The 115,343-nt window shown below is 52.5% G+C and carries 102 protein-coding genes (1 of these 102 running past the window's edge); 59 read left to right on the forward strand and 43 right to left on the reverse strand.

What is annotated here, in order from left to right; all coding sequences use genetic code 11:
• The first annotated feature begins 150 nt into the window (after window positions 1–150).
• From FOE74_RS00005 to FOE74_RS00045, 10 genes are all read left to right on the forward strand, one after another.
• Window positions 151–780, forward strand: coding sequence for a hypothetical protein (locus tag FOE74_RS00005; RefSeq protein WP_149096563.1), 630 nt, complete (start codon window positions 151–153; stop codon window positions 778–780).
• A 72-nt stretch (window positions 781–852) separates the two neighbouring features.
• A complete protein-coding gene (locus FOE74_RS00010; RefSeq protein ID WP_149096564.1) occupies window positions 853–1,482 on the forward strand; it encodes a hypothetical protein in 630 nt (209 codons plus the stop codon).
• A gap of 85 nt (window positions 1,483–1,567) precedes the next feature.
• Entirely contained in the window at window positions 1,568–2,155 is a 588-nt protein-coding gene (locus FOE74_RS00015) for a hypothetical protein (RefSeq protein WP_188687115.1), read from the forward strand.
• 114 nt (window positions 2,156–2,269) lie between these two features.
• Window positions 2,270–2,674, forward strand: a complete 405-nt coding sequence (locus tag FOE74_RS00020; RefSeq protein ID WP_149096566.1) for a GNAT family N-acetyltransferase — start codon at window positions 2,270–2,272, stop codon at window positions 2,672–2,674.
• A complete protein-coding gene (locus tag FOE74_RS21650; protein WP_225840566.1) occupies window positions 2,671–3,084 on the forward strand; it encodes a pyridoxamine 5'-phosphate oxidase family protein in 414 nt (137 codons plus the stop codon). The genes FOE74_RS00020 and FOE74_RS21650 overlap by 4 nt, the downstream gene beginning before the upstream one ends.
• Window positions 3,085–3,121: 37 nt before the next feature.
• On the forward strand, window positions 3,122–3,268 hold the full coding sequence (locus FOE74_RS21655; protein ID WP_225840568.1) for a pyridoxine 5'-phosphate oxidase C-terminal domain-containing protein: 147 nt from the start codon (window positions 3,122–3,124) through the stop codon (window positions 3,266–3,268).
• Window positions 3,269–3,382: 114 nt separating this feature from the next.
• Complete coding sequence (locus tag FOE74_RS00030; protein ID WP_149096567.1) at window positions 3,383–4,738, forward strand: glycine-rich domain-containing protein; 1,356 nt, start codon at window positions 3,383–3,385, stop codon at window positions 4,736–4,738.
• A 184-nt stretch (window positions 4,739–4,922) separates the two neighbouring features.
• Window positions 4,923–5,426 carry a GNAT family N-acetyltransferase gene (locus FOE74_RS00035; protein WP_149096568.1) on the forward strand — a complete coding sequence of 168 codons (504 nt, stop codon included), beginning with the start codon at window positions 4,923–4,925 and terminating at the stop codon, window positions 5,424–5,426.
• Between the two features lie 39 nt (window positions 5,427–5,465).
• Window positions 5,466–5,747 (forward strand): hypothetical protein, encoded by a 282-nt coding sequence (locus FOE74_RS00040; protein ID WP_149096569.1) that lies wholly within the window; start codon window positions 5,466–5,468, stop codon window positions 5,745–5,747.
• Window positions 5,748–5,905: 158 nt separating this feature from the next.
• A complete protein-coding gene (locus FOE74_RS00045; protein WP_149096570.1) occupies window positions 5,906–6,583 on the forward strand; it encodes a site-2 protease family protein in 678 nt (225 codons plus the stop codon).
• Window positions 6,584–6,621: 38 nt separating this feature from the next.
• Here the strand turns inward: FOE74_RS00045 and FOE74_RS00050 are convergent, their stop codons facing one another.
• Genes FOE74_RS00050 through FOE74_RS00060 form a run of 3 tightly spaced genes read right to left on the reverse strand, consistent with a single transcriptional unit; the run spans window position 6,622 to window position 10,329 of the window.
• Window positions 6,622–7,500 (reverse strand): universal stress protein, encoded by an 879-nt coding sequence (locus tag FOE74_RS00050; protein ID WP_149096571.1) that lies wholly within the window; start codon window positions 7,498–7,500, stop codon window positions 6,622–6,624.
• On the reverse strand, window positions 7,497–9,161 hold the full coding sequence (locus FOE74_RS00055) for a BCCT family transporter (RefSeq protein WP_149096572.1): 1,665 nt from the start codon (window positions 9,159–9,161) through the stop codon (window positions 7,497–7,499). The genes FOE74_RS00050 and FOE74_RS00055 overlap by 4 nt, the downstream gene beginning before the upstream one ends.
• 19 nt (window positions 9,162–9,180) lie before the next feature.
• Window positions 9,181–10,329, reverse strand: a complete 1,149-nt coding sequence (locus FOE74_RS00060) for a hypothetical protein (RefSeq protein WP_188687117.1) — start codon at window positions 10,327–10,329, stop codon at window positions 9,181–9,183.
• A 253-nt stretch (window positions 10,330–10,582) separates the two neighbouring features.
• Between FOE74_RS00060 and FOE74_RS00065 the strand changes: the two genes are divergently transcribed.
• The 5 genes from FOE74_RS00065 (at window position 10,583) to FOE74_RS00085 (ending at window position 15,592) form a co-directional block, all read left to right on the forward strand.
• On the forward strand, window positions 10,583–11,824 hold the full coding sequence (locus FOE74_RS00065; protein ID WP_149096573.1) for an alpha/beta fold hydrolase: 1,242 nt from the start codon (window positions 10,583–10,585) through the stop codon (window positions 11,822–11,824).
• Between the two features lie 474 nt (window positions 11,825–12,298).
• Window positions 12,299–12,745 (forward strand): GNAT family N-acetyltransferase, encoded by a 447-nt coding sequence (locus tag FOE74_RS00070; RefSeq protein ID WP_225840571.1) that lies wholly within the window; start codon window positions 12,299–12,301, stop codon window positions 12,743–12,745.
• A 95-nt stretch (window positions 12,746–12,840) separates the two neighbouring features.
• On the forward strand, window positions 12,841–13,437 hold the full coding sequence (locus FOE74_RS00075; RefSeq protein WP_149096574.1) for a class I SAM-dependent methyltransferase: 597 nt from the start codon (window positions 12,841–12,843) through the stop codon (window positions 13,435–13,437).
• Window positions 13,438–13,597: 160 nt separating this feature from the next.
• Entirely contained in the window at window positions 13,598–14,809 is a 1,212-nt protein-coding gene (locus FOE74_RS00080) for an alpha/beta hydrolase-fold protein (RefSeq protein WP_188687119.1), read from the forward strand.
• 60 nt (window positions 14,810–14,869) lie between these two features.
• Window positions 14,870–15,592: a class I SAM-dependent methyltransferase gene (locus FOE74_RS00085; RefSeq protein ID WP_149096576.1), complete on the forward strand. Its 723-nt coding sequence runs from the start codon at window positions 14,870–14,872 to the stop codon at window positions 15,590–15,592.
• 315 nt (window positions 15,593–15,907) lie between these two features.
• On the opposite strand, the gene FOE74_RS00090 is transcribed toward FOE74_RS00085, so the two are convergent.
• Together FOE74_RS00090 and FOE74_RS00095 are read right to left on the reverse strand one after the other, a co-directional pair.
• On the reverse strand, window positions 15,908–18,022 hold the full coding sequence (locus FOE74_RS00090; protein WP_149096577.1) for a M56 family metallopeptidase: 2,115 nt from the start codon (window positions 18,020–18,022) through the stop codon (window positions 15,908–15,910).
• Window positions 17,997–18,398, reverse strand: coding sequence for a BlaI/MecI/CopY family transcriptional regulator (locus FOE74_RS00095; RefSeq protein ID WP_149096578.1), 402 nt, complete (start codon window positions 18,396–18,398; stop codon window positions 17,997–17,999). Before FOE74_RS00095 ends, FOE74_RS00090 begins: the two co-directional genes overlap by 26 nt.
• A gap of 74 nt (window positions 18,399–18,472) precedes the next feature.
• Here FOE74_RS00095 and FOE74_RS00100 point away from each other — a divergent pair, with 74 nt between their 5' ends.
• A complete protein-coding gene (locus FOE74_RS00100) occupies window positions 18,473–19,219 on the forward strand; it encodes a hypothetical protein (protein WP_188687121.1) in 747 nt (248 codons plus the stop codon).
• A gap of 184 nt (window positions 19,220–19,403) precedes the next feature.
• Window positions 19,404–19,811, forward strand: coding sequence for an alternative ribosome rescue aminoacyl-tRNA hydrolase ArfB (arfB, locus tag FOE74_RS00105; protein WP_149096580.1), 408 nt, complete (start codon window positions 19,404–19,406; stop codon window positions 19,809–19,811).
• Window positions 19,812–20,179: 368 nt separating this feature from the next.
• On the opposite strand, the gene FOE74_RS00110 is transcribed toward arfB, so the two are convergent.
• Together FOE74_RS00110 and FOE74_RS00115 are read right to left on the reverse strand one after the other, a co-directional pair.
• Window positions 20,180–20,986 (reverse strand): DUF481 domain-containing protein, encoded by an 807-nt coding sequence (locus FOE74_RS00110; RefSeq protein WP_149096581.1) that lies wholly within the window; start codon window positions 20,984–20,986, stop codon window positions 20,180–20,182.
• A 339-nt stretch (window positions 20,987–21,325) separates the two neighbouring features.
• A complete protein-coding gene (locus tag FOE74_RS00115) occupies window positions 21,326–22,669 on the reverse strand; it encodes an MBL fold metallo-hydrolase (protein WP_149096582.1) in 1,344 nt (447 codons plus the stop codon).
• A gap of 244 nt (window positions 22,670–22,913) precedes the next feature.
• Between FOE74_RS00115 and FOE74_RS00120 the strand changes: the two genes are divergently transcribed.
• Window positions 22,914–23,741 carry a cyanophycinase gene (locus FOE74_RS00120; RefSeq protein WP_188687123.1) on the forward strand — a complete coding sequence of 276 codons (828 nt, stop codon included), beginning with the start codon at window positions 22,914–22,916 and terminating at the stop codon, window positions 23,739–23,741.
• A gap of 990 nt (window positions 23,742–24,731) precedes the next feature.
• Here FOE74_RS00120 and FOE74_RS00125 read toward each other — a convergent pair.
• Window positions 24,732–25,625 (reverse strand): NAD(P)/FAD-dependent oxidoreductase, encoded by an 894-nt coding sequence (locus FOE74_RS00125; RefSeq protein ID WP_149096584.1) that lies wholly within the window; start codon window positions 25,623–25,625, stop codon window positions 24,732–24,734.
• 259 nt (window positions 25,626–25,884) lie between these two features.
• Between FOE74_RS00125 and FOE74_RS00130 the strand changes: the two genes are divergently transcribed.
• From FOE74_RS00130 to FOE74_RS00140, 3 genes are all read left to right on the forward strand, one after another.
• Window positions 25,885–27,129 carry an OmpP1/FadL family transporter gene (locus FOE74_RS00130; protein ID WP_149096585.1) on the forward strand — a complete coding sequence of 415 codons (1,245 nt, stop codon included), beginning with the start codon at window positions 25,885–25,887 and terminating at the stop codon, window positions 27,127–27,129.
• Window positions 27,130–27,146: 17 nt separating this feature from the next.
• Window positions 27,147–28,658 carry an SGNH/GDSL hydrolase family protein gene (locus FOE74_RS00135; RefSeq protein WP_149096586.1) on the forward strand — a complete coding sequence of 504 codons (1,512 nt, stop codon included), beginning with the start codon at window positions 27,147–27,149 and terminating at the stop codon, window positions 28,656–28,658.
• Between the two features lie 154 nt (window positions 28,659–28,812).
• Complete coding sequence (locus FOE74_RS00140) at window positions 28,813–29,280, forward strand: hypothetical protein (RefSeq protein WP_149096587.1); 468 nt, start codon at window positions 28,813–28,815, stop codon at window positions 29,278–29,280.
• A gap of 120 nt (window positions 29,281–29,400) precedes the next feature.
• Here FOE74_RS00140 and polA read toward each other — a convergent pair whose 3' ends face one another.
• A complete protein-coding gene (gene polA, locus FOE74_RS00145; protein ID WP_149096588.1) occupies window positions 29,401–32,271 on the reverse strand; it encodes a DNA polymerase I in 2,871 nt (956 codons plus the stop codon).
• Window positions 32,272–33,015: 744 nt separating this feature from the next.
• On the opposite strand from polA, the gene FOE74_RS00150 reads away from it, so the two are divergent.
• On the forward strand, window positions 33,016–33,297 hold the full coding sequence (locus FOE74_RS00150) for a 2TM domain-containing protein (RefSeq protein WP_188687125.1): 282 nt from the start codon (window positions 33,016–33,018) through the stop codon (window positions 33,295–33,297).
• A 51-nt stretch (window positions 33,298–33,348) separates the two neighbouring features.
• Window positions 33,349–34,416 carry a class II fructose-bisphosphate aldolase gene (fbaA, locus tag FOE74_RS00155; protein ID WP_149096590.1) on the forward strand — a complete coding sequence of 356 codons (1,068 nt, stop codon included), beginning with the start codon at window positions 33,349–33,351 and terminating at the stop codon, window positions 34,414–34,416.
• A gap of 434 nt (window positions 34,417–34,850) precedes the next feature.
• Here fbaA and rpiB read toward each other — a convergent pair whose 3' ends face one another.
• The 9 genes from rpiB to FOE74_RS00200 all read right to left on the reverse strand — a co-directional run bounded on the left by rpiB (window position 34,851) and on the right by FOE74_RS00200 (window position 46,375).
• Window positions 34,851–35,282: a ribose 5-phosphate isomerase B gene (rpiB, locus tag FOE74_RS00160; RefSeq protein ID WP_149096591.1), complete on the reverse strand. Its 432-nt coding sequence runs from the start codon at window positions 35,280–35,282 to the stop codon at window positions 34,851–34,853.
• An 11-nt stretch (window positions 35,283–35,293) separates the two neighbouring features.
• A complete protein-coding gene (tatC, locus tag FOE74_RS00165; RefSeq protein WP_149096592.1) occupies window positions 35,294–36,148 on the reverse strand; it encodes a twin-arginine translocase subunit TatC in 855 nt (284 codons plus the stop codon).
• A gap of 132 nt (window positions 36,149–36,280) precedes the next feature.
• Window positions 36,281–37,555, reverse strand: a complete 1,275-nt coding sequence (locus FOE74_RS00170) for a serine hydroxymethyltransferase (protein ID WP_149096593.1) — start codon at window positions 37,553–37,555, stop codon at window positions 36,281–36,283.
• 177 nt (window positions 37,556–37,732) lie between these two features.
• Window positions 37,733–39,184, reverse strand: coding sequence for a T9SS type A sorting domain-containing protein (locus FOE74_RS21110; protein WP_188687127.1), 1,452 nt, complete (start codon window positions 39,182–39,184; stop codon window positions 37,733–37,735).
• Window positions 39,185–40,764: 1,580 nt separating this feature from the next.
• Window positions 40,765–43,623: an IPT/TIG domain-containing protein gene (locus tag FOE74_RS00180; protein ID WP_149096595.1), complete on the reverse strand. Its 2,859-nt coding sequence runs from the start codon at window positions 43,621–43,623 to the stop codon at window positions 40,765–40,767.
• Window positions 43,624–44,014: 391 nt separating this feature from the next.
• The gene (locus tag FOE74_RS00185) at window positions 44,015–44,710 is read right to left on the reverse strand and encodes a metallophosphoesterase family protein (RefSeq protein WP_149096596.1); all 696 of its coding nucleotides are present in this window, start codon (window positions 44,708–44,710) and stop codon (window positions 44,015–44,017) included.
• Window positions 44,711–44,867: 157 nt separating this feature from the next.
• Window positions 44,868–45,110: a hypothetical protein gene (locus FOE74_RS00190; RefSeq protein WP_149096597.1), complete on the reverse strand. Its 243-nt coding sequence runs from the start codon at window positions 45,108–45,110 to the stop codon at window positions 44,868–44,870.
• A gap of 56 nt (window positions 45,111–45,166) precedes the next feature.
• A complete protein-coding gene (locus FOE74_RS00195; protein WP_149096598.1) occupies window positions 45,167–45,454 on the reverse strand; it encodes a hypothetical protein in 288 nt (95 codons plus the stop codon).
• Between the two features lie 63 nt (window positions 45,455–45,517).
• Window positions 45,518–46,375 carry an SDR family oxidoreductase gene (locus tag FOE74_RS00200; protein ID WP_149096599.1) on the reverse strand — a complete coding sequence of 286 codons (858 nt, stop codon included), beginning with the start codon at window positions 46,373–46,375 and terminating at the stop codon, window positions 45,518–45,520.
• 206 nt (window positions 46,376–46,581) lie between these two features.
• Here FOE74_RS00200 and FOE74_RS00205 point away from each other — a divergent pair, with 206 nt between their 5' ends.
• The 6 genes from FOE74_RS00205 to FOE74_RS00230 all read left to right on the forward strand — a co-directional run bounded on the left by FOE74_RS00205 (window position 46,582) and on the right by FOE74_RS00230 (window position 51,259).
• Window positions 46,582–46,827, forward strand: coding sequence for a 4a-hydroxytetrahydrobiopterin dehydratase (locus FOE74_RS00205; RefSeq protein WP_149096600.1), 246 nt, complete (start codon window positions 46,582–46,584; stop codon window positions 46,825–46,827).
• A 342-nt stretch (window positions 46,828–47,169) separates the two neighbouring features.
• Window positions 47,170–47,859 (forward strand): 16S rRNA (cytidine(1402)-2'-O)-methyltransferase, encoded by a 690-nt coding sequence (gene rsmI / locus FOE74_RS00210; RefSeq protein ID WP_149096601.1) that lies wholly within the window; start codon window positions 47,170–47,172, stop codon window positions 47,857–47,859.
• Window positions 47,831–49,468, forward strand: coding sequence for an apolipoprotein N-acyltransferase (gene lnt, locus FOE74_RS00215; RefSeq protein ID WP_225840572.1), 1,638 nt, complete (start codon window positions 47,831–47,833; stop codon window positions 49,466–49,468). The genes rsmI and lnt overlap by 29 nt, the downstream gene beginning before the upstream one ends.
• A gap of 42 nt (window positions 49,469–49,510) precedes the next feature.
• Window positions 49,511–50,335: an inositol monophosphatase family protein gene (locus FOE74_RS00220; RefSeq protein WP_149096602.1), complete on the forward strand. Its 825-nt coding sequence runs from the start codon at window positions 49,511–49,513 to the stop codon at window positions 50,333–50,335.
• A gap of 137 nt (window positions 50,336–50,472) precedes the next feature.
• On the forward strand, window positions 50,473–50,655 hold the full coding sequence (locus FOE74_RS00225; protein ID WP_149096603.1) for a FeoB-associated Cys-rich membrane protein: 183 nt from the start codon (window positions 50,473–50,475) through the stop codon (window positions 50,653–50,655).
• A 265-nt stretch (window positions 50,656–50,920) separates the two neighbouring features.
• Window positions 50,921–51,259 carry a hypothetical protein gene (locus tag FOE74_RS00230; protein ID WP_149096604.1) on the forward strand — a complete coding sequence of 113 codons (339 nt, stop codon included), beginning with the start codon at window positions 50,921–50,923 and terminating at the stop codon, window positions 51,257–51,259.
• 39 nt (window positions 51,260–51,298) lie between these two features.
• Here FOE74_RS00230 and FOE74_RS00235 read toward each other — a convergent pair whose 3' ends face one another.
• The 4 genes from FOE74_RS00235 to radA form a co-directional block, all read right to left on the reverse strand.
• Window positions 51,299–52,285, reverse strand: a complete 987-nt coding sequence (locus FOE74_RS00235) for a mechanosensitive ion channel family protein (protein WP_225840576.1) — start codon at window positions 52,283–52,285, stop codon at window positions 51,299–51,301.
• Between the two features lie 88 nt (window positions 52,286–52,373).
• Window positions 52,374–53,399: an SPASM domain-containing protein gene (locus FOE74_RS00240; RefSeq protein ID WP_188687130.1), complete on the reverse strand. Its 1,026-nt coding sequence runs from the start codon at window positions 53,397–53,399 to the stop codon at window positions 52,374–52,376.
• A gap of 90 nt (window positions 53,400–53,489) precedes the next feature.
• A complete protein-coding gene (locus FOE74_RS00245; RefSeq protein WP_188687132.1) occupies window positions 53,490–54,908 on the reverse strand; it encodes a redoxin family protein in 1,419 nt (472 codons plus the stop codon).
• Between the two features lie 110 nt (window positions 54,909–55,018).
• A complete protein-coding gene (gene radA, locus FOE74_RS00250) occupies window positions 55,019–56,398 on the reverse strand; it encodes a DNA repair protein RadA (RefSeq protein WP_149096606.1) in 1,380 nt (459 codons plus the stop codon).
• Between the two features lie 207 nt (window positions 56,399–56,605).
• Here radA and FOE74_RS00255 point away from each other — a divergent pair, with 207 nt between their 5' ends.
• The 3 genes from FOE74_RS00255 (at window position 56,606) to FOE74_RS00265 (ending at window position 59,855) form a co-directional block, all read left to right on the forward strand.
• A complete protein-coding gene (locus FOE74_RS00255) occupies window positions 56,606–57,055 on the forward strand; it encodes a hypothetical protein (protein ID WP_149096607.1) in 450 nt (149 codons plus the stop codon).
• 56 nt (window positions 57,056–57,111) lie between these two features.
• Entirely contained in the window at window positions 57,112–58,185 is a 1,074-nt protein-coding gene (locus tag FOE74_RS00260; RefSeq protein ID WP_149096608.1) for a hypothetical protein, read from the forward strand.
• Window positions 58,186–58,439: 254 nt separating this feature from the next.
• Window positions 58,440–59,855: a methyltransferase RsmF C-terminal domain-like protein gene (locus FOE74_RS00265; RefSeq protein WP_149096609.1), complete on the forward strand. Its 1,416-nt coding sequence runs from the start codon at window positions 58,440–58,442 to the stop codon at window positions 59,853–59,855.
• A gap of 604 nt (window positions 59,856–60,459) precedes the next feature.
• On the opposite strand, the gene FOE74_RS00270 is transcribed toward FOE74_RS00265, so the two are convergent.
• Window positions 60,460–61,647: a class I SAM-dependent rRNA methyltransferase gene (locus tag FOE74_RS00270; RefSeq protein ID WP_149096610.1), complete on the reverse strand. Its 1,188-nt coding sequence runs from the start codon at window positions 61,645–61,647 to the stop codon at window positions 60,460–60,462.
• Between the two features lie 167 nt (window positions 61,648–61,814).
• Between FOE74_RS00270 and FOE74_RS00275 the strand changes: the two genes are divergently transcribed.
• The 8 genes from FOE74_RS00275 (at window position 61,815) to FOE74_RS00310 (ending at window position 73,778) form a co-directional block, all read left to right on the forward strand.
• Window positions 61,815–62,795: a dipeptidase gene (locus tag FOE74_RS00275; RefSeq protein ID WP_149096611.1), complete on the forward strand. Its 981-nt coding sequence runs from the start codon at window positions 61,815–61,817 to the stop codon at window positions 62,793–62,795.
• A gap of 271 nt (window positions 62,796–63,066) precedes the next feature.
• Complete coding sequence (locus FOE74_RS00280; protein WP_149096612.1) at window positions 63,067–65,847, forward strand: TonB-dependent receptor plug domain-containing protein; 2,781 nt, start codon at window positions 63,067–63,069, stop codon at window positions 65,845–65,847.
• A 133-nt stretch (window positions 65,848–65,980) separates the two neighbouring features.
• Window positions 65,981–68,692, forward strand: coding sequence for an MG2 domain-containing protein (locus tag FOE74_RS00285; RefSeq protein WP_149096613.1), 2,712 nt, complete (start codon window positions 65,981–65,983; stop codon window positions 68,690–68,692).
• A gap of 105 nt (window positions 68,693–68,797) precedes the next feature.
• The gene (gene prfA / locus FOE74_RS00290; RefSeq protein WP_149096614.1) at window positions 68,798–69,871 is read left to right on the forward strand and encodes a peptide chain release factor 1; all 1,074 of its coding nucleotides are present in this window, start codon (window positions 68,798–68,800) and stop codon (window positions 69,869–69,871) included.
• 103 nt (window positions 69,872–69,974) lie between these two features.
• The gene (locus FOE74_RS00295) at window positions 69,975–70,385 is read left to right on the forward strand and encodes a hypothetical protein (protein ID WP_149096615.1); all 411 of its coding nucleotides are present in this window, start codon (window positions 69,975–69,977) and stop codon (window positions 70,383–70,385) included.
• Window positions 70,386–70,447: 62 nt separating this feature from the next.
• Window positions 70,448–71,875, forward strand: coding sequence for a hypothetical protein (locus FOE74_RS00300; RefSeq protein WP_149096616.1), 1,428 nt, complete (start codon window positions 70,448–70,450; stop codon window positions 71,873–71,875).
• A 13-nt stretch (window positions 71,876–71,888) separates the two neighbouring features.
• Window positions 71,889–72,311, forward strand: coding sequence for a secondary thiamine-phosphate synthase enzyme YjbQ (locus FOE74_RS00305; RefSeq protein ID WP_149096617.1), 423 nt, complete (start codon window positions 71,889–71,891; stop codon window positions 72,309–72,311).
• A gap of 192 nt (window positions 72,312–72,503) precedes the next feature.
• Complete coding sequence (locus FOE74_RS00310; RefSeq protein WP_188687135.1) at window positions 72,504–73,778, forward strand: endo-1,4-beta-xylanase; 1,275 nt, start codon at window positions 72,504–72,506, stop codon at window positions 73,776–73,778.
• A 109-nt stretch (window positions 73,779–73,887) separates the two neighbouring features.
• On the opposite strand, the gene FOE74_RS00315 is transcribed toward FOE74_RS00310, so the two are convergent.
• Window positions 73,888–76,158, reverse strand: coding sequence for an ATP-binding protein (locus FOE74_RS00315; protein WP_149096618.1), 2,271 nt, complete (start codon window positions 76,156–76,158; stop codon window positions 73,888–73,890).
• Window positions 76,159–76,315: 157 nt separating this feature from the next.
• Here FOE74_RS00315 and FOE74_RS00320 point away from each other — a divergent pair, with 157 nt between their 5' ends.
• On the forward strand, window positions 76,316–76,615 hold the full coding sequence (locus FOE74_RS00320) for an antibiotic biosynthesis monooxygenase family protein (protein ID WP_149096619.1): 300 nt from the start codon (window positions 76,316–76,318) through the stop codon (window positions 76,613–76,615).
• Window positions 76,616–76,630: 15 nt separating this feature from the next.
• Here the strand turns inward: FOE74_RS00320 and FOE74_RS00325 are convergent, their stop codons facing one another.
• Entirely contained in the window at window positions 76,631–77,203 is a 573-nt protein-coding gene (locus tag FOE74_RS00325) for a hypothetical protein (RefSeq protein ID WP_192576569.1), read from the reverse strand.
• 172 nt (window positions 77,204–77,375) lie between these two features.
• Entirely contained in the window at window positions 77,376–78,911 is a 1,536-nt protein-coding gene (gpmI, locus tag FOE74_RS00330) for a 2,3-bisphosphoglycerate-independent phosphoglycerate mutase (RefSeq protein ID WP_149096621.1), read from the reverse strand.
• Between the two features lie 140 nt (window positions 78,912–79,051).
• On the opposite strand from gpmI, the gene FOE74_RS00335 reads away from it, so the two are divergent.
• The 9 genes from FOE74_RS00335 to purU all read left to right on the forward strand — a co-directional run bounded on the left by FOE74_RS00335 (window position 79,052) and on the right by purU (window position 85,353).
• Complete coding sequence (locus FOE74_RS00335; protein WP_149096622.1) at window positions 79,052–79,453, forward strand: DUF4783 domain-containing protein; 402 nt, start codon at window positions 79,052–79,054, stop codon at window positions 79,451–79,453.
• Window positions 79,454–79,577: 124 nt separating this feature from the next.
• A complete protein-coding gene (nadC, locus tag FOE74_RS00340; RefSeq protein WP_149096623.1) occupies window positions 79,578–80,435 on the forward strand; it encodes a carboxylating nicotinate-nucleotide diphosphorylase in 858 nt (285 codons plus the stop codon).
• 171 nt (window positions 80,436–80,606) lie between these two features.
• Window positions 80,607–81,206 carry a YcxB family protein gene (locus tag FOE74_RS00345; RefSeq protein ID WP_149096624.1) on the forward strand — a complete coding sequence of 200 codons (600 nt, stop codon included), beginning with the start codon at window positions 80,607–80,609 and terminating at the stop codon, window positions 81,204–81,206.
• A gap of 41 nt (window positions 81,207–81,247) precedes the next feature.
• Window positions 81,248–81,565, forward strand: coding sequence for a YajG family lipoprotein (locus FOE74_RS00350; protein WP_192576570.1), 318 nt, complete (start codon window positions 81,248–81,250; stop codon window positions 81,563–81,565).
• Window positions 81,566–81,646: 81 nt separating this feature from the next.
• Window positions 81,647–81,934, forward strand: a complete 288-nt coding sequence (locus tag FOE74_RS00355; protein WP_149096626.1) for a heavy metal-binding domain-containing protein — start codon at window positions 81,647–81,649, stop codon at window positions 81,932–81,934.
• Between the two features lie 64 nt (window positions 81,935–81,998).
• A complete protein-coding gene (locus tag FOE74_RS00360) occupies window positions 81,999–82,742 on the forward strand; it encodes an SAM-dependent methyltransferase (RefSeq protein WP_149096627.1) in 744 nt (247 codons plus the stop codon).
• On the forward strand, window positions 82,739–83,527 hold the full coding sequence (locus tag FOE74_RS00365) for a ZIP family metal transporter (RefSeq protein WP_149096628.1): 789 nt from the start codon (window positions 82,739–82,741) through the stop codon (window positions 83,525–83,527). The genes FOE74_RS00360 and FOE74_RS00365 overlap by 4 nt, the downstream gene beginning before the upstream one ends.
• Before the next feature lie 226 nt (window positions 83,528–83,753).
• Window positions 83,754–84,431: a DUF2939 domain-containing protein gene (locus FOE74_RS00370; RefSeq protein WP_149096629.1), complete on the forward strand. Its 678-nt coding sequence runs from the start codon at window positions 83,754–83,756 to the stop codon at window positions 84,429–84,431.
• Between the two features lie 91 nt (window positions 84,432–84,522).
• Window positions 84,523–85,353: a formyltetrahydrofolate deformylase gene (purU, locus tag FOE74_RS00375; protein WP_188687137.1), complete on the forward strand. Its 831-nt coding sequence runs from the start codon at window positions 84,523–84,525 to the stop codon at window positions 85,351–85,353.
• Window positions 85,354–85,650: 297 nt separating this feature from the next.
• Here purU and FOE74_RS00380 read toward each other — a convergent pair whose 3' ends face one another.
• The 3 genes from FOE74_RS00380 to FOE74_RS00390 form a co-directional block, all read right to left on the reverse strand.
• Window positions 85,651–87,018, reverse strand: coding sequence for a deoxyguanosinetriphosphate triphosphohydrolase (locus tag FOE74_RS00380; RefSeq protein ID WP_149096630.1), 1,368 nt, complete (start codon window positions 87,016–87,018; stop codon window positions 85,651–85,653).
• Between the two features lie 119 nt (window positions 87,019–87,137).
• Window positions 87,138–89,252 (reverse strand): IPT/TIG domain-containing protein, encoded by a 2,115-nt coding sequence (locus FOE74_RS00385; protein ID WP_192576571.1) that lies wholly within the window; start codon window positions 89,250–89,252, stop codon window positions 87,138–87,140.
• Between the two features lie 613 nt (window positions 89,253–89,865).
• Window positions 89,866–90,267: a YciI family protein gene (locus FOE74_RS00390; protein WP_149096632.1), complete on the reverse strand. Its 402-nt coding sequence runs from the start codon at window positions 90,265–90,267 to the stop codon at window positions 89,866–89,868.
• 230 nt (window positions 90,268–90,497) lie between these two features.
• Here FOE74_RS00390 and FOE74_RS00395 point away from each other — a divergent pair, with 230 nt between their 5' ends.
• Both FOE74_RS00395 and FOE74_RS00400 read left to right on the forward strand, forming a co-directional pair.
• Window positions 90,498–92,687, forward strand: a complete 2,190-nt coding sequence (locus tag FOE74_RS00395; protein WP_149096633.1) for a prolyl oligopeptidase family serine peptidase — start codon at window positions 90,498–90,500, stop codon at window positions 92,685–92,687.
• 117 nt (window positions 92,688–92,804) lie between these two features.
• Window positions 92,805–93,281, forward strand: a complete 477-nt coding sequence (locus FOE74_RS00400; protein ID WP_149096634.1) for a GNAT family N-acetyltransferase — start codon at window positions 92,805–92,807, stop codon at window positions 93,279–93,281.
• Window positions 93,282–93,812: 531 nt separating this feature from the next.
• Here the strand turns inward: FOE74_RS00400 and FOE74_RS00405 are convergent.
• Together FOE74_RS00405 and FOE74_RS00410 are read right to left on the reverse strand one after the other, a co-directional pair.
• A complete protein-coding gene (locus tag FOE74_RS00405; protein ID WP_149096635.1) occupies window positions 93,813–94,118 on the reverse strand; it encodes a DUF4286 family protein in 306 nt (101 codons plus the stop codon).
• A gap of 143 nt (window positions 94,119–94,261) precedes the next feature.
• Window positions 94,262–95,497, reverse strand: a complete 1,236-nt coding sequence (locus FOE74_RS00410) for an MFS transporter (RefSeq protein WP_149096636.1) — start codon at window positions 95,495–95,497, stop codon at window positions 94,262–94,264.
• 205 nt (window positions 95,498–95,702) lie between these two features.
• On the opposite strand from FOE74_RS00410, the gene FOE74_RS00415 reads away from it, so the two are divergent.
• On the forward strand, window positions 95,703–96,590 hold the full coding sequence (locus FOE74_RS00415) for a TraB/GumN family protein (RefSeq protein ID WP_149096637.1): 888 nt from the start codon (window positions 95,703–95,705) through the stop codon (window positions 96,588–96,590).
• Window positions 96,591–96,858: 268 nt separating this feature from the next.
• On the opposite strand, the gene FOE74_RS00420 is transcribed toward FOE74_RS00415, so the two are convergent.
• The 5 genes from FOE74_RS00420 to FOE74_RS00440 all read right to left on the reverse strand — a co-directional run bounded on the left by FOE74_RS00420 (window position 96,859) and on the right by FOE74_RS00440 (window position 103,655).
• The gene (locus FOE74_RS00420) at window positions 96,859–99,282 is read right to left on the reverse strand and encodes a TonB-dependent receptor (protein WP_188687139.1); all 2,424 of its coding nucleotides are present in this window, start codon (window positions 99,280–99,282) and stop codon (window positions 96,859–96,861) included.
• 142 nt (window positions 99,283–99,424) lie between these two features.
• The gene (locus tag FOE74_RS00425; RefSeq protein ID WP_149096638.1) at window positions 99,425–99,718 is read right to left on the reverse strand and encodes a hypothetical protein; all 294 of its coding nucleotides are present in this window, start codon (window positions 99,716–99,718) and stop codon (window positions 99,425–99,427) included.
• Between the two features lie 256 nt (window positions 99,719–99,974).
• Window positions 99,975–100,580 (reverse strand): hypothetical protein, encoded by a 606-nt coding sequence (locus FOE74_RS00430; protein WP_149096639.1) that lies wholly within the window; start codon window positions 100,578–100,580, stop codon window positions 99,975–99,977.
• Window positions 100,581–100,622: 42 nt separating this feature from the next.
• Window positions 100,623–102,902 carry a TonB-dependent receptor gene (locus FOE74_RS00435; RefSeq protein ID WP_192576572.1) on the reverse strand — a complete coding sequence of 760 codons (2,280 nt, stop codon included), beginning with the start codon at window positions 102,900–102,902 and terminating at the stop codon, window positions 100,623–100,625.
• A 390-nt stretch (window positions 102,903–103,292) separates the two neighbouring features.
• The gene (locus FOE74_RS00440; protein ID WP_192576573.1) at window positions 103,293–103,655 is read right to left on the reverse strand and encodes a hypothetical protein; all 363 of its coding nucleotides are present in this window, start codon (window positions 103,653–103,655) and stop codon (window positions 103,293–103,295) included.
• Window positions 103,656–104,043: 388 nt separating this feature from the next.
• On the opposite strand from FOE74_RS00440, the gene htpG reads away from it, so the two are divergent.
• Complete coding sequence (gene htpG, locus FOE74_RS00445; protein ID WP_149096642.1) at window positions 104,044–105,870, forward strand: molecular chaperone HtpG; 1,827 nt, start codon at window positions 104,044–104,046, stop codon at window positions 105,868–105,870.
• An 89-nt stretch (window positions 105,871–105,959) separates the two neighbouring features.
• On the opposite strand, the gene FOE74_RS21115 is transcribed toward htpG, so the two are convergent.
• Both FOE74_RS21115 and FOE74_RS00450 read right to left on the reverse strand, forming a co-directional pair.
• Window positions 105,960–106,121, reverse strand: coding sequence for a hypothetical protein (locus FOE74_RS21115; RefSeq protein ID WP_188687140.1), 162 nt, complete (start codon window positions 106,119–106,121; stop codon window positions 105,960–105,962).
• Entirely contained in the window at window positions 106,121–106,690 is a 570-nt protein-coding gene (locus FOE74_RS00450; RefSeq protein WP_149096643.1) for a zeta toxin family protein, read from the reverse strand. The genes FOE74_RS21115 and FOE74_RS00450 overlap by 1 nt, the downstream gene beginning before the upstream one ends.
• A gap of 236 nt (window positions 106,691–106,926) precedes the next feature.
• On the opposite strand from FOE74_RS00450, the gene FOE74_RS00455 reads away from it, so the two are divergent.
• Window positions 106,927–108,189: an exo-beta-N-acetylmuramidase NamZ family protein gene (locus FOE74_RS00455; protein ID WP_149096644.1), complete on the forward strand. Its 1,263-nt coding sequence runs from the start codon at window positions 106,927–106,929 to the stop codon at window positions 108,187–108,189.
• Between the two features lie 118 nt (window positions 108,190–108,307).
• Complete coding sequence (locus tag FOE74_RS00460) at window positions 108,308–108,766, forward strand: META domain-containing protein (protein ID WP_188687141.1); 459 nt, start codon at window positions 108,308–108,310, stop codon at window positions 108,764–108,766.
• 102 nt (window positions 108,767–108,868) lie between these two features.
• On the opposite strand, the gene ygiD is transcribed toward FOE74_RS00460, so the two are convergent.
• From ygiD to FOE74_RS00490, 5 genes are all read right to left on the reverse strand, one after another.
• Entirely contained in the window at window positions 108,869–109,699 is an 831-nt protein-coding gene (ygiD, locus tag FOE74_RS00465; protein WP_149096646.1) for a 4,5-DOPA-extradiol-dioxygenase, read from the reverse strand.
• A gap of 307 nt (window positions 109,700–110,006) precedes the next feature.
• On the reverse strand, window positions 110,007–110,597 hold the full coding sequence (locus FOE74_RS00470) for a Crp/Fnr family transcriptional regulator (RefSeq protein WP_188687142.1): 591 nt from the start codon (window positions 110,595–110,597) through the stop codon (window positions 110,007–110,009).
• A gap of 307 nt (window positions 110,598–110,904) precedes the next feature.
• On the reverse strand, window positions 110,905–111,147 hold the full coding sequence (locus tag FOE74_RS00480; protein WP_149096648.1) for a DUF433 domain-containing protein: 243 nt from the start codon (window positions 111,145–111,147) through the stop codon (window positions 110,905–110,907).
• 41 nt (window positions 111,148–111,188) lie between these two features.
• A complete protein-coding gene (locus FOE74_RS00485; protein ID WP_149096649.1) occupies window positions 111,189–112,130 on the reverse strand; it encodes an NAD(P)H-dependent flavin oxidoreductase in 942 nt (313 codons plus the stop codon).
• Window positions 112,131–112,225: 95 nt separating this feature from the next.
• Window positions 112,226–113,224, reverse strand: a complete 999-nt coding sequence (locus FOE74_RS00490; RefSeq protein ID WP_149096650.1) for a sugar phosphate nucleotidyltransferase — start codon at window positions 113,222–113,224, stop codon at window positions 112,226–112,228.
• Window positions 113,225–113,542: 318 nt separating this feature from the next.
• Here FOE74_RS00490 and FOE74_RS00495 point away from each other — a divergent pair, with 318 nt between their 5' ends.
• The 3 genes from FOE74_RS00495 to FOE74_RS00505 all read left to right on the forward strand — a co-directional run.
• Complete coding sequence (locus FOE74_RS00495) at window positions 113,543–114,121, forward strand: LemA family protein (protein ID WP_149096651.1); 579 nt, start codon at window positions 113,543–113,545, stop codon at window positions 114,119–114,121.
• Between the two features lie 183 nt (window positions 114,122–114,304).
• Complete coding sequence (locus FOE74_RS00500; RefSeq protein ID WP_149096652.1) at window positions 114,305–114,766, forward strand: TPM domain-containing protein; 462 nt, start codon at window positions 114,305–114,307, stop codon at window positions 114,764–114,766.
• Window positions 114,767–115,343 carry the 5' portion of a TPM domain-containing protein gene (locus tag FOE74_RS00505; protein WP_149096653.1) on the forward strand. Its footprint extends 209 nt past the window's final position, so 577 of the gene's 786 nt are visible here — the first part of the coding sequence; the start codon lies at window positions 114,767–114,769; its stop codon lies off the right edge, out of view.

Below are 115,343 nucleotides of genomic sequence, written 5' to 3' on the forward strand. Positions count from 1 at the left end.
CAGGAGTTCAGCCCTGTTGAGCTGACTGCCTATCAGAAAAAGTACAGGCAGGCGAAGATAATATACCTAGAGCGGAGGCTCTTTGAACTGAAAAAGGAAGCCGCTTAGGGGAGTTATATAGAAGTTAGGTGCAACTTTAAATAATAAAAAATGAATCAGGTGTTTGAATATGTGCATAAAGAGCTTGAACAAGGTGAGAAGAAATTATATAAAGGAATCCAGCTTTATTTCTCACCGCTAAGAGAATCGGAAATATTGTTTATTGGAATCAACCCAGGAATAGGCTACTCTAAGTACAACAATAAGAACGTTAAAAGGCTAAACCCACTAGAAAAGTTTGAATATAGTGGACAGAAGTACTTATTAGCGACTCAGACCAAAAAAGTGTTTACGGAATTAGAACTTGGATTACAATTTTCACAAGCAGTTAAGATAAACCAATTCCCTTTTGCTACAACTGACGAGAAAAGTCTAAAAAAATTACTCGACCAGTACGGCAAGACGCATAAGCTCTATTATCTATCCAAGAAATTTGTTCTGCAAACAATTGAGGACGTTAAACCAAAGCTTATTATCTGTGAAGGCAAATCCTCCTTTGACCGACTTAAAAATATATTACAAGCAGAACCAGTTGAGTATAATGAAAATACTTATGTATTACGCCACAATAACTATGTAGTTATAGGATACAAAAGACACTTGAGCTTCATCAAGGATAAAGAAGAGCTTAAAGAAAAAATTATGATGTACTATAAAAAAGCTGCACCTAACATTGTATAAACGGCAGCTACGGCCGACGGCCTTGCCCTCGTTTATACTACTCCGTTGTGGATCATTTAAATAATATAAAATATGGTAGATAAACTAGAAACTGGTTCTGAAGAAAAAATGGTTGGTGCTTTTTGGAGCTGGTTTATAGAAAACCAAGAAAAACTAAGAAGTATACTTAAAGGAGAGCATGATTACATCGACCTTATTTTAAATGAACTTTCAAAAATAAAAAGAGGATTAGCCGTTGAGTTTGAGGGAACAGCCGACAACATCCTAATGACTATTTCAGCCGATGGCATTTTAGAAAACTTTGACACTGTAAAAAATCTTATTGAAAATGCTCCATCTATTCAACATTGGAAATTTATCGGGTTCAGACAACCTGTTCCAAAAGAGAAAATCAAAAACATCACTGTAAAAGTGAGTGGAGTCCAACTTGACCCAATCCAATTAAAGTTCCTTCCTATTGTTGAGGACGACCGGTTATATATACAGATATTCCACGAAGGGTTAACTGATGAAAATGAGAATATCATCAGTTATGGTAGCCTAATGTTGCTTGATAACATTATAGGGGAATATGATTGCGTAACTAAAGTAGCAGGAAATGAATTCTACGACCTAAAAGAAAGCGAAGAATTCATTGAGGACTTACGACCATTAACAGAAATGGGTGACTTTTTGGAAGAATACTATGCAGTAGAAAAATAAAAACCCCACAACATCGTATAAAAGTCACGCTTCGGCCGACGGCCTTGCACGCCTCGTGCACTAACCGTTGGCACAAATGTTAAGAATGAAAAAATCACTTATATTCTTGCTCATATTAAAGATTTTATCAGCTTGCTCCGCAAGTAAAGAGAAGATGCAGATGGAAAGGACATCAAATGAAGACGGTATTAAGTTTACCTATAAACCTGAAGACTCACTGTTCTCCGGCTTTCAATTAAAAGTAATTCCAATTGACTATAGATTAGAAGTTACAGAAGAGAAGATTCAAGTCATAGCGGATTACATTACCAATGCTTTCCCTGAAAACGAAATTACTTTTGAACTGAAGAACAGAATTGAGTTTGTGGATTCTGGTGTAAATCTTGAGACAATCTCATGCTCACATTGCGGAAGCATAATAGAATCTGAGCTTTGGCAGGAAGAAATGACCAAAGCACATAAAGCTGACTTTGAGGATATGGACTTTATCACTCCATGTTGCAAAAAAGAAGAAAGTTTAAATAATCTGAAATACAATACTGAAGCAGGGTTCTCTAAATATCAGGTTACAATAATCAATCCTGACTACAACAAAGTAAACTATGCGGAATTTGTAACTCTACTTGAGAAGCAGACAGGAATAAAAATGAAATTAATCTGGGCTAAGTACTAAGAAAAAACACTTGTGCCAACATTGTGCATAAGTTATGTTACGGCCGACGGCCTTGCACGTTTTTTATACCAACCGTTAGCTGAAGCATAAATACATATAAACACTTAGAATAAAATGAGCATAATATATAGTTTCGACAGTAGGCCAAATGCAGATCAAATTATTGAGCTATATGATAACTGTGGTTTGCCCCGCCCGACAAATGACAAAGAACGCATTCAAAAAATGTTTGACAACTCCAATCTTATTGTCACAGCTTGGCATAATGACTTATTAGTAGGTGTTTCCCGTTCAATAACTGATTGGGTCTGGAGTTGTTATTTAGCAGACCTTGCCATAAGACAAGAATACAAAAAGGCAGGCATTGGTAGACATTTAATAAAGCTAACAAAAGATAAAGTAGGTGAACAATCAATGGTTTTGCTCTTATCTGTTCCAACAGCAATGGAATATTATCCTAAAGTTGGTTTTGTAAAGCAAGAAAGCAGTTTCATCTTAAACCGAGCAGACTGGCAGTGAACCCGTTCATAATTTTTCAAAACTGGCTCCAGGAAGAACTGAATTTAACACAAGTCAGAATCCCTACCGCTTGTTGTTTATCGACAGTTGGCTTAGACGGTTTTCCCAATGCAAGATTTGTCTCCTTGAAAGAAGTTATTGATGATAGTTTTGTAGTTACTGGACCAATAAACTCAAGGAAAGGACTTGAAATAAACCAAATTAACAAAGTAGCTTTAACTTTTTGGTGGGTTGAATCAGAAAGGCAAGTAAGAATTCAAGGAAGGGCAAGTAAGAATTCAAGGAAGGGCAACTCATATTTCACTACCACTTGCAGACAAATATTTTTCAGAAAGAAACAAAGACAGCCAAATAGTCTCCATTGTTTGCAACCAAGGACAAGAGCTTTTAAACATAAACAAACTTCTTGAAAAATATAATGAAATTGACCAAAACCTAGGCAGTAATATGCCTAAAAGACCAGATAACTGGGGTGGTTATGCAATAAAGCCAACAAGAATAGAATTCATGGAATTTAAACCTACGAGGTTTCACAATCGAAAATTATATATACTAGAAAATCAAAAATGGATTTTGAAAGCGTTACAACCCTAGATTAAAAAATGCCACCAACGGACTTGTATTAACGCCAGCCACGGCCGACGGCCTCCGCCGCCGCTTTCACAAGTCCGTTAGGTGTAATAATATAGAGACAACCTCCAAGACAAAATGAACCAAGAGCTTTGGAATAAAATATTAGCCTTCGACTTTGACAATCCGCCAAGCGAATACGGATTTTCAACAAGGCTTTCCAACGAAAATTTTTGGCCAAAAGAATTTACCGACCAAGCCATTTTGGAATACAAAAAGTTTATGTATTTGGCAGCGACTTCTGACTTTATGGTTTCACCTTCAGAAATCATAGACGTTGTTTGGCATCAACATCTAATTTTCACGCAATCGTATCAGAACTTTTGCGACATAATTGGCAAACAAATCCAACATATTCCATCAACGCACAATAAAGAAGACCTTCAAAAATTTAGACAGGCAAAAGAGCGAACAATAAAGTTTTATGAAAGAGATTTTGGCAAACAGCCGAAAAACATTTGGACATTTAACGACATATTTGAAAGCCTTAACCTTGAAAAAGCAAAATTCAAGCTAAGGACTTTCATCATATTCGGAATATCGACATTTATATGCTTAACTGTTCCTGCCTATTTTTTATTAAAGCCAATTTATATTCACATTGACAATCCTCTCTTCATCTTTGGCTTTATTGCTTTGACAGCTCTTACACTGTTGACACTTGAAATGTACAACAGAGCCAAATTAAAAAATATCGCTTCTGAATTTGAACCTACTTCGTTTGTTTACAATCTTCAACCTTTTGAACTAGTTTACTTAAAAACACAAAAACTTTCTAACGTTGTAAATGGAACAGTAAACGAACTTATTGCTAACGGCACAATAAAAGTAAATTCTGACAACACTATTGAACTCGTAAAAAGCTATACGACAAATAACAACGCTCAGCTTCAAGTTACTTCGGTATTATCAGAAGTGGGTAGAACATCTTACCCAAGCCTTTTGATAAAGCTAGAAGCAAAACCTATTTTCGGAACCATTGCAAACAGTATTAACGCTTTTAAAAAGTACTTCAACAAGTCTAAAAAATTTGGCCGACTATTTTACACGAATTTTACTGTATTAGCATTTCTTTTATTGCTGGCACTTACAAGAATTTCAACAGGAGTATTCCGAGAAAAACCTGTAGTTCAAATTGTAATCGCGACCATATTCTTAGCTGTTATTACTGTTGTTTTTTTACAACGGCTAACCAAACAAATGGCTACTACAATAATTCCTAACATATACAAAAACGAAATTTTACCGACCCAACAACTTGAGAATAATTGGCAGTGGACATACTTTTTATTAGGCTCGGCAGTTTTGACGACTGCATTTGTTCCATTAGTAAGCTACATTGACAGAAACAACAGCGGTTCAAATTCTGAGACATCTAGCGGAAGTAGCTGTGGAAGTTCTTGTAGTAGTTGTGGCGGTTGTTGTGGAGACTAAAAAACACGAATAACAAAATACTACATACAACAAAGTATTGCCGCAATGGAACTGACATGCTTTATAAAATTTTTGCACAAAAAAAGCTGCAATACTTCTATTTAACACTTTTGCTAAAAAAATCTCCACTTCGGCAATTCTCTAACCGTAACAGTGCATATTGACAACCCATTGAACAAACGAATTGAACCTACCTCCCTATCACACCTTCCCAACTATTCCTGGTGACAGAGTCACGTTACGGCAAATCCTGCCTTCAGACATCAAAGACCTGATTGAAATTTCATTCTATGATGCGATTCAGGCCACAACCATAGAACAGGCGGCCGAGATGCAGGATAAAATCAACCAGGATTATCTTGACGGCAACTCTATCCATTGGGGCATTATAGTGAATGAGACAAACACGATCAGTGGAACCTGTGGCTACTATAGAGGGCTTGACAGAGGAGAAGGTGAACTTGGCTGCGTGATGCTACCTCAGTTTAGGGGTCTGGGCCTCATGACAGAGGCCATGCAATTAGCGATAGACTTTGGGCTGCAGGACATTGGCCTGAAACGGGTTTGGGCCATCACCACCAACCAAAACGACAAGGCAATAAAGCTTCTTGAGCGGCTTAACTTTATTAAAATCGCGGACCTAGAAGACAATGAAATTGAATATGAGGTAAGGACAGATATTGGATAAGTAGAACCAACTGCCTACTGCTAACCTTAGTTTGGGGAAATGGTGAATGAAGTGCTCCGGTGTCATTCACTTGATGAATCAACCGGCACTACTTTTTACCAGACCTTAAGCATTACTGCACACAAAGCGGAAATGAGAAAGCACAAACCAGATGACAAGGTTGCTGAGATTGCCCTTTTAAGATTGAATACTCCTTCCTTTTTCGGCCCAACCGAACAAAAAGATCTATTGGAAATATCTGGAGAGCAAGTAAACAGCGCCTATCATATTAGGCTTGGATTGCGCAACCGGTTTCCCCTTACATTCAAGCGCCAACTTTAAGCTCCTGCCTCACTGGTTGCCGTTCCAGAAGCACACCCTCCACCGTTGACACCAAGCATATTTAGAAAGTATCTGTTTCTAGGAGTCTTCGCCTCTTATCTAAAAGATAAGCTACCAAAACCACACCTCCATTCCCAATTGCCGTAATTTATATTACAATGTTTGGATTTAAGGATATACCCCAGTTCTTCCTGGCCTTCTTTGTGGTGCTTCCGGTCATTTCCTTTCTGCACGAGGCAGGCCACGTGTTTTTCGCTTGGCTGATGGGCGGCAAAAACATTAAAGTGACGGTTGGCACCGGTAAGGTGCTTTTTCGTCTGGGCATGCTGGAAGTTCGGAAGTACTATTTCTGGTACGGCCTATGCTCTTTTGATAATCTGAAGCGTAACCACCGCTTTTCCAAAATCCTTGTCTTTTCAGGGGGAGTGCTCTTTAATGCGGCATCAGCCATTACGGTGATGCACCTGGTGACAGAAGGCTGGGTGGAGGCTGGTATGATGACGTACCAGTTCACGTACTTCTCTATGTATTACATCTTCTTTGCGCTACTGCCAATGCCTTACCCAGATGGCAGCTACAGCGACGGCAAGTTCATACTTGACCTGCTCCGAAACCGGCCCATAGCTGAGAGTACCTTTCGTATTACCTGGGAGGAGGAAAAAGGGCAGTGGCAGGTGCTGGACCATGACAAGACTATTTTAGAGGCCTTCCAAGAGGAGGAAGATGCACTTGCCCGGGCGCACCAACTAGCACAAAGCAACAGGCCAAGCCGCTTGTTCCATACGAAGAATGGCGAAGAGGTTGAGGTTTTTAATTACCCCAAAGTACCGTTATGAATTTTGGTTGTCCATATCTCACAGGTAGGCTATACCTGCTACCGTCTCACTGCCTCCTCAGCGTATACCAGCCACAGCGGCACATTGATGTCAGAACTATAGATCTCACTTGGTACACTGCCCAGGTTTAGCATGGGCAGCGGACTGTTTCCTCGCAGGCCCAGCACCAGCAGGTCATGGCCGCCTTTTTCCAGGTGCAGGGCAATGCGCTCTCCTATACTTTTATTGGCCGCCCGCACCAAGGCATAAGGCACCCCGGCTATTTCCTGGTAACGCCTCTGCAGGTCAGCGAATTTTCCATTTACCAGTTGCACCGCTTTTCTAACAGCCTCCTTTTCTGATATGAGGGGAAAAAACTGGGTAGGGAGCCGGTATACGTGCATGATCTCCAGCTGCAGGTGCAGTTGATCTGCCAGCGCTTTGCTGAACCGGAGTATGTGTATAGTTGTGTCTGTGAAGTCAATGGGTACAAGTACTTTCCGGAGGTGGAAGCTGGCTGCTTCGGGAAAAACCAGCACGCTGCAGGGAAGGATACGCAGTAATTTGGTGCCTAGGGTTCCGGCGCCTTTGTCGCTCATTTTCTTACCCAGCAGCGTCAGCTGTACATTGTAGCGTTTCACCAGGTCAGCCAGAAGCACCTCGGTGTTAGGGTCTTCTCTTACCAATATTTCATGATCAGTGATGTTGCCGAATTGCTCCGCTACTATCTCGGTGATGTTGCCTTCTACTTCTTTGCGCAGGTCCACCTCCCCGATCAGCTCCTGGAAATCATCGCCCAGCTCATACAGCCTGATGTTGTGCACGAAGTATACTTTCCGGACTTCCAGGCGCTCGCAGATGGAGCGGGAAAAAGCAACGAGTTTCTCGTCCACGTCGCTCAGGTCAAGGCAGACCATCATGGCATCTATCGTAATCATAGCGCATCTGGGTTTGGCGGTACTGGATTCATCTTGTCTGTCTCAGTTATTCTCACATCCTGTCTCCGGGCCCGCTTGGCCAGCATTTCGGCTACCAGTTGCTGGTAAGCCTTGCGCTGTTGGGCCTTTCCAAGTCTGGTTTCTTCCTCGGCCTCTTCGCATAGCCCCCGGTACAGGCTGAAACACATCAGCAGAAGTATAATGGCAAAGGGCAGACCCGTAATGATAACGGCTGTTTGAAGTGCCTGCAAGCCACCGCCAATCAAAAGCACCGCCGCGATAGCCCCGCCTGCCAACGCCCAGAAGACGCGTATGCCAACCGGAGGGTCAAGCTTGCCGCCAGAGGTCAGACTAACCACTACCAGAGAACCGGAGTCGGAGGAGGTGACAAAGAAGCCGGCTACCAGTATTACGCCTATCACAGAAAGCACCGTTGAAAAAGGCAGTTGCTCAAAGAACACGAACAAGGCGGTGGACATGTCAGCTGCCACGGCCTGGGCTATGGTAGGGTCGCCGTTCAGGATTTCCCGAAGGGCGGTGCTGCCGAAGGCCGTCATCCACAGAAAGCAGAGGAGCGATGGGGCAATGAGCACACCAAGTATAAACTCCTTTATCGTTCTGCCTTTGGAAACCCGCGCAATAAAAATACCTACGAATGGAGCCCAGGAGATCCACCAGGCCCAGTAAAAGACCGTCCAGGCACCTTGCCAGTTCCGGGTGGAGTAGGCTTCGTTCCAGAACGAGAGCTGCATGAAGTTACCAATGTAAGAGCCGGTGTTCTGTACGTAAGAGCCAAGTATAAAAACGGTGGGGCCAAGCACCATGACAGCCACAAGTACAAGCAGGGCAATACGGATGTTCCACTCGCTCAGGATACGCACCCCTTTGTCTACCCCGGTTATCACCGAGATGGTGGCAATGCCTGTGATCACCACGATAAGTATGATCTGGGTGGTGATATCGTTTGCAATAGCAGGAAACACATGGTTTAGCCCAGCACCCACCTGTTGCACCCCCAGCCCCAGCGAAGTAGCCAAACCAAAGAGCGTTGCGATCACAGCCAGAATATCAATCACGTGCCCCACCACCCCATAGATGCGCTCGCCCAGAAAAGGGTAAAATGCTGAGCGTACGGTGAGCGGCAGCTGCCGGTTGTAGGTAAAGTATCCCAGCGCCAACGCCACCAGTGCATAGATAGCCCAGGCATGCAGCCCCCAGTGCAGAAACGTGAAGTTCATGGCCTGCCGGGCGGCGGCGGGTGTACCAGGTTCACCCAAGGGAGGCGTCTGGAAGTGATTGATGGGTTCTGCAATGCTCCAGAACAGTAGACCAATGCCCATACCAGCGCTGAACAACATGGAAAACCAGGCCGAGGTGGTGAACTCCGGTTTGGCATCTTTGCCTCCCAACCTTATTTTTCCAAAACGGCTGAAAGCGATGAACAGGCAGTAAGCCACGAAGATGTTCACGCTGAGTATAAAAAGCCAGCCCATGTTAGAGGTAACAGCTGCCTGGGTGACGCTGAAGAACTCCTCCGCATCCTCCCTGAAAATAAGCACCAGGGCTATGCTCACCACCAGGAACACGATGGACGACCAGAACACAGGACCGTTTACCTCCAGGCCATACGGTTTCTTTGTATCACTTCTTACTTTACTCATACATCGTGGTTTTATAAGGTTAGAAATAATACCCCATGTTTATGTTGAAGCGCATGTGCCATTTGGTGTCATCGGGGGTGCCTGCAGCCAGGGCATTTGTCCATTCGGGGCCCAGCCAGGGCTGATTGTAGCCGAAGGCTGCGTCGGTGTAGATATACATGGGACCGGCGGTAAAGAGAGCGCCCAGTACGTCCATATGGGTGTTTTCGTAACCTCTTATCCGTTTATGATAAAAGCCGTAGTTGTTGTAAATGTCTATACTTTGTACGAGGCGGGTATCTAAAGGAATATGGTAGGCGATGCTGGCCGTGTAAATTTCTCCCTTACTGGCCACGTTATAATTGGCGCCATAGGCACCCATTTCTATAAAGCCTGGATCAGATGCGGCGGCGTATTTTGGATGAAAGCGGTAGAGCATGGCCTGCAGCTTAAAGTTCCAGGGACTGTCTATCGCTTTATGCTCATAGTGGATTGCCCCGGCGTAGCGGGTACCGTTCCGTTCCGTGTCCAGGTTATAGAGCAACCCGCCCTGCAGCGAAATCCCCAGTTCATGGGCCAGGCTGTCTCCCAAGCGCCGCATTCCCTTAAAGTTGAGTTGGTTGTTTTCCTTATTGCGTCCGGTAACATCATAGGAATAGCGGTTGGGGCTGGGATCTGTTAAAGCAAACACAAACTCCTCAGCGCTTTTGTAATAGGCGGCCTGCCACTGCCAACGGCCCGAATCATGGATATACTTCACGCCCATGTCATGGTCATCTTCAAAGCCTACGTAGTAGGTGATGTTAAAGAACCAGTTGTTGGAGTTGTATTGCTGAATACCGAAAGGCACTTGTTGCAGGCCCACCTGCACTTGGGATTGGTCAGAGAAGTCGTGCTGGAACCAACCCTGCTTCAGGAATGAGCCCCCAAAGGCCTGTGAGTAGTGGCGGAATTCAGCATTTAGCTTGATGCCTTTGTACTCGGCTTCGGCATTGATTCGAAACAGATCAAACCCGAAATCGCCACCCCGTTCCAGTTGGTCCTCTTTCCAGGTAGAGAGGTTATAGTTGAAGCGTACCGCGCCACCCAGCTTCAGGTAAGGTTTTTCCTCAGGCTTCTCTTCCGGAGCCTGGGCCTGACAGATACTACTGACCAGGAGAAGGGTTAAGAGTAAACATATTCTCACCATCCCTAACGGCTCTACCTGAAAAATGGGCAAGGCCTCTTCGTTTGGACGATTTTAAAGTAGAGAAGTTACTTAGAATGAAGCGATTGCTACTTAATTGTTTTTAATAAATGTTACCGGAATTAAATAAAATCGGGTAAAAAGAATCTTGTCAGGCAACCTATCCCCTCTATATAGCATCTTCAAAATATTAGCATTCTGCTATAGGTTTATTTAAGAACCAACTAACCATCCATTTGCCTGAACCACTAAAACCATGATGCTCAAAAGAACCTTCCTGCTGCTGTCTTTCTTAGTAAACCTGACCCTGGCCAACGCACAGCAAACCCAAATGGTAAATGTAGGGGATCACTCCCTGGAGATGATCAAGGCAGGTGCCGGGGAATATACCGTCATCTTCGAATCGGGCTTCGGGACAGCCTATAAGGTATGGGGTAACGTAGCCTCTGAGGTGATGCAGACAAACCAGGTGCTGCTGTACTCAAGAGCCGGAACAGGCAACTCAGAACCTAATCCCAATCCACAAACCCTGGAGCAGGCGGTTAAGGACCTGGAAACTCTCCTTGAGAAAGCGAGCCTGAAAGCACCTTTCATCCTGGTAGGCCATTCCTACGGAGCCTTCATCATTCGCGCCTATGCCTCCAAACATCCGGACAAAGTGAAGGGGTTGGTATTTGTTGACCCGGCCCATGAGAAAATGATGCAGGAGCTGAAAAAGGCAGACTATGCCAAAGCAGTAAAAGACATGGAGCTGCAGAACAGCTTTGTGCCCACCAAATTCAAACAGGAAAATGAGGCCATCAACCAAATATTCGAGAAAGCCGAGCTGCCTGATTTTGGAAAGCTGCCATCCGTACCTGCTGTGGTACTCACTTCAATTCAGAAGAGAGCCAACCCTGAGTTGTTCCTGCACGAGCCAAAAGGCGTAGCCATATGGCGTACCCTGCACAACGAGTTCTTCGGCCAGTTTACCAGCGGCGCTCATGTCATTACCTCCAGAAGCGGCCACAACATACACCGCGAAGAGCCGGAGTTAGTAGTGAATGCGATCCACCAGGTGGTACAGGCCGCCAGCAAGGAGAAGAAGCGCCAGGAACACGAAGCGAAAATGGCCACCCTGGAAGCGAAATTGAAGCAGGCAGCAACCTACCTGAAACAACGGAAAGATCCCAAAGCCGATGCCGTGGTGGCCGGTGCGCTGAAGGATTCCGGCTTCAATGAATCCATGATCAACACCATGGCCTATCAGCAGCTCAATAATCCAGACAACATCGGCCTGGCCCTGCTGCTTTTCAAATATAACACGCTTACCTATCCGCAGTCAGCCAATGCGTTTGACAGTTACGGGGAAGCCTTCGTGAAGCAGGGGAAATTAAAACTGGCAGAGCAGCAGTTTCTGAAAGCCATTGCCCTTGCCACTTCCGCCAACGACGCCTCTACGCTGAAGAGCAGCAAAAACAACCTGGAAAAAATCAGCCAGGTAAAGAAAGCTAAATAATGGAAAGGGCACGGTTCCCGAACTGCCGCACCTCAGGAGAAAACCAAGGGTACTTTCTACGCTCATGTTTAGTGGCATTTATATGAAAAACACCTGTAAAATGAGATTGCCTCTTCAGTCATATAGTTGTATTAACAACCACCATGGCAGCGAGCAGAAAATCACACAACTCTAAAGATCAAAGGCACCATGGCTCATCTCATTCGGCTTATCTTGATGAGATTGGCACCTTTGGCTTGGGAAGGCTAAAAAGGCATCTTTGAATTAGAACCCCAGGAAGAGGTGCTATTTGCTTTAAAGAAGAAACAATCCTATTCCAAAGAAATCACTTTTATTGGGGCAACAAGCATCCTAAACTTTTACTTTTATCTATAACTTAGGCGAAAAAATCAAGCTAATTAGCATGTAACCATCCTACGCCGGCAGACGGTTTCGCCGCCATTTACCCGAGGTTAAAAGCTTAATCAAAACAAAGTGGAAATAAGAAAATACCAACAAGATGACAAGGCTGCGGTGATTGCCCTTCTAAGACTGAATACTCCTGACTTTTTCGACCCATCAGAGCAAATAGACTTAGAGGAATATCTGGAGAGCAAGCTAGAAGATTACTTTGTGGTGGAAGAAAACGCTGAAATCATTGGAGCAGGCGGAATCAACTACTTCCCTAAAGAAAAAACTGCCCGTATTTCCTGGGATATCATCAAACCTGAGGCACAAGGAAAAGGAGTCGGCAGAAAATTAATGGAGTACCGCATCAACCATTTGAATAAGAAGAAAGAGATTGAGTTGATAGTGGTAAGAACCACCCAACTGGTGTACAGATTCTACGAGAAGATGGGTTTCAAGCTAACTAAGGTTGAAAAAGACTTTTGGGCTAAGAACTTTGACTTATACCAAATGGAATTAAAGAATAAAAACTAACACTCTGTCACCAACGGCCTTTGTTCAACGGCCTCCTCCGCTTTGCATACAAGTCGTGGCATGCTGGCAAAAATCACCTCATCACCCTTAGAACTTTGGACAACTCAAACGGATATGAAGGGATTGCGGCCCGCTTTATTTCAGGCCGGGGACAAGATCTAAATGGCATTGGCGCCTCGCAGGTGCAGGAATGGTCCCGTACGTTAGAGGCAGGTTCTATGGTGTTAGACCTGGGCTGCGGAACCGGTATTCCCATTTCTAAAATATTGGTTAATCAGGGCTTCACCGTGTACGGCCTTGATGCCTCTCCAACCATGACAGAAGCCTTCCTCCGGAATTTCCCCTACATGCCTGTTGCCTGCGAACCGGTGCAGGATTCTACGTTCTTTCAGCGCAAATTTGATGGCATTGTGGCCTGGGGATTGATCTTTCTCCTGTCAGAAGAGGCGCAGGCCTTGACCATTCAGAAAGCAGCTAAAGCGCTGAAGCCCGGCGGGAAGTTTTTGTTTACGGCTCCTTTTAGAAAAGCGGCCTGGAAAGACGTCATGACACACCAATATTCCAGATCACTGGGCGCAGCGAAATACCGGGAATTATTGCTCTCATCAGGGTTACAGGTGGTGCGTGAGTTCAAAGACGCAGGCGATAATTACTATTATGACGCCGTAAAAACAGAAACCCTATTACCCTGAAAGCGCACCACAGGCTTTTGGCAAAATTGGGCCTGTATCGTTACTTCTTACCACCTAAACACATAGCCACGGAAGGGCAAGAGGTTACCCTCCTATTTTCATGTATCTTGCTTTCCCAAACTTAGTTGCGTTACGCAGCCATCCCACACCCAGTCCTTACATGAAAGTACTCTTTTACGCGCTATTCCTTTTTCCCGCCTTTTGCTTTGGTCAGTCGGTCAATGAACCAGATAAAAAAGTTACCATAGGCACGGTTCACACGATCCCTTCTGCCCACTTGAATGAGGACCGGGAGGTGTGGGTGTATGTGCCTGCATCTGCCGGGGCGGGAGATAAAACACGGTACCCGGTCATGTACCTCCTGGACGGCAAGGACTTTTTCCATCTCATGACGGGCATGGTGGCAGAACTAAGTTCTCTTGGAAGGATGCCCAAGATGATTGTGGTAGGTATCCTCAACAAAGACCGGGGAAGCGACTTAACCCCTACCCGTTCCATGTTCAGCCGTGACGGTATGGTAGACCCGGATTTCAAGAACTCCGGCCAGGGGGAGAAACTTCTCGCCTTCCTCCAGAAGGAGCTCATGCCGTACATGGAATCCCGGTACAATACAGCGCCCTACCGCATGTTCGTGGGCCATTCCCTGGGTGGATTAACGGTGCTGCATGCGCTGGTGAACCACCCTTCGCTCTTTCACTCTTACGTGGCCATTGACCCCAGCGTGTGGTGGGACAACCACCTCATCATGAAGCAAGCCCAGAAAGCCTTGACGCAAAATGACTACGCCGGTAAAAGCCTTTACTATGCGGCGTCTAACACCATGGAGAAAGGAATGGACACGGTACGGGTGATCAAAGACACCGTGTACGCCAACGGCAACGTGCGCAACAACTTCCAGTTCAGGGAAATCCTCAGGAAAAGCAGGAATTTGCCCTGGGCCTGGAAGTTCTACCCAGAAGAGAACCACTCCTCGGTGCCGCTTCTGGCCCAGTATGACGCGCTGCGGTTCCTCTTCAAAACGTATGAACTAAACAAAGACCTGGATGATCCCACCCTCACTCCAGACTACCTCACCCACCATTACCGCACGGTGTCTGCCCTGCTGCAGTATCCGGTGCTGCCTCCGCAAGGCACCGTGAACTCGTTGGGTTATATCTCTATGGAAAACAAACAGTATGACAAGGCCCACCGTTTTTTCAAGCTGAATGTAGACCTCTACCCCGCCAGCTCCAACGCCCACGACTCTCTGGGCGACTATTACGTAGAAAGGGGAGACAAAAAGAAAGCCATAGAAGCGTTCAGAAAAGCCCTGGCGCTAAAGGAAGTACCGCAGACCAGAAAGAAACTACAGCTGCTGGAAGCCCGGAAGTAAGCCGTTGCTCCAGTTGTTGCCAACTGCCAGAAGAAGTTACCTTTCATCAGCCTCAACCGCATGGAAAACGATTCTAGAGCTAAGATCATTTCTGCCTATGAAGAGCTGGCTGAAAGCTACAATGCCTTGATTGACCACAAGCCGCACAACGCCTACTATGACCGGCCCAGCACCCTGGCGTTGATCCCGGAGGTGAAAGGGAAGGCCATTCTGGACGCGGCCTGCGGGCCCGGCAAGTACGCAGAGATCCTGCTTGGGCAGGGAGCTCACGTGACAGGCTTCGACATTAGCCCTAAAATGGTGGAAATAGCCCGAAAACGGAACCAAGGGGCGGGCACGTTCTTCGTCCATGACCTGGCCACTCCCTTTGACCAGTTGGCAGACAACTCCTTTGATATTGTCCTCTGCGCCCTGGCCCTCCACTATATCCCCGACTGGACCCTCACCATCCAGGAATTCCACCGGGTCTTGAAACCAGAGGGCTACCTGATCCTCTCCCTGGAACACCCGTTCCATGACTACACCTACTTCCAGTCAACCAAGTATTTTGAGGTGGAACCCGTCAAATGCACCTGGAACGGTTTCGGGAAGCCGGTGGAAGTGCACAGCTTTAGAAGACCGCTCATGGGGTACATTTCCCCCTTAACAGAGAACGGCTTTTACCTGGATGCCCTGGTAGAGCCAAAGCCAGTCCCTGAATTCGAGAAGCTGGACCCCAAACATTTCCAGGAGTTGAACCAGTTTCCTTCCTTCATGGGCATCAGAGCCATCCGGAAAAAGTAAGCCTACCGCCAACCCACAAATAGAGTAATTGCCTTGCCAGGAAAAGCATGAAGGTGATTCTTAAGAATGCCATGACCAACATGGGAAATCATTTCCTGCCCCTTCAGAGAACAGCCGTTTCCAAAGCATCCATCTTTCAAGGGTTGTTTAAGCAGCCTTTTCAGGAAAACAGGCCTTAAACACCACCAGGGTAATCTCTGCTGGAAGAGGAGCCCATTGAAAAGCAGCCTGCCCTTCGGGTGGTTTCGGCGGGCTTTTTGAAAAGCGGGCCTGAAACTACCCGAAGGGCATGTTGGGTATAACAAGCAGTTACTACTACTTCGCTTTCTCTGAATTACGGTTAGACTGAATCCGGAAGTTGGACCCGTTCTTCTTCAGGATCAGGTCTACGTCATCACCGGTGGTGGTCTGAATGATTTTCTTGTACTTTTCAAAAAGCGCGTCAGATTGCTTCTTGTCATTTACGTACAGGCCAGATTTGTCCAGTTTGAAATCATAGTCCGCGTCCTTGGATTTGATCAAGCCATCAGACACCAGCGCGGCCAGCAGTTCCTGCATCATGGCATCATGCTTTTTCATGCGCGCGTCGTGTTCCTTCATGCGTACGGCGTGGTCAGCCATGCGCTTCTCATGGTCTTTAAGCCGACGGTCATGGTCGGCCATGCGGCGGCTGTGCTCTTCGGCCCGGCGGGCCTGGTCTGCGGCACGGCGTTCCTGGCTGAACTCCTCCCTGGCCTCATACTCCATTCTGCGGGCGCTGAAGTCTTCCATGCTGCGCTCAAATTCTTTCATACGGGCTTCATACTCCTTCATTTCCAGCTTAAAGCGCTTGTTACCTTCTTTGTCGCTGGCTGGTGGGGCAACGGGCGGCACCGGGGGTACGGGTGGCACCGGCGCTACTCTGGTTCTACCGGGGGCACGTGGTGAACGCGGCAACGGAGGCAAGGGAGGCAATGGCGCGTGGCGGCTTACTATTTCACGTCTTCTCCCTCCTTCGTTCTCCTCTATTCTATCCAGAGAGGCTTCTACACGCTCCATGGCTATCTCTACTTCCTCCTTGTTGCGCAGGGTTTTGCCTTTCTTAGCCGAGGCCAACTGCTGCTCAATCCTTGACTGGTATTTACCCAGCTCGCTTTTAGGCACCCGCTGCCCGTTCACGTACACCTCTACTACTTTGCCTTTCTTGTTCTGCACAATGATGAGGCCGTCTTCCAGCTGCTGCAAAGAAAGGTCTTCTTCCTGTGGTTCTTCTTTCTGCGGCTCTTGCGCCTGCTGTTCCTGTGGCGCTACCGGTAGCCCAGAGGCGGGTTCTGCTACGGGGTTTTCCTGCAGCGATGGTGCGGCGGCGGCTGGGGCTGACTCCTGATAGTTCGCCAGGGCGCTGACCGAGAAAACCAATACTCCGGCAATGACGGCGCAGCTGGCCAGGAACCCTTCAGAGAAAGAGGGCCTGCTAGTGGATTTCTGCACCAGACGGCTGATACGGTGTAACAAGGACCGGCGGCGACCAGAGAAGGCCATGGCCAGGCGGGGGTGATGCACATTCGTTTTCATGAGCACTTCTTCTAAGTTAGTTAGGGCGTAAGCATAGGTAAGGGAGTCTCCGCAGAGGGCCAGGGCCAGGTCATCGCAGGCGTGTTCCCGTTCTGTGCGGGCGCAGTCTGAGATCCACCACACGGCGGGGTGAAAGAAAAAGAGCGTTTCCACCAGACTCTGTAAAAGGTTAAGCAGATAGTCGCGGCGGTGCACGTGGGCCAGCTCATGGGCCAGAATGGCCTCTACCTGCGCTGTTGACAGACCGGCAAGGGCACCTATGGGCAGCAGGATGAGCGGTTTGAAATGGCCTACCACCATGGGCACCTGCACCAGGGCAGACTCTGCTACCCGTACCAGGCGGGGCATGCCCAGCTTTTGAGCAAGCTCCTGCACTTTCTGCTGCCATACCAGCGGCACTTCATGGGTACGGTATGAGCGCAGCCGCTGGACATACCCCCAGCCCCCCAGCACCCGCAGCCCCATGAGCAACATACCCATGAGCCACAGCAGCACTACCGCCGGCAGGTGCTGGTGGAAGTAGGCCTGCCCTTGCGCCAGAACAGTCTCCCAGAGGGTGGGTGGGGCTGTCTGCAGCACAATGGTCTGCCATTGCAACTCCCCGGCCGGGGCCGGCACCGCTGCGGTTAAGGAGGGCACCGCCGCTGGGTGGTATAGCTTATAGAAGGTTACTACTGAAACCAGCAGCAGCACCATAAGACCGCCCCAGGCCACCCAGTAGCGGGTAGCCGCCGAGTGCCGGTGCATCAAGCGGAGGAGCACCCCAAGGAGGAGGGCCATTAAAGCGCCCTGCCACAGCGAGTGCAGGAGTGTGTACCCCAAGGCAGTAGTGACCGCCTGCGGGAACATTTCATGAATCAGCGTTTGGGGAGTCATCTTCCAGTTTTTTCAAAAGGTGGCGGATTTGGTTTAATTCATCTGGGGTGGTGCGGTGGTTGCCCAGGGCCTGCATGACCAGTTTCATGGCCGAGCCCCGGAAGGTAGTGTCCAGGAACCGGCCTAACAGGTGCTGCTGGGTTTCTTCTTCGGTGACGGCGGCCTGGTACACGTGTGACCGGCTTTCCTCGTCGCGGGAAACCAACTGCTTCTCGTGCATGATCTGCAACAGCTTGAGCGTGGTGGTATAACCGGTCTCTTTGGCTTTGTTCTGCTCTTCGTTCACAAACCGGACGGTGCTGGGCCCGTGCTGCCACAGGATCTGCAAGATCTCCAGTTCGGTTTCGGTGGGTTTAAGGGGGCTTGTGTTTTCCATGGTTTCGGCGCTGCTTCTCTCTACGACTTCTTTCGTAGACAAGTATACGAACCTTTTCGTAAAAGAAAAATTTATTGACGAAAAATTTCGTAGTTCCGTTCTTCCTGTTTATCCCTTTCCCTAATTACCTGGCTGCCAACCACAAGGGAAACTCCTCCCTTTACGGCCGTATTTTTGCAAATAAGGCCGTAAAAGAAAACCCGTTGCGCACCGTTCTGCTGGAAAGCATTCGTTGCCGCGAGGGCAGCGGTTTCAATTTCTCTTCCGTACTTTACCCCATGAAGAAACTATCTCTGTTAGGGCTTTGCCTTTTTTTGCTGGGCTGTCTGCCAGCCCAGGCCCAGCGCTATAAAACCGCGGCGGGTCTTAGAATTGGCAATGAGGAGTTTGGCCTGACGGTGCAACAAAAGATTCTGGAAAAAACCACCCTGGAAGGCCTGGTCACCGCCTCTCCCCGCGAGATCAAGGCCACGGTACTGGCAGAGCAGCACTTTCCTATGCTGGGGCAGCGCCTTAACTATTACCTGGGGGGCGGCTTGCACGGCGGCCGTCTGAAAGACTATGGGGCCATCTATGGGGTAGATGCTATTGTGGGCCTTGAATACAAGGTGAACGGCCTCCCGTTCCTGCTCTCCGCCGACTTGAAACCCGCTATCCACCTCAAGCATGAGGAGTGGTTCAACATGGGCGGGGCCTTCTCTATTCGGTACGTTCTGGTCAAGGAAAAGCCACCCACCCCGGGGCAGATCATCAAAGGCATCTTCAGCCCTTCAGACAAAAACAAGAAGAAGAAAAAGAAAGAAGGCTCTTCCTGGTTATAACACCAGGCCCGTTTGCTGTTTTAGAGTAGTTTTCTGAAAACAGGCCCTGAAACAAGCTTTCAGGATCTGACTACCTTCTAGGTGGTGGCTTCTTTTCTAAAGAGGTGGCGCAGCCGCAGTTTCAACCGTGTGCCAGGCAGTCTGTTTTTAGTATCGCTGTGGCGGGCGCTCACGTACTCCTGTTATGTTACCAGATCTAACCCCTGAATTAACCTTTCAAACCTCGCGCAGCAGCGGTCCCGGCGGCCAGAACGTAAACAAAGTAGCCAGTAGGGTAGAAGTATGGTTTTCCATTGAGAACTCGGCCCTGCTCACGCAGGAACAGAAAGAGCTGCTCCTGGAGAAACTGGCCTCGCGGCTGAACAAAGAAGGTTTCCTGCACCTGGCCAGCCAGGAAGACCGTAGCCAACTGGTGAACAAAGAGCTGGTGGTGCAGAAGCTGCATCAGGTTCTAACGCAGGCGCTGCACCGGCCCAAGCCGCGCAAGAAAACAAGACCGTCTAGAGCCTCGGTGCAAAAGCGGCTACTGGCCAAGCAAAAGCAGGGACAGAAAAAAGCCAACCGCCGCAGTGGCGCCTCCGGCGATGACTAGGTCTTTTGGGGCTTTTTTTTGAAAAACACCCCAAAATCGCGGGACCGCTGTCCCTTCTCCCTCAGGGAGAAGGTTAGGATGAGGGGAAGAGTCTCCAATTAGAAAGGCAGTACCTATAAAACAAACAAAGGTAGGGACAGGTCGCGACCTGTCCGAAACGGTTCCAGCTTTGATGCCGTTTCCGTTGAACACCCGCTGCCCCTCACCCTAGCCCTCTCCCAGAGGGAGAGGGAATGACGGTTTTAGCCTTTTGGAGCTTTAGTCTGGGAAAACGGACGGAGCGCGGCCCGCTTCCTTTAAAGCCTCTTCTGACTCAGAACTCAGGACTCTAGACTCAGGACTCTAGACTCAGGACTCAGGACTCAGAACTAAAAACTATACTGGACGCCGTTGGTCAGGCTGTAGAGGTAGTTGGGAATAGGTACGATGGGCCGCCCTTCATAGGTATGCGAGAAATTGGTAGTCAGGTGGAACCGGCTGTTGATCTTGGTGATGATGGAAATGTCTCCGCTGAACCGGTGCCGGTCCATGCGGGCGGGTTGGTCATACCCTACCTGGTAGTAATGGATGGTGCTCAGTTCCAGGTAAGGGGTCAGGGGCAGCCTCACACTGGCATAGGTAGAGAGTTTGGGGATGTCTTTCTTAATGTACCGGTTTTCCTCCAGGTGCCGCCACCGCTCATGCTCATACATAAGGCCTGTGCCTACGTGAAACCGGATGTTCTCTTTCCGCACCACCGCGTACCGGATACCGGCCCCGGCCAGCAGGCGTAACTCCAGGCCCCGGTTGTAATCATACTGGGCCTGGGAAAAGGCCTCATAAGACAGCCGGTCTTGCCGGTTGAACGTGACGCGCGCGTGCACAGAACCCGTCTCTATCTGGGTTTCGCCTTTCAGGCGCACATAGTTATAGGAGGCCAGCAGCAGGTACGTATTGCGCTCAGACACATAGCCAATGTTCCCGTTCCCGTTCAGCCCCAGGAAATGGTCGGTTTTGCCTTCCTGGCTGGTGGCCCGGTTAAACAGGTTCAGGTTCAGGCCTACCTTGCCGGTAAAGTAATGCGAAGAGTCTTTGTCTACCCGGGCTTTCTCTACGTTCAGGATCTGCGCCGAAGCAGAAACAGAACAAACAAACAAGGCAAAAAGAAGGCAGGCGGTACGAAGGGAAAAAAACATAAGCAATTCATGACCGGTGGCCCAGGGACCAGACGGCAATTCAGGATGGAAAAATAGCGTAGGCTAACAGGCCAGCCGGACGCCAGAAACACCCACTCAGACCGGCGTTTCATTCCCTAAATTAAGAAACAACCCCCAGAACGCCAATTGTCAGGGGTAGAAGGCTTGACCATAGCCCCTGGTCCTCAACCCTGAAACAGCCTAAAAGGAAGCTTTACCGTCCTTAAAAGACCTTTCTCCACCGGATGTTACTTTTTTCACTTTCCTCTCAGATGAAACCCGGTTTTGGGGCCGTTTTCCTGAAAACAGTCCCAAAACCGAAGGTCATTTCTCTGGATCTCAGTGGTTGCCGGTGAATTGTGTGATGGCCTCACTCAAGTCATAGACGGGCACCTCAGTGATGAACTGCGCCAGGATGCTGGCCCCAGCCGCCGACCGGTAGCCTCCGGCGCAGTGCACCACAATGGGTTTGTCAGTGGGCACCTCGTCTACCCGCTCGCGCAGTTCTGGCAAAGGTATCTCCAGGGCCCCGGCAAACACCCGCTTTTCCTTTACCTCATTGGTATTTCTGATGTCTATAATGGTGTAGTTCTGCGGGTGCGCCTTGAAAGCCTCCACATCCAGCACCGGCGAGGTCTCCTGGCCAGCCGGCGGAACGGGCAGCGCCCCCAGAATGAAGGGCTCGTACCCAATGCGGGCCGTGCGTGAGATAAGTTCGCGCAGTTGTTCCTCGTCATCACTGAGAAGGTAGAATTCTTCTTCCGGGGCCACAATAGATCCCAGCCAGGTCTCAAACTTGGGTCCGTCCTGCAGATTGATAGCCGAGGGCAGATGGCCTTTCTTGAACCGGGCCTGCGGACGGGTGTCAATAACCAGGGCTTCTCTGTGCCGCCGATGGTCTGGGGCAATAATGGGCACTTGCTTGATAGATGAGAAGAACTTGGGCGCTCCCCTTTGGTTCACCTGCACCGCATACTTGAAGTATTTTGGCACAAAGGGCTGGTCCTGGGTCAGGAAATCCACAAACGCGTCTTCGGTCATTTCCTGCAAAGCCGGGTTCGTTTTCTTTTCCTCGCCAATGGTACCGGACTTGGCCTCGCTCAGGGCTTTTCCGCAAAGGCTTCCGGCGCCGTGCGCAGGATAGACCACCACCTGGTCAGGTAGTTTCATGAGCTTCTCCCGGGTTGAGTGGTACATCTGCCGGGCCAGGTCCTGGCGGGCCGAAGTCTCGTGCCCTACCTCTTCCCGCAGGTCTGGTCGGCCCACATCGCCAATGAAGAGCGTGTCACCGGTGAAAACCGCGTGTTCTTTGCCTTCTTCATCACGCAGCAAAACAGAGATGCTGTCTGGCGAATGCCCGGGGGTGTTAAGGGCCTGCAGCGTGACCTGGCCTACCCTGATCTCATTGCCTTCATCAAAGGGAGTATGTTTGTATTTGGCCCCGGCCCGCTTGCTCACGTAAATGGGCGCCTGTTTGGCCTCAGACAGTTCCAGGTGGCCGCTCACGAAGTCGGCGTGCGGGTGCGTCTCTATGATGGCTATGATCCTGGCATCATGCACCATGGCAAACTCCTCATAGGGGCGCGGGTCACGGCCGGGGTCTATGACCGCTATCTCCGCGTCACTCATGATCAGGTAAGAGAAATGGGCCAGGCCCTTGTCTTCGATTTGCTCTATCTTCATACAGTAGCAGGTTACGTATTATGCCCCGGCCGCGTTGAAGCAGTGGCCCTTGGGCGAGCCGCTGTGCTCTAAGGCTTTTCCTTCCAGAAACCGGGGCAATAGCGTTTAAATGCTTGCCTGCCCCGCATTTCTCCCTTACTTTCGGCATCCTTGCCCCAGAGACTACGTTGATACCCTTGGTAGTGGGGCAAGGCCTGCCAATGGCGCAGGCACCAGGCTACTGCTTTATTTTCCTATTTACTTTATGCAAAACCCCAGAGGAACCCTTATTGCCCTAGGCGGCGGCGATGACGATGGTCTGATCAGCCTGATCAGGTCTGAACTCTGCACCGTGAACTCCAACATAGAGGTGATCACCACTGCTACCCTGGAACCCATGGAGTCTGGCCAGGCCTACAAAGAGGCGTTTGAAGAGCTGGGCTGCAGCAGCGTGCGGTTCATGCACATTGATGAAGACAACGAAGCCGATAAACCCGAAAATCTGGAGCGCATTGCCCAAGCCGAGGTCATCTTTTTCACCGGCGGCAACCAACTGCGCCTGAAGGAATTTTTGGCCGGCTCTAAGCTGCACCGCCTCATGCAGACCCGCTACCTTGAAGAGGAGATCACCATTGCCGGCACCAGCGCCGGGGCGGCCGCCATGTCTGACCGCATGATCTATGAAGGCTACGGCTATTACTCGCTCATGAAGGGCGAAGTGAAGACAACAGACGGCTTGTCTTTCATCCAGAACGTGTTCATTGATACCCATTTCACGGAGCGTGGCCGGTTTGGCCGCCTGGCGCACGCGGTTTCCAAGCGGCCCCAGTTTGTGGGCATTGGCTTGGGCGAGGAAACCGGCATCATCATCAAAGGTGGCCAGCACGTAGAGGTCTTCGGCACGGGGGTGGTCACCATCATGGACAGCTCGCACGTGCGGTACTCGAACCTGGAGGAGGTAGACGAAGGCGAACCCATTGCCGTGGAGAACCTCATCATGCACCTGCTGGTGGAGGGCCATGAGTACTGCCTCACCGACCGGGTTTTCCGCAAGCTCTCGCAGCAGAAACGCAGAACCGCCAGCAAAGCCTAAGCCACCAGGGAATGGCAGCAGGCAGCAGCCCCCTGGCGGGGAAGTGCTTCTGGCCTGTTTTGCGAGGAAGTGCCGCAAAATGGCCTGCCTACGCCCTTACTCGCAACGGCTTTACTTTCTTCGTTTTAAGGCTGGTTTTCTGAAAATGCTTCTAAAACTCTGGCCAGCGCGTAGCTTTCCACCTGCTCAGTTTAAAAGGAAGGCCTGTTTAGTGACTGCATTTTGGAAAACAGACGCTAAATGGGCAGGTGGTGGTATTCTTGAGTGACGGAAGGTGGTTCCACTCTATCAATGTGTGGTTCAGCAAGGCGCATCTTGAGGCTTTCGCCTCACTGAAGTTGAAAACTTCAGCTCATAATGGGTCCAAGTTGAAAACTTGAACCAGCAACTGTTTACTATAAAGCTAAAACAAAGAGCCCTAGCCCTTGCTGCGTGTTTTCACCAGCAAGCGGAAAGGTGCCTGAATCTGGATTGTTGGCCCCTGGGAACACCAACAATGGTAGCAAGTGCTGTGAAGGTAGATTAATCCCCTGCCCGCCGGACCAGGCCTTGTCCCCATGTTTTTTGGTTATAATCCTTATTTTACGGCTGATTTTCTGGAAACACATCTAAAACCCTGCAGCGCTGGTGCTTGGTCTTTCTCTGGTGCTAGGCTTCTTCAAATCAGCGTCACCTTAAACCCGGCCCTACTGTTGCCCTGTCTTGCTTTTGATTCCTAAACCAGGCTGCGTACTACCAAAGTTTCTCTGGTTCAAGTTTCCAACCTGGACCTTCCATGAACTGAAGTTTTCAACTTCAGGGAGGCAACCGCCTCAAACCCGCCTTGCAGAACCTGGAATTCTCTGGTAACTGGTAGAATGGAACGGCCCTGTCCACTACCCGGCCCTGGCCGATTGTTTCTCCTTTTTCAGGAAAAGCAAAGCCCGTTTAGGAGCTGTTTGTAGAAAACGGCTCCTAAACGGGCTTTGGGTGTATGCGTTTCAGCCAGGGCTACAACCTGAACTCCTTCTGCAGTTCCATGTTGATGGCTACCCCAGCCTTGGTGCCTTCTGCGGCGGCCACAATCACCAGTTGCATGTCTCGGGCGGCGTCTCCGGCTACGTAAAGGCCGGGCACGTTCGTTTGCTGGTGTTTGTAGGTTCTCACCACGCCCTTGCTGGTGAAATCACACTCCAGTTGGCGGGCCAGGTCGGCGTGCTGGTCTGAACCGGTGGCGAAGAACAGGGCCTCGCGGTTTTCTGTCTGCCCGTTCTTGAGCACAATGCGCTGCATATGCCCTTCTTCGCCTTCTATTCGCTCAATACCAGTAGTATTGATCTGCACTTTGTTACGGGCCAGCAGTTCGCGGTCTTCCCGGGTGAGGCGGTTGGTGCCGTCGGTGAAGAGCATCACGTCACTGCTCCAGGTCTTGAGCGACAGGGAAAGGCCAATGGCGTCACGGTTCTTCCCGTAAGCAGCCAGGGGCTTATTCTTAGACTCAAAGCCGTCACAGTAAGGGCAGTGGTGGATGCTGGTGCCATAGAAGGGCTCAGCCCCTGGTATCTTGGGCCAGCGGTCTTGCAGACCCGTGGCCAGCAGCACCTTTCGGGACAGGTACACCTGGTCCTCGTCGTCGGTGGCCTTGAACAGGTCGCCTTCCTTGGTGATCTCTTTGATGCGCTTCTGCTTGAACTCCACTTCGTATTTCACCAGGTCTTCGCGGCTCAGGCGCAGAAACTCACCTGGCGGGGTGCCGTCTCGGGAAATGAACCCGTTCATGGCGTGTGAATACGAATTGCGATAGACCCCGCTATCAAACAAGGCCACCTTGCGCATGCAGCGTCCCAGCAACATGGCGGCACTTAGCCCGGCCGGGCCTCCTCCCACTATCAGTACGTCGTACATAGATTTTCCTCTCTTAACAGTTTTGGCTTAACGTGTTTGGCAGAAAAGAGATGGGTTCCTGTTTATTTTTCTTTGCTACTAGGTGAGGCGTGTTAGCTACCGCCTGGTAGACCTGCCACTCCTCAAGCAAGGGCAGCGTTATTATTTACTAAAATTATAGTGCTTATGCATAACACTATTAAAATATCTTGCCAATCTTTCTATATTTGGTTACCAAATCTCTAAGAGTCAAATACACCTATTTTTAACTAACAAACGCATGAAAAGTAAATTTTTGGCCTTGCTGGGCAGTGCTATGCTCACGGCAAGCGTAGCCTCCGCCGGCGGATATCAAGTCAACCTGCAAGGGCAGAAACAGATAGGCATGGGGCACGTGGGCACCGGGTTGGTATTGGACCAGAGCAGTATCTTTTTCAACCCTGGCGCTCTGGCCCATCTTCGGCAGAACGGCATTCAGATAGGTGTGAGCGCGCTTTCCTCTAAAATCGCTTTCAGAGACGCCAGCGGAGGAATCTCTGAGGCCCGCACTGATAACCCCATGGGTACCCCTTTCCAGGTATATGCTTCTTATGGCCCCACAGATAGCCCCTGGCGCTTCGGGATTGGCGTGTACACGCCCTATGGCAGCACCGTGAACTGGGGCAACGCCTGGCAAGGCCGCTTCGGCCTGAATGAGCTCACCCTGAAAGCCATCTACATTCAGCCTACCGTGAGCTACCGCTTTTCTGACAAGTTGGGCATAGGAGCCGGCCTGGTCATCAACACCGGAAGCGTGAACCTGCAGCGCAGCATTCCGCTTACAGACGCCAACGGCCAGGAAGGCCGCATTGAGTTAGACGGCAAATCTAAAACCTCCATTGGCTTCAATGCCGGGGTGTATTTCCAGCCCACAGAGAAACTGTCTTTGGGAGTTACCTACCGTTCTAAGGTAGACGCTAAAGTAGAAGGCGGTGATGTAACCTACCGCATTCCTACCGCAGGCCCGGTAGCGGCCCAATTCACCGCTACTGAGTTTGATGCCACCCTGCCTTTGCCAGACAACATCACGCTGGGTATCGGTTTTAGACCCACTGAGAACCTTACCGTGGGCGTAGACATCCAGCGGGTAGGCTGGGGTGCTTACAAAGCCCTCCAGTTTGATTTCAACGGTAAGGTAGGTGGTCAGGAATCTTCTGTGGCACAGCGGAACTACAAAGACTCTTACATCTACCGCGTGGGTGCCCAGTACAAAGTCTCTGAGATGCTGACGGTGCGGGCTGGTGGCTATTATGACAAAACCCCGGTACGCACTGGTTACCTGACCCCAGAAACCCCAGACGCTGACTCAAGAAGCGTTTCTGCCGGTTTTACCTTGGCCCTTAGCGAGAAAGTAGACCTTGATGCCTCCTTCAGCTATATCAACAAGAAGGAGCGGACCGATTTAGCTGACAAATCCAGCGGTGTGGCCGGAACCTTCAAGTCTGTGGCGTATATCCCTGGCGTTGCGGTGAACTATAAATTCTAATTATCCTCAGAACGATCATGAAGAACATATTCCATAAATTCGGCGCGGCCACCCTTCTTTCCTGCGCCTTCTTGTTTTCCGGCTGCGAGGCTGAGTTTGAAGATGAAGCAAGCTTTTCTAAAGGAGAGCTGGATCTTTCTAAGTACGTAGCAGTGGGGAACTCCCTCACGGCAGGCTACCAAGACAATGGCCTCTACTTGGAAGGACAGGTATTTTCTTACCCTAACATTCTGGCCAACCAGTTTGGCTTTGTGGGTGGCGGTGCGTTTGTACAACCCCTGTTCACGCCAGAGCAGCGCAACGGCTCTGGGTATTTGAGGTTGACAGGGTTTACTAATCCTACTGCTCCAGCCACTCCAAGTCCCATTCTCGTACCACTGCCAGCTAATGACCCTAACCTGGCTGTGCGCGGACTGGGCGCTGATGGCAGGACCCCGCTGTTGACTAGGTTTTCGGCCCTTGACAAGATTCAGAACTTCGGAGTTCCCGGCATTAAGCTAGCAGATATTAAACAACCAGGTTATGGGTTAAACAATCCGCAAGGCTTCAATCCTTTTTTTGAGCGTATTCTTCCCGAGGGCTCCACTCTTACCTACCTGCAACGTGTCAGTAATCAGGAGCAAACTTTCTTTAGTGCCTGGTTAGGCAATAACGATGTACTGGGATATGCTACCTCCGGAGGCTTCGCCAGCGAGACCATAAACCCGACGAACCAAATCACCGAGACCGGCAAGTTTGCCAGCTATTATGAGGAACTGATCAATGCACTTACCGCTAAAGGGGCTAAAGGAATTGTAGCTACTATCCCGGATGTAAGATCAGTACCATTTTTCACTACGGTAGGGCCTACCGCAAAGCCCCTTCTAGCCGGTGCTATTGCCGCCGCTAATGCTCAAGGCTTGCCTATCACTGGCGTTTCCGTCCTCACCAAAGCAACTGCCAGCCGCATCAATGTCACTCCCGCTTCTATTAAAAGCGCCTCCGGTGGCACAATCCTACTTACTCTTACCTCAAGTGCCTACCTTTCCTCAGTTGGCCAGCCTACTGGCCGGTATTGGAGAGAGTTAGCTAAAGGAAGATACCCTAAAGACGAGGATGCCGCCAAAAGAGATCAGGAGCTTAAAGGTTACCTCCAGAACTTCCAACTAGATACGACCCGTGCTTTTGGGCTAGACCCCAGAAATCCTATTCCAAGTGCCTTTGTGTTAGATGATGAGGAGCAGGCACTAGTAGCCACTGCCACTACCTCATTCAACAATGCCATCAAAGCCCAGGCAGCAGCCAAAAAGTTAGCACTCTTTGATGCTTTCACTTTTTTCAACTCCATCCAATCCGGGTTCTCCATGAATGGGATCAACTATTCTCCAGCGTTTATCATAGGAAACCTGTTCTCGCTGGATGGGGTACACCCCACGCCTCGTGGTTATGCTATTATTGCCAATGAAATGATAAAGGCCATCAACAAGCAGTACGCCTCTACCATTCCTACCATTGACGTAACACAGTTCAGAGCGGTACTTATCCCGTAACCCTCGCTTTATCTTATTCCAGGAAGACCAGTCCCACCGGCTGGTCTTCTTTTTTGTAAAAAACCGGCAGAGCTTAGCCTAAATTTTCTCTGGCTTTTATGCTGTGAACAAGATACATTCGTATACACGCTATCTTCATCCTTAGCCTTCAGCCATGAAAAACTACCCATTACTCCTCTTGCTCTTCTGCTGCACCCTCTTCTTTACCGCCTGCAGCAGCGATGACGATGATTCTCCTTCTAAAGAGGATATGTTGAAGAACAAACGCTGGCAGATCACCGCCGCCAGTGCTGCGGTACCATTTTTTGGCAGCGTGGACTTCTATGCAAACCTGAAAGATTGCCAGCGGGACAATTATTTTGAGTTCCAAGCTAATGGGGTGCTTCTGATCAATGAAGGAGCTACTAAATGTACTGCCCTGTCTCCGCAGCAGGTGCAAGGCAGCTGGTCTTTGAACGGCGATATAATGACCATACAAGGGCTTGGGGCTACTTTGGGCTTACCCTCAGACAAGTTGGAGATCAAGCTGACGGATCTTTCCAGCACCAGCCTCACCGGTGAGTTCTCACTTGACTACAACGGGCTGCCAGTTACGGTAAAGGTGACCATGCGCACCATGTAAAACGGATACTTTTTTAAAAATGCCCCAAAAACAGAAGAGGGAGCCACTTGGCTCCCTCTTCTGTTTTGATGTTATAACAAATGCTTTAAGCATGTTTTCCTCAAAACTGGTCCAAAACGCTTAGTGCGCCTGTAGCCAGTTTTCTCCGGTGCCCAGGCCTACTTCCATGGGTACCGTAAGCGGGAAGGCGCCTTTCATGAGTTCCTCAATCTTGGGTTGCACCACGGGCAGTTCCTCTTTGAGCACGTCAAACACCAATTCATCATGCACCTGCAGGATCATGCGGCTGGCCAGTTTCTCGTCGCGCAACCACTGGTCAATGTTGATCATGGCAATCTTGATGATATCGGCGGCCGTACCCTGAATAGGGGCGTTGATGGCGTTGCGTTCGGCGTAGCCGCGTACGTTCTGGTTGCGGGAGTTGATGTCACGCAGGTACCGGCGGCGGCCCAGCAGGGTCTCCACAAACTCCTGGTCGCGGGCCTGGTTGATGGCGCTGTCCATGTACTCCTTCACCGCCGGGAACTCCTGGAAATAGGCCTCAATAATCTCGGCGGCCTCGCGGCGCGGAATAGCCAGGCGTTCGGCCAGGCCGAAGGCGGAGATGCCGTAGATGATCCCGAAGTTGATGGTCTTGGCCTTGCGGCGCATGTCTGCGTCCACCTGAGCCACGGGCACGTGGAACACCTTGGCCGCCGTGGAGGCATGGATGTCCTGCCCTTTCTGGAAAGCCTCTTTCATGGTGGCGTCGTTGCTGAAGTGCGCCATGATGCGGAGCTCAATCTGCGAGTAGTCCGCGGAAAGCAGCACGTGGTTCTCATCGCGCGGCACAAAGGCCTTGCGTATCTCGCGGCCTTTCTCGGTGCGGATGGGGATGTTCTGCAGGTTGGGGTTGGTGGAGCTCAATCGGCCGGTGGCAGCCACCGCCTGGTTGTAGGACGTGTGCAGGCGGTTGTCTTCATTGCACACCAAGGCCGGAAGCGCATCAACGTAGGTGCTCTTCAACTTGGTCAATTGCCGGTGGTCCAGGATCAAAGCTACGATCTCGTGTTCAAAGGCCAGCTTGGAAAGGATCTCTTCGCCGGTGGCGTACTGGCCGGTTTTGGTTTTCTTGATCTTGCTCCCGCCCAGGCCCATGCGGTCAAACAGGACCTCGCCCAATTGCTTGGGTGACCCGATGTTGAATTCCATACCGGCCTGGTCAAAGATCTTCTGCTCTATCTCCTTGATGCTGGTTTCCAGCGAGATAGAGGACTCAGCAAGGGCCTCGGCGTCAATGCTCACGCCCTCGCGCTCCATGTGGCCCAGTACGCGCAGCAACGGGTTCTCCACGTCGTTGAACAGGCGTTTAAGGCCTTGTTTCTCTAAAAGCGGGTCAAAATAGTGCTTGAGCTGCAAGGTGACATCAGCGTCTTCACAGGCGTATTCATAAATCTGCAGGGGCGGCAGCTTGTCCATGGTGAGTTGGTGCTTGCCTTTGCCCAACAGCGTCTCAATGGCGATGGGCGTGTAGTGCAGGTACGTCTCGGCGAGCAGGTCCATGTTGTGGCGCATGTCGGGCTCCAGGAGGTAATGGGCCAGCATGGTGTCATAAAGCGGACCTTGCACATCAATGCCGTAGCGCTGCAGCACCACCAGGTCATACTTGATGTTCTGGCCAATCTTGGTGATGGCAGGGCTTTCCAGCACTTCCTTGAACTCCTGCACAATGTCGCGGGCGGCTTCCTCGTCTTGCGGCGGCACGGGAATATAGTACGCCTCACCGGGCAGGTAGCAGAACGAGATGCCTACCAAACGGGCCGTGATGGCGTCAATGCTGGTGGTCTCGGTATCAAAAGAGACCTCTTTCTGCAGTTTCAGGTATTTCAGTAGTTGTGCGCGTTGCTCTGAAGTGGTGAGCAGGTGGTACTCGTGCAGGGTGGTGTCTATGGTGCGGCGGGTGCCGGTCACGTAGGCGTTGCCTCCTGTTTCACCAGCTTCGCCTTCCTCTGGAACCACGGTCTCCCCGGCGGGCATGTCAAACAGGGAAGTCTGGCCCATGGGTTTGTCTGACTTGAAGCCTTTGCCCACGGTGGGTTTGTTAGACACAGGCTTAGGAACGGCCGGCGAGGCGGTGCCCAGCACGCGGGTAGCCAACTGCCGGAACTCCAGCTCGTCAAAGAGCGCCGCCAGCTTGTCCATGTCGGGGCCTTCGTACAGCAAACCTTGCTCGTCAAAATCAATGGGCACATCCAGGTGGATGGTGGCCAGTTCTTTGGACATCAGGCCTTGCTCCGCGAACTTCTCTACGTTCTCTTTCTGCTTGCCCTTGAGCTCGTGCGCGTTCGCGATGAGGTTCTCCACGCTCCCGAACCGCTGGATCAGCGTTTTAGCCGTCTTTTCGCCAATACCTGGTATGCCTGGGATGTTGTCCACGGCATCGCCCTGCAGGCCCAGTATGTCAATGACTTGTTTCACGTTGTCAATCTCCCAGCGCTCCAGCACCTTGGGCTTGTCTATGATTTCAATGGCGTTGCCCAGAAAAGCCGGCTTGTAGACAAAGACGTGGTCGGTGACCAGTTGGTAGTAGTCTTTGTCTGGGGTCATCATGAATACGTCAAAGCCGGCTTTCTCCGCTTTGCAGGAAAGCGTCCCGATGATGTCATCGGCCTCGAAGCCGTCCAGCATCATACCGGGTATGCCAAACGCCTCCACAATCTTCTTCACGTACGGAATAGCGATGGAAATATCCTCGGGCATGGCCTGGCGGTTGGCCTTGTACTCCACAAAGCTGTCGTGCCGGAAAGTCTTGGAAGGGGCGTCATAGGCCACCCCAATGTGGGTGGGCTTCTCGCGGTTGAGCAGATCTACCAGGGTGTTGGTGAAGCCCAAAGCGGCCCCGGTATTCATGCCCTTGGAGTTGATTCTGGGGTTCTTGCTGAAGGCGAAGTGGGCCCGGTAAATGAGCGCCATGGCGTCTAGCAGAAACAGGCGTTTGTCTGGTGTACTCATAGGTTAGCGAAGGTACGGGCAAAGCCGCGGCTATGCAATGGTGAGGTTTATTGTTTCTTTAAACTGGAGACCGGCCGGAAAGTTATGGATAGGTTGGTCTTGTTTTAAGGCTGTTTTTGCAGAACAGGGCTGGGAATCCAGCTCTGATGGTGCCTAAGCATGTTTGTAACAAGGCGCTCCTTTTCCATCTCAAGGCTGGTAGTGCATGCCTTATGTCATTGCTGGCGTAGCGGCTGCTGTCTGCGAAGCCCTTATGCTTTGTCTTTCCATCGCTACCCTCCGAGCGCTCACGGCCGCGAGGCCCCGTCTTCCCCTCTCGCACTGCCCTTTCGGCCTGAACTTTCCTTTTTTCTTAGCTGCTGCCTTTCTAGGGCCAAAAGCGAGGCGCGCTCGGGAAAGACTGGAACAGGGGAAAGTAGCATAGACGGTAAGGAGAACCCTGTAGAGACAACGGCACCGCCTTGTCTCTCACGCATTGCTAACTATTCCTTTCTTTTGCTCCCGTGCATCTCTTGCCACCGCCATGCATTCCTATCTTTTGCCAATGGTTTTGCCAATTTTATTGATTCCGGCTGAAAGGTAGCAGGGGACTTATATCCATACTTGCTCTTTTATGCAAAACAGCCGCTAAACAGACTTGTTAGAATCTAATCTTGCTTACAATTTGTAATAAATCTTTTAAAAAATAGCACTAATTTAAATAATCTGGTTATATTTATGTTTGTCTATATTGTCTCATTACCTATGGAGGAAGGAAAAGATAAGTGTCTCTGGAAAATCGCGAAGAAGCGCGTGGCCTTCCGCAGGAATTTCTTCATGTACATCCTGGCCAATGCGCTGGTATGGGTCCTCTGGTACTTTACCGGCGGCGAGGAGGATCGGCAGTTGGGCTTGCCCTGGCCGGCCTGGCTCACGCTGGGCTGGGGCGTGGGGCTGGCTTTCAGCTACTATGACGCTTTCCATGCCTCCCGTGACCTGGCCGTTGAACGGGAATATGAGAAGCTAACCCGGCACAAGAATCTATAGATTAACCAAATATTTACTTAGTTTTGCTAATAGACCAAACCAAGCTAATCCATGCCTAAATTTAGATCTGGGGTTCTGTACGGAGATGAAGTACAGGACTTATTCAAGTACGCTAACGATAATAACTTTGCCCTGCCCGCCGTCAACGTGATTGGCACCAACTCCATCAACGCGGTCTTGGAAACGGCCAAGGCAGTGAATTCTCCCGTTATCATCCAGTTCTCCCAGGGCGGTGCGCAGTTCTATGCGGGCAAGAGCCTGAACAATGACGGCCAGGCCGCTGCCATTGCCGGCGCCATCTCTGGCGCCCACCACGTACACCAAATGGCCGAGGCCTATGGTGTCACTGTAGTGCTTCACACAGACCACGCCGCCAAGAAACTGTTGCCTTGGATTGACGGTCTTCTGGATGCCGGGGAGAAATTCTTCGCCCAAAGGGGCAAGCCCCTGTTCAGCTCTCACATGCTGGACCTTTCTGAGGAGCCTATTGAAGAGAACATTGAGATCTCTGCCAAATACCTGGAGCGCATGGCCAAACTGGGCATGACCGTGGAAATAGAATTAGGCGTGACCGGTGGCGAGGAAGACGGCGTAGACAACACAGACGTTGACAGCACCCACTTATATACTCAACCAGAGCACGTGGCCTATGCCTACGAAGAGCTCAACAAAATCAGCCCCCGCTTTACCGTAGCGGCCGCGTTTGGCAATGTGCACGGCGTGTACAAGCCCGGCAACGTAGAGCTTCGCCCAGAGATCCTGAAAAACTCGCAGGACTATATCCAGCAGAAGTTTGGCACCGGCGACAATCCTGTGCAGTTCGTGTTCCATGGCGGCTCCGGTTCTGAGAAAGAGAAAATCAAAGAAGCCATTGAGTACGGCGCCATCAAGATGAACATTGACACTGACATGCAGTGGGCGTTCTGGGACGGCATCAGAAACTACTACGAAGGCAAGCGGGACTACCTGCAAGGCCAGATTGGCAACCCTACCGGCGAAGACAGCCCTAACAAAAAATACTACGATCCTCGTGTTTGGCTCCGTGCCGGGGAGGAATCCTTCGTGACCCGCCTCAAAGAAGCCTTTGAAGACCTGAATTGCCTCAACCGCAACGCGTAGTTAATGTGCTAATTTTATAATGTGCTGATGTGCTACATCACACGAAAACAAGAAAGCCGATCTCTGTGGATCGGCTTTCTTGTTCTAAGGAGCTAGCCCTTGCTTCTCCCCGGTTTCTCTAAAGGAGGCGCGAAACGGGAGAAGGTAGTCTTTGTCTGTATTGCGGAAGGAAGTACACCAGTTTGGTGTCATGGGATAAAGTCAACTCAAGAAGTACCCACGGTGAGGCGTCCAACGTCTAGATGGGTTTCCGAAGCTTTTGCCTTGTTTTACAGAAATCAGCGCAAAAACAACTTTAGCAGTATTTCTTCCTGCTTGCCCTGTTCTCCCCATACAACATGCGCTAAAACAGTAAGGGCGCCCACAAGAGGCGCCCTTACAACTTAAATCTTCCAAACTCAGGACTCTGAACTCAAGACTCAGAACTCGCGCCGCTAGGCGCAAGCAATCTTATCTACTCTGTTCTGGTGCCGACCACCTTCAAAGGGAGTGGTCAAAAAAGCATCTACCATCTCTGCCGCCACTTCTTCGCTCACAAACCGGGCGGGGATGCACAGCACGTTGGCGTTGTTGTGGGACCGGGACAGTTCTGCCAGTTCTTTCTGCCAGCAAAGGGCGGCCCTGATGCCCGCGTGCTTGTTGGCCGTGATGGCCACTCCGTTTCCGCTGCCGCAGAGCAGGATGCCCATCTCGTATTCTTTGGTTTCCACCGCTGAGGCCAGGGGGTGCACAAAATCTGGGTAATCAACGGAGGCATCTGAGAAAGGCCCGAAGTCTTTCACCTCATGCCCCAGGGCCTCCAACTGTTCTTTCACGAGGCCTTTGTATTGGAATCCGGCGTGGTCGCCGCCTAATGCTATTTTCATGGCAAGTAATATTATGAAGTAGCTTGTTCATTCAATTTGGCCAGATCGCGGCGCCGCACCCACCAGGAGATATTGATACTCACTTCGTAGAGCAACAGCAACGGAATGCCCATCAACGTCATGCTCAACACGTCTGGCGGCGAAAGGATGGCCGCCACAAACGCAATCACCACAATGGCATGCTTGCGGTAGATGCGCATGAACTCCGGAGACAGAATACCCGCCCGTGACAGAAAGTACACAATCATGGGCAACTCAAACATAAGTCCGCAAGAGAGCACCAACGTGACCAGCGTGGAAATGTAAGATGACAGGTCAAACTCATTGGCAATACTGGGATCTACCTGGTAAGAAGCCAAAAAGTTGATGGAGAGCGGCGATACAATGAAGTAACCGAACAGAGAGCCCAGCAAAAACAAAAGCGACACAAAGAATACCGCCCCCCGTGAGTTTTCCCGCTCATTGGGGTAAAGACCCGGTTTGATAAAGCGCCAGATCTCCCAGAACAGGTACGGGAAACCAATCAGCAGACCAATCACAAACGAACTGGTCAAGTGCATGGTAAACTGCGAAGCCAGCTCCCGGCTCTGCAGCGTGAAGTCCAGCTTGTTGATGCAGAGGCCCGGCGAATTAAGCGCGGCCCCCACCTCACAGAGTTTCCGATAGGTAAAGAAATCTGTACGGGAAGGCCCCAGGATAATGTCATGGAAGACAATCTCCTTGTTGGCCATGGCAATGCCTGTGAATACCACAATCGCCACCGCGGATCGAATCAAATGCCACCGGAGAACCTCCAGGTGGTCCAAAAAGGTCATTTCATGCTCTTCTCCGCCGTGCGCTTCCACCTCTCTGGAACGTTGTGCCATTGAATATTTTAGGTTAAACAAATAGACCAGGGCAGCGACCATCGGTCTTTAGGGGAACGCCTGACCTGATGGCCAGGAGAGTTCCCTTAAAAGCTTTTCGTCTACTACCTTGGGCTACCTGTGTCTGATAACTTAGTAACTGAACAACGGGAATTGCTGCATCCAATTGTTGATTTCCTTTCTGGTGTCAGAAAGAATGGTCTCATTGTCATGGTTCATGAGCACGCGGTCAATATAGTCCACGATGCGGTCCATGTCCTGCTCCTTCAGGCCACGGGTAGTTACGGCAGCCGAGCCGATTCGGATTCCGGAGGTTACAAAAGGAGATTTGTCATCAAACGGCACCATGTTCTTGTTGATAGTGATGTCTGCCTTGATCAAGGTGTTTTCGGCCAGTTTTCCGGTAAGGTCTTTAGAACGGAGGTCAATCAGCATCAGGTGGTTGTCTGTACCAGACGAGATGATCTTGTAGCCTCTATCTACGAATGACTTGGCCAACACCTGCGCATTTTTCTGCACCTGGGCCGTGTATTCTTTGTAAGAAGGAGAAAGCGCCTCATGGAACGCCACGGCCTTAGCCGCGATCACGTGCTCCAGCGGCCCACCCTGGGTACCCGGGAAAACACCGCTGTCCAGCAGAGAAGACATCATGCGCAGTTCACCTTTAGGGGTCTTCAGCCCGAAGGGGTTTTCAAAGTCTTTGCCCATCATGATCATGCCGCCTCTTGGGCCCCGCAGGGTCTTGTGGGTAGTGGTGGTGATGATGTGGCAATGCTCAAATGGGTCATTCAACAAGCCCGTGGCAATCAAACCGGCCGGGTGGGAGATATCCGCTAATAACAGGGCGCCCACGGCATCAGCAGCCTCGCGCAGGGCCTGGTAGTTCCAGTCACGGGAATAGGCAGAAGCGCCGCAGATGATCAGCTTGGGCTTCTCGCGCTCGGCTACCTCGCGCACCTTGGTCCAGTCAATCTCACCGGTCTCAGGCTCCACCCCGTAGAACGACGGCTGGTACAGCTTCCCGGAAAAATTCACCAACGACCCGTGGGTCAAGTGCCCCCCGTGGGACAGGTCGAAGCCCAATATCTTATCTCCGGCGTTCAACACAGCCAGCATAACCGCGGCATTGGCTTGCGCCCCAGAGTGTGGTTGGACGTTCACCCAGGAAGCCCCAAATAATTGCTTCGCCCGGTCAATGGCCAGCTGCTCAGACTGGTCTACAATCTCACAGCCACCGTAGTAGCGCTTGGCGGGCAAGCCCTCAGCATATTTGTTTGTGAGCACACTGCCCATGGCTTCCATCACCTGATCTGAGACAAAGTTCTCAGAGGCGATGAGTTCTATGCCATGCAGCTGACGCTGGTGCTCTTTCTGGATAAGGTCAAAGATTTGGGAATCGCGTTGCATTTGTGTTCTATTAGTGGCTGCCCAAAAGTACAGCCATTGCGGCAAATAACCAATGCTTTACCCGCCAAGAAGGAAGAGTTTGCGGTGGAGCGGTTTGTTTTGGCGGTGCTTTTCCGGAAACAAACAAAAAACCCCCAAGCTGTGCTTGGGGGTTTTTTGCATGAACTTATTTTTCTTTTATTCCTTGATCAGGCGCTGGGAAGCTCTTTCTCCGTTGAGCTCTGTCACCAGTAAATAGATGCCTGGTTTCACCTTTGCCCCTATTACCAAATCAGTAGTAGAAGTTCCTTTGGAGACTTTCACCTTCTTCTCCAAGGCGGTTTCGCCCTTCTCATTCATGAGCTTCACACTCAATTCACCCGCCTTCTCGGCATTGATGGTGAGCTTCAGCTTGTCGGTGAAAGGATTGGGCGCTGCTTGTACCGCTGCCGCGAATGACTTATTCTCTACTTTGATGGTTTGGCTGTAGGTAACAGTTCCATCTTGGTTCAAGCGCTTCAGGCGGTAGTAGTTGGCTGGCACCGGGGCAGGGTTGAAGTCTTCTGCGTGGTAAACCGCTACGGCCGCGTTGCTGCTGTTCTGTCTGGGCGCTTTTGAAATGATAGTCTTGAACTCCTTCTCATCAGCGCTTGGGGCGGCTTCTACGTCATAGGAGGTGTTTTGGCTGTCATTGGTAGTCTTCCACTTCAGTTTCACCGTCTTTGCGTTCCAATGGGCCGTGAAATCCATTTCTTCCTCCACTATCTCTGGCTGTGGCTGTACGGTTGGAGCAGGCTTAGAGGCAATGAAGTCAATAGCGGCTCCTCCGTTGTGCAGGTAGAACTCCGTTAGATCAGTGATGCCTGTTAGCTCCGCGGTAAAATAGTTTCCGGCGGTGGTAAAGAGAGCGTTGCTGATCAGAGATGTCACTGCGCCTTCAGCAGTGTTGTCTAAGAAATCACAGTTCTCAGTGCTGTCTGAGTTGCTGTACGTGGTGAATTGCAGATCACCCAAGCCAGCAACAGTACCTATACCGTTCTTATATTTCTCAAACTCCTCTTGCAAGCCATACAGGCGAATGCTTACTGGCTTGTCTGCACTAGGTTGGTTGGTGGCTTTCACTCTCCAGTTTCTCGGCATCAAGCCTACCTCTGCACCGCTCGTATTGATGGCGGCACGGTTGCTGTCGGCACTCACCAAGAAGTCAATAGTAACCTCACCCAATACATTGCCGCCGTCTTTGATGGCACCCACCAATTCCCCATTGAATCTTATCTCCTGCCATTTGTTAGAGCCATCAGAAATAGCGGGCACGCTAGAAAAGGGAAGATCGTAGTCAGCGGCACCTTCGGGACTATAGATGCTTGTAGCGCAAGTTATAAAATGCCAGCCGTTGTTGTTGCCTTTGTTGTCGCTGTTCAAGCCTGCGTAGTAGTTCCCTGGGCCCTGCGCATGCACATCTTCCACCACCAGGTAATCTGTACAGAAGCCCAATGAAGTAAAATTGATGGTGGCATTGCTTCCTTTTACCGATGATTGAATGGCCGTATAAGGGGCACTACCTGGGGTAGACAAGGTCTCAATGGTCTGTACCTGCCCGCTTTCTAAAACAAGCGTGTTGGTTCCAGTTGCGTCTGTGCTTGTAGGCAAAGAAAGCTCCTTGAAAGTATTGCTGTTGTTGACAAAGGATTGGGGCCCATGGAGAACTACAACCCTGTAAGCTTTATCACCACCATTGAAGGTATGAGCGCCCAACCCGTTCAAGATGATTCTAGAATCTAACGCGTTCAGTGTTAATGACGGGGAGACATCCCAAGTGCTAACGTTTGATATTGTGGATGTTCCTAGTTCAAGCGTTCTAGTTTTTTCGCCGATTGATCTAAATGTGTTAGTTAAGATATTTTGATTATTCGACTTCAAGATTCCTTCTGTCAAGGTAATACTTCCTCCTTGGCCTGCACTTAATTGATTTTGCAAAATCCAACTGCCGGTTCCTTCAAAATTAATTTTAGAGTTGGCCGGAAGTGATTTCCCTAGCAAATTAACTTGGGCATCCTGGGTGCCCGATTTGAAGTTTAAATTAAAGCCTGTGGGACTAGAGAAAAGCAGGTTTGAGTGTACCAAGATGGAGCCATACACATTCAAACTTGAGGTGCTTCCTTCAAAAGTGGTAGATCTTACGTTTACCCAAGAAATGTCTTTTACATTAGCATCCACATCAACCGTTACTTTCTGACCAGCGAATAAGAATGAATTATCATCAAAAACAACATCATCTGCTGCCGTAGGCAAGGCGGTATGCCTCTCTTTTCCACCGCTTGTGGTAGCCCAGTGTCCCAATTCACTCCATGCGCCACTGCCCCTGTTGTTCAACCCAAAAGGAACCCAATAGTAAGTCTTTCCAGTAACCTCCGTATAATTGAAAGCCAAAGCTGACATGGCTTTGGCTAAAGGCATCAAACTGGAAAGTGACAAAGGATTTTGCAGGCTTTGTGATGCCTCATGCAAAGAAAGCCTGCTAACACCGTACTCCCTCGCAGAATTAGGCTTTGCGACTACTAAGTTCCCGCAAAATAATATCACACCTAAGGTGATATACACTATGCCTTTTAAGTGGGTAAAGGTTCTTCTCATAGTCTAAGGTTAATATTTAAATTGGTTAAGATAATCTTATATTTTCCACAAGTGGAAAATAGGTCTGCTTTCCCAGATGGTTCTTCTGCTATAGAAGACTTTGGCAGAAGAGTATTTTTCCAGAATATCGTTCCTCCAATGCCTTTCTTTAATCATACCAGCGAATACTCCCATAGAACACCTAGGCTCGGTCTGGCTTGAATATCACCAACTCCCGGGCTAAGTTATTATATAATTTTACAAATACAATACCTCTTGAATATTCAAATTATTAAATATATAAAATATAGACTAAGTTATAAAATCGCTTTATTAGCAACAGCAGAAGAAAAGCCTTAGCAGGCGTACCCCATCGCATTAATTGCTAGGATTAAGGCTCTGCCTCAGACAAAAATCTTTTCTGAGAACGTGTAATTGCGCCCCAATAGGGAGGGCAAAGACTGACTGCTGCCACTTAACCTCTCCTCCAACAAAAGGAATATAGACCGCAAATCACTTTGCGTTAGTTTTGCCGTAGTCCATCCTATTCATAATTCACCCTTGGGCATAAAAAAAGGGAGAACAGTGTCTCCCTTTTTCTTAAGTATTTTAGAAGCTTATTTTTTGATAACACGGGTAGACATTGTCTCTCCGTTTATTTCTGTTGTTAAGATATACATGCCGGTAGCCAATGGAGAAGAGTTCAAGGGCAACTCAATAGTGGATACACCCCTTTCTACCTGGTACACTTGCTCAAATGCTTTTTTACCGGTTACATAATATAGAGTAGCTTTCACAGGCCCAGCTTTCTCAGCGACCAATTCCACCTTCAGAGATTCGTTCTCACTAAAAGGGTTAGGATATACCTTAACAGAGGCAGAAGTTTGCGTAGAGGCAATGTTCTCCACAGCAATTATTTTACTCACTTCAGATTCACCATTTAGATCAACCTGCTTCAGGCGATAATAGGTAACTTTACCTTTAGCCACTGTGCGGTCTACTACTTCATAAGAAGTTAGGCTCGCACTATTGGTGACCTTGCTGTTTACCCGTTGAATAGTTTTGAACTCACCCTTAAGAGGGCTTGTGCTAGCCTGCACTTCAAAATAAGCATTCTCTTTTTCAGAGGCGGTCTTCCAACGCAACACAGTACCAACAGTAGAACTTTTGCCTGTGAAATCAATAAGCTCTACTGGAAGCGTGCTTGGCTCAAGCACCATAAATGCAATATCATCACTTCCTCCAAGTGTCTTCACGGTTAAAAATCCTTGCCCGCTTGGGGCTTCATTAGGAACAGTTGCTGTTAAGCCAGTTTCTGTTTCATTGAAAGTAGCAGGAGCGCCATTGAAGGAAACAGAAATGATGTTAGTTAAATCCGTTCCTGAAATAGAGACAACTGTGCCCGCCGGGCCACTATTAGGACTTACTGCTATGATATCTGGAGCCACATACGTTCGAATAAAATTCTCATCACTCTCTGCAATTGCATTATTATCATCCTTTACAGCTATAAGGCCAGTTACCGCCTTTGCAGGCACTTTCCCTCGTATTTCGGTGCTGTTCACGAATTCATAATCTTCGGAAGAAATATAGTCTCCTGTTGCATTCTTAAATAAAAGACCGCCATTTCTTGTGAAGTTCAATCCCCTTACTGTTACTAATGTACCTGCTGGCCCTCGCTTAGGAGTGAAATCAGTTATATTAGGAACAGGAGCAATTACCGTGAAAGTTGATCGCGCTGAACCTCCGGGAGTAGTAACGACTAGATCTCCTGATTTGGCACCTTCAGGAACATAAACGACTAAAGCATTCCCATCATTATCATTATATTCTGGAGCTAGAACGCCTCCAAAAGTAATGGTGGTTACCCCTTTTAAGTTTGAACCATTAACAATGATTGCTGCACCTACTTGTGCTCTATCTGGATCAAGGGAAGTAATGACGGGGGCTGGTATAGGCACTGTGAATTCTTCTGCGCTAGAGGTTTTATAGCCGTTTTCGTCCTCAATCGAAATAACACCGGTCACTGCCCCTTGGGGTACTCTCCCCTGAACTTCAGTACTGCTCACATACACGTAACCTACTGCATACTTATCATCACCATTGGCATCCTTGAACAGGATACCCCCATCCTCAGTAAAGTTCTTTCCAGTTACCGTTACCAATGTTCCGACGGGTCCATTAGCGGGAGAAAATGAAGCAATGACGGGGGTAGGGATAACAGTGAAAACATTGTTACTTTCAGCAATGGTCCCTTTGTTGTAAGCAAACTGCACTTTACCCGTTATGGCGCCAGAAGGAACTGTTACTGATATCTTATTATCATCTAGCCTAGTATAAGTAGCTGTTCTTCCCGTTGTGGTACCATTGTTAAATATAATTGCTTCAACATTGGTAAAATTAGAACCATGTATGGTGATTGTATTTCCAACAATGTCAGCTTCAGGGTCAAAACTCGAAACAATTGGTGCTAGATATGCTGCTTTGGCACTTAAGTTTATTAGGTACGGGTTCTCGTCAGCATCATTGTTAGCAATGGAAATAGATGCAGTCTTAGTGCCTATTGAGATTGGTTTGAATACTACCTGAAAAGTAGTAGTTCCCCCTACAGGAACGGAAGTTGCAGGGGCACTTATAACTTCATATTCTTTCGCATCCGCACCTCCTAGAGATAGAGAGGTAATGCTAAGTGGTTGCGCACCCTTGTTCTCAATTGTAAATGTTACTGGAGTACTTGTAGTATTGACATTCTGCGATGCTTCAAATGTATATGTTGAATGGTTGGCTTGCACCGTGGCCCCTGTTGCTATTTGAATCTCAGGTGCATTTCCAGCACTTAACGACACCCTATCAACTAGTAAATATGTTCCAGCAGGTGGAGTTACCATTGCTCTGAATCTCAAATACCTAGAATTAGGGCTTAGTGTTGCGGAAGATAAAGTAGCATTTCCCTGTGTAGCATCATTTGCATTTTTCAATACTGAGCTTGAGCTCCCTTCAATGCTTTTTAAAGTAGTCCAATCAGCGCCATTTACTGACTCCTCTACCCTCATTACTTCACCATTGATAGAGGCACCTGTATAGGCAATATAATAAGTGAGTTCGCCAGGAACTTGATTAGTGATTCCAGAAAAGTTAATCATCAACTGATCACCTAAACCATCAAAAGTCGCAGAACGTGAGGAAGAAGAATTATTAGCATCTTGAACTCCAAGATTCACAGTGTTATCAGGAGAAAACAGACCTGAATGTGACCAACCAGCCTTAGGTGTATTAAAGTTTGCATTACTAGTGGTAGAGTTCAACTGAAACCATCGCCCCCCATGCGTAGTGGGCAAGGATGTAACTTTAGTTCCTGTCTGCGCCTGCGCCTCCCACAATGGGGCAACTCCCAACAGCATCAAGACCAGTATTAGCCAGATCCTGCTCATTCTACTTTCCCCGGAAGCACTTCTTCTGAGTAAATTTTTCTCCATAACGCTACTTTAAAATTGATTTACTTTTATAACCTAAACTATACTTAGCTGCTTGATTACTTCTTTGTATAAAGCCTTTATCCCTAACTTTCTATTCAAATACTGCTATCTACAAAATAAGCGCTATACATGACCGAAATAAAATTCAAGGCGGTCTCGTACGGGTAAAATTAGTATAAAGTTTACTAATCTCTAAATAAATATTATAATTTTCTTGTCATATATTTCTATAATATTTCGATTCGCGAATATTAGGGAATACATATATCAGCCTTATTTAGCTATATGTCGTGCTTTATCTCTATTTCTAACTTATTAGAAATTGAAGGTTATATATTAATAATTGAACTTTTTATAATTTAAAATTAGAAGCTCCTCTTTAAAGCCATACTTATTTCACCTTAATAGAATAAGGTTGATCTTGATTGGGCAAAAAGAAAAGTACTGTTTTGTCCATATTCAGGGCGCACAGAGACCCAAATTGTTCATTTAAATAGTAGACGCACCCGGCATCAATATTAAAAGCGAGCTTGTTTTTGGAAACCGCCTGCTTGATAGAAGCCTCAGAGACAGGAAGATGCCCATGGATTAATTTTCGGTGGCCCAGTTTGGCGCGGGTGGGGGACATACGCTTGGTATTCAGGAGAAGGTGATTGCTGGTCAGGAGAGGATTGGCAAGAGTGAAATCCAAGCCGGCGTGCACCAATACATAATCGTCTAGTACCACCAGCAGGGGCAATGACCGGATGAAAGAGATGTAAGCAGAAGGAATGTCTTTAAAATGGGAAACCCCGAAGTTCTGCAGGGTTTTCTGCTTGTCTTCCTCAGGCAGCCATACGGTATGCTCGCCTAGGTCTATGGCGTCTAACAAAAGCTGGTCATGGTTGCCCCGCAGGCAGGTGAGTTGGAATCCCTGGCGCTGAAGCGAAAAGATATAATCCAGCACCCCTTTGCTGTCTGGCCCTTTGTTGATGTAATCGCCTAATAAATACAGGTGGTCTTGCGGTTGAAGCTTGATCACTTCTTCTACCATTTGCCTGAAGGTGGCCAGGCAGCCATGAATGTCAGAGATTGCGTATCGGGCCATACTATTTCAGATAAGGAATGCTTTAACATTGGAGAGGCGCCATCATGGGGCCTAGAATAAGGCTTTTACCGCCTGTTTTAGGGAAAACACCAAAAAAAGGGCACAAAAAAGCACCTTCTTGCAAGAAGGTGCTTTTTCTCTTCAAGGAAGAACAAGATTAACTGCCGCCGTAGCTGGGCTTATCAATATCTGGCTTACGCAGGTTACGGTTAGGGTGCGTGATCGCCTCCGGTACAGGGTTTCCATCGTCATCCAGATGCCGGGCTACAATATCCTCGGCCCGGTCTATTTCCTCTGGACCGCCAGTGGTCTTCAAACCGGCCTTGCTGGTACCATGGTTGGCGGGATCGCCTTTCTGAGATTTGGAGTCATGGTTGGTGTTCTTGCTTTTATAGGGCATACTTCCTCCTTTTCTGGTTTAAGATGATAAATCAATTACTAAGCCGGAAACACGTATCAGGTGCCACGGCCTTCCTCTTCGGTACGCATGTTGTCTTTAGGAGGCTCCAGGCTGTCTGCCTCTTCATTGACGCTTACCCCGGTAGGGCCGTCAGAGGAGTCAGAGCCGTAGCCTTCCTTACCATCCCGGTTCCCGAAGCCACCCCGCTGGGCCTCATTCTTCGGTGGGTCAGCCCCTGGTATAATGTGTCCGGCCAGCATGTCTTCCATGTTGGTGGCCGTATCGTCAATTACCCGTATGGGCCGGTCATGCCCGTTAGGATGGTCTTTATGGTCAGTTGCCATAGGCGTTGGGGTTTTGGTGTGATACTTCCCTTTTTACTGTTTTCCACGTGGAAAGGTTAAGTATTACCCGCCTATCTGCTCGCCGCCGTTCACATGGATCGTCTGCCCCGTGATGTAAGAGGCATCTTCAGAGGCTAAAAAAACATAGGCAGGCGCCACCTCAGAAGGTTGCCCCAGGCGGCCCATGGGCTGGTCTTTCCCAAAGTCTCCCACTTCTTTCAGCGTGGCCGGAATAAGGGGCGTCCAGATAGGCCCGGGGGCTACGGCGTTCACCCTGATACCGCCTTCGGCCAGGTTAGACGCCAGGGAACGGGTAAAGGAGGTGATGGCTCCTTTGGTGGAAGAATAATCCATAAGGTGGTCTGAGCCCCGGTAAGAGGTAATGGAGGTGGTATTGATGATGGAGTCCCCTTCCTTCAGGTGGTCAAGGGCAGCTTGGGCCACGTAGATGTAAGCGAAGATGTTCGTCCGGAACGTGTTCTCCAACTGTTGGGGCGTGATCTCGCGCAGGTCTTCTTTCTCGTGCTGCTCGGCGGCATTGTTCACCAGGATATTCAGTCCGCCCAGTTCCTGCACGGTTTGCGATACGCATTGCTTGCAGAACTTCTCATCGCGCAGGTCGCCGGCAATGAGGAGGCATTTGCGGCCTTCTTTCTCTACCATCTGCTGCGTGTCTTTCGCGTCTTGGTGTTCATCAAGGTACACAATGGCCACGTCGGCGCCCTCGCGGGCGAAGTGGACGGCCACGGCCCGGCCAATGCCGCTGTCTCCGCCGGTAATCAACGCCACCTTGCCTTTCAGCTTGTCGCTGCCTTTGTAGTTCTTCCGGATCACGATGGGCTCCGGGGTCATCTCATGCTCTAGGCCGGGCTGGTGGTCCTGGTGTTGGTCTGGAACTTCCTGTGGGTTTTCTGTTGCCATTTCGTTAGTGGTTTTAATGGTTCGTTTAGAAGTAATCTCCGGGTAAGGCAAGAAGCCTGGCGCTGGAAACCGACTAAGAAATACGTGGAAGCTCCAAAGAACAGCTACGTTTAGGCATCGTTTTCCAGAAAAGAGAGTAAAAACACGGAGACGCCGGAAAGCCACTCTATCAGGCTTGATCCCTCTACCCTTAACCAGCCGTACCTATGTGGACCGAAAAAGACAACCACCTCATCCAGCACTTCACGTTCAAGGATTTCAAGCAGGCCTTCGCCTTCATGACCGAGGTAGCCATAGTGGCCGAGGAGATCAACCACCACCCGTGGTGGAGCAACAGCTACAACAAAGTGGAGATCAGGCTCACCACCCATTCTGCCGGCCACACCGTTACCAACCGTGACTACGTCTTAGCCCAGCGGATCAGTGCCCTGGCCCAACGATATGAAGCATGAGGCCTATTTAGCAGCCGTCTTTCAGAAATCAGCCTGAAAACACCGCCTCTAGCACCCTGCAAGAAGCCTTCAGCATCTGCCCTAGAATACCTACTCCTCCCTGTCTTCCTGAAAGGATTTTGGCAGCGGACGGCAGTAGCCTGCCCTCAATCATAAGCGGTTGGTCACTAAAGTCTGTTGAAGTAGAGAGAAGGAAAATTTGCTTAACCTCTACCTTGCAGTTTATAGGCGCTTTAGACCTGTTTCCCAGAAATCTGCCTTTAAACGGGCGCTCCACTCAGAACTCCAGACTCAGAACTCAGGACTGAAATACAGGACTGAAATAATCAGTATCTTTGGGCTATGGCCGAACCCGTAGAAGAGACCAGTCTGTATTTAGTGCCCACGCCCATCGGTAACCTGGAAGACATCACCCTCCGGGCCATCCGCATTCTCAAAGAGGTGGACATAGTCCTTGCCGAAGACACCCGCACCAGCGGCAAACTCCTGAACCACCTGGGCATTGACAAACGCATGCACAGCCACCACCTGCACAATGAGCACAAAGCCGTGGCGCACCTGGTGGAGCGCCTGAAGAAAGGCGAGAAAATGGCCATGGTCTCAGACGCCGGCACGCCCGGTATCTCAGACCCAGGCTTCCTGCTGGTACGCGCCTGCGTGCAGGAAGGCATCAAAATTGAGTGCCTGCCCGGCCCCACCGCTTTTGTGCCCGCCCTGGTAAAATCGGGCTTCAGCACGGATAGGTTCACGTTTGAAGGGTTCCTACCCATCAAGAAAGGGCGGCAGACGCGCTTGCAGAGCCTGGCCCAGGAAGAGCGCACCATGATTTTCTACGAGTCGCCGCACCGGGTACTCAAGACGCTGGAGCAGTTCAAAGAAGTGTTCGGGGCAGAACGCATGGTCTCGGTGAGCCGTGAAATAAGTAAAATGTTCGAGGAAACCCTCAACGGCACCCTGGAAGAGATGGTGCAGACGTTCACTACCAAAGCAATCAAAGGAGAATTTGTCATTGTTGTTCAAGGAAACAAATAATCGTTCGTACGTCCCGCTGCTGGCGCTCCTGAGCGCGCTGCTGCTGTGGTTGGGTTGGCCAGTGAAACCACTGGCTATTTTCCTGTTTATAGGGTGGGTGCCGTTCCTGCTTATGGAAAAGGCCATTTCTGAAAAAACGATCCCAAAACGGGGCCGCACTTTCTTCAAGCACGCCTACCTTATGCTGCTGCTCTGGAATATCTTCACCACTTACTGGGTGAGCTACTCCACGCTGGGCGGCGGCATAGCGGCCGTGGTGTTCAACGCGCTGTTCATGATGATGCCCCTGATGGCCTTCTTCTGGACGAAACGCGCGGGCGGCAAGATGCTGGGCTACCTCAGTTTGCCCGTGTACTGGATCGCGTTTGAGCAGTTCCACCTCAACTGGGATTTGAGCTGGCCCTGGCTCACCTTGGGCAACGGGTTCGCCTCGCTGCCCAGTTGGGTGCAGTGGTACGAATACACCGGCTTCCTGGGTGGCTCTCTTTGGGTTTGGGTTGTGAACCTGCTCGTGTTCTTCGCGCTTACTTCCCCGGAGAAGAAAAAAAGCAGATGGATAGCCCCGGCCCTGACGTTCCTGTTGCCCCTGGTGTTGTCCTTCATCATTGGTAGCCGCTACCAGGAAAAAGGCGAAGCGGCCGAAGTAGTAGTGGTGCAACCCAACGTAGACCCTTACAAGGAGAAGTTTGAGGGCGGCGAAGGCCATATTCCGTTTGAGCAGCAGTTAGCCCGTCTCATCACGCTCTCTGAGCAGCAGATTACCCCCAACACCAAATTCGTGCTCTGGCCCGAGACCTCCATCAGCAACGGCATCAACTGGGAGGAAGGCTTTGAGCTGAGCCCCGTGAGTTACGTCTTGCGTGATTTCCTGAACCGTCACCCCGGCGTGGAACTGGTGGCGGGCATCACCTCGGCGCGGCTGTACCCAGATTCCACCCAGCGAAGCGGCACCGCCCGGTACCACCCGCAGATTGGGTACTATGACGTGTACAACGCCGCCCTGCATTTCAAGCCCAATGGCCAGCATGCGTTCTACCACAAGTCAAAGCTGGTGCCCGGGGTAGAGAAGACGCCGTACCCCGCCGTGTTCCAGTTCCTGAAGGCCTTTGCCATAGACCTGGGCGGCATTGCGGGCAATATGGGCTCCCAGGAAACGCGGGCCATCTTCCAGCACAGCCAACACCCTAATCTGGTGGGCGCGCCGGTGGTGTGCTATGAATCCATTTACGGCGAGTACGTGAGCGACTACATCCGGAACGGGGCCAGCGCCATCTTCATCATCACCAATGACGCTTGGTGGAGCGACTCACCTGGGTACAAGCAGCACTTGGTGTACGCCTCTTTGCGGGCCATTGAAACCAGACGGGCGGTGGCGCGTTCAGCCAATACGGGCATCTCAGGGTTTATAGACCAGAAAGGCGAGCTGCAGCAGAAATCGGGTTGGTGGGTACCGGCCTCCCTGCGCGGCCAGATCAGGTTCAACCAGGAGCAGACATTCTATACCCGCCACGGCGAGTTCATCGGCCACGGCACCCAATGGCTGGCGCTAGGCTTTGTACTGGCCGCTATCGTGCTTTGGTTTACCCGCCGCCGTACGGCCAGAAGATAATCCTATACCTATTCCGCCCCGGCGGATTATTCCCATAGAACTATGACAGACATATCCGCTCTCCGTGACCAGGTGGTGCAGCTTACCAAAGAGGTGGGGCACTTCATCTTGCAGGAATCCGCTCAGTTTGACGTGGCCCGGCTGGAACACAAAGGCCTCAACGACATGGTCTCCTACGTGGACAAGGAGGCCGAAAGACGCTTGGTGGCCCGGCTGGAGCAGTTGCTGCCCCAAGCGGGCTTCATTACCGAGGAAGGTACCAAAACCGAACAGGCCGAGGAGTTCAACTGGGTCATTGACCCCTTAGACGGCACTACCAACTTTATCCATGGCCTGCCCATCTTCGCGGTAAGCATTGCCCTGCTGCAGCGGAACGAGCTGGTACTGGGCGTAGTGCATGACATTTGCCGCGACGAGTGCTTCCACGCTGTGAAAGGCGGCGGCGCCTTCTGCAACGGGAAGAAAATCTCGGTGTCTCAGGCCCCGGCCCTCAAAGATGGCCTCATTGCCACCGGCTTCCCGTATTACACCTTTGACCTCATGCCGGAGTACCTGAAGGTAATGGGCACGTTCATGCAGAGTTGCCACGGCCTGCGCCGTCTGGGTTCTGCCGCCCTGGATCTGGCCTACGTGGCCGCCGGAAGGTTTGAGGGCTACTTTGAGTTCAACATCCACTCGTATGACGTAGCCGCGGGCGCGCTGCTGGTGCAGGAAGCCGGCGGGCAGGTCACTGATTTCAGCGGGGGCAGGAACTACGTGTTCGGACGGCAGATCTGCGTGAGCAACAACCCAGTGGTGCAACAGGAAATGCTGGATCTCATTGCGCCGTTCTGGCAAGAGAAGATGAAGGCTGGAGCTAACGCCTAAAACCGGTTTTGTGCTTGTTTTAAAGCTCTTTTCAGGAAAAGAGGCTTAAAACAAGCTGGGTGGTTTCAGGAGGGGTACCGGTCAAAACCGGCAGACAGGTAAACTATTTGTACCTTTGTTGGCGTTACTCAATTGCTATGGTACAGGAAATCATCATTCTTCTCGTGTTTGTGGCAGCAGCCGCTTACCTGCTGCGCCTGGGGTACAAGAGTTTCTTCTCTAAGGAAACAGGCTGCGCCAAGGGCTGCGGCAGCGCTTGCTCCACTATTGACCTGGCTAAGATTCAGCGGGAAATAGAAGGGAAAAAATCCTTCAAATAAAATATCGTGTTTTTCACTACATAGAAAGAGCCGTCTCTTCCAGAGTCGGCTCTTTCTGCGTTCAAGCCATTTGTATTCAGCCGGTTTTTCCAGAAATAGGCCTTAAACCGGTTTATCTCAGGGCTGGTCTGCCCAAGAGATGTGCCTACATAGAAGAGCGGGAATATAATTTTCCTTGAATATAGCTGGCAACCCAGCCAGATTTTTACGTATAGACTGCAGATACCACATCGCAATTGACAACACCTATAACATACCGCTGGCTATGCAAGACAAGGAAGAAGAAAGAAGCTTAATCAACGTAGAAGCTCGTCTTAACAAAGAAGGATACACCCAAGACTTCAGGGTAACCGAAGACAACCGGCTCCAGGCCCTCACGGGTGATAAGTCCTATTCTGTGGAAGAAGTTAAAATAGTGGATTTCTTCCGGTTTGAGGGCGAAACCAACCCAGATGACATGGCCATTCTCTACGCCATTGAATGCACAGACGGAACCAAAGGCACCATCTCCAACTCTTATGGCCCTTACGCCGATCAGAGCATTGATGCGTTCCTGAAAATGGTGGAAGACAGGGGCAAGAACCTGGACAAAAGCGATAAGTAAAAGAGCACCTTTACGCGCTCCAAAGAAAAAGCGGCCGATTTATTCGGCCGCTTTTTCTTTTACCGGGTTCTCCCCATTTCTGCCCACCTCCAGTTGAAGGGGGGGCGACGCGTCTGACCCGTTTTCCTGCAGGTTGATAGAAAGGTCTTTGCCGCCCTTCACCCCAAAGTTGAGGGTAGTAACCGGGAACGGGATCTCAATCTTATTCGCGTCAAAGGCTTTCTTGATCTTTATGATGGCGTCGCTTTTGGCGTTCACAAAATCGGTCTGGCGCTTGTACTGGATCCAGTAGCGCACCAGAAAGTTGATGCTGCTGGGGCCGAACTCCTCAAACACCACCTCCACGTCTTTGCCCGAGATCATGTGCGGGATGTCTTTCATGGCGTCTTTGACCACCTGCTGCACGCGCTCCAGGTCCTCGTTATAGGCCACGTGTACTTTCAGGTCAATCCTTCTGATGCCGTAGTGCGAGAAGTTGGTGAGCGCCGACTCAAACACCTTTCGGTTAGGCACTTTCACCAATTCGCCGGTCTGCCGCCTGATGTCTACGGTGCGCAGGTTGATGCGCTCAATGGTCCCGAAGTGGTCATTGGTCTCAATCACATCGCCTACCACAAAAGGCTTCCTGAACGCAATGATCACCCCGGAAATGAAGTTGGCGGCAATGTCCTGGAACGCGAAACCCAGGGCCAAACCTATGATACCGGCACCCGCCAACAAGGTAGTCACCGTCTTGTCCAGCTTGAGAATACTGAGGGTGAAGAAGATGCCCAGCATGAGCGTGCTCACGTACACGGTGGTGCCCACCAGGTTATTGAGGGCGCTGCTGTGCGTGAACCGGATAAGGAGCTTGTCTGAGGTACGCCGAAAGATACGGGCCGCCACAAAGGTAAGCACCAGCACCAAGGTAGCCAGAAACAGGTTGGGCAGCATGAGCACAATCTGCTTCATCCAAAGCTCCAGCTTGCGCCAGAGGAGCTGGAACGCTTCGTTGATTTCGGTCACGGGTTCAAAATTAAATGCCATAGAATCAGGGCCCGGGGGCCATAAGATAACGGTAACTCCCTACTACGGATGTTAGGCTAGTCTAGCTACAGAAATCAGACCAAAGACGTCAGCCCCAGACCTTGGTACCCTCAGAACAGTTGCGGCACATCTCAATCTGGCTTCGGCCCTGGAGCAAAGAGCCCCTGAACCGGCGGTAGCCCTCACTTTTCCAGAGGTCTTTAAAGCTTTGCTGCTGCAGGTTGCCCAGGCGGTAATGGGCGTCTTTGTCAAAACAGCAGGGCACCACCAGCCCGTCCCAGGTGATCACGCAGGAATGCCACATCTTCCAGCAGCCGTCAATCAGTTTGTTCTTGAGCGAATACGTGCCGTTGGGCTGGGCCTGGTAGCGCGAGTAGTAGTCAATGGTAGGAATAAGCGGTGACCCTTGGGCATAGTCATAGATCTGGGCTGTCTTGAACCAGACATCGTCTACGCCCAGTTCTTTGGCCAGCTGTTTGGCTTCGTCTATCTGGTGCTCATTGGGCCGCACCACCAGAAACTGGAAGATCAGGTAGGGCGTCTTAGACTTCAGTTCTTTCTTGTACTTCACCAGCCGTTTGGTTCCCTCCAGCACCTTGTCCAGTTTGCCGCCCACGCGGTATTGTTTGTAGACGTCCTGGGTGGTGCCGTCCAGGGAGATGATAAGCCGGTCCAGGCCAGATTCCACCGTTTTACGGGCGTTTTCCTCGGTCAGGAAATGGGCGTTGGTAGAAGTGGCGGTGTAGAGCCCTTTGCGGGAGGCGTATTTCACCAACTCCAGGAACGACGGGTGCAGGTACGGCTCGCCCTGGAAGTAGAACAGCAGGTACAGCAGACGGTTGTGCAACTGGTCAATGGTCTGCTTGAACAGGTCATCTGACAGCATACCCGTGGGGCGGGTAAACGACCGCAGGCCGCTGGGGCACTCAGGGCAGCGCAGGTTGCAGGACGTGGTAGGCTCAAAGGAGATGCTCACCGGGCTTCCCCAGTGCCGGGGCTTCTTGGTGAGGCGGGCCAGCGCATAGCTGCTCACCACCTGCAGCGCGTTCCAGGCGCGGCGCGGGGTCAGCTTTGACGCTAAATTCAATCCATCCTGCAGGGTACCTCGGGTCACGGGCTTGGGGGCTTATAAAATAGGTGTCACCTTTACGGGCAACACCTACCTGGGTTTTAGACCTGTTTCGCCAAAAGTAGGCAAAAAAGACTACTTATGGGCAGACTTACGGTACTGGTCTACGGCGCTGGCTATGTCGCGGGCTCCTTCGGCGTGGCCGGGACGGCGGGCGTTGGTGTTGATCAGGGTTCCGTCTGGGGCAATGATAAAGTAGGCCGGAAACGTTTTCACCTCATAGTCTTTCAGGATCTTGGCCGAAAGGTCAGCGGCATACAGATGGGTGCCGGGCAGCTTCTTCTGCGCCATGCTGGCTTTCCAGGCCTTCAGCTCCTCACCCACTGACACCTGCAACAGCACAATGTCTTTAGTGGCCAACTGCTCCGCGAAATACTTGTAGGCCTGCTGGTCTACGGTGCAAATACCGCAGTGGGTGCGCCAAAAGCCCAGGTATACGATCTTGTCTTTGAAACTGCTCAGAGAGACACTGTCGCCGTTGGCGGCCATCAAGGTGAACGCGGGGGCGGTGCTGCCCAAACCTACCTTTCTGAACTGCTTGTACTGCCCATTCACATAAGAGATGAAATTCGCAGATTTGGCTTCTTTCTGGAAGTCTGTGTACAGGGCATCGGCGTCTGGCACGTACCCAAACCGGAACGTCTGCGACAGAATCCGGGAGAGCATCATCTCACGGGCCGGGCCTTGCAGTTCTTTCTTGGCCATGCCGTAAAGCGTAGGGTAGAAATCCCGCTCCAGGTTGCTGGACTGGCTCTGAATGGCTTTGAACTGGAAGTAGTTGTTCAAGAAATCAAGGTAGGCTTGGTTTCTAATGGCCCCGGGGGAGTTCAGGTTGATCTGGTTCAGGAAATCATAGTAGTTGCTGGACAGCTGGGGTGGCAAGTCGCCTACGCGTTTGCGAACGTCTACGTACGTGAGGCGGTCGTTGGCGTAGCTGAACTCAATCTGGGCCCGGGCATATTGCTGGAACGCCTCAGACACCTGGGTGCCTTTCAGGAACTTCTCCAGGAACTTGTTCTGGTCGCGTTTTCTTTCCTCCAGAAAAAGCAGAAACTCCTTTTCCCGCTTGTGGATGTTGTCTGGCAGCACCTGGTAGTCTTCCTCTTCCTCAAACTTGCGTTCAAATTCCAGCAGGTAGTTGTTCTCGGGGAAGCCTTTGCCTTTCAGCTTCACGCTGGAGATAAAGTCCTCCGCGTCGGCCCGCACCTCCAGGTTATCACCGGGCTGCAGGAACAGCATAATGGACTCCGGGCCGTGCACCAGTTCGCCCAGCATGGGCTCTGTCACCGGTACCTTCAGGGTAAATTCGCCGTTTTTTGATAAAGGCACCGTAAACGACTCGCCTGAATAGGAACCTGGCACAATGTATAACTCCAGCAAGACGCTGTCACTGACCGGGTTGTTGATCTTACCGGTGAGGGTGGCCGTACCTTGGGCCCAGGAAGATGAAAAAGCACTAAAGCAAAGCACTAAAGACAGTACTGCGGAGGTCAACAATCTTTGGGAGGTGAAAGGCATTTTGAATAACATTGAAAAGATAAAATATGTAATTCAGTAATGGCCAGTTAACGCCAAACGGAATAAAAATAGTTCAAAGGGCTCCCTTAACCAAACAAACCGCTGAACACTTCCTCTAACCTGCTGGCCGCATGGATCCTGATGTTGAACCGGCTCAGATCCACCCCTTTCTTATTGTATTTCGAGATGAAAATGTCCTGGAAACCCAATTTCTCGGCTTCTGAGATGCGCTGCTCAATGCGGTGCACGGCCCGCACCTCGCCCCCCAAGCCTACCTCTGCGGCAAAGCACGTAGTATGCGGAATGGCCACATCTTCAAAGGAAGAAAGCAAGGCGGCGCAAATAGCCAGGTCCAGGGCGGGGTCTTCCACCTTGAGGCCTCCGGCGATGTTCAGGAACACGTCTTGGGTACCTAATTTGAAACCGCCCCGCTTCTCCAGCACCGCCAGCAGCATGTTCAGGCGCTTGGCGTCAAAGCCGGTGGCGCTGCGCTGGGGTGTGCCGTAGGTAGCGGGCGTGACCAGGCTCTGCACCTCAATGAGCAGCGGACGGTTGCCCTCCATGGTGCCGCCAATGGTGATGCCGCTGAACGCCTCCTCACGCTGCGAGATCAGGATCTCTGAGGGGTTGCTCACCTCGCGCAGCCCGGTGCCCAGCATCTCGTAGATGCCCAGCTCTGAGGTAGACCCAAACCGGTTCTTGGTGGTGCGCAGAATACGGTAGGTCATGTGGCGGTCGCCCTCAAACTGCAGCACGGTGTCTACCATGTGCTCCAGGATCTTGGGGCCGGCCAGGTTGCCTTCTTTGGTGATGTGCCCGATCAAGAACACGGGTGTGCCGCTTTCCTTCGCGAATTTCAACAGCTCGGCGGTACACTCGCGCACCTGCGCCACACTACCCGCGCCGCTTTCAATGAAAGACGAGTGCAGGGTCTGGATGGAGTCAATGATCAGGACATCGGGCTGCAGCTGCTCTATCTGCTTGAAGATGTTCTGGGTGCCGGTCTCGGTGAGGATAAAGCAGTTGGGGTGTTTGGTACCCAGGCGCTCGGCCCGCATCTTGATCTGCTGCTCGCTTTCCTCGCCGGAGATGTAGAGCACACGCTGCGTACCCAGACTTAGCGCGATCTGAAGCATGAGCGTAGACTTGCCAATGCCCGGCTCGCCGCCGATCAAGACCATGGAGCCCGGCACGATGCCGCCGCCCAAAACCCGGTTCAGTTCTGCATCTTGGGTGACCACGCGCGCCTGCTCAGAGTAGGTGATGTCTGCGATGGCTTTGGGTTTGCTGGCCACCTGCTGGCTGCTGGTGCCTACTTTCCAGGCGGTGGTCGGCGTCACGTCTTCCCGCGACACCACTTCTTCCACGTAGGTGTTCCACTCGTTGCACGCCGGGCACCGGCCTATCCACTTAGCCGACTGCGCCCCGCAGCTCTGGCAGAAATATGAGGTTCTGATTTTAGCCATAAGAATGATTTTTCCGCGCCGCGAAAACGGTGAAGGTAAGGATTTGGCGGCAGATTAAAGCGTCACCAGAAGAACAAATCTTAGGCGGAAATACTCCGTTTTTACCCTGATTTTCTGAAAACAAGGTCTAAACAGAGGCGGTGGCGCCACGGAGCCTAGCCCTTTTGCCTCGTTTCCCGTTCATACTTCTACCTTAACCCGAAGACCATGAAGAAGATAAGGATCATCTTGGGCAGCCTGCTTTTCACCCTGGCCACTGCTTACCTCACGGCCTGCCAAACCACCGCCCCCCTGGGCCCAGAAGCCGCCCAAACTTCTGATCAGGAAGCGTCGGCCACCGATACCCTGGTCCGGTACTCGCCCCAACGGGTAGACGTGCGGGGTGTCATCACGCAACGGGAGTACAACCAGGGCCAGATGCTTTTGCTGGTGGAAGGCGTGACCGATGCCAATACTCGCTTTAGCCGCGCGGTGGTGCTGGTCACACCCCTCACCCAGATTGTGGGCCTAGAGGGCAGAAGCGTGAGCCTGAGCGAGCTGCAAAACGGCCAGCAGGTGGCCATCCAGTTCCGGGGCCGCTTCCGGGAATCAGTCACAGGGTTTTCTGCCCAGGCCACCGCCCGCAAGATGTGGATAGAGCCGTTGGGAGGGTATTGATTCTGAGCCGATTTGCGTAAATTGCGCCCAAATCAGGTTTTGCTTTGGTGTGCGGTATGTATAGCTTTCTTCTCAGGTGGACGCTGGCGTTTGGCGGGTTCTTTTTCAGTTTCTCTCTGCCAGGAATGGCCCAGTCCGGCAAGCCTATCAAAATAGCCGATCTGGACCTACAGGTAGCGGGCACGGGCCAACCGGCCACGCAGTTGCAGTACGCGTTCCAGGCCGGCGATGTGCTGGTGCTGGATTTGGAAAACAAGGCCAAAATCAATTACCGCGTCACGGTGCAGGAGCATTTCTCGGCCTCGCCGCTGTACACGGTTCAGGAAACCAAGAAGCTGAACAACCTGCGCCTCACCATCCCGCAGAAATCGGTGTACACCATCACCCTGCAAGGGTTATCGCCCATCAGCACCAAAAGCCATTTCACGCTCACCCGCATTCCCAAAAGCGCCGCCACGCAGCAGTTCAATACCCTGGTGGCGTGGCGCACGGTACAAGACACCACCTGGACTACTTCCACGGAGAAAGTTCTGGTCAAAAACGATCTGAAAGCCGAGGTACTGGTAGACAAGACCTTTCGGCTGGCCTCTGTCACCAACCTCACCAGCAACAACCGCAGCACCGAGCGCTTCCAACTTCCCGCCAACACCAAACATTGGGTGTACTGGGTAGGCGTGGGGCAAGAGTCGGTGGTGGCCTTGCAGGAGACGGGCAAAACGCTGGCCAAGGGCGCTACCGCCTTGCTTACCGGCAGCAACCCTCTGGTGGCGTTCGGGTTGGGGCTGCTGCCAGCTTTGCCGCAGGTAAAATCAAGCGGGTACATCAGCTACTACCTGCTCAACAAGAACAACGCGCACCTGTTCACCCAGGATCAGGACGGCTGGAAACCCTATGCCGTAGCCAAAGGCCAGGACGTGCTCTCTGACTATGGCAAAGTCTTGGCGAGCCAGACCCCAAAGACCGACGACGGTTACCTCTACCTAGGTTTTGAGAACCCCAGCACCATCACCGGCCTGGATTTGACCCTGAAAATAGTGGCTTTCGTAGACCAACCGGTGTACCAGACCCGTACCGTGCGCAAGCCCACTAAAATCACCTCCCGCCGCGAACCCATTCTGGCCGGGGAGTAATTTTGTTTGAGAGCATGTTTACATTTTGGTTTTGCAGGCGAAAAATGCCAGAGTGAGGTTCTGCGGAAGCGATTTTTGAGCAGCGTAGCAGCGCTACGGGGTGAGAAAATGGCGAACGCAGGTTCTTGCTATGACATTTTGCAGCACAAAAGACAAATTTAAACATGCTCTAAGGCCCTTTTTCCGGAAACAGGCCAAAAGCAGAAATAGTACCTTTGCCAACGCTTCGGCCTAACCCTACGTTGCCTTCTTTTATGAGCCTAGAACTTCCCGTTTCTTTCCAGACCCGCATGCAGACGCAGCTAGGCGAGGCATATCCTGCGTTTGCCGAGGCCCTGGCCCAGCCTTCGCCCACCAGCGTCCGGGTGAACCAGGCCAAAATGCCCCTGCCCACCACGTTATTAGCTGTGCCCTGGACCCAGACCGGCTTTTATTTGTCGGCGCGGCCGAGCTTCACCCTGGATCCCATGTTCCACGGCGGCGCGTACTACGTGCAGGAGGCCAGTTCCATGTTTCTGGAGCAGGCGCTGCGCCAAAGCGTGGATCTGAGCCAACCCCTGGCCGTGCTGGATCTCTGCGGTGCCCCCGGCGGGAAATCAACGCATATCGCCTCGCTTCTTTCTGAGGATAGCCTGCTGGTAGCCAACGAGGTCATCAAACCCAGGGCCAACATCCTGGCAGAGAACATCCAGAAATGGGGCTCCGGCAACGTGGTGGTCACCAACAACGATCCCAGCCATATTGGCGCTTTGACCGGCTTTTTCGATGTCATGGTAGTAGATGCGCCCTGCTCCGGCGAAGGCATGTTCCGCAAAGACCCAGACGCTATGAACGAGTGGTCTGAGGCCAATGTGAAACTCTGTTCTGAGCGCCAGCGCCGAATTCTCATGGACGTGTGGGAGGCCTTGAAACCCGGAGGTGTGCTTATCTACAGCACCTGTACCTACAACCTGGAAGAAAACGAGGAGAACCTGGCCTGGCTCGCCCGCCAACAGGATGCCGAGGCCATCACCCTCCAACTGCAACCCGACTGGGGCGTGACCCAAACCAAACTGGAAGGCATGCACGGTTACCGCTTCTACCCGCACCAGACCCAAGGCGAAGGCTTCTTCCTGGCCGCCGTCGGCAAAACCGACGGAGAAGAAGCCCGGACCTTCAAGAAAAGCAAACGCCCCTATCTGGTACCGGCCTCCAAACAAGAGAAGGCGTTGGTGCAGGATTGGCTAAAAGAACCCAAAAGCTGGGAACTGGTCAAACACAAAGAGGTGCTGCGCGCCCTACCCGCCAACTGGATGCTGGAACTGGAGCAACTCTACGAGAACCTTCGGGTAGTATACGGCGGCATTGAGGTAGCCGAAGTCATGAAGAACAACGCCAAACCCTTACCGGCATTGGCCTTGTCGCAGCACCTGTCCCCAGATGCTTTCCCCCTAGGCGAGGTAGACCTGGCCACCGCCCTCAAGTTCCTGCACCGCGAAGACATTTCCTTAGAGAACTCCGCCAACGGTTGGGTTCTGGTGTCCTTCCAAGGTGTGCCATTGGGTTGGGGCAAGAAACTCCAGAACCGCGTCAACAACCATTACCCCAAAGAGTGGCGCATCAGAATGAGTTTAGATGAGGCGTTGAAGCCTGAGAACTTGGCGAACTTGTTCACGCTGGGCAACCAGTAGCCCATTAGTTAGGCCTCTAAGGCTAGTGCTTTTGTTTGTACTATTGGTGTTCCTGCCTGCAATGCTGGCGCGAGTCTCCAGACTCGTGCCTTCTGATGCGGGTAGTCTCCAGACTACCCTCGCTGCACCGCAGCGAAAACAGCATGGCAGGAAGTTAACATTAGAGGCCCTTTTATGGCCAGCAGCAATCCTCCTCCTAAATCAGAAAGAAAGGCCGCTTCTACTTGCCCGTTGCTCAAAAGACCTCGTAGCGTCTTCCAGACCTACGAGCGTCTGTGCCAGTAGCCCTTTAACCATCACCAAACGGAGACCACACGAGCTCTTTGGCCCGGTATTACCTCCTGGGGGTTCCCGGCGAGTCTGGAGACTCGCATCATCCCTAGGCACGAGACGAAAGTCTTGCGCCAATCCTTTCCTATTCTTTTCCTAAACTCACCGGTTATGAAAACAGAAGGCCTCTGCCGATCAAACGACAAAGGCCTTCCTGTTATAGAGCTGTTTTCTTAAAAGGAACCCTATTGTTCAAAAATTCAGAAGCTGCATTCCAGCGTCTACTATCTTACTTCTAGCATCGTGCTACTTGATACGTGCTACGTGAGTCAATCTATTCCACGTACAACACCAGGCCCTTGAGGTACTCGCCCTCAGGGTGGAAGATGCTGACCGGGTGATCAGCGGGCTGCGAGAGGTGATGCATGACTTTCACGTTGCGGCCCGCTTCAATGGCGGCGGCCATGACGGTGCTCTGGAAAAGGTATTTGTCTACCACGCCGGAGCAGGAGAAAGTGAAGATGATGCCGCCCGGCCTGATTTTCTGGATCGCCTCGGCGTTCAGGCGTTTGTAGCCCATGAGCGCGTTGTGGCGCACTTTCTGGCTTTTGGCGAAGGCGGGCGGGTCCAGCACGATCAGGTCATACTGGTTTTCGCGACCTTTCATGAAATCAAAGGTATCGGCGGCAAAAGCCTCGTGACGGTCCTGGCCCTGGTTGAGGGCGGCGTTCTGGTCGGTGAGGTCGATGGCTTTCTTGGAAACATCCACGGAGTGCACCGCGGTGGCGCCGGCGTTGAGGGCGTAGATAGAGAAGCCGCCGGTGTAGCAGAAGGTGTTGAGCACCGCTTTGCCTTTGGAGTAGTGCGCCAGCAGTTGGCGGTTCTCGCGCTGGTCGATAAAGAACCCGGTTTTCTGGCCCGTCACCCAGTCCACCAGGAACTTGTTGCCGTTCTCAATAACCACGTGCGGCACAGGGGTGTTACCGATGAGGTAGCCGTTCTGCCCCTGTTCCGTGCCTTTGCCCGGCAGGGTCTCGGCGCTTTTGTCGTACACGGCGGTCAACTTGCCGTCGTACACTTCCACCAGCGCCTGCGCAATGTGCTGGCGCACGTGGAACATGCCCACGTTGTGCGCCTGTAGCACGGCCGTATTGCCGTACACGTCAATGATCAAGCCCGGCAGGCTGTCGCCCTCGGCGAAAACCAGGCGGTACACATCGGTGTTGGGGGTATCTAAAAAGCCTTGCTCCCGGCGGTAGTCTACGGCCCGCTGCACCCGGCTCTTCCAGAAGGCGTAATCAGGTTCGATTTCCTCAAAAGAGAAGATGCGTACCGCAATGGAACCTGGCTGAAAGTGGCCAATGCCCAGGAACTCGCGGCGGTTGGTGTATACGGCCACTATGTCGCCTTCCTGCACATCGCCCTCCACTTTTTTGATGGCCCCCGAGAAAACCCAGGGATGGAAGCGCCTTAGAGAATGTTCTTTGCCTGCGTGTAATAATATAGAAGGAAGTTGTGCCATAGCCGGGGTACGCGTGACTTGCCACGCACGTTTTTGGGGTTGTTTTTGCAAAAATCGGTAAAAAATCCGGGTTTGTGGTGCAATACAAATCTGTTCCCGTAAACTGCCTCCAAATGGTACCACAACTTACTCATTCAATCTCTCCATCATTCAATCATTCAATACATATGAACCTGCCCATCATTGACCTGCACTGCGACCTCACCGGGTATCTGGCCTGGGTTCCGGGGTCCTCGGCCATGGACGTAGACCGCATAGGCTGCGCTATTCCGCATCTGCAGGCGGGCAGGGTGCGGCTGCAGACCATGGCTTTCTTCACTCCCACGGAGGCCGGCAGCGCGGCCTTTACCTTGCAGCAGGCACGGCTTTTCAAGGAGAATCTGCTGCAGAACAAGGACGTATTTGCCCCTCTTTCCCGAAAAGACCTCCAAAACCAAGTGCCGCAGGGCGAACGGGTGGCCTTGGTGGCGGCCATAGAAAACGCATCGGGGCTCTGTGAGGAAGAAGAGCCGCTGGAACTGGCTTTCACCCGGCTGGAAGAAATCATCCGGCTGGCCGGGCCGCTCCTGTACCTCAGCCTGACCCACGCCGAGGAGAACCGGTTCAGCGGCGGCAACTTCACGCCCGGCGTGGGGCTCAAACCAGATGGGAAGGAGTTGCTACGCTACCTCAGCGGCCGGCGCATTGCCCTAGATTTGTCGCATACGTCAGACGCCGCCGCCTATGGGATTTTAACCTTTCTTGATAAAAACAGGCTGGAAATACCCATCCTTGCCAGTCATTCCAACTTCAGGGAAGTGTACGACCACCCGCGTAACCTGCCCATGGAGCTGGTGCAGGAAGTGGTGCGGCGCGAGGGGCTGATTGGCATGAATTTCCTGAAGAAGTTCGTGCACCCGGAACAGCCTGATTTCTTGCTGGACCACATCCGCTACGGCTTTACCCAGGCACCGCAGGCCCTGGCGTTTGGGGCTGATTTCTTCCAGGAAGCCGGCGTGGAAGGAGAATCCTACTTCCACGCGGAGCACCGCACTGCCCGGCACTACCAGGCTATCCTGACCTCCCTGAAAGAAGAGTTCAGCCCTGAGCAACTGGCGGCCATCAGCCACCGGAACGCGCTTCGGTTTTTAGAGAGGCTGTGGGGGTAAGTACCGGCGTTGACTCCTACTTACCTTATTGACCGCAAATTGACAGTGAAACTTTGGGGTCTGATCCTATTGCAGAATTTTAAAACTTTGATACTTCCACAAAAGCTTATAACTTAACAACATAAAAGAATCATATTTTTACCAGAACCCTAAACGCCAGAGCTACAACTTCATGAGGGGGTTCTTTCAGTTATAACTATATATTAATACCTGAATTTATAATTAAAATCATTATACTTAAATCATATAAAGATTCCTTTCTCCTGCTCTAATGTTTAAACAATCAAAGCGTATCATCCTTCCGCTGTTATTCACGGCGGTGACCTTCTTAGTAGCCTTTGGACCCAAATCCTGGCAAGAAAATGATGTCTTGAAAAAGCTCATCGCCAAGGTAACCTACTTTGAAACGAACTATCCGCAGGAGAAGGCCTATCTGCATGTAGACAAGCCCTATTATGCCGCCGGGGAAGATATCTGGTTCAGCGCCTACCTGGTCAATAGCTCAGACCATGCGCCTAGCCCGTTAAGCAAGGTCCTATACGTGGAACTGATTACCCCGCAAGATTCTATCCTGCAACGGGTGGTTCTACAGATGCAGGAAGGGAAGGGATCCGGTGACTTCACCCTGTCAGACTCTATTCCAGAAGGATTATACCGCCTGCGGGCCTATACCAGCTGGATGCAGAATTTCCCGGAAGACTATTTCTTCCACCAGAAGGTGCAGATCTGGAACCCCAGGGAGAGCGATATAGTCCCCTCCGCAGCTTTCTCTTTCCGTGAGACGGCAACCGGAGACTCGGTGACGGTGCAGCTGCAACTCATGAACACCAAAGCAGAGCCCGCTAAACAAATGCCTCTTTCTTACACCGTGAAACAAGGTGAGAAAAGATCAAAGGCCAATAAACGCACAACTGATGCGGCCGGCAAAACCAGGCTCACCTTCTTTGTTCCCAAAGGGGCAGCCCAACAGAATGCGCAACTGGAACTTGCCATTGCGCCGGCTACGGGCACCACTCCCATCATCAAAAGGATTCTGGTTCCCAAAAGGCAACAGGCATTGGATGTGCAGTTTTTCCCGGAAGGAGGACACCTGATCAGCGGCTTCTGGAATAATATTGGATTCAAAGCAGTAGATGCACAAGGGCTGGGCCAGGATATCAAAGGAACGGTACATGACCAGGCTGGCGCCAAAGTAGCGGAGTTCTCAAGCCTGAAGTTTGGCATGGGCCGCTTAGGGTTCATGCCAGAGAAAGGCAAGCGGTATGAAGCCCGCCTAAAGGGGCCAGAGGGCACAGAGACCGTCTATCCTTTGCCTCAGGTACAAGACAAAGGGGTGGTCATGACCGTAGACAATTCCAAGCCAGAGCAGGTAAAAGTGAAGTGTTACACGGTGGGATACGCCAATGCCGCCGAGAAACCAGCCGGCCTTCACCTGGTGGCCCAATCAAGGGGAACCGTTTTCTTTGGGGCTAGTAGCACTTCAGGCCGCGATGTGTTCCAGGTAGATATACCTAAAGAGAAATTTCCTTCCGGCATCTCTCAAATCACCTTGTTCAACCAGGCAGGGGAACCTGTCTCTGAACGGCTGGTATTCATAAACCAAGGTCCGCAACTGCAGGTATCCCTTACGCCAGACAAACCTGTTTACAAACCTAGAGAGAAAGTCACCCTGCAGGTGCAGGTCAAAGACCAGGCGGGCAATCCGGTGGCCGGAAACTTCTCTCTGGGCGTGACCGATGCGGGCACCGTTACCCAGGATCCGTTTTCTGCGAACCTTGTTTCTTACCTGCAACTCTCTTCTGATCTGAGAGGCAACATTGAAAGCCCTGGTTATTATTTTTCCTCGCAACAGCCGGAGGTGGTGCAAGCGCTAGACAACCTGATGCTCACCCAAGGGTGGCGCCGGTTTGTGTGGAAAGAAATCCTTCAGGATAAATACCCTACCCTCTCTTCGCCGCTGGAGCAAGGGCTTTCTGTGAACGGGGTAGTGACCCGTTACAACAAGAAACCAGAAGCCAATGCCGTGGTCACCCTTTTTGATGTAAAGAACCTGCGTAATGCGTTGTTTACCCAAACAGATGCCCAAGGCAGATTCTCTATTGCCCTACCTCCCCTGACAGATTCTTCCAGAGTGGCGTTGCAGGCCCGTAACCAGAAAGACAAAAGCCAGTTGCTGGTGAATCTGGAAGACCTGGCTCCGGCCAAGGTTCAGCCCCATGTCCCTTTTGCCCCATTGGCAGCCCCTCTCTCGGGTTCGCAATGGGCTTACCTGCGCATGAACCGTGAACAGCAGAAAATAGACCAGTCCATGGGAAAAGGGGTGGTATTGGGCGAGATAGTGGTGAGGGGCCGGAAAAACCCGGACATGAACCGAAGCCTGGCCGACCGCACTACGCTCCATACCCCCGGTGATGTAAGCTACTCTGTTAAAGGAGACAGATTTCCTCCGGGCATTGACATTATCTCAAGCCTGCCCGGCAGAACTGCCGGGGTGGCCATGGTGGAAGGGAAGCTGGTGTTGCGGGGTACTACCCGGCAGTCCTTTGACTTTGGCGGTGAGGGAGGTGCCAGCGAGGCGGGATCAACGGAGCCGCTTTACCTTATTGACGGTGTGCGGGCTGACATGGGAATGGCGCAGACAATAGCAGCTACTGATGTGGAGCGTGTTGATGTGCTCATGCCTGGTGCGCCGTCGGCTATCTATGGTTCTGAGGGAGTGAACGGTATTATCTCCATTATCATGAAGGTACCAGGGTCCTATGCTGCCAAGAACACCACCGCGCGCTGGCAAGGGGTAGCGCTTTACCGTGGACCCCGCTTCCAGACAAAGCGGGAATTCTATATGCCCCGGTATGACAAACCCTCAGAAGTCTATACCCCAGATTGGCGCACCACCCTTTACTGGAATCCGACCATCAAGACGGATGCTCAAGGTAGAGCCACCCTTTCCTTCTTCTCTGCTGATGCTAAAACCACTTACCATGCGGTAATAGAAGGCTTTACCTCCAAAGGGCAGCTGGGAAGGGCTACTACTGAGATGCAGGTAAAATAAGGATAAAGCTAAGCCTGGTTTCCCGGCTCTTCTAGACAAGCTTGTAAAAGTCTAGCGCTAAGGAAACCCCTTTGCAGACCGGGTGATGTAATGTTTTATCCATAAGCGTATAGAAGCTTTTTCAAATCCCTTCATGATGTATAGGAACCAGAAACTTATCAAGGCGCTCTGTCTAATAGGGATTATTGGGACTGCGTTTGCCTTTGCTCCTAAAAACTGGCAGCCTGACCTGGGGGTAGAGGAGATTGTGGCCAAGTTGCAGAACTTCGGGAAAGAGTACCCGCAGGAGAAGGTGTACCTACACCTGGACAAACCCTATTATGCCGCCGGGGAAGATATCTGGTTCAAGGCGTATCTGGTGGATGCCTCCAATCATACCCCCAGCCAGTTGAGCAAGGTGCTATACGTAGAGCTCATCAACCCGCAGGACTCCATCTACAAACGGGTAGTGGTGGACATGAACAACGGGATTGGGCACGGAGACTTTGCGCTGGAAGACACTATCCCGGAGGGCCACTACCGCCTACGCGCGTACACCAGCTGGATGCAGAACTTTGACGAGGCGTACTTCTTCCACCAGAAGGTGCAGGTGTTCAACCCTCGGGTGGCCAATCTGGTGCCCTCGGTCAATTTCGGGTTCAAACCATTTGGCACCGGAGACTCTGTGTATGCCGAGGTAACGCTCAAGAACCTTCAGGAAGAACCGCTGGCGCAGCAGGCGATCACCTTTCATGTCCAGACGGGCAAAAAAATGTCTGCCCGGCGCAAAAGCGAGACTAACCACCAAGGCAAGGCCCTCTTCCGCTTTTATTTGCCTGCGGGCGAAGCAAGGCAAAATGCCCAGTTATGGCTCAGCCTCAAAGAAGGCATCACCCCCGTCCAGAGGACATTCAAGGTTCCGCAGGCGGCAGAAAAGATAGACCTGCAGTTTTTTCCGGAAGGCGGAGAATTGGTGCACAACATGTGGAGCACGGTTGCATTCAAGGCAGTGGATGCCAACGGCCTGGGCAAAGAGGTACAAGGCAGCGTGCAAGACGAAACCGGTAAAAAAGTAGCGGATTTCAAGAGCCTGAAATATGGGATGGGTCGGTTTGGGTTCATACCGCAACCCGGTAAGCAGTATGTGGCTGTGCTAACCAAGCCCGACGGGATAGAAATCACCACTCCCTTACCCGCGGCCCGCGCCAAGGGAGTGGTTTTGAAAGTAGATAACAGCAAACCAGAGAATGTTCAGCTGAAAGCCTATGTGGTAGGCTACCCAGGGGCCGAGGGTCGGCCTTCTGCGATTAGTGTAGTGGCGCAAAGCCGGGGGGTCGTTTATTTCACGGCCCATGCCCCCACTACCAAAGACCTGCTGCTCATCGATGTGCCCAAGCAGAAGTTGCCTACCGGCGTGGTGCAGTTCACTTTGTTTTCAAACACAGGGGAACCGTTGGCCGAGCGCCTGGCCTTTGTCAACCACCAAGACCACCTGCAGCTCACGCTCACACCAGACAAACCCACCTACAAGCCCCGCGAGAAGGTTACCCTACACCTACAGGCAAAGAATAGCACTGGCAACTCGGTATCAGGGCATTTCTCAGTCGCTATCACTGATGGCCAAAAGATAACCCCAACTCCCCACGCGGGCAATCTTCTTTCCACCCTCTTGCTTACCTCAGACCTGCGGGGCCATATAGAAAGCCCAGACTATTATTTTTCGTCGGGGGAGCCGGAGGCGGCCCTGGCCCTGGACAACCTGATGCTCACCCAGGGCTGGCGCCGGTTTCTCTGGCCAGACCTGTTACAGGGCAAGGAAAAAGCAGCGCCGTTCCCGGTGGAGCAAAGTCTGGCCGTGACCGGAACCGTACTGAAACATTCTGGCAAACCGGAACCTAACGCCTTGGTAACCTTCATCAGCCTGCGGTCTCCGTCCATGATCCTGGTAGACACCGCAGATGCCCAGGGCAGGTTTGCTTTCGGGGTGACGGGCCTGACGGACAGCTCCCGCATAGTGGTACAGGCCCGCACCGCCAAAGGAAAAAGCGCCCTGGAGGTAAAAATGAACAAAGGTCTGCGCATCACCCCCATTTCCCCTCGGGCACCCTATGCCTTGCCTTCCGCGCTGCTTTCCCAAACCACCTGGGCCTACCTCAGGAGCAACCGTGAGCAGCTGAGGCTGGATCAGTTGGCAGGCAAAAGCATTCTGTTGAGCGCCGTGGAAATCAGGGCCAAAAAAGAGCAGGAAGAAGACCGGTTGCGCAAGGGGCAGCTGTACAGCCACCCAGACCAAACCCTCAAGGGCTCCTCCTTGCCCATGTCTACGGACATCATCTCTGCGCTGCAAGGGCGGGTAGCAGGTTTACAGGTCATTGGCGGGAATATTTCCATGCGGGGCGGAGGATCCCCGCTGTTCCTGCTGGACGGCATGCCTATAGATGTGGAACATATCCGAAGCATCTCCATGTCTGAGGTAGAGGCCATAGACATCCTCAGACCCGGGGCCTCTTCGGCTATTTACGGCTCTCAGGGGGGCAACGGCGTTATTGCCGTCCTTTTGAAAAGAGGTAGTTCCACCACATTATCCAGCGTGGCCCGGTACCGGGGGGTGGCGGCCTATTCTGGGGTGCATTACCAGACCCCGCGGCAGTTTTACGTGCCCGTCTATGACAAACCCACAGAGGTGGAGTTACCCGACCTGCGCACCACCCTGTACTGGAACCCAACCGTGATCACAGACGCATCTGGGAATGCGCGGTTTTCCTTCTTCGCCGCTGATGCGCAGACCACGTACAAGGCGGTAATAGAGGGCCTTAGCGCCAATGGCCAGCTAGGCAGAGCGGTAACCGAGATGCAGGTAAAGTAACAGCCCGCCTTTTCAGCCTTTTTTCCTGAAACAAGCCCTAAACGTCCACGCGAAAATGCGCCGGAAATTATGTATCTTTGCGCCCTGAATTAAGTAAAGCAGAAGATGTTAGATAAACTGGAAGCCATAAAACAGCGGTTTGAAGAGGTAAATGAGCAACTCATCCAACCAGATGTAGCCAGTGACCTGAAACGATATAAGTCTCTGAACAAAGAGTTCAAAGACCTGGAGAAGATTGTGGCTGAATACGAGCGCTACAAGCTGCTGCTCAGCAACATTGAGCACACCAAGGAAGTCATTGCCACCGAGAAAGACGAAGACTTCCGGGAGATGGCCAAGGAAGAACTGGACGAACTCCTGCCCCAGCGCACCGAGATGGAGGAACGCATCAAAGAAATGCTGATCCCCACCGACCCAGACGATAGCAAGGACATCATCATGGAGATCAGGGCCGGCGCCGGCGGAGACGAGGCCTCTCTGTTTGCTGGTGACCTGTACCGCATGTACAGCCGCTTCGCGGAGAAGCAGGGCTGGAAGATGGAGGTGATTGACGTAATGGAAGGCACCGCCGGTGGCTACAAAGAGGTCATTGTAGGCATCAAAGGTGAAGACGTGTACGGCAAGCTAAAGTTTGAATCTGGCGTGCACCGCGTGCAACGCGTACCTGCCACTGAAACAGCCGGCCGTATCCACACCTCGGTGGCCTCTGTGGTGGTATTGCCCGAAGTAGAGGAACTGGACGTGGAACTGAACATGAACGATATCCGCAAGGACCTGTTCATGTCTTCGGGCCCGGGCGGACAGTCGGTGAACACTACGTATTCTGCTGTACGCTTGACGCACATCCCTACCGGTATCGTGGCCCAGTGCCAGGACCAGAAATCGCAGCTCAAGAACTTTGACAAGGCCCTGGCCGTGTTACGTTCCCGTATCTACGAGATTGAGCTGGCCAAGAAAAATGAAGCCGAAGGCGCTCAGCGCAAAAGCATGGTAGGCGGCGGCGACCGGTCAGACAAGATCAGAACCTACAACTACCCCCAAGGCCGCGTCACCGACCACCGGATTGGCTTAACCGTGTACAACCTGCCCAGCGTGATTGATGGCAACATTGATGAGTTCGTGGAGCAGCTCCGGATCGCTGAGAACGCCGAGCGTTTGAAAGAAGGTGCCCAGGCCTAACTGAAATAATAAAAGGAAGCGCAGCTCATAAGGCTGCGCTTTTTTGTTACTGCCGTTTTAAGGCTATTATTGAGAAACCAGGCTAAAACCAAGCAGCAAAAGCATGAGGAAATCCATTTTTACCAATTCAGTTTTCTATTGGGCAATAGTTTTACTTTTAAGCGTATTGCTTCTTTGGAATTTGTTCTCAGTGGTTGCATACGCACATTTCCTTGGCCTCCTTCCCTTGGCCATACAAGGAGTTTTACTTACCCTTATTTTCAAGAAGCATGAATATGCAAGAAATGGACTTAAAATGTGGGCTATTGTTTTCCTACTGGTAAGCTCAGGTCTTCGGCTTTTTGGAAGTCTGCTTGGTAGCTTACTGGACGGTTTCATAGATAATTTAGCGTTCTATATAACCAATGTTGTATCTATTTTAATTGGAATTGGTATTGTAGACTACACTAACAAAACGGTTAAAATAGAAATGGTGATAGATGAATATGAAGCCAACGAATCATATTCGTCTTAACAAGTTGTCTCATTCAATGTAGTGTCATCCAACACCGCAAGAGTATATTTACCATCCATAATATGACTGATCGCTTACCCTTGCCCGTTCTTTATCAAGTACGCACTTGGCTGCAGGGCTTGGCTATGGTAGCACTTGTGGTGGTTAGCATTGCTTCCTGCACGCCCCGCGAAGAAGAAATCACGCCCAGCGCCAGCGCCCTGCTTCGGCTGGAAGCCGATACCGTGCTCTTTGACACGGTCTTCACCCAGGCAGGCAGCGTGACCAAGCGCCTGAAAGTCTACAACCCCAACAAGAATGCCGTCAGGATCTCGGAGATCAAGGTAGGAGGGTTACAAGGATCACCTTTTCAGGTGGTGGTGAACGGGGTGCCGGGGCCCCAGGTACAGAACATTGAGCTGCGGGGCAAGGACAGCCTGCTGGTCTTGGTGAAAGCCACCATTAACCCCAACGCGCAGGAACAGCCGTTCCTGGTGCAGGATTCGCTCCTGTTCCTGACCAACGGCAACCAGCAGAAAGTAAAACTGGTGGCGTATGGGCAGAACGCGGCCTATTACCAGGGCCACTACCTCACTAGTCCCGCTGAGGTCTGGACGGCGGCCAAAGCGCACGTGATCTATGACTCCGTCACGGTGCCAGCGGGCCAGACCCTCACCATCCAGAAAGGCAGCCAGGTGCATTTGTACCGCAACGCTAAGATAAGGGTACTGGGCACCCTGAAGGTGGAAGGCGAGCACGAGAAGCGGGTGGTATTTCAGCAGGTGCGCAAAGAGGAGCAGTACCGCAATGCGCCCGGTCAATGGCAGGGCCTGGAATTTTTGCCAGGCAGCCAGAACAGTGAGTTGCGCTACGTAGAAGTGAAGAACGCCGTCACGGGCCTGTACCTCAAAGCCACCGGAAACCAGGTGCCGCAAGTCACGCTTCGGCACGCTTTTCTCAAAAACATGCTGCAAACGGGTGTGCTGAGCCACGGCGGCAATGTGCGCCTGGAGAACTCCGTCATCACCAATTGCGGCGAGTACGCTTTGGCGGGCCTGGGCGGGGGCCGGTATGAGGTGGTGTTCAGCACCCTGGCCAATTACGCGAACGAGTTCATCCGGCTGGGGCCTTCTTTCCTGTTCCAGGAACGGCTGGAGGCAGGTGGCAGACTGGTGCGGGAAGGAAGGTACGCGGTACTGGTGCAGAACAGCATCTTGTGGGGGCGGCAAGCCGAAGAATTGAAGTTCAGTGACATGACGGGTTCCTCCAGCAGAAGCATCCAGCACTCCTTCCTCAAAACCCAAGCCTACCAAAGGGAGTTTGACAAAAACGGCAATAAAATCAACGTAGACCCTTTGTTCCGGGACGCGCCCAAGTTCGATTTCCAGCTCATCAAACTATCGCCGGCCAACGCCGCCGGGGCTCCGGTGTCCGGAATCACCGTTGATTATGAGAACAAACCCCGTGACGCGCAAAAGCCCGACGCCGGCGCATTTGAAGTAGAATACTAATCCCTTTTCGCTTATGAAGTGGTTCCAGAAAACGCTCCGTCTGCCGGCCGTGAAACGCGGCTTTCACCTCATCACCGACTTGCTGGAGGCGCAGCTGCCTGAACTGGAGGAAATAGAAGTAGGGCTGGCGCATATCTACATCCAGCACACCTCGGCCAGCCTTTCCATCAATGAGAACGCTGACCCAACCGTGCGCCACGACTTTGAGCAGCACTTCAACCGCATGGTGCCCGAGAACGCCCCCTACTACCGCCACACCCTGGAGGGGCCTGATGACATGCCCGCGCACATCAAAGCTTCTCTCATGGGGGCTTCCGTGTCCGTACCCATCACCAGAGGGCAATTCAACCTGGGCACCTGGCAGGGCATCTACCTCTGCGAGCACCGCGACCACGGCGGCAAGCGCACCGTGGTGGTGACGCTGCAAGGGCAATAGCCGCTTCACTTACTCTCCGGGTCCGTGCTTCCTCTTCAACTGCGCAGGCTTGAAATTACTTTCTTCCTAAATAATATTTTATTGTTGCAATCGGTTGCAGTTAGGTGAAAACTATCTAACTTGAGGTAATGCTTTGTCTGTGAGGAGGTAAAAGTCCGTAGAAGAAGCAGTATTCACTCTTAACTGCGTCACATGCCACACCTTTACCGCCTCTTTTTGTTGACCCTGGCTTTTTGTGGCCTGCAAGCCACCAGCCACGCCCAGACCGGGCCCATTGCGCAAGGGAAGCCTAAGTTCCTGGGCAATATCTTCAGCAGCGCCCAACTGCCCGGCTTCAACCAATACTGGAACCAGGTAGTCCCCGAGAACGCCGGTAAATGGGGAAGCGTGGAAAACACCAGAGACGTCATGAACTGGACCGAGCTGGATGCGGCCTACAAACTGGCCAAAGACAACGGCTATCCGTTCAGAATGCACGTGCTGGTCTGGGGAAACCAGCAACCCGCCTGGATTGAAACGTTGTCTTCAGCGGAGCAATTGGAGGAAATCAAAGTGTGGTTTGAGGCAGTGGCCCAACGCTACCCCGCCATTGACTTCCTGGAAGTGGTGAATGAGCCTATCAATGACCCGCCTACCACGCCGGGCAGCGGCGGCGGAAATTACGCCAAGGCCCTGGGCGGCAGCGGAGCCTCTGGCTGGGAATGGGTGGTGGCCTCTTTCAGGTTAGCGCGGCAATATTTCCCCAAAACTACTAAGCTCATGATCAATGAGTACAGCCTCACCAACAGCAGCAGCCGCGCTGCTACGTATGTGGGCATCATCAACCTGCTGAAGGCCGAGAACCTGATTGATGCCGTGGGCATACAAGGGCACTACTTTTCTACCAAAGGCATTGCGAACCCTACCCTCACCAGCAACCTGAATCTGATTGCCGCCACCAATTTGCCCATTTACATCACAGAGATGGACATTGATGACCGCGCTGGCACGCAGCCCCCCGCAAACCAGACCGTGGCAGACCAATACCAGCTAGACGAATACAAGCGGATCTTCCCGCTTTTCTGGGAACACCCCTCCGTCCGGGGGATTACGCTGTGGGGGTACCGCCCGGGCATGTGGCGCACCGAACAGGGTGCCAACCTCATCAGAAGCAATGGCGAGGAACGGCCTGCCCTTACCTGGCTCCGGGCCTACGTGGCGGCTACCTTGACCGCTTCTAAAGAAGAGGCACTTCCTACGTGGCAGGTCTATCCTAACCCCGTAACCCAGCAGCGCCTGATTTTTACAGGATTGGGAAAAAAGAGCCTGCTCAGCATTGTAGACATGAAAGGCACCCTCTTGAAAAAGATGGAGGTGAAAGGCCTTGCCGCTCAGGAAGAAATTGCCTTAGACCTTCCGCCGGGCATGTACATCCTTCGGGTGCAGCAAGGTGATTTGGTGGCCACCAGAAAGGTAGTAGTGCAGTAAACGGCTGTTCTGTTACATACTTGGCCATGCCTTCATTAACCTAAACCTTTGGGTAAAACCCCTGACACCAGGAACCAGGCAATCAAAGCCGGCTTGCTGAAACAAGGTTTCAGGCCTGTTCTGAAGGAAGTAAGGTTAAAGTAGCTCTCCCAGGGATTTGGGAATGCCCCATCTGGCCAAAATGAACGGTGAAGGTGGTGCCTTTCCCTACCTGGCTGTCTACCGTTATGCTGCCGCCCAACGCTTTTACCTGCATGTTGGTAAGGTAAAGCCCCAAGCCTTTGGAGTGTTCTGTGCGGTGAAAAACCTTGTACAACCCAAACAGCTTGTCGCCCACCTTGTTCAAATCCATGCCCAGGCCGTTGTCACTAACTGCCAGGTGCAGGGTGTTACCTGTACGCCAGCTCTTGACTCTGACCACTGGTGGCCGGTCTGGTGAACGGTATTTCAGCGCATTGGAGATGAAATTATGCAGTATGCTTTCTACATAAAGCCTTGGCATAAAAAGAGTAAGCACCTCCAATTCAGTCACCACCTGAGCCCCGGTTTGCTCTATGGTAGCAGCCAGGTTCTGGGTCTCCTTTTCAATGAGTTCCGCCAAAGACACTTCCTCATGAAGAAGTTGCTGCACCAGGTGCGTCTTCAGGATGACATTCACATCCTCAATGGTTTCTCCTATGTTGTCACTGATCCGCTTTACGCTTTCCATGGCGTACACGGCCCTTTCCTGCACGGGCTCATCAGTATAGTACTGGTGCAGGGCTTTGATATTGGCAAGCGGCGCCCTGAGGTTGTGGGCAATGATATAGGCAAAGTCCTTTAACTGCGCGTTTCTGGTGCGTAACTGATCTGCGTTGAGTTGTAGCTCCTGGTTCAGGCTGTGTAATTCCGCCGCCTGGTTCCTTAGCCTGATGGCGATAAGGTCTTTCAGTAACATCTGCGCGACCTCTACCTCATTCTGGGTCCAGGGCAGTGATTTGCCTTTGATGACCTCTTCCCATTTCTCAAATGACTTTCTGGGGTGCAGGCGCAGGCCCTCGCCTACCTGTGGCTTCTGCGGATTGCCCGCCCAGGCCTTGATCTCTTTTATCTCGGGCTTAAAGAACAGCAGGTATTCCTGGTTGTAGCGGGAGATCTCCAGCGCCAGCAAACCACTGGCCACTTCTTTCAAAGCCGCCGCCGCGGGCCATTCCACAGACAACTGGCGAGTGAAGAACACCCCCTCAGACACCTGCTCAGAAAGCCATTTCACCAGCCCTCTGATTTCCTCCTGCGGTGGGGTATGGCCAACGGTAGTCAGGGCGCCATCTAACAAGAGAGCGGCCCCATGGCTTTCTGTGATTTCCAGCAACGTGGGCGTCTGCCCAAACAGACCCTGAGGTATGCTAAGGCCGCTGCCCAAACGTTTTACCAGGGTGCGCTTAACCTGCCTGTATTGGTTAAACTGCTCGTGGTCCCGTTTCTCCATGATAGAGGCGATCACAGTCCCCAGGGTTTTGGCCACCAGGTCACCTAACTGCCGCCGCCAGACCTCAATATAGGCGGGCTTTATGTTATGGCACGCCACCACGCCCCAAAGTTGGTTCTTCACCAGAATAGAGAAGGAGATGGTGGCCGCCACGCCGGCATTCCGGAGGTACTCTAAGTGGATCTCAGAAGGATTACGCAATTCAGAGCGCAGGATATTGGTGGGCTCTCCGGTACCGGGGTTGTAGTACGGGAAAATCTCCACCGCCTGGGCATTCACATCCGGGATCTGCCGCACGTGTTTCTGCCGCAGCAATTCCCGGGCCGGGGCCGGAATGTCAGTGGCCGGGAAATGATGCCCTACAAAAGACGGCACATCCGGCGCACAACTCTCGGCAATCACATCAGAGTTCCATTCCTGGTCAAACCGGGTGATGTCCACGCGGTCATACTGCAGAATTTCCCGAAGGGTATGGGCCACAGCCTCGGCCACTTCCTCCAGGGTGAACAAGGCGTTCAGGCGGTTGTGGAGTTGGCTGAGAAGGGTGTTTTGGTGCATCTTCTCCGCATCTGGGCAGGGGGCTGCGGGCTCACATTCCAGAAGGAGTTTTGAACCCGTTTTCTGAAGAAAGGCCACAAACGGGGTGCCGCTTAAAGAGAGAAAATAGGTACCGGGCACCTGTGGGTCAAAAGAAGTGTCTGCAGGCCCAAAAAGATTCCGCAGGGGCTTGCCCAAGACTTGTTCCAAGGCCAGGGGCAGGTAATCTCCCACATTCTTACTGGCCTGTTCAACCTGCAGACTGATTGGGTCTAACACCAGCAAAAAACCATGGGGTTGGATGCGCCCAATCAGGTGAATGGGTTCACTGTCACAGTTAGAAAGGTCAACGTGATAATTATGGTAGTTTTGCATGCGGTTCCTACATCCTGGGCAGAGATGTTAGCGCCTTATAAAGGGTAGGGAAAATCAGTCAGGATAGAAACGCCCCAAATTCGCTAACTTACAGCTTTTCCTTCACCCATCACTTGGCGGCCTTTGCCAGTGCAAAGCTAGTCTTTAATTCTATTGTATGTTCGTTTCCCTCAGTTCGTTTACCATCGCCAATGACACCGAAGCCAGTGTAAAAGAGGCTTTTAGAAATAGACCCCACCTGGTGGACAACGCACCCGGTTTCCAGAGGCTGGAGGTGTTATCGCCGCAGGACAACCCCAATGAGATCTGGCTTATGACGTACTGGGACGACGAGGAAAGTTTCAAGACCTGGTACAAAAGCCACCAGTACCAGGATTCGCACAAGGGCATTCCCAAAGACACCAAACTGGTACCGGGCAGCGTGAAAATCCGGTATTTCTCTAAAATCACTGAATAAACGGAACAGGAAGACTTAGCGGCCGGGCACCACTTCCCCGGTTACACTATAGTGGTCTGCCTCCATCAGAAGCAGTTTCTGCATTTCATCCAACTGGTACCGGGTCAGGCGCCCCGGTGCGCCCGAGCGGGCCTCCAGGTGCATTCGTTTCCGGGTTTTGAAGAGCATGTTTTCCTGCACAATAGTAGCTTGCAGCCGCACCAACTGGTCCTGGGAATCCAAGGTATAGGTGACTTCCTGCACATTGGTGGCGGCATCTTCTTTGGCCTGATAGCGCAGCACCTGCTGCCCTAGCGCATTGGTAGACTCCGTTTGGGTGAAAAGTCCCTTTAGAGCTGGCTTGTTGATGTCAGCATCAGCAAAGGGTGCCAATTCCTCTGCCCAGTTAAGCGCCTCAATGATTTTTGACTCTTTTTTGGCACCCGCCTCAGAAACGGTTTTATGGCTGGCTGCTTTCTGCTGCTGCAAGGCCTGAGCTTCCTGGTCCAGGAAACCCACCAGATCATAGGCCTGGTGCGTGCTCTGCATCACGGGAGCTATGGTCTCGTCTTGGCAGGAGGTTGCCCCCATCCAGAAAGCAGCAAGCAAAACCAGGTTTGAGGTCTTACACCAGGAAGAAGCAGAGAAAAGCACAGACATAGAAAAACAGAAAAGAAAGTTCAGGTGTATTTGGCCTGTTTTACGCAAAACAGCATAGAAACGGAGGCAGAAGAAAGCAAGGGTGCTCTTTTCTGCCTCCGTTTTTAGAAAAGGCATCTTCCTATACGATAGAAGGCATAAGCAGAGACGTGCCTGTCATCTCTGCCGGGGCCGGTACATCTAGCAGAGCCAGCACGGTAGGGGCAATATCGCCTAGTTTGCCGTCCATCAGTTCCCCTTTGTACTCTTCATCGGCTAAGATGATAGGTACCAGGTTGGTGGTATGGGCGGTGTTGGGCGTACCGTCTGGGTTGCGCATCATGTCGGCGTTGCCGTGGTCTGCGATGATGATGGAGGCGTAGCCATGCGCCAGGGCAGCGGTCACCACGGCCTGGGCACATTGGTCCACGGTTTCCACGGCTTTCACGGCGGCCTCAAACACCCCGGTATGGCCCACCATGTCGGGGTTGGCGAAGTTGAGGCAGATGAAATCGGCGGTCTCGGCCTCAATCTCCGGCACAATGGCGTCTCTGATGTCAAAGGCGCTCATCTCGGGCTGCAGGTCATAGGTAGCCACCTTAGGCGAAGGGCACAGCAGGCGTTTCTCCCCATTGAACGGCAACTCGCGGCCGCCGGAGAAGAAGAAGGTTACGTGCGGGTATTTTTCTGTCTCCGCAATCCTGATCTGGGTTTTGCCGGCTCTTTCCAGCACTTCGCCCAGCGTGTTGGCCAGATTGTCTTTGTCAAAGATGGGCTGCACGCCCACAAAGGTATCGTCGTAATTGGTGAGGGTGTAGTACCGCAGGCTCAGCGGGTGCATGTCCTGCTCGGGGAAGGCGCGCTGGGTCAGGGCCTGGGTGATCTCGCGGCCCCGATCAGTCCTGAAGTTAAAGCAGATGACCACGTCGCCCTCCTCTATATGGGCCATCGGCTCGCCGTTCTCATTCAGGCAGACAATGGGTTGGATGAACTCATCGGTGACGCCGTTGTCATATGACTCCTGCAGGGCCTCGCGCCAGTTGACAGAGGCTCTTCCCTGGCCGTGCACCAACAGGTCATAGGCCAGTTTCACGCGCTCCCAACGGTTGTCGCGATCCATGGCAAAGTAACGGCCAATGATAGAGGCAATCTTTCCGCCGGTGGTGTTCAGGTGGTTCTGCAGGTTGGTGAGGTAAGCGAGCCCGCCTTTGGGGTCGGTGTCACGGCCATCGGTGAAAGCGTGCACATACACGTTCTCCAGGCCTTGCTCCTGTGCCAAGGAGCACAGAGCTTTGAGGTGCTCAATATGCGAATGCACGCCGCCGTCTGACACCAGGCCAATGAAATGCACCGGCTTGCCGTTTTCGCGGGCGAATTGGAAAGCATCCTGCAATACCGGGTTCTGGCCCAGGGTCTTCTCCCTGATGGCTACGTTCACCTTCACCAGATCCTGGTACACCACGCGCCCGGCCCCCAGGTTCATGTGACCCACCTCAGAGTTGCCCATCTGGCCTTCGGGCAAGCCCACAGCCTCACCGGAGGCCTCCAGGCGGGCATGCGGGAAGCGGTGGAACAGTGAATCCATGAAAGGGGTATTGGCGTGCGCGATCGCCGACACGGACGGGTCTGTTCCCAAACCCCATCCGTCTAGAATCATCAAAAGTACCTTTTTGCTCATGCGCGTAAAGATACAAGGCTGCCCGGAAAAAGAAGCGTCTGCGGTAGCAATATGGAGATTTGGTGTATCTTTAAGGGCCTGAACTTATCTGCCTTTGGCATAGTTTTGGCATAGAACAGGTATAACTTGCTTACAAAAACATGAAAAATCTAAAGAGATTGATGGCGATGACCATGGTGCTGTTGGGGATGCTGGTGGGCACCGGACCGGTAGCGGCTCAATCTGACGTGATGGGCGGCATTCAGGCGGCTATCAAATCTGGCTCTTCCCGTGACCTGGCCCGCTACTTCAATTCCAAGGTAGACGTGAACATTGGCGGCGACAACGGCAACTACAGCCAGAGCCAGGCAGAGATGGTGGTACGTGATTTCTTCAGCAAGAATACCCCTATGGGCTTCAGCTTTGACCACCAGGGCGGGTCTGAAGACGGCCAGCGCTACGCCATTGGCAAGTACAACCACAAAGGGGGCCGTTACAACGTGGTGGTGAAGGTGAAGAAATACGGCGACTCCTATAAGATTGACACCATAGAGTTTAAGTAGAAAAACAGTTTCAGGCAGGTCTTTCCCGCCAGGCTTTCTACTATAAAGTAAATATAATTGCCCTCTCAGGGGCATTCCGCAGAAAAGGCACCGATTGTTCGGTGCCTTTTTTTATTTTTGCATCGTGAAAGCATCCTATCTTACCCAAGAAGGCATCAGGGCCTTTATCCGGCAGGCCCTGCAGGAAGACGTAGCCGAGGGCGACCACTCGTCGTTGGCTTCCATTCCGGAGAGCGCCACGAACCAGGCTAAGCTCCTGGTGAAGGACCGCGGTGTGTTGGCGGGGGTGGAACTGGCCTGGAAAATCTTCCATGAAGTAGACCCCACGCTCCGTTTAGAGGTGATTTTACAAGACGGGGCCCAAATCAGCCACGGGGACATTGCCTTCACCGTGCATGGCAAAGCCCAGTCTATCTTAACGGCGGAGCGGCTGGTGTTGAACTGCATGCAGCGCATGAGCGGCATTGCCACCTACACCCAAAGCCTGGCCAAACTCATTGAAGGCACCGGTGCCAAGTTGCTGGACACCCGCAAGACCACGCCTAACTTCAGGATGATGGAGAAATGGGCGGTTCTCATTGGCGGCGGCACCAACCACCGGTTTGGCCTCTATGACATGATCATGCTCAAAGACAACCACGTAGACTATGCAGGGGGCATCAGGCAAGCCATTGACGCCACCCACCGCTACCTGGAGAAACTGGGCAAACCGCTCAAGATAGAGTTAGAGACCCGCAACCTGGACGAGGTACGCCAAGCCCTGGAAACCGGTGGCATTGACCGCATCATGTTAGACAACTTTGAGATACCTTTGCTGCGCGAAGCCGTGGAACTGATTGCCGGCCGCTATGAGACCGAGGCTTCAGGCGGCATCACCGAGAAAACCATCAGAGCCGTGGCCGAGACGGGAGTGAATTTCATCTCAGTAGGAGCCTTGACGCATTCTAACCGCAGCCTGGATCTGAGTTTGAAAGCGTTTTAATAGAAGCAAGATTCAAGACGCAAGATTCAAGACGCAAGATTCAAGACGCAAGATTCAAGACACAAGACAAAAAGTAAAACAAAGAGGAGGGCTGGAGAAGTAAGGAGAGGTGGTAGAAAAGAAGTCTTACATCTTATGTCCTGCGTCTTATGTCCATTTACAAAGTAGATTATGCAACAACCAAATCAACGCGGTGGCCAACGGGTACAGCAACAGCAGCCTTTCAACCCCCTGGCTATCCGCACGAAGAAGAACCAGTTAGATAAGAACGATTACGCCAAGATGGCGCTGGTGCAGGTCTGGAAGAAAGAATGGTGGCGGGCGCTTATTCCGCTGGTGCTGTTTTCCTTGCCGGCTGCCTTCGCTTTCTCCTGGTGGTGGGTGGCCGGTGCCGTGATCATGACGGTGCTGTACGTACTGGTGCGTTCTGCGCAGGTCATGGGCGTGACCCAGATGGAGCAGAGCAACGTGCTGTTTGAGCGCGTCATGTTTGAGATTGACCAGCGCCAGATCCTCATGAAACGCAATGACCGCGAAGGCATGACCCTGCAGTGGGACATGATTGAGCGCGTGACCCAAACCAAAGACGCCTACCAGATGTACCTGAAAGGCCCCGCCGCAGACCAGTTGCCCAAAGGCTGGAAAGGCTGGTTGGCCAAGAACTTCAACGTGCCGGTGTTCCTGCACCTGCCGTTCAAGATTTTCAACAGCCCCAATGACATCAAGCTCATGGAGTCGCTGTTGCGCAGAAAAAACTTTATTCCCGCGTAAGCGTCTAAACCCAGAAACCCGTTTACGATCTAAATTTCCTGATGATGATAAAAAACACCCTGTCCGTTTTCGCCCTGGCCGGTGCGCTTATGTTGGCCTCTTGCAGCAGTGAACCTTCTGATCTGCGTCCAGAGACAAAGGTTTCCGCTGACAGTGTTCCTCCCGGAATGCGCAACAACACCTCTAACATTGACAATGGCAGAAGCGAAGCGGAAGTGACCCGCCCTGACGTGAACATCAACCATGATGAGCACGAGAATCAGACCAAGCCCGGTGCAGAGAAAGGTACCCGCCCTGAACAGAAAAGCGTGAACAAAGAAGCGGTAGAAAATAACGCAGCCGGAAAAGTCCAACAATAATCACTTATACCGGAAGCCCGTTCCTGGCCTGTTTTTCTTAAAACACCCCAGGAACGGGCTTCGGCGTACCTTCTATTTTCCATGAGACAGATTTTTATGACCGGGGCCATGGCCCTGGCCTCTATGGCTTTCATTTCTTCCTGCAACAGCTCCCCGTCTGCAGAGCAACCTGCCACCAACGCACATGCCACCCAGCACGGCACGGCCGCAGACAGCACGGCTACCCAGGCGGGACAAATGGCCTACATATGCCCCATGCAATGCGAAGGCAGTGCCAGCATGGAGCCTGGCAAATGCCCGGTTTGCAAGATGGACCTGGAGAAGAACCCTGCCTTCCAGGCTTCCGCAGACAGCACCGCCACGCGGTAGGGCAAGGCTCCCGGGCCAGTGAAGGCGCTCAGGGAGCGGCCTTCTTACTTTTTACCCCACCCGCATGATTAACCCTTCAGATTGGTTTTATACCTGGTTTGATTCGCCGTACTACCACCTGCTGTACAAAAACCGTGATGCCCAGGAGGCCCAGCGGTTCATTGACAACCTGCTGGTACGCCTTCGGCCCAAACCTGCCTGCCAACTCATGGACCTGGCCTGCGGCAAAGGGCGGCACGCGATCTACCTGAACCAGAAAGGCTACGCCGTGACCGGGCTTGACCTCTCAGAGCAAAGCATTGCCTACGCGCGCCAGTTTGAGAATGAGCGGCTGCATTTCTTTGTGCATGACATGCGCGAGGTGTTCAAGCCAGAGGCGTTTGACTTCGTTTTCAACCTGTTCACCAGCTTTGGCTATTTTGAGGCCGATTACGAGAATGTGATCGCGTTGCGGGCCACTTCGGCCTCCCTGAAGCCGGGCGGCAAGCTGGTCATTGACTTCATGAACACCCAGCGGGTCATTAACCGGTTGGTAGCCAAGGAAACCAAGGAAGTGGAAGGCATCACGTTCCACATCACCAGAAAAGTAGAGGCCGGCTTTATTCTCAAGACCATCCGGTTTGAAGACAAAGGCCAGTCCTATGAATTTATAGAAAGAGTACGGGCGCTCCACTATGACGAGTTTCTGGAGTACTTCCAGATGGCGCAGCTCCGGCTGGCCAACGTGTACGGTGATTACAGCCTGGGGCCGTATGACCCTGTGAAGAGCGAACGTATGATTTTCATCCTGAAGAAATACTCTGCATGATAGTAGCAGTTTGCGTTCTATTTTTCACCGTGCTGGGCGCTGGCTGGCTTGTGCGCTTTCTGCCGCAGGACAACCAACGGTGGCTCAAGCTGCTGCTGGCCTTCAGTGGGGCTTACCTGTTTGCGCTCACCATCCTGCACATACTGCCAGATGTGCTGCTCAGCACCCAAGACCCGCACCGCGTGGGGTTCTACATTCTGGCCGGGTTCTTCCTGCAACTGGTGCTGGAGGTTTTCTCGCACGGGGTGGAGCATGGGCACATCCACGCGCACCCAGAGAAGCACGACGGGCACCATCATCATAAAGGAACAGTGCCGGTATTGCTGCTCACCTCGCTCATCATCCACTCTTTTCTGGAAGGAAGCGTGATGGTGCAGAGCCGTATGGCAGCCCAGCAGGTACATGAGCATCTGCACAGCCACCACCACGTAGGAGACAATTTCTACCACATCCTGGCGGGAATTGCCTTGCACCACATTCCGGCGGCCATTGCGCTCATGTCTGTGCTGGTCACGCAGCTGCACAGTTTCAAGAAGGCGCTGGGCTACCTGTTGCTGTTTGCCGCCGCCTCGCCGCTGGGGCTGCTGTTCAGCAATTACGTGGCCCTGGAAAAGCTGCTTACCGGTGAGGCCTACACCATTCTCTCTGGCTTAGTGGTGGGTAACTTCCTGCACATCTCCACCACCATCCTGTTTGAGACCAGTCCAGAACACCGGTTCAACCGCGGCAAGCTGTTGGCCACGCTGGCCGGGGCTCTCATCGCCATTGGGGCAGGCATGCTTTAGAAGCTTTCCTTTATTTGGGATACCAGAGGTCGCCCGCTTTGGGGCTGTTTTTAAGAAAACGGCCCCAAAGCGGGCGACCGCTCTTTTAGGGTTGGTCAGGAACCCGTAACTTCCCCGGACCTTCCTTCAGAAAGAAGAGAATAGTTGCTGATTTACTGCGGAATACGTAGGCGGGCCCACCGGTTTTCCGTACAAGAATCTTCTACTCATATTTGATCATTTCGCAATGAAAAGAACCATGCTTTTGCTCTCGGTGCTGGTACTGGTGGGCGCGGTGGGCTTCTGGCTGTACAAACGCTATGGCGAAGGGCCTGAATACTCGCTGTACCAGATAAAACAGGCCGTAGACAACCGGGACCTGGTGGCCCTGGAGAAATACGTAGACGTAGACCGCACCACCGCCAGCTTCCTGGACCAAGCCATGCAGGCCGGCATGGCTGAGCTTCCGCAGAAAGAGCAAGCCCTGGCCGCCATGGCCCTGGGCATGGCCATGGCCTCTAAGAAAGGAGAGGTCTTGCAAAGCCTGCGGGGCGGGATTGAGGAATACGTGCAACACGGCAAACCCCCCTCCGGCCGCCCGGCCGCCGTGAGCGAAGAAGAATGGCAACAGTTACAGGCGGTGCTGCCGGTGCAGAAACTCCTGCAGGAGAACCCGCTCATCAACAGCCGCCTGGAAGGCATTACCTACGTGAACCGGCAAGACTCCCTAGCCGTAGTGGGCCTTGATTTGCGCGTGCCCTCGCACCCCAATCCGGTGATTGTGGAAGTGCAGATGGTAGACCACGGCGACTATTGGCAGGTGATCGGCTTGCCCAATGCCGGGGCCGTGATGAAGCAACTGGGCCTGCTGGAGACCTTCAAGCAACTCCAGAACCTTCCGCAGTTGCAGCAGCAACGCCCGTAAATCTTTACCTTTTCCATTCTTCCCTCTTGTTCCATTTCCAGGCCATTTCTGATAAAAAGGCCCTGAAACGGCCGCCGCATACTTTCAACCCATGGTTTACTTTTTACTTATTGATTGCCCAGACCGCAAAGGCCTCATCTTCACCATCACGCAGATTGTCTTCCGAAACAACCTGAACATCACCAGCAACGACGAGTTCGTGGACCGTCAGCAGAACTACTTTTTCCTGCGGGCCGAATTAGCCGGGGAAGTGCACCCGGCCGCCTTGGTGCAGGAACTGAAAGCGGAATTGCCTCCTGAAGCCAACATACGGCTGGTGCCGGAGCGGAAGAAGAACATCGTGCTTCTGGTCACCAAAGAGCACCACTGCCTGGGCGACCTGCTGCTCCGGCACGAGTTCGGCGACCTGAACGCCAACATTCAGGCGGTGATAGGCAATTACAATGAGTTGGAGTCTCTGGTACAGAGGTTCGGGATCCCGTTCCACCACGTGCCGCATGCCCATAAAACCCGGGAGGAACATGACCAGGAAATGAGCGATGTCCTGGCTTCCTATGCCCCGGAATACGTGGTGCTGGCCAAATACATGCGGGTCCTGAGCCCGGGATTTGTGGCGCAGTTTCCCAACCGCATCATCAACATCCACCACTCGTTCCTGCCCGCGTTCATTGGGGCCAACCCGTACCGGCAGGCCTACGAGCGCGGCGTGAAAATCATTGGGGCCACCGCCCATTTCGTGAACAGTGACTTAGACGAAGGCCCTATCATTGCGCAGAACGTGATTCAGGTGAACCACACCCAAGACGCCCGTGACATGGCCCAGTCTGGCCGGGATGTGGAGAAGATCGTGCTGGCCCAGGCCCTCAAGCTGGTCTTTGCCGAGCGGGTCTTCGTGAGCAACAACAAGACCATCATCTTTTAAGGGGTGAGGCTGGTAGTGGGTAAGCGGACTTCCTTGCCAAAGCGGAAGCACTATCTATTGCCTCCTTCCCCCTTCTTTGGCCTCTTGGGAAGATCTTGGGGGCGAACGGCAAGGGCGGCTCAGAAGCGTCTTACGGGTTGCCTACCAAGATCCTTTCTAGGAGGCCAAAGGGCAAGACGCCAAGGAGGGTGTGCCTCACGGTCTATTTAGGTGCCGTTTTCTAAAAAAAGCCCAAAAGGGCCATCCTTCTAGATCCGTGCAGGAAAAACAATTAGCAATCAGCAACCAACAATTAACTTAGTACATCCGGGGCAGCTCAATTCCTTTGATCTTCCGGAACAGGCTGATGGCGCTGCTGTCTGTCAGGCCGGAGATGAAGTCTGTGATGTTGAGGATCTTCTCGTAGGGGTGTTCTGAGAGTTGCCGCTGGGGGCCCAGGAACTGGTCGGGCACCAGGTCCAGGTACTTGCGGTGGCGGCCCGCCGAAGGCTCAAAAACGGCCTTCAGAAACGCTTCCAACAGTCCGCCCAAGACCTCAAAGCCGGCGGCTTCAATCTCCAGCACAGGCCGGTGGCGGTAAATGCGGTCAATGGAGATCTTCTTGATCTCGTCCAGCGCCGCTTTCTGCTGCACCAGATTAATCAAAGAGGTGTCAAAAGTGCCGTTCAGGATTTCCTCTTCGTGGTCCAGGAAGATGTCGGCGCACTCATACACCAGGTTGTTGATGATGCGAGCCCGCCACAGGGCTAGCTGTTCGCGCGGGTCATGGAAGGTGATGCTGGAAGGCTTGCCGGGCTTTTCATTAAGCAGCGGCCGCAACAACTCCCAGGCCTGCTCAAACGGAATCAACCCCAACCGGCACCCGTCTTCAAAGTCAATGATGCGGTAACAGATATCATCGGCGGCCTCTACCAGAAACGCCATGGGATGCCGGTGGTAAGCGTGTTCCCCTGCCGGGAGCATCCCCAACGACTCGGCAATCTTCTTGAAATGCGCCTGTTCCGCCTGGAAGAACCCGTACTTCTTCTCGCTCGCGCGTTTGGTGCCCTTCACCACCGCGTCTGAGGGGCGCGGGTATTTGGTGAACGTGGCCAGGGTACTGTAGGTGAGGCGCATGCCGCAGGAGCCATCGCTCTGGCCCGGGTGCGTGTGGGTCAGGATCCGGAAACCGGCGGCGTTGCCTTCAAAGTTATGCAGGTCTGCGATCTGGGCGGGCGTTAACCCCACCAGGAAATTGGCAGCCTCGGGGCTTCGGAAGAAAGAGGAGATGGCGTCTTCGCCGGAATGCCCAAAAGGCGGGTTCCCGATGTCATGCGTGAGACAGGCGGCCGCCACCATGTCACCGAAATCAGATTCCAACATGCCGGCGTGGGTTTCCAGAATGCCCGGATGCCGCTCCAGCAGGGTCTTGCCCACCATACGGCCCAACGACCGGCCCACGCAGGAAGTCTCTAAGCTGTGGGTAAGGCGGTTGTGCACGAAATCACTTTCAGGCATGGGCATCACCTGCGTTTTGTTCTGCAATCGCCGGAAAGGGGTGGAAAACACCAGCCGGTCATAGTCGCGCTGGAACTCGCCGCGCACCGACTCATCAGTGGCGTGTTCTATGGTTTGGGCATCAAAGCGTTTCTTGGAGATCAGGCGCTCCCATTTCATCTGTGGCATGGCAAAACTCTAAACGCCTAAACTACAGCGGCCCCGCGTTCAAAGCAAACCAAAACCCCAGGAACAGAGACCCGAATAGCGCTTCTTTCTGAAAAATGACCGGTAAACGGCGCCGTGGCTTACTCCAGTTTGAGGTACCTGATCACGCCGCTCTCGCGGGAAGTAGACCACTTGATCAGGAACAGCCCCCGGCGCACTGGATAGTATTCATTTTTCTTCTCATCCTCTCTGGAAGGGAAAAGGGTGAAGTCATATTTGTTAGACCCCGGGGTAAGCGTCAGGCTCCACTCCCGGTACAGCTGCCCGGCCACGTTGTAAATGGCCATGTGTAGCACGTCTACCTCACTGGGGTTGAAATAGAGGGTGGTCTGGTTTCCGCCGGGGTTAGGCGCCAGTTGCCGCACAAAGCTAGGCCCGGCAATCTGCACCACCTCAGAGAACTCCTGCGTGCCGGTGGTCTTGACTAACCGCAGACGGTAGTAGTTGAGCTGCGGCAGGGGAGCCGGATCAGTAAAGGTGTAAGACCTGGGGGTGGTAGAGGTTCCGCTGCCCGGCACCCGGCCAATGGCGGTGTAGCTGACCCCGTCGCCGCTTCTTTCCACCACAAACTCCGTGAGGCCGGTTTCCTGCTTCGTATTCCATTGCAGCAATACCTGGTTGGTGCCGGTCAACTGCGCCGTAAGCTCTATCAGTTCCACCGGAATGGCGCAGTCATTGGCCGTGCGGGGTTTCATGGGGTTCACGTTACAGGGCGGAAGCGTGGCACTCTGGGCCATCACGTAATTACCGCCGGCTATATCACTCTCTGGGCTGAGGGTTCTGGAAACCTGGCCGGCCGCCACGGCATAATGCATCACGGCGCGGGGCAGAATGAGGTGGCTCAGCTGGTGGGCGTGCCCCAGTTCATGTACCACCACACTCTGGAAATCAAACTGGCGGTTGGTGGCGGCATCTGGGCCATACTGCCAATCTGAGCGCGGCGAGAATTCCATGTCAATCTCCCGCACCCAGAAATTCACGGTAGTGCCGTTGAGGATGCAACCGCGGTATCTGCTGATGGTGCGGCCCAGCACGTTGGTAGGGAGTTCTCCTGAATTGGCAAATCGTACCGAGTTGATGTTGTCTTCCGCGGTGTTGGCCACGGCCGCATTAGAGACCGTGTTCCAGTTGATGTACGTCTTGCAAGACCACTCATTCATGGCGCGCTTGAACGCGTACAGGGCCGGGGTGTTGCTTTCAAAACTGGCTCCAAACCGGAAGAGGTAGCCGCCGCCCTGCCCGTTGGGCGCGATAAGCCGGGGCTGCACACTCTGCATGGAAATCTTCTGCTCTTCGCTTTCATACCCCACGTTGGAGTGCGCGTAGATGATGGTCAGCGAAAGGGCCGAGGTAGCGGTGTTGGGGTCACTGTTGATCACCCGCACCACGCCTGAGCCCGCCGTGCCGCCGTCAATACCGTAAGAGGGCACCTTCACTTTAATCTCGGTGTCTGTCCAGCTTAAATAGTCGGCGTTCAGTGGTTTCACAAAGGTTTTTCCGCCGTCGTCTGCGTTCCTGAACTCCACATACCCGCTGCCGCGCGTGCTCCCGAAATTGGAGCCGGTGATGGTCAGCACATCGCCGGTACCGGCCCGCAGGTTCAAGGGGCTCAGGTTGGTGATGAGCGGGATAAGGCGGCGCTGGTTAGAAGTGGTTTTAGGAGGGGCAAGGGCGGCTTCCAAAGCGGTATTGGCTTTGACCGTGCGGGGCGAGGAACCCGAGAGACGCGCCAGAGAACCATATACTTCCAACGGAATAGAGGCATACTGTTGGAACGGATCATGGGCGGTGCCTTCTGATAAGCGGTATTTGATGAACCCCTGCATGCTGCCAAAGACAGAGTAGCGTGCCTGCGCAGCACCTTTCTTGGCGGCTTGCAGAAAGAAAATCCCCTGTTGCTGGGGCTTCAGTTGCAGGGTGGCCGAATACACGTGTATGTCCAGGCCCACTTGCCCGCCTTCGGTGATGATTTCAACCGTAGAAGTGGTGGGGGAGCCTTTGAACACTTTGTACACCTCTACCTGGTGGGCGGTGTAGATATTGTGGTGCTGGTCGTCCCAGAAAGAACGCTGGGCGGTTACTTTCCCTTCCACTACCACTTCAGCGGCCTGTACGCGCTCTTCCAAGGACAGCGGAATCAGCAGGCAGGTTTCCTGCCCCCTGGCTGCCGTAGAGCACAAAAGCCCTAAAATCACCAGAAAAGTGAAAAGAGAGTTCTTTTGGGAAGAAGAAAAAAGGTGTGTAAACCTATACTCCATAAAATACCAAGGCTAATTGAGGCGATACACTTAGAACATGCGCCAGGCACCGCGGTATAGGAAGATACATTTCTGGCGGCAACTGTGCAAGATAACTACGCAATATAGGGCCGGGCTGGATGAGGACAACCCTTGTGGAGGTCAAAAAAATTGGGGCACTTACCCATAAAAGATAAATGCCCCAAAAAGCTAAACAGAAACTACTTCAGGATAGAAACGGGAGATACCCCAAGAATATTGTCTTAGCGCTCAGGATTGCCTGGCATTTGGCGGCTATTTTTCAGAAAAGACAGCAAAAGCAAAGGTTCGTAACTTGGGTAGATCATGGCCTGCCGGCGGCCGATGATAACGAGGGGAAGAGAGAAATAGAGCCCAAGGGAGAGGGTGTAAACGCATAAAAGGACCCAGCTTAGGCAGCCAAATCCTTTTACGACGGTACACAACAACTATTTCGCCCTTAAAACGGCTAGGGAATAGAACATATTGCGTGGCAACAAAAATTTATTTTCGATTCAGGGCCTTTTTTTGGAAAAGAACCCCAAAACCCATTCTACTGCAGTTTGGCTCCTTTCTGAGCGTACCACGGGTGCAACTCCATGATCAGGCGCCCCGCTTTTACGGCTGGGTCGGCCTCAGTCAGGGCTTTGGCTTCTTCCATGGTCTTCACGTTGAAAATAAAAATACCGCGCATGTCTCCATCATCCATGAAAGGTCCGGCCAGGGTCAGCTTGCCGTCGGCGGCCATCTTGTTGATGTGGGCCATATGCGCCTCCTGTATCTTGGCGGCAGTAAGAGAGTCATGTCCCCGGTTAGGGCCTTTTTTCAGGAAAGCCAGGTAATAGACCTTCATCTCTCCCTCGGCGGGTTCTTTGGCCACGGGTTTGGTTTGGGCAGAAAGGGTAGTGGCTCCGCACAGAAACAGGGCCAACAGCAAAAGAAATCTAAAAGACATGATTCGTAAATAGGTTTAGGTAAACAGCACGGTGAACCGCAGGGGCAGGAGGACTAGAGCCTGGGCTCCATGAGGTTGTCTCTTTGCTCTCCGGCCCAGTTGGCTTGCCCGTTCCAGCCTTATTGGGAATATAGCAATGTTTTTGGTAATATAGATCACTAAGCTTAAAGCGAGCGTTAGGTAGCTAGTGCCGCTTTTGGTAGATAGTTCGTAAAATTAAGTCAGAAAACATGAACAAGCCCTTTACGTTTCTATGGCTTGCCGCCTTTGCGGCAGTCACCGGCTGTAAAACCAGTACGCCTCCCGCTGCCCCTTCGGCAGAGGCCCCGGCCGTGGCAGAAAGCACTGCCGCCACCAAACCATCACCCTTTATGTACCCTAAAACCGAAAAGATACCCCACGTTGACACGTACCACGGCACCCAGGTGCCAGACCCGTACCGCTGGCTGGAAGCCGACACCGCCCAGAACGTGGCGGAGTGGGTAAAAGCCCAGAACGAGGTCACCTTTGACTACCTGGCCAAAATCCCGTTCCGCGACCAGATCAAGCAACGCCTTACCCAACTCTGGAACTACCCTAAATACGGGGCGCCTTTCCAGGAAGGGGGCTATTACTACTTCTACAAGAATGATGGCCTCCAGAACCAGAGCGTGCTCTACCGCCAGAAAGGGCTCAAGGGCACCCCGGAAGTTTTCCTGGACCCCAACAAGCTTTCCGCTGACGGCACCACGTCACTAGGGAGTCTGGCGTTCAGCAAAGACGCCAAATATGCGGTCTACACCACCTCTACCGGTGGCTCAGACTGGCGTGATGCCTATGTGCTGGACGTGGCCACTGGCAAGAAGCTGTCAGATGAGCTGCACTGGATCAAGTTCTCCGGCACCAGCTGGCACAAAGACGGCTTCTTCTACAGCCGCTACGCGGAGCCTACCCAAGGTTCTAAACTGGCCAACAAGAATGAGTTCCACCAGGTCTACTACCACAAGGTAGGCACCCCGCAGAGCCAGGACAAACTCATCTGGGAAGCCAAAGAACACCCTTTGCGCCTGTTGTTCGCCGCCACCACCGAAGACGAGAAATACCTTATTCTCTCGGCCTCTGAGGGCACCAGCAACAATTCCTTGTTTGTGAAAGACCTTTCCAAAGCCAACAGCCCCATTGTGCCGCTGGTAGAGACCTTTGACAAAGAGTATGGTGTGGTGGAGAACATAGGAGACAAGCTGATCGTGCTCACCAACCAGGGTGCGCCTAAGTACAGGCTCATAGAAATTGACCTGAAGAAGCCGCAGCAGGCCAACTGGAAAACCTTGGTACCCGAAACGGAGAACGTGCTCATTTCGGCCTCTTTGGTTAACAACCGGTTGTTGCTCAATTACATGAAAGATGCCGCCACCCTGGTGCGGGTACACGATACCAGCGGCAAATGGCTGCATGATGTAACGCTGCCTACCATTGGCACGGCCAGCGGGTTCAGCGGCAAGAAAGCCGACAAAACCGTCTTCTACACCTTCACCTCCTACACGTATCCCAGCGCCATCTACCAGTATGATGTGGCCACGAACAAATCTACCCTCTTCCGCAAGTCTGAGGTAGACGTAGACATGGAGGCCTATGAGACCAAGCAGGTTTTCTACCCCAGCAAAGACGGCACCAAGATTCCCATGTTCATCACCCACAAGAAAGGGCTGGTACTGGACGGGAACAACCCTACCTACCTGTATGCCTACGGCGGGTTCAACGCCTCCATGACTCCCGGGTTCAGCATTTCGCGCATGGTGTGGCTGGAGAAAGGCGGCGTGTTTGCGGTGGCCAACATACGGGGCGGCGGCGAATACGGCGAGGCCTGGCACAAAGCAGGCATGACACCCAACAAACAGAATGTATTTGACGATTTCATCTCGGCGGCCGAATACCTGGTGGGCCAGAAATATACGTCTTCCCAGAAACTGGCCATTGCCGGCGGCTCTAACGGCGGCTTGTTGATTGGCGCCGTAGCCAACCAGCGCCCCGACCTGTTCAAGGTAGCCCTGCCCGCCGTGGGCGTGATGGACATGCTGCGGTTCCACAAATTCACCATCGGGTGGGCGTGGGTGCCGGAGTACGGCTCCTCAGATGATGCCGCCCAGTTCCAGAACCTGCTGGCTTTTTCGCCTATCCATAACATCAAGGAAGGGGTGAGCTATCCGGCTACCCTGGTCACCACCGCCGACCATGACGACCGCGTGGTACCCGCCCACTCGTTCAAGTACATTGCCACGCTGCAGGAGAAAGGCGCCGGGCCTAACCCGTACCTGATCAGGGTAGACGTGAAAGCCGGCCATGGCGCGGGCAAATCCACCACCGCCCAAATTGCCGAGGCCGCCGATGTCTGGGCCTTCACCTTCTATAATATGGGCGTGAACCCATACCCGGCGCAGTAAGGGCTCAGTCTTTTTATTCTATGCCGGCGCCTTCCCTGGGCGCCGGCATTTTTTATTGCAGGGCAAGGGGCGTAATTTGCCCTTTCATTTCTTCACGCTTCATCTTAGCAAGACACCATGAGTACATCTATCAATATCAGGAAGGGAACAGAGGCCGATTTGCCGGGCGTACACGCCTTGATTGTGGAACTGGCTGTGTACGAGAAAGCCCCCGACGAAGTCACTAATACCATAGAAGACATGCGCCGCGATGGCTTTGGCGAGAATCCTATCTACGAGTTCTTTGTAGCGGATTCACCGGAGGAAGGCATTGTGGGCATTGCTTTATATTATACCGCTTACTCCACCTGGAAAGGGAAGATGCTGTTCCTGGAAGACATTGTGGTCACCGAGCGCCTGCGCCGGCAAGGCATTGGCCGCCTGCTGTTCTACGCGGTAGCCAAAGCAGCCAAAGAAGAGAACTACAAGCGCATGAAGTGGCAGGTACTGGACTGGAACGAGCCAGCCATCAATTTCTACCGCAGCATAGGCGCCAACCTGGATGCCGAGTGGGTTAACTGCAACCTGAGCCAGGAAGAACTGCAACGTTTCTAGGTTCTTCGCCCCGAAGGGAAAAGCCATCCAATGACTCTCCCGCGGACAGAGGAGCCTGCTGCATTTCGGGGCTGCTTTATGGGAAACGGGCTGGGAATAGCTTTGGCGGAGACACTCGCAGGAGCTGCGCACACTACGAGGTCAGATTTAGTTCCGAGTTCTGAGTCGTGAGTCCTGAGTCTGATAATAGTAGAAGAGGCTGCCGCGGGATTGCTGTCTCGTGACAAAGGAGGAAGCGAGTCTCCAGACTCGTCGGGAATCGCCAGCAAGAGGACCTACGATCAGGTTTATCTCTTTTAACCGAAAGACAGCCGCTTGCCATTTTTAGGCTGTTTTGGTGGAAACAGCCTAAAATCAGCTTAACTGGTGGCGGCGGGAAACAGAATACGAGCTTCTTGAAACGAAAACGCCTTCCAGCTGCTCCTAGCGTTTTGAAGGCGTTTTCCTATATATAGGCCAGAAGCAGGGTGGCTATCCATGAATCAGTAATTCCTTAACTGATCAATGACAACCCACCCCTGCTGACTAAGCTTATCCTACTACTTCCAGCACGGTTCTGAAAGATACGAATTTGCCGGGGTACTGGGCCTGCATCTTCGCTTGCATGGTTTTGTCATGCTCGCGGTGGTATTCCATGAGGTCTTCCATGTGGCGGGCGTAGTACTGGATGGCGTAGGTGGTGCCGCCATTTTCTTCCTCGTCCATGACTTTGGCGATCTGGTATTTGAGGAAAAAAGTAGTGGCCATGACGGCGGGTATATGCGTTTCCTGCATCCACTGCAGCCACTCGGCGGCTACGGTGTTGTCAATGTTGACGGTTTCGTTGAAGAGAATCATGGTCAAATTTAAGGCTTTCTGCTCAGAGAAACAGAGAAGGAAAAGAAATGGTGCCTGAAGAAGCACCCATCACCCGCCCAGCAGTATCTAGCGGAAGACATATATCCATAACACACCTGAAGGGAGATAATAAGCTCAAGGCATCACTCCAGGTAGTCCAGGTCTTTGTTGAAGCTTTCTGGCAGGGTAATGATGGACACAAGGGCAATGACAATGGTGACCGCGCCTAGCAGGGCTGCCGTTTCCAGAATTCCCAGGCTGCCCTGCAAGCCTTTAAACGAGAGCGTCAAAATGACCACTGCCCCCCGTACGAAGTTGGGCACGGTGGTAGTAACCGTGGCCCGTATGTTAGTCCCGAACTGCTCGGCGGCAATGGTCACGAAGACCGCCCAATAGCCCCCTCCAAACCCAAGGGCCACGCACAGCGCATAGAAATACGTCTCACTGGCGCCTTGGGCCAGCAGGAACAACGCCACAATGCCTGCCAGCAAAAACAGGAACAGCACCACCACGCTTTTCCGGCTTCTAAGCTTTTGGCTCAGCAGTCCGCTGGCCAGGTCGCCTAAGGTCAGCCCAAAATAAGAAAAGGCAATGCCCTTGGCCGCCGAGATGGGCACTGCTATGCCCAGCGCCTGGCTTATCTCCGGGGAGAAGGTGATCAGCACGCCTATCACAAACCAGATGGGCACTCCAATGAGAATACACTTGAGGTACTTGAAGAAGCGGGCACCGTTGGTGAACAAACTCAGGAAGTTGCCCCGCACCACGTTTTGCGCCTGCGTACGGGCATACATACCCGATTCATACACCCCAATCCGGAGCAGCAGCAAGAGCAGGCCCAGCCCTCCGCCCACAAAATAAGCGGTGCGCCAATGGAAGTACTCGCCAATAACCCCGGCCAGAATGGCCCCTGAAATTCCCACCGACGCCACAATGGTGGTGCCATAGCCCCGCTTTTCTTTGGGCAAGACTTCAGACACCAGCGTGATGCCCGCCCCCAGCTCCCCGGCCAGCCCCACGCCGGCAATAAACCGTAGCCAGGCATAGGCCTCCAGGGTAGAAACAAAGCCATTGGCAATGTTCGCGGCAGAGTACAAAAAGATAGAGCCGAATAGGACTGAAATACGCCCTTTCTTGTCGCCAAGTACACCCCAGAAAATACCTCCCACCAACATGCCTATCATTTGCATATTTATGAGACGCACCCCCTCCTCCAGCAGGGCAACCGAATTGGTGATTCCTAGATCTTTGAGACTGGCAATTCTGACAATGCTAAAAAGCACCAGGTCATAAATGTCTACAAAGTAGCCTAACGCAGCCACCACAACGGCTGTGTTCAGCAATCTAGGGGCAGAAACCGGAGGAGAAGACGTGCGCATACAGATAACAGCAGAAGTTCAGATAGGATTATTCAGGAAAACAGCTATAAATCCTCAAATATAACTTTTAAAAGAGCAAATACTTTAACTACAGTTCGTTGCGTTCTACCGAGGATTTCAACCCATTCGTCGGAATAAAGAAGGAGATCATGTCATCGTCTGGAAAAAAGTTATACTTTTGTTAAAGTTATGTAACCTTGTCTCTATGGGCACGTATAAAGCCTCCTTCATCTGGTTCTTGTTTCTTAGTCTGTCCTTAAGCCTTCTTTCTCCCAAGACAGAGGCCGCCGTTTCCCCTGAAAACCAAGGCAAGTCTTTGCTTTGGAAGGTGAGCGGCAAAGGAATCAAGACTTCCTATCTCTACGGAACCTTCCACCTGGTGCCCAAAGACCAGTTCGCACTTTCTAGTAAGGTAAAACAAAAATTAATAAAATCACAGACGGTGGTGTTTGAGGTAGACTTAGACAGCCCCCAACTGAGCCGCCTGCTTTCCAAGACCATGCGCATGGAAAAGCCCCTGGAGTCTTTGATGACGGCGCAGGACTACAGCCTGTTAACCAGCTTCGTGAAAGACTCTCTGGAGCGCAACATGCAACAGTTCCGGTACATCAAGCCCGGGTTCCTGGGTCAGCTGCTCCTGTACCCTAAACTGTTGGGCTACAGCCCAGAGTCCTATGACCTGGCATTGCTGAACATGGCCAAGAAGTGGCACAAATCTATCTACGTGCTGGAAACCCCAGAAGAGCAGGTAGCCCTTTTTGACCAATCTACCCTGGAAGTACAGACCTCACAGCTGCTCAACAACGTGAAGCAGTTTGACAAACAACGGAAACTGATGCGGAACCTCCTGGGCCTTTACCAGCAGGAAGACCTTCAAGGCCTGTATGACCTTATCATCTCCCAGGAAGACGCCCAAGGCTCTAATAACCTGCTCTTAGATGAACGCAACCAGAAATGGCTGGCCCCTCTGCAGGACATGATGAAAAAAAGCCCCTCTTTTATAGCCGTAGGCGCTGCCCATTTGGCCGGAGAGCAAGGCCTGATCCAGTTGCTGCGGGCCCAGGGCTACAAAGTGGAACCCGTTCTAGACTAAAACCTATACTACCCTTTATTACTGGTCCTCTGTTCTGCCCCACAGCAGAACGGGGGACCATTTGCTTTTACAGGCTACCCGCCAAGAACTCAGAAGCGGTTAAGCACCCGTTTTCTGAATAACCGCCCTAAAACAAGGGCCGCCCGCTCCCCTCTTGGGGCCGGCCAGGTGGATGGGCAGTTTATGGCTACTACATGAAAAAGGCGCCGGAAATCTCCCGCGCCTTTTCATGTAGTAGCCTTGGCTTGACTGGGCCAGGCGGTGGCGCTTAGCCCACCGGTACTATTACTTTGAGGCTTATGTTACGGCCCATGTTGTAAACCCCGGTGCGGCCCGTGGCCGGATTCTCTGGGGCGTACTTCAGGCGGCTCAAATGGCTCTGGTAGGCTTTGTCCAGCACGTTGTTGGCAGTGAGGTAGACAGAAAGCCGCGTTTTGCCCTGCGCGTTGGTGAGGTTTCCGCCTATGCCCAGGTTCAGCAAGGTGTAGCCCGGCGTAGGCGTCTCGGTGCCGAAGGCGCTGTACACCTTGTTCTGCGCGAAATAATTCTCCACCTCGGCCTTGGCGTACCAGTTCCTGATGTAGGTGCCTGCTTTGGGGAAACTCACGCGCAGTTCCGTGTCCAGGCGCGGGGCGGGGGTGAAGGGCAGGTACTTCATGTCCTGGGGCACGTGCTTCTGGATAGAGCGCACCCAGGAGAAGGTATTCTCCAGGTGCAGCCAGTCCAGCGGGTGCGGGTGAATGTCCAGGACAAACTCGCCGCCGTACACGTAGGCATCGCCCTGCACGTACTTGAACGTAGGGGCCAGGTCGTCTTCCTCGCCGGAAAGCGAGTCACCGCCCAATACGTTGGTCAGTTTCTGCGCGAAAATGTAGTTCTGGATGTTATTCCGGAAGCCGTTCACGCCCAGGGTCACGTGTTTGCTGTCATAGGTAAGGCCGGCATCCGCCTGCAGGCTGGTCTCGGCCTTCAGGTCTGAGTTACCCACTTCATACCGGAACGTGCCTTCATGCCGGCCGTTAGAGGCCAGTTCCGCGATGTTGGGCGACCGGAATCCGCGGGCCAGGTTCGCTTTCACGGTCAGTTTCTCAGAAAGGCTGTAGGTGGCGCCCACGCTTCCTGAAATATTGGCGAACGAGGTGTTGAAACCGTTGAATTTCGTTTCCTCGGCCAGAGCCGGGTCGGTGGTGAATTCGTCCTCATCGGTCATGAACAGGGCATCAGAGGCTATTTCGCGGTAGTCATACCGCAACCCGCCGCTTAGGTGCAAGGGCCCGAACTCTCGTTTCAGGAACGCGAACACGCCTGCATCCCAGAGCCGGTACTCAGGAATAATGACTTCTTCGCCCTCGTTGCGGTTCTGCTGCACCATGCCATTCACGCCCACCGTAGGCTCCCAGCTGCCCCAATTAGGCAGAAAGTACTTCACGTCATAGTTGAACGTGCGCAGGCGCATGGCCAGTTCCTCTTCCTGGGTGTCTACGGGGTTGCCGTACTCGCGGCGCAGGTTCTGCTGCCAGGCCAGGTTGAAGGTGAGGCGCGATTTCTCAAACACCAGATTGTTCTGCGAGGCCACCCGCAGGTGGTTGATGCGCTGCTGTGGAATGCCAATGCCATAGCCGGTCAAGTCCTCTCCGGTGGCGGTTTCCTCTTCGGCCTCGCCGTTATGGTTCACCAGCTTCAGGAAATTGCCTTCCTCATCGCGTTCGCCCTCTACCAGGCCTACCGTCTGGTTAAACGTGCTGAAGGCCAGGTGCGAATAGCCCCAGCTTTTGTTCAGGCCCACGTAGCCGTTGGCGTTGGTTTCCCTGAAGCCCGAGTTGTACACACGTCCGTCATAGTCGTTGCGGTAGTTGCCGGCCACTTTCTGGCTCAGGCGCGCCGCCCAGTTAAACCCGTTCAGGTTACCGGCGTTGTAAGCCGAATAGCCCAACAAGTTGTTATTGCTCTGATAATTGGTAGAAAGGTTTCCGATCACCTTGCCTTCGGCAATGGGGTCTGGGGTAAGGAAGTTGATGACGCCGGCGATGCCGTCTGAGCCATACATCAAACTGCCTGGGCCTTTCACAATCTCAGCGCGGTCAATAGAGTATTCGTCAATCTCAATGCCGTGCTCATCGCCCCACTGCTGGCCTTCTTGCTTGATGCCGTCATTGAGGGTGATGATGCGGTTGAAGCCCAGGCCCCGGATAACCGGTTTGGAGATGCCTGCGCCGGTGGAGATCTGCGCCACGCCGGGCGTTTTGGCAATGGCGTCAATGATGTTGGTGGCGGCACCGCGCTCCAGTTCCTCCCGGCCTACCACCGTGGTGGGTACGGGATTCAGGCGGCTCTCCGTGGAAGAAGAAACACCCGTCACCACCACTGCCCTGATCTCCGTCACCGAAGGGGCGAGGGTGAAGTTAGCCGTGGTAGCCCCGTTGATGGTGATGGATTGCGCTTTGGTCACGTAGCCAATGTAGCGGATCTCCGCCAGGAACCGCCCTCTGGGAAGGTCTTGTAAGGAGTAATGGCCCTCTGCATCCGTGGTAACGGCGCGTTTCAGGTCGGTCAGGTACAAGATGGCCCCAATCAGGGGAGTTTTGGTCTGCTCATCTGAGATGGTACCGGAAAGGGAGTTGTTGCTTTGGGCCATGGCGTTCCCGACGGAAAACAGCAGGCCCAGGCATAGAAAGATTCTATAGAAAAACATGATGGTCTGGTTAAGAAAACTGGAAAACAGGCCGTAAACCACAGCCATAGCACCTGCCGCGCGCAAGCGAGGCGCCAGAAGACGGAAGTGTTGACGGGCAGCACCGCCACCCTTCTCCTCGCAAAAAGAAAAGGCGGGAGGTCTAGGCTACCGCGGGCGGACCGCGCGGGGAGGCGGTATGCGGATAGCTGAATTTCCAGATGAAGGCGTACCCTGGCCGGTAGCTGTCTATCCAAGGCACCGGGGCAAGAAAGGCAACCTCTGTTTCTGAGGCCTGGAATGGCGTATCAAACAGTTCGGCGGTAGGGCAATGCGTGTGCTTTTTGTCTATGTGCGGCCGGTTCTCATCATGCGGCCGGTCTTCTGAGTGGGCGTGGGCATGCAAGGCCACCAGCACCTTTTCAGGCACCATCACCCGCATAAACAGCAGGAGCAAAAGGTAGCTACTTACAAGTCTGAGATACTGCACAAGCTTAGCGTATCTGCGAATATACGCAAGTTCCTTAAATACTGGTAATAGGGCAAAATGAGGCCTAGCGGCGTGGAAAGCCATTTAGTCCCTGTTTTTCTGAAAATGGCCCTAAAGCAGGGCGTGGTAGCGGCCATAAAAGTAGCGGCCATAAAAAAGGAGCCGCCCTTGTTTGGCGGCTCCTTTTTACAAAATAGGCAGAAAACGGACAATAAGCCGTGGCTTAGTGGTCATGCCCGGAAGGGTGAATCTCAAAGGTGACATTCAAATCATCTGAGCCTCCGGCAAAGCGGTAGTCGGGGTTGTTCCAGTTGGCGGCGGCGGCGTGCGCTTTGTTCAGGCCGTGGCGCAACACCACTTTCAGGTCAAAAGAACCATTGTCGGCTTTCAGCACCTCCATCCGGCCCTTCAGGCCAATGCCGCGGCCGTTCTTGTCCTTGTCTTCATAGGTATAGGCTAAATAACCTGGCTTAGACGGCACAAAGAAGAACTGGTGCTCGTCGCCGGCGTCTATGAATTCCTGGTTCAGCGACTTGCCTTTGCGCTGCACATCCACGAACAGGCGGTAATGGGCATGCTCCTCCAAATGCACGTGCCGCGGCGACACGGTGCCGTCTTTGGCCACGGTCACTTTCACGGTATCGGTGGTCTGGTGGTAATGGTCATGGCCGCCGTGGGCCTCCACGTCCAGTTCCACAAAATAGAATTTCACGCCGTCAAACTCCTCCTGCGGTACCTCGGGCTCCGGGTCATCAGAAGAACAGGCGGTGAAGAACAAAGAAGCGCCTAACGCGGCAATGGTCAAAAACGAACGAAATAACGTATTCATGGTCTTTTTAAAATTTGGGGTTAAAAACGCTTTTAAAATGGGTTAGAACCGCCAGGAAACGCGCGCCGTGAAGTTGCGGCCTACGTCATGGGCATAGTACCTAAAGCGGTTCATGTACTCTTTGTAAAGGGTGTTGGTGAGGTTGTTCACCGAGAAATGGAGGCCCAGTGTTTGTTCGCCCAGCTTCCATTGGGTACCGGTGTTCAGGTGCAGCAGGTGATAGGAGGCAGGCGGGGCCGCGAAGTCACTCCCGGCGGTATAGCGGTGCTGCCGCGCCACCCACTGCGACTGCACCTGCAGGTAAGTATCCTCCAAGGCAGAGCTAATCTCTGGCCGCCAGCTCAGGCTGTTCTCCAGCCGGTCTGTAGGAATCCAGGGCAGGTACTGGTCTTGCCGCAGGTCCGTGGCCCGCACCAGCGAGCCCTTCAGCTCATACCGGAACGGCTTCCAGAAATCATACTGCAAAGACACATCGCTGCCCCAGAAGCGGGCATCCGTTTGCCGGTACCGGAACGTGGGAAAAGACCCGCGCAGGCTCTCATAGAAACCACCCGCCGGCTCCAGGTAGATGTAATCCTGAATGTGGTTGGCATAGGCCGTGAACTCCAGTTGGAGGTTATTGGCATGGTATTCCAGCGTATTGGTCCACTTGTAGCTTTTCTCACTTTGCAGGGTGGCATCTCCGGTCTCGTAGCTGGCAGTGCCGTGGTGCAGGCCGTTGCTGTACAGCTCATTCACCACCGGCGGACGCCAGGCAGAACCCAAATTAGTGCGGATAGTCCAGGCTGGGTGCAGGTGCAGCGCCCCGCCCAGAGAACCCGTCACGTTGTGGAACCGCCTGATGCCGCCATAGGCCTGGGCGTTCTCATAGTAGCCGCGCGCGTTCACGTATTTGTAGTCATACCGCGCCCCGGCCTCCAATTCCCAGGTTTCCCTGATGAGCTTGCCCATGAGGTAGCCGCCACCGGCATAGCTGTCATAGTTAGGAATAAGCGGAATAGCTCCCGTACCCGGCACGTTGTTGTTGATTTGCAGCATGCCGTTGAGGCCCGTGGTGATTTTCAGGCCCCGCGAGAAGAGCTTGTCATACGCCACCTCCAGGGTTTGGGTCGTCAGCGCCATGTCCAGCGATGGCACGCTGCGGTACTCGCCCCGCCTAATGTCAAACTCCTGCCGTTGGTTGTACTGCAGACCATACACCACGTCCAGGTTCTCACCCTCGCCCAGATGCAGGTGCCCCTTGGCTTTGAGCAGATGATGGTCTATCTGCTGCCGGGGCACACCTACCTGGTAAGAGAAAGCGCCTTCCTCCCAGGGCCGCTCCGCGGATATCCGGGTCATCAAATCCTCCAGAGAGCCAATATGCGCGCCTTTGAAAATGCCCAGTTCCGTCTGGAAACGGCTGTAGAAAAGCTCGGCACCTATTTTCTCCGAAGTGTAGCCCAGCGCCGCTGAGTAGTTAACCTCCCGCAGCCCGGTGTTTTCCAGGTAGTAGTCGGCGGTTTTGAGGTTGCCCGCTTTCTTGAGGGTTCCTTGTACGCGCCAACCCAATCCCGGCACCTGCTTCAGGCCGCCATTTAACATTCCAGACACGGTGCCGCTGCGGCCATTGCTGGCCCCTACGGTGGTAAGCTGTCCGTGCAGTTCAGGCGTGGAAGGCAAGGCCGGAGGCTCCACCAGTACCACGCCGCCCATAGCCTCGGGGCCGTAGCGCACGGCTTCCGCGCCTTTCACCACCGTCAACCGGTTCGCAATGAAAGGGTCAATCTCGGGGGCATGTTCGGCGCCCCATTGCTGGCCTTCCTGCCGGATGCCGTTGTTCAAGGTAAGAATGCGGTTGCTGTGCAGGCCATGGATGACCGGTTTGGCAATGGTACCGCCCGTCTGCAACATGGTTACCCCAGACACCTGGGTAAGGGCCTGGGCCAGTGAGCCGCCCTGGGCTTTTTCCAGCGCCTGCCCCGTGAGCGTAGAGCCCGCCGTGGCGCCGGAGGCCGGCAACTGGTGCCCGGTCACCTCCACTGATTTCAGCAAGGTAGCATCAACGTGTAAGGCAAAGTCCAAAGATTCTACCGTTGACCTCAGCCGTTTCTGCCGCGTTTCAGGGGAAAAACCCAAATACGACACCGTGACTGCTACCGGACCAGCACACAAACCGGTGAACTGGTAGCGGCCCTGGGCGTTGGTGCTGGTGGCGTGCGAAGTGCCCTGAATCTGGACGGTGGCACCCACCAACGGGGTACCGGCATCACGGTCCAGGATAAGGCCCGAGAGGGTGAGGCCACACGGCGTTACCCCGGGGGCTGTGGCAGGTACATTCATTTGCTGAGCCCACCCTGAGGATAGGGAAAGCCAGGCACACAGCACCAGCCACGCCGAATAGGAAAGATATTCGCGCAACTTGGTAAGAATAAAGAATGAAAAATAGACGGGCGGGAGCCCATTGGTTTCTCAGGCGCGCAAGAGCTTGTTTAACTTTGGATTCAAAGGCGGAAACAGCAAGAGCAAGGTTCTGCGGAAGCGGTTTTTAAGCCTCGTAGCAGCGCTACGGTGGCATTGAAAGCGGGAACGCAGGTACTTGCTAGAGTCCGGTTTTCTGCCCGAAGCTTAAGCTTAAACTAGCTTTAAAGCCGTTTCCGGCCTGTTTTAAGAAAAACAGCCGTCAGACGGGTGCGCATGGAATGGTCTGGCCCATCCTATACCCAAGAAAAATTAAGAAAGGGAGAAACCTGCCGGGGGCCCGCGCAGGAAGGAATAGGCGGGAGTAGTGGCATACCCCGCCAGCGTCATGAAGGAACCGTGCTGCACCACGTGCACCAGCGGAACCGGCACCACCACCCCCTCAGGAGCCTGGAAAGATGCCTGGAACAGGCTGTCTACCGCGCAGTGGTGGTGCTTGGAGCTGACCAGGGATTTTCCCGGATAATGGGCCGCTTCTTCGGTGTGTTCGTGCGCGTGCAGTTGCAGCAGCAGCGCATCCGGGGTCATGACCCGGGTGAACAGCAGCAGCAAAAACAGGGCACTATAGCGCGAGAAGTTTTTCACCGGAACAGTTAGATTCGGCCAAATATACAAGGTTTTTGCCTGAAGAGTTGCCTCCACGGTGATTTTCTGATCATTGCCTCTGCCATCCTGTCACTTTTGCTCCTCTGGAACAGCTTTTGCCAAGGGATGAATTGTTGCTTATGCAGTGCTGCTTTTTTGGGCTTGTCAGCTAACGATGGCGCGGAAGTTACTTCCGTGACTAAGATTAGGTCTGTAGGGGCAATCCCTTGTTGTTGCCCTACCAAGGTAGCATCCGCAAGAGGGCAACCACAAGGGATTGCCCCTACAGAATGGAAACGAAGGAGTACCTGTTTTAGGCTTGTTTATTTAAAAAAACACCAAGAACAGAACATCGGCGCAGCCGAGATTGGAAGAGAAGATAACGCATTTAATATAACACACATCGATAGATAAGGAAATGGAAGAAAAAGGCACGATTTCGATTCACACCGAGAACATTTTCCCCATCATCAAGAAGTTCTTGTACTCAGACCACGAGATTTTCTTGCGCGAACTGGTTTCCAACGCGGTTGACGCCACACAGAAAGCCAAAAGCCTCTCCAGCATCAGTGAGCTGAAAGGCGACCTGGGCGAGCTGAAGGTGACCGTGAAGGTGGACAAGGAGAAGAAGCAGATCATCATCTCGGACAACGGGATAGGGATGACCGCCGAGGAAATCAAGAAATACATCAACCAGATTGCCTTCTCGGGCGCCACCGAGTTTGTGGAGCGCTACAAAGACTCCAACGCCGACAAGAGCCAAATCATCGGGCAGTTCGGGCTTGGGTTCTACTCGGCGTTTATGGTGGCCAGCACCGTGGAGATTGACACTTTGTCGCACGCAGACGGCGCGGAGCCTGCACACTGGACTTGCGACGGCTCTACGGAGTTCACCATCACCACCGGTTCCCGCACCGAGCGCGGTACGGACGTGATTCTGAACATTGCCGAGGATTCTGAGGAGTTCCTGGAAGAGGCGCGCCTGCAGACCATTCTGAACAAATACTGCAAGTTCCTGCCCATTCCGGTGGAGTTCAACGGCGAGGTTATCAACAACCCCAACCCGCTTTGGACCAAGTCGCCGGCGGAGCTGACCGACGAGGACTACAAAAACTTCTACAAGGAGCTGTATCCTTTCTCTGAGGATCCGCTGTTCTGGATTCACCTCAACGTGGACTATCCGTTCAACCTGACCGGTATCCTGTACTTCCCGAAGGTGAAGAACGAGTTCGACTTCCAGAAAAACAAAATCCAGCTCTACAGCCGCCAGGTGTTCATCACCGATGAGGTGAAAGACGTGGTGCCGGAGTTCCTGATGCTGTTGCACGGTGTGCTGGACTCGCCGGACATCCCGTTGAACGTGAGCCGCTCGTTCCTGCAGGCCGATGCCAACGTGAAGAAAATCAACACCTACATCACCCGTAAGGTGGCCGATAAGCTGAACGAAATCTACAAGAAAGACCGCACCGCCTACGAAGAGAAGTGGAACGACATTGCGGTGTTCGTGAAGTACGGCATGCTCTCTGACGACAAGTTCTACGAGAAAGCCAAGGACTTCGCCCTTCTGCAGAACACCGAGGGCAAATACCATACGCTGGAGGAATACCGCGCCCTGGTACAGGCCAACCAAACCGACAAAGACGGTAACCTGGTTATTCTCTACACCACAGACCCCGAGAAGCAGCACGCCTTCATTGAGACGGCCCAGAACCGCAACTACGATGTGGTGAAGCTGGACACCATGATTGACCCGCACTTCATTGGCCAGTTAGAGCAGAAACTGGAGAAAACGACCCTGAAACGCGTGGACGCCGACACCATCGACAAGCTCATCCAGACCGATGCCAAGCCGGAGAGCGTGCTGTCTGAGGAAGAGACCACGCGGTTGAAGGAACTGTTTGAGAAAGCCATCGCGAACCAGAACATGACCGTTGGGGTGGAAGCCTTGAGCGTGGATGACCAGCCGGTGATTATCACCCTGCCTGAGTTCATGCGCCGCATGAAGGACATGAACCGCATGGGCGGCGGCGGCATGATGATGATGGGCAACATGCCTGACATGTACAACGTCACCATCAACGCCAACCACCCCATCAACCACCGCATCCTGAAGCACAACGACGAGCGCGGCGAGAAAATCGCCAAGCAAGCCTATGACCTGGCGCTGTTGTCGCAGAATATGCTTTCCGGTGCCGCCTTAACGGCCTTCGTGAAACGCAGCGTGGAGTTGATTGACAAAGAATAGTGATCCGCTGTTTTAGCGCAGTTTTATGAAAAAGAGGCCGGAAGCGTAAGTTTCCGGCCTCTTTTTGGTTTTATGGGAAGGTATTGTTTTTAAAGGTCAGTTGCTTTCACTCGTATTATTTTGCCGTCCTGTGAGAATACCAACTCTCCGTTAACCTTCTGCTTGGCCTTTACCAGCTTAATGAATGCCAGGTCAAGGCCTTTCAGTATCTTGTTCTTGAGTTCTTCCGTGTTTTGGATTTCTTTTTCCATTAGTGCCTTTCTTTAAGCAATCTCCATGTTTCAGGAGCGTAAATGGTAAACTTCTCAGCCTTTATGCCCTCTGCAATCATCGTATACGGTGTTTGGGAATTGTCAATCATCATCCAGAAATCGCATAATGGAATGAATAGTTCATAAAGATTATGAAGTCCCTTCCTGTATCGTCTACAAATTACCTCTTCCGGAATATTATGCCCACCTTCTGCCACTCTTGCTTTAACTCTTTCTATGGCCAGTTCAGGGCTGCTAAGCCAAAAATAGACAAGAGTGATACGGTAACCTAACTCCTTTGCCTGTTTAACGGTTTGGGCATAGCTTCTGGTAGAGAGAGTAGTTTCTATGGCAAAATCTTCCCCTTTCTTCAACAATTCCTGTATGCGTTGCAACATGATTCTTGCCGCTTCTATGGCCACCTTCTCCGGTTGAAATGGGGAAAGTCCCCGGGCAATCTCATCTGCATTCACAAACTCCCGGCAGTTCAGCATGTCAGGCAGCACAGTAAAGGAGGCAGTGGTTTTTCCCGCTCCATTGCAACCTGCTATGATGTATAAGTTAGGCATTCATCATTTTTAATAAAGGTTCTGGTCCTGGCTCTAGTATAGAACCGAATATAAAATAAATAGTGTGCCCCCTAGATATCTTCTTGTTCTTTTGATTCATTTCCATGAAAGACATATAAAACATTGCAATACCTTCTGAAATTTCAGAATATTTGGCCCAATAGCTGCTTTAGAGAATATTTTCATTTCTACCTTAGCAGTTATTTTTTTCATTAAACCTGTTCTCCCTCCCAACCATGCCCAAACCCATCCTCACGTTCCTTTCCTGCGGCCTCCTCACCTTGGCGCTAAGTTGCTCCTCCTGTTCCAAGGAAACCTTAACGGCCAACACGGCTGCCAGCAGCAAATCCACCTCCGCCAAGCCCGGCAAAGGTTTAATCACCGGTGCCGACCAGACGGAGAAATACGTGCCCTACCTGAAAGGCAAGAAAGTAGCCATGGTGGTGAACCAGTCATCTACCATTGGTGGCAAACCCAGCGTGGACAGCCTGCTGGCTTCGGGGATCCAGATTGTGAAGGTGTTTGGGCCGGAGCACGGCTTTAGGGGCAATGCCAGCAACGGGGCGCACGTGGGCGACGAGGTGGATGCCAAAACCGGCATTCCTATCATCTCGCTGTACGGCAAAAAGAAAAAGCCCAGCAAGGAAGACCTTGCGGGCGTAGATGTGCTCATCTATGACATTCAGGACGTGGGCGTACGTTTCTATACCAATATCAACACGCTGCGCGATGTCATGGAATCGGCGGCCGAGCACAACGTGGAGATGATGGTGCTGGACCGGCCTAATCCGCATGGCTACCTGATTGACGGCCCTATCCTGGACATGAAGTATAAATCGGGCATCGGGCAGTTCCCTATCCCTATTGCGCACGGGCTCACCGTGGGCGAGTTCGCGCAGATGGTGAACGGCGAAGGCTGGATGGAGAAAGGCCTGAAACTGAGCAAACTCAACATCATCAAGCTGGCTAACTACCACCATGACCTGCCCTATGTGCTGCCGGTGAACCCCTCGCCCAACCTGAACACACCCCAAAGCGTGATGCTGTACCCCAGCCTGTGTCTGTTTGAAGGCACCATCATCAGCCAGGGACGCGGTACGCACATGCCGTTCACGGTGTTGGGTGCGCCAGCGCTTAAAGGCAAATATGATTTCAACTTTACGCCCGTGAGCATCCAGGGCATGAGCGAGACGCCCTTGCACATGAACGAGGTCAGCTACGGGCTAGACCTCCGGAAGTATGATGTGGAACAACTCAGAAAGAAGCGCCAAATCAACCTGAGCTGGATGATTGAGCTCTACCAGGCCTACCCAGAGAAAGCACGGTTCTTTGACTCTTCCTACAGCAAGCAGATGGGCGTGATTGAAAGACTGGCCGGCGTAGCCGATTTCCGGAAGCAGATCCAGGAAGGCTGGTCTGAGGAAAGAATCAGAGAAACCTGGCAGCCGGGACTGGCCGCCTACAAAGAAATGCGCCAGAAATACCTTTTGTATAAGTAAGAGATGGCCGTTTAGGTGCTATTATCCTGAAAAGAGGCCGGAATCGTTCCGGCCTCTTTTGTTTTAAGGCCCAATATTTGCGTTCTGCAGGTACAAGCACGCACAAAACATCATGAAAATGAATTCCAAATTAGCGGCCATTGCCGTCTCTCTCTTATTGCTCAGCAGTTGCGCCCCTAACGCCACGCCGACCACTTCCACCACCACGGCCTCTGTGCAAACCAATGACACCAAATTGTTGAACGGAAGCTGGAGACTTATAAGCCTGAACGGGAAAGCAGTTTCTTCCGCAGATGTTTCGCGCACGCCTCAACTCACGTTCCAGGTGGCCGAACAACGGGTAAATGGCTTTACCGGCTGTAACCGTGTCTTCGGTGGGGCTACTGCTACGGCCACCCACCTTACCTTCCAGCACCTGGGTTCCACCCGTATGGCCTGCGCCGAAGAGAACCTAGAACAGCCGTTCCTGGCTGCCCTTTCAGACACTACTTTGGCATATCAGGTGACCTCTACTCAACTGACGCTGCTCAAAGAGAACCAGCCGGTACTGGTATTCACCAGAACCAAGGCCGAATAAGCCTCTTATCTTTGAAGAAGAAAACCCTATGTTTAGGGGCCGTTTTTCAGAAAACAGCTCCTAAACATGGGGTTTCTCATTGGCAAGTTTCAGGCGTTAAGCTTACGCCCCAATCTTCACGGAAGTCATGGTGAGCGAGCCGCCTACCATTTTGTCGTTGAAGAAGGTAGCCTCCTCGTTTTTGCCCTGGAGGCCCAGCGTGTACATGAGCGGCAGGTAATGCTCTACCGTGGGAATCGCCAGCAAGGCTTCTTTGCCTAAGGCCTTGTAATTGATGAGCGGCTGATGGTCGCGGTTCAGGATGAGGTTTTTGAACTTCTCATTGATGGTGTGGGTCCAGTCATAGCCGCCGCCGTTGATCAGGCGCCAGTCTACCATGCGTAAGTTGTGCACCATGTTGCCGCTGCCCACAATTAAAACACCTTTCTTGCGCAGAGCCGTCAGTTCTTTGGCTAAGTCATAATGGTACTGGGGCCCTTTGGTGTAGTCAATGCTGAGTTGCAGCACGGGCACGTTAGCCTCCGGGTACATGTGCCGGATGATAGTCCAGGTGCCGTGGTCCAGGCCCCAGTCATGGTCAAGTTCCACGTGGGTTGACTTCACCAGTTCCACGGTTTCCTTCGCCAAGGCAGCATGTCCGGGGGCCGGATACTGCACCGCGAATAACTCCTGCGGGAAGCCCCCGAAGTCATGGATGGTCTGCGGGAAGTCCATAGCCGTGATCTTGGTGCCCTTGGTAAACCAGTGCGCTGATACTACCAGCACCGCTTTGGGCGTGGGAATCTCCTGGGCCAGCTTAGTCCAACGCTGGCTGAACTCGTTGTCTTCAATTCCGTTCATAGGCGAGCCGTGGCCAATAAAAAGCACCGGCATGGTATAGTCTTGAGGCGTAAGATCCTCGGTGAATTTTCTGAATGCGCTTAACGTAGTCATAGCTATTGCTCCTCCGGCTGCTAATTTGATAAAGTCTCTTCTTTCCACGTATGTCAAGATTTGGAGTAAAGAATCAAGTTGGTGGCCTGTCAGCCGGGCTGATGTAGCATCAGCCTCTCGCTACCTCAGGTTCACCATGCAAAGGTCGGACTAGGGTAGGCAGAAAAGAATAAGGTAGTTTAAGATTTGCGTGGGCTTTATATTTTGAGCTGCAAATGCCCCATAGAAGAACCTGCCTTTCCCTTTTTCTCACACCGTAGCGCTGCTACGCTGCTCAAAAAACACTTAGGCAGAACCCTCAACAAACCTAAGAAATGGCCTGCTGGTACAAATCAAGACCCTCAGACTTGATAGAACTGAAGAACTCGGGCGTGATGCCCAGGTAAGAAGCAATGTGGTACTGCGGAATGCGTTGGCTCAGATCAGGGAATTTGAGCAGGAAATCCCGGTAATTCTCGGCGGCTGTCTGGGTCATGCCGGAGAGCGTCCGTTTCTTGAAGGCGAAGTACCCGTTCTGGAGCAGTTTCCTGAAAAACAGGTTGAAAACAGGGTACCCCTGCGTGAGTTGCTCAAAGGCGGCAATATTGATCTGCACGTACTGGGTGGGCTCCAGGGCCTGGATGGACAAGAGGGCCGGTTTGCCAAACCCGATGTCGCTGATCCAGTAGTGTTCCACGGCGAACTCCAGGTTCACTTCCTTCCCGGCCTTGTCTACAATAAAGGAGCGCAGGCAGCCTTTCTGCACAAAATACAGGGCACGCGTAGGTTGCCCGGTGTGCAGCAGGAACTCCTTTTTCTTCGCCTCGCGTATTTCACAAATAGCCAGGAAGGCTGCTTCTTCTTCCTGGGAGAGCGTTACGTGCTGGGCGAGGGCGGCGATGAGACTGGTGTGGGGCAAAGGAAAGAGGTATGATGGTTGGTCCTGGATTCAAAGGGCTAACAAGTACTTGCCTGATAGCAGGAACAAGTTCTCTTAAGGTACGATAGGTATTGTCTGGGGCATGTATGACCAATACAGGAAGGGCGTACTTCTTGAAATTCTGCTGGTAGGCCAGGTTCCTGTCAAACGTGAGAAGCGCACCAAATTTTTCTTGGAGTAGAAGCTGGAGGAGTTCTCGTTCTTCTTCCCATTCCAGCCTTTATCACTTACAGTAAAAATTTCATGCTCTGTAAAGTCAAGCTTCAGGCGCTTGGGCAAATTCTCATCAAGCAGCAGCCTCATACAGCTTCTCAATGTTCTTTGAAGTCAAAAGCTTCTCCGCGATACCCAGGATCGCTACTGCCTGTTCTTTCTGAACAGTAGGAAAATCTTCCAGAAATTCATTCAAAGAAATACCTTTCTCTAAATGGGAAAACAGGGTTTCAATAGGAACTCTGGTGCCTTTGAAAACCGGTTGTCCTGCCAGGGTCTCCGGGTCAATGGTAATATATTCTTTGATGCCTGCCATACTCTACACTATACGCAAAAGTTAATTTGTTCTCCGCATCCTTACCACGCAGCGCAGAGCCGGGCTTTGGCGTCCAGGAACTCCTGCCACATCTCCTGCACAATCTCACCGGCGGGCTTGATGTCCTGGACCATGGCCGCGGCCTGGCCGATCTCCAGTTCGCCTTCGTCCAGGTCGCCTTCGTACATGCCGCGTTTGGCCCGCCGTGAACCTAAAAGCTCTGCCAGCTCCAGGTTGCTGGCGCCGCGTAACTCAGCGGCTTTCACGTCTTGGTAGAACTTGTTTTTGAGCAGGCGCACGGGGGTGAGTTGTTTCAGAGAAAGCTCCGTGTCACCTTCCTGGGCGGCTACCACCCGGTCTTTGAACGCCTGGTGCGCGCTGGACTCCACGCTGGCCACAAAGCGGCTGCCCACCTGCACGCCATCGGCCCCCAAAGCCAGGGCGCCCAAGATACCGGCCCCGTTGGCAATACCCCCGGCCGCAATGAGCGGTAGGCTCACCGCCTGGCGCACCAGGGGAATCAAGCAGAACGTGGTGGTTTCCTCCCTTCCGTTGTGGCCCCCGGCTTCAAACCCTTCGGCCACGATGGCGTCTACGCCGGCTTCTTCGCACTTACGGGCAAACTTGACGTTGCTCACCACGTGCACCACCTTGGCCCCGTTGTCCTGCAGTTTCTTCGTCCAGGTTTTTGGGTTTCCCGCTGAGGTGACCACCACCGGCACCTTTTCCTCCATGATGATCCGGAAATGCTCGTCCAGGTCGGGGTACAGCAAGGGCACGTTCACGCCAAATGGTTTATCTGTAGCGGCTTTGCATTTCTGAATGTGCGCGCGCAAGATCTCGGGGTACATGGAACCCGCGCCCAGAAGGCCCAGCCCGCCGGCATTGCTCACCGCCGAGGCCAGTTCCCAGCCGCTGCACCAGATCATGCCCGCCTGAATGATAGGGTATTGGATATTGAAGAGTTGGGTGATTCGGTTCATATTTGAGATGTAGGATATAAGACACAAGACGAAAGACTTTATAAAATAGAAGGGAAAATCTTATGTCTTGTGTCCTGCGTCTTGCGTCCAGACTATCAGTTGCTGAAATCAATCTCGGTGCTGTCGCCAATGTTGAGGCGCTGGCTCAGGCCTTTAAGTGAGGAGTCTGACCCCACCAATGAATCTTCCAGCACGGCATACCCCAGTTCGGCGTAGCCGCCGATGATAGAGTTGCGCACAATGGTGTAGTTAAGGATGGCACTCTCGCCAATGGCCACGTTGGGCCCCACAATAGAGTTGGAGATCTGCACGCCTTTGCCAATGCTCACCGGCGGAATAATGATGGTATTGGGAAACTCTGGGTATTCGGCTTTCCTGAACTCAGGGCGGTTGAGAAGGGTGGCGTTGGCCTGTAGCAAGGTGTCTTTGCGGCCGCAGTCAAACCAGTGGTCAACCGTGTGGGGCACCATTTTCTCCCCGTTCACGATCATGTGCATGAGCGCATCGGTGAGGTGGTGCTCGTCTCTGGTCCTGATGTCGTTGTCCACGATATATTCCAGAGACTCGGCCAGCTTGGCCGGATGCGCTATCTTGTAGAGGCCTACCAGCGCGAAGTTAGACTTAGGGATTTTGGGTTTCTCAATCACCTTGGTAATGTAGCCCTCCCGGTCCATCTCAGCAATCCCGAACATGGAGGGGGTCTTGACGTTTTTCACGCCCAGCATGGTGTGCTCAGAGGAGAAGAACTGCTGCATGTCCACATCCACAATGGTGTCTCCCAGCTGAATGAGCACGTCTTTCTCATGGCGGAAGGTCTCGCGGGCGGCCCAAAGGGCATGGCCCAGTCCTTCGCGCGGCTGCTGCACCACAAACTCAACCTGCACATGGGCGTATTTCCGCTGCACGTAATGCAGGATCTTTTCACCCAGATACCCTACCACCAGCACAAACTGCGTGATGCCGGCCGCCTGTAAGCGTTCAATGATATGCCCCAGAATGGCCTTACCGGCAATGGGCACCAAGGCCTTGGGTTGGGTGTGGGTGTGGGGGCGCAAACGGGCTCCCATACCCGCCACCGGAATGATTGCTTTCATACTACGTTAAAGAAGGCTTTTCATCACAAGCTACGCAATTCTGCCGATTTTCAGCACAAGGCCTCCCCAGCAAGAAGGCCCATTGGGGCAGTTGCCCTAAATTAATGATAGTGTTTTTTGAATATTTCAGCCAGAACCTTGTATCTTTAGTGGAGCCTTTCTCAATGGGCTGAAAGGGCCAAGAAACCCTATTTTAGCTCCCTTTAAAGGAATTTACGGCAAAAACGCATATTTTCTGCCTCTACTACGTATAGAGGTTGCCCATTACTGATAAGTACATACCTCATCAACCCTGATTCTGAATAAACATCCTGAACTATGAAAAAACTATTGCTTTACCTTGTTGGCTTCGTGATCCTGGCCTCCCAAAGCTCCTGCGGCTATAATGACATGGTGCAGAAAGACGAACAAGTCTCCAGCCAGTGGGCGCAGGTGCAGAACTCCTACCAACGCCGGGCCGACTTGGTGCCTAACCTGGTGAACACCGTGAAAGGGGCCGCCAACTTTGAGAAAGAGACCCTTACCCAAGTCATAGAAGCGCGCGCTAAAGCCACCAGCATCCAACTGAACGCCGACCAGCTGACCCCTGAGAACATGGAGAAATTCCAGGCGGCCCAGAGCCAGCTGAGCGGCTCACTCTCCCGCCTGATGGCCACCGCGGAGGCTTACCCAGACCTGAAAGCAAACCAGAACTTCCTGGAGCTGCAGGCACAGCTGGAAGGCACTGAGAACCGCATCTCGGTGGAAAGGCAGAAATTCAACACCACCGTGCAGGACTACAACACCTACATCAGGGCGTTTCCGCGAAACTTCTTTGCCGGCTGGTTTGGCTTTGAGAAGAAAGGGTACTTCCAGGCAGATGCCGGCGCCCAGAACGCTCCTACGGTACAGTTCTAGATAGATTTTAGACACAAGACGTAAGACAAAAGACGCAGGACTATTATAGTGTTGCGCTCTTAGCGGTCTGCCTCTTCTAACTCTACCTCGCCCTTTTCAGCCTGTTTTATATAAAACAGGCTGAAAAGGCATTTCCTAAAAACGACTCAGGACTCATCACTCAAGACTCAGAACTCTTTTAATATGCCCCGCGATACCATTACCGAAGCAGACGAAGCCATCATTGTAGAGGCCATTCAGGAAGCGGAACGCAATACCTCTGGCGAGGTGCGGGTACACATTGAAGACACCTGTGAAGGCGAGGTGCTGGACCGGGCCACCCAGGTGTTTGCCTACCTGCACATGCACCAGACCAAACTTCGCAACGGCGTGTTGTTCTACGTAGCCATGAAGAGCCACAAGTTTGCGGTTCTGGGGGATGCCGGCATCAATGCCGTAGTGCCCAAAGACTTCTGGGTAGACATCAACAAGGCTGTGATCGCTGAGTTCAAAGAGGGCAGATATGCCCAGGGCCTCAAGAAAGGCATTCTCATGGCGGGTGAGCAGCTCAAGAATTATTTCCCATATGCCGGGGACCACAAGGATATCAATGAACTGTCTGACGATATCTCCTTTGGCTCAACCCTGGACGAGAATCAAAAATAAATGAGAAAATCAATCTGGCTTCTGGGGGTATTATTGCTTTGGGCAGGACTAGGGCTGGCGCAGGATTTCCCGCCGCGCCCATCCCCGCCGCGCCTGGTCAATGACCTGGCCAATATTCTCTCGCCAGAGCAGGAGCAGGCCCTGGAGCAGAAACTAGTCAACTACAATGACAGCACCTCCACCCAGATTGCCATTGTCAACATCACCTCTATTGGCGGCTATGACATCTCAGATTATGCTTTCAAGCTAGCCGAGCAGTGGGGCATAGGCCAGCAAGGCAAAAACAACGGCATCTTGATCCTCACCGCGGTCAACGAGCGGCGCGTATTCATTGCCACCGGTTACGGCATGGAAGGCGTGGTGCCAGACGCTATTGCCAAACGCATCACGGAGTACACCATCAAACCCGAGTACCAGAAAGGTGACTACTATTCAGGGTTAGACAAAGGCACCAGCTTCATCATTGATGTGGCCAGAGGCGAATACAAGGCAGATCCCCGCCAGCAGCGCCAGGGCAAGGAAGAAGGAGGAATCCCGATTCTCTGGATTGTCATTGGCATCATGATCCTCATCTTCA

This window comes from Rufibacter glacialis, from assembly GCF_008271745.1.
GTDB lineage: Bacteria > Bacteroidota > Bacteroidia > Cytophagales > Hymenobacteraceae > Nibribacter > Nibribacter glacialis.

Coding starts and splice junctions, on each gene's coding strand:
- FOE74_RS00320 (WP_149096619.1), top strand. CDS start 76,316: ATGTTCGTTTCCCTCAGTTCGTTTACCATCGCCAATGACACCGAAGCC.
- FOE74_RS00150 (WP_188687125.1), top strand. CDS start 33,016: ATGGAGGAAGGAAAAGATAAGTGTCTCTGGAAAATCGCGAAGAAGCGC.
- FOE74_RS00490 (WP_149096650.1), bottom strand. CDS start 113,224: ATGAAAGCAATCATTCCGGTGGCGGGTATGGGAGCCCGTTTGCGCCCC.
- FOE74_RS00085 (WP_149096576.1), top strand. CDS start 14,870: ATGGAAAACGATTCTAGAGCTAAGATCATTTCTGCCTATGAAGAGCTG.
- FOE74_RS00300 (WP_149096616.1), top strand. CDS start 70,448: ATGACTGATCGCTTACCCTTGCCCGTTCTTTATCAAGTACGCACTTGG.
- FOE74_RS00395 (WP_149096633.1), top strand. CDS start 90,498: ATGAACAAGCCCTTTACGTTTCTATGGCTTGCCGCCTTTGCGGCAGTC.
- FOE74_RS00360 (WP_149096627.1), top strand. CDS start 81,999: ATGATTAACCCTTCAGATTGGTTTTATACCTGGTTTGATTCGCCGTAC.
- FOE74_RS00450 (WP_149096643.1), bottom strand. CDS start 106,690: ATGCCTAACTTATACATCATAGCAGGTTGCAATGGAGCGGGAAAAACC.
- FOE74_RS00485 (WP_149096649.1), bottom strand. CDS start 112,130: ATGAACCGAATCACCCAACTCTTCAATATCCAATACCCTATCATTCAG.
- FOE74_RS00120 (WP_188687123.1), top strand. CDS start 22,914: ATGCAAAACCCCAGAGGAACCCTTATTGCCCTAGGCGGCGGCGATGAC.
- FOE74_RS00350 (WP_192576570.1), top strand. CDS start 81,248: ATGATGATAAAAAACACCCTGTCCGTTTTCGCCCTGGCCGGTGCGCTT.
- FOE74_RS00005 (WP_149096563.1), top strand. CDS start 151: ATGAATCAGGTGTTTGAATATGTGCATAAAGAGCTTGAACAAGGTGAG.
- FOE74_RS00225 (WP_149096603.1), top strand. CDS start 50,473: ATGGTACAGGAAATCATCATTCTTCTCGTGTTTGTGGCAGCAGCCGCT.
- FOE74_RS00020 (WP_149096566.1), top strand. CDS start 2,270: ATGAGCATAATATATAGTTTCGACAGTAGGCCAAATGCAGATCAAATT.
- polA (WP_149096588.1), bottom strand. CDS start 32,271: ATGAGTACACCAGACAAACGCCTGTTTCTGCTAGACGCCATGGCGCTC.
- FOE74_RS00080 (WP_188687119.1), top strand. CDS start 13,598: ATGAAAGTACTCTTTTACGCGCTATTCCTTTTTCCCGCCTTTTGCTTT.
- rpiB (WP_149096591.1), bottom strand. CDS start 35,282: ATGAAAATAGCATTAGGCGGCGACCACGCCGGATTCCAATACAAAGGC.
- FOE74_RS00390 (WP_149096632.1), bottom strand. CDS start 90,267: ATGTCTTTTAGATTTCTTTTGCTGTTGGCCCTGTTTCTGTGCGGAGCC.
- FOE74_RS00275 (WP_149096611.1), top strand. CDS start 61,815: ATGAACCTGCCCATCATTGACCTGCACTGCGACCTCACCGGGTATCTG.
- FOE74_RS00420 (WP_188687139.1), bottom strand. CDS start 99,282: ATGTTTTTCTATAGAATCTTTCTATGCCTGGGCCTGCTGTTTTCCGTC.
- FOE74_RS00415 (WP_149096637.1), top strand. CDS start 95,703: ATGGGCACGTATAAAGCCTCCTTCATCTGGTTCTTGTTTCTTAGTCTG.
- FOE74_RS00410 (WP_149096636.1), bottom strand. CDS start 95,497: ATGCGCACGTCTTCTCCTCCGGTTTCTGCCCCTAGATTGCTGAACACA.
- FOE74_RS00235 (WP_225840576.1), bottom strand. CDS start 52,285: ATGGCATTTAATTTTGAACCCGTGACCGAAATCAACGAAGCGTTCCAG.
- FOE74_RS00355 (WP_149096626.1), top strand. CDS start 81,647: ATGAGACAGATTTTTATGACCGGGGCCATGGCCCTGGCCTCTATGGCT.
- htpG (WP_149096642.1), top strand. CDS start 104,044: ATGGAAGAAAAAGGCACGATTTCGATTCACACCGAGAACATTTTCCCC.
- FOE74_RS00345 (WP_149096624.1), top strand. CDS start 80,607: ATGCAACAACCAAATCAACGCGGTGGCCAACGGGTACAGCAACAGCAG.
- FOE74_RS00115 (WP_149096582.1), bottom strand. CDS start 22,669: ATGAAGATAGAGCAAATCGAAGACAAGGGCCTGGCCCATTTCTCTTAC.
- FOE74_RS00265 (WP_149096609.1), top strand. CDS start 58,440: ATGAGCCTAGAACTTCCCGTTTCTTTCCAGACCCGCATGCAGACGCAG.
- purU (WP_188687137.1), top strand. CDS start 84,523: ATGGTTTACTTTTTACTTATTGATTGCCCAGACCGCAAAGGCCTCATC.
- FOE74_RS00045 (WP_149096570.1), top strand. CDS start 5,906: ATGTTTGGATTTAAGGATATACCCCAGTTCTTCCTGGCCTTCTTTGTG.
- FOE74_RS00010 (WP_149096564.1), top strand. CDS start 853: ATGGTAGATAAACTAGAAACTGGTTCTGAAGAAAAAATGGTTGGTGCT.
- FOE74_RS00205 (WP_149096600.1), top strand. CDS start 46,582: ATGTGGACCGAAAAAGACAACCACCTCATCCAGCACTTCACGTTCAAG.
- FOE74_RS00310 (WP_188687135.1), top strand. CDS start 72,504: ATGCCACACCTTTACCGCCTCTTTTTGTTGACCCTGGCTTTTTGTGGC.
- FOE74_RS00285 (WP_149096613.1), top strand. CDS start 65,981: ATGATGTATAGGAACCAGAAACTTATCAAGGCGCTCTGTCTAATAGGG.
- FOE74_RS00220 (WP_149096602.1), top strand. CDS start 49,511: ATGACAGACATATCCGCTCTCCGTGACCAGGTGGTGCAGCTTACCAAA.
- FOE74_RS00255 (WP_149096607.1), top strand. CDS start 56,606: ATGAAGAAGATAAGGATCATCTTGGGCAGCCTGCTTTTCACCCTGGCC.
- prfA (WP_149096614.1), top strand. CDS start 68,798: ATGTTAGATAAACTGGAAGCCATAAAACAGCGGTTTGAAGAGGTAAAT.
- FOE74_RS00455 (WP_149096644.1), top strand. CDS start 106,927: ATGCCCAAACCCATCCTCACGTTCCTTTCCTGCGGCCTCCTCACCTTG.
- FOE74_RS00060 (WP_188687117.1), bottom strand. CDS start 10,329: ATGGTGAGAATATGTTTACTCTTAACCCTTCTCCTGGTCAGTAGTATC.
- fbaA (WP_149096590.1), top strand. CDS start 33,349: ATGCCTAAATTTAGATCTGGGGTTCTGTACGGAGATGAAGTACAGGAC.
- FOE74_RS00480 (WP_149096648.1), bottom strand. CDS start 111,147: ATGGCAGGCATCAAAGAATATATTACCATTGACCCGGAGACCCTGGCA.
- arfB (WP_149096580.1), top strand. CDS start 19,404: ATGTTACCAGATCTAACCCCTGAATTAACCTTTCAAACCTCGCGCAGC.
- FOE74_RS00125 (WP_149096584.1), bottom strand. CDS start 25,625: ATGTACGACGTACTGATAGTGGGAGGAGGCCCGGCCGGGCTAAGTGCC.
- FOE74_RS00135 (WP_149096586.1), top strand. CDS start 27,147: ATGAAGAACATATTCCATAAATTCGGCGCGGCCACCCTTCTTTCCTGC.
- FOE74_RS00405 (WP_149096635.1), bottom strand. CDS start 94,118: ATGATTCTCTTCAACGAAACCGTCAACATTGACAACACCGTAGCCGCC.
- radA (WP_149096606.1), bottom strand. CDS start 56,398: ATGGCTAAAATCAGAACCTCATATTTCTGCCAGAGCTGCGGGGCGCAG.
- FOE74_RS00195 (WP_149096598.1), bottom strand. CDS start 45,454: ATGGCAACTGACCATAAAGACCATCCTAACGGGCATGACCGGCCCATA.
- FOE74_RS00380 (WP_149096630.1), bottom strand. CDS start 87,018: ATGCCACAGATGAAATGGGAGCGCCTGATCTCCAAGAAACGCTTTGAT.
- FOE74_RS00305 (WP_149096617.1), top strand. CDS start 71,889: ATGAAGTGGTTCCAGAAAACGCTCCGTCTGCCGGCCGTGAAACGCGGC.
- FOE74_RS00065 (WP_149096573.1), top strand. CDS start 10,583: ATGATGCTCAAAAGAACCTTCCTGCTGCTGTCTTTCTTAGTAAACCTG.
- FOE74_RS00335 (WP_149096622.1), top strand. CDS start 79,052: ATGAAAAATCTAAAGAGATTGATGGCGATGACCATGGTGCTGTTGGGG.
- FOE74_RS00095 (WP_149096578.1), bottom strand. CDS start 18,398: ATGGAAAACACAAGCCCCCTTAAACCCACCGAAACCGAACTGGAGATC.
- FOE74_RS00400 (WP_149096634.1), top strand. CDS start 92,805: ATGAGTACATCTATCAATATCAGGAAGGGAACAGAGGCCGATTTGCCG.
- FOE74_RS00200 (WP_149096599.1), bottom strand. CDS start 46,375: ATGGCAACAGAAAACCCACAGGAAGTTCCAGACCAACACCAGGACCAC.
- tatC (WP_149096592.1), bottom strand. CDS start 36,148: ATGGCACAACGTTCCAGAGAGGTGGAAGCGCACGGCGGAGAAGAGCAT.
- FOE74_RS00185 (WP_149096596.1), bottom strand. CDS start 44,710: ATGGCCCGATACGCAATCTCTGACATTCATGGCTGCCTGGCCACCTTC.
- FOE74_RS00460 (WP_188687141.1), top strand. CDS start 108,308: ATGAATTCCAAATTAGCGGCCATTGCCGTCTCTCTCTTATTGCTCAGC.
- FOE74_RS00280 (WP_149096612.1), top strand. CDS start 63,067: ATGTTTAAACAATCAAAGCGTATCATCCTTCCGCTGTTATTCACGGCG.
- FOE74_RS00055 (WP_149096572.1), bottom strand. CDS start 9,161: ATGAGTAAAGTAAGAAGTGATACAAAGAAACCGTATGGCCTGGAGGTA.
- FOE74_RS00370 (WP_149096629.1), top strand. CDS start 83,754: ATGAAAAGAACCATGCTTTTGCTCTCGGTGCTGGTACTGGTGGGCGCG.
- FOE74_RS00295 (WP_149096615.1), top strand. CDS start 69,975: ATGAGGAAATCCATTTTTACCAATTCAGTTTTCTATTGGGCAATAGTT.
- FOE74_RS00030 (WP_149096567.1), top strand. CDS start 3,383: ATGAACCAAGAGCTTTGGAATAAAATATTAGCCTTCGACTTTGACAAT.
- FOE74_RS00190 (WP_149096597.1), bottom strand. CDS start 45,110: ATGCCCTATAAAAGCAAGAACACCAACCATGACTCCAAATCTCAGAAA.
- FOE74_RS00435 (WP_192576572.1), bottom strand. CDS start 102,902: ATGAATGTACCTGCCACAGCCCCCGGGGTAACGCCGTGTGGCCTCACC.
- FOE74_RS00180 (WP_149096595.1), bottom strand. CDS start 43,623: ATGGAGAAAAATTTACTCAGAAGAAGTGCTTCCGGGGAAAGTAGAATG.
- FOE74_RS00090 (WP_149096577.1), bottom strand. CDS start 18,022: ATGACTCCCCAAACGCTGATTCATGAAATGTTCCCGCAGGCGGTCACT.
- rsmI (WP_149096601.1), top strand. CDS start 47,170: ATGGCCGAACCCGTAGAAGAGACCAGTCTGTATTTAGTGCCCACGCCC.
- FOE74_RS00170 (WP_149096593.1), bottom strand. CDS start 37,555: ATGCAACGCGATTCCCAAATCTTTGACCTTATCCAGAAAGAGCACCAG.
- FOE74_RS21655 (WP_225840568.1), top strand. CDS start 3,122: ATGCCTAAAAGACCAGATAACTGGGGTGGTTATGCAATAAAGCCAACA.
- FOE74_RS21115 (WP_188687140.1), bottom strand. CDS start 106,121: ATGGAAAAAGAAATCCAAAACACGGAAGAACTCAAGAACAAGATACTG.
- FOE74_RS00270 (WP_149096610.1), bottom strand. CDS start 61,647: ATGGCACAACTTCCTTCTATATTATTACACGCAGGCAAAGAACATTCT.
- FOE74_RS00430 (WP_149096639.1), bottom strand. CDS start 100,580: ATGAATACGTTATTTCGTTCGTTTTTGACCATTGCCGCGTTAGGCGCT.
- FOE74_RS00230 (WP_149096604.1), top strand. CDS start 50,921: ATGCAAGACAAGGAAGAAGAAAGAAGCTTAATCAACGTAGAAGCTCGT.
- FOE74_RS00315 (WP_149096618.1), bottom strand. CDS start 76,158: ATGCAAAACTACCATAATTATCACGTTGACCTTTCTAACTGTGACAGT.
- gpmI (WP_149096621.1), bottom strand. CDS start 78,911: ATGAGCAAAAAGGTACTTTTGATGATTCTAGACGGATGGGGTTTGGGA.
- FOE74_RS00500 (WP_149096652.1), top strand. CDS start 114,305: ATGCCCCGCGATACCATTACCGAAGCAGACGAAGCCATCATTGTAGAG.
- FOE74_RS00015 (WP_188687115.1), top strand. CDS start 1,568: ATGAAAAAATCACTTATATTCTTGCTCATATTAAAGATTTTATCAGCT.
- FOE74_RS00495 (WP_149096651.1), top strand. CDS start 113,543: ATGAAAAAACTATTGCTTTACCTTGTTGGCTTCGTGATCCTGGCCTCC.
- ygiD (WP_149096646.1), bottom strand. CDS start 109,699: ATGACTACGTTAAGCGCATTCAGAAAATTCACCGAGGATCTTACGCCT.
- FOE74_RS00110 (WP_149096581.1), bottom strand. CDS start 20,986: ATGTTTTTTTCCCTTCGTACCGCCTGCCTTCTTTTTGCCTTGTTTGTT.
- FOE74_RS00130 (WP_149096585.1), top strand. CDS start 25,885: ATGAAAAGTAAATTTTTGGCCTTGCTGGGCAGTGCTATGCTCACGGCA.
- FOE74_RS00260 (WP_149096608.1), top strand. CDS start 57,112: ATGTATAGCTTTCTTCTCAGGTGGACGCTGGCGTTTGGCGGGTTCTTT.
- FOE74_RS00365 (WP_149096628.1), top strand. CDS start 82,739: ATGATAGTAGCAGTTTGCGTTCTATTTTTCACCGTGCTGGGCGCTGGC.
- FOE74_RS00040 (WP_149096569.1), top strand. CDS start 5,466: ATGGTGAATGAAGTGCTCCGGTGTCATTCACTTGATGAATCAACCGGC.
- FOE74_RS00140 (WP_149096587.1), top strand. CDS start 28,813: ATGAAAAACTACCCATTACTCCTCTTGCTCTTCTGCTGCACCCTCTTC.
- FOE74_RS00050 (WP_149096571.1), bottom strand. CDS start 7,500: ATGATTACGATAGATGCCATGATGGTCTGCCTTGACCTGAGCGACGTG.